Origin of the sequence: Comamonas halotolerans (assembly GCF_030162935.1) — a bacterium.
Taxonomy (GTDB): Bacteria; Pseudomonadota; Gammaproteobacteria; order Burkholderiales; family Burkholderiaceae_C; genus Comamonas; species Comamonas halotolerans.
Window position 1 is genome coordinate 1 of the sequence record NZ_JASAUZ010000005.1, and the last position, 93,150, is coordinate 93,150.

The following is a 93,150-nucleotide window of genomic DNA, read 5'->3' on the forward strand; positions in this document are numbered from 1 at the left end:
GCAGAGGTGGATAGAGGAATCTGGAGCAGAAGTTGCTGCCCCAGTTCTTTGCTCACAGATCGTCTTGCCATGAGGGCACGAAGCACAAACGCTTGTGCATGTCTCAACGCAAGGTGGTGTTAGCAACTCTCAATTCGATGTATTCAACAACTACGATATGAGAGGGCCATGAGACGTAGCGCAAAAATATGAGTAGCAAGAATGACTGCGGGATGAAACGCAAGGGTAGGAGCGCGGCGCGCCACGCAGTCGTGAAGCGCCTAGGCGCGGGCCCTCAAATCACAGCTCTGTTCTTCCTTGAAAATGGCGCAGGGCTTTATCTAAAACTTCGCGTTTTTCTCGACTCAGTCTCATCAGGTCATTGACTGCGGCTTTAGAATTCAGTATCCCTAGTGGCGCAGCGACTAGCATCCAGTTAATCACATGGAAAATGCCATGCCAGCCATGCAAAACGTAACTATTTACGTCGACCAGGCGTGGAGAACGTAGCTGGACCACCTCGCGAAAAGCTCGGTAGCTTTCTGGATATGGTGCTTTCGAAGCATCTTGCCAAAAGCTCGTGTCAGCGCGAGTCGTATCGTAGTGCATGCGCAAAAAGTCACGGATACCATACCAAGACTGAAGATTAGCGTCATTAAAATCACGCACTGCATTATCTGAAATAATGCCTTGGCTCAGCATAAGTACTCGACAAAAATTCCGCACAACTTCTACCATCTGAGCAATCGATGTTGCCTCTAAAGGCTCAACAAACCCAGCTGCCAAGCCAATTGTTAAAGTGTTTTTTACCAATATTTCTTCATGGCATCCTGGGTCAAACTTAATAATTTTCTGTATATCAACATCAAAGCCTAGATATGCTTTAACTTCTTTTTGTGCATTTTCATCACTTATGTGTTTGCTGCTGTAAACATATCCAGCTCCAACGCGGTCAACTAAAGGGATTTGCCACATCCATCCGTTATTCAGCGCAATAGCTCGGCTGACCAAGTATGGATTTTTCTTTGGGTGCGGCATGTAAAAAGGGATGGCTCGATCAAGAATCAAATATTGCTTGAATGATTGCCATTGCGATGGGACAGCTTTACCGATTATTTTTCGTGCAAGACCACTGGCATCAATGATGAAGTCAAGATCTATTTCATCATTATTTTCTGTGATCAGCTTTGTTACATTTCCTTGACTGTCTGTAATTACTTGATCGACCAATACATCGCGGTGAGTTATATTACGCGATAGAGCAACTTTTTTTAAAAAGCTAGCGGCTTTGTAGCTGTCGAAGTGTAAGGAGTCAATAATGTCGGCTTGGCCTTTCGCTAGCGCTGAATCGGCATCTGCTTGCGTTGCATTTTTTTCGACTAAGTCTATTCCTCTAACATATTTATCTAATCCAATTCCTTGCTGCATTAAGGCTGAAAAAAATGGGAAATATCCATTTTCATTCCATTTTAAAGCTTCACTATCAGAAGACATGAAAGGGTGATAGAACTTGTCATTTTCAAACCCTGTTCGCCATCCCTCATAACAAAAACCCCATTTATGGGTTGCATTGGTGAACTCTTTAAATTCTGATAGATTGATATTAACGTATTTCAAGGCGGATATAAAATTAAGCAATCCCCCTTCGCCAACGCCTATAATTCCAATTTTTGAAGATTCAATAACAAGAATTTCAACATTTTTACTGAAAATCTGACGTAAAGCCAGTGCTGCGTACCAGCCTGCTGTACCTCCGCCTAGTATAACAATACGCTTGGCATTTTGTAAATTTATTGCCATGATGATCCCTGTGAAATGCTTTGAAAGTTTGAATATAAAATCTAAGAGCTAAGATTTTTAATGTCGATAAAACACTTTTGCTGACTGGTTGAATTTAGTTATTAGCAAATGACTTGTTGAGGTCTTTTGCTCAATTATTTTTTCATGCGTCTGTTTTATGGCTTCTTTTTTAGATTCGCAGCTATATGAATTCTGATGGACTATCTATCCTTATCAATAAAGCTCACTTGGCTGCATGTTTTAATGCTTGTCTTTATTTATGGTTTTTTTGTTTTATTAACTTGTGAGCAAGATAGCAAGACTCTATCGCCCTTAAGGGAAAAGATGGAGTTCTTCCGAAAAATCTTGAAGTTTTTGGTTGAAAAATCGCTTCTCTTTCTTTAACAGTTACTTGAGACCTGACAACCACGTTTGTACGCTCATCTCAGCAGCCTAAGCATTGATAGCGTTGGCGAATGTGGATTTAACTGGTCAATACAGCACAATGAGCGCCTTTGATGCAAGGAGTTTTGGTTTAAATCAAGGGTTGGTGATTTGCTGCAACAAAATTCAGAAGGCCTTATGAGTTGCTGACAAAAACTTGCTTTGAGATCGGCACAAGCCTTTGTGCTTCGTGCCCTCATGGCAAGACGATCTGTGAGCAAAGAACTGGGGCAGCAACTTCTGCTCCAGATTCCTCTATCCACCTCTTCTGCCAAAGGTGGCGTGCGCAAGTGATGCTTGAGCGAGAGACTGCTCTCCATGGAGTCTTGTATGTGCTGCAAACAGGCATTGCGTGGGAGCGCTAACTTCAGCCTTGGTCTACGGCAGTGGCATGACATGCTTGCGACGTCTACGCGACTAGCTGGGTTGTCGAGTGCACGCACGGCTGGTTTGCTGCCTTGGGAAAGGTGTGCGACCAGTTGGAACGCTGCTTAGGTCTATGCTTAACTTTACCCAAATTGGCACCAGCAATCATCTGCGCACGCTTCATGGATAGGTCGTTCCAGCGGTTCTTGGATGCAATGGGCCATGCCTTCATCATGTTGTGACGTGCGGCTGCTTGTGCATTAAGCTAACGAGTCAGCAGCCCGGTCATCGCGGTGTCCGGGCTTTTCATTGGCATTGACGGTACAGGTGTGGGTATGAGTGATTCATCCGCTTTCGGCTTTGGCAAGTTCATTCCGGGATTTGACTTTTTGCAAAATCTTGGCAAGGCGGGGACACAGTCAGCAGGGCTGCCGTCCTTCTCGCACTGGATTGCACCCACAGTGAGTGTGGAAGAGATCGACAAGCGTATTGAAGAGCTTAAGGCGGTGCAGTTCTGGCTGGAGCAAAACAGCAAAGCACTGGCTGCCACGGTGCAGGCTCTGGAAGTGCAGAAGATGACGCTATCCACCCTCAAGGGCATGAACGTCAATCTCAGTGAATTGGCCAAGGCCTTCCCATTTGCATCAGCCACGGTCGCTACGCCTGCAGGAGCCGCTGGTAATTTGTCTGATTGGCCCATGTCTGCGGCAGCTCAGGCTGCACCTTTCTCCGAGCATGAAAGACCTGCTGCACCTGCTCAACCCGAGTCTTCTGCTTCAGCTGGAGCAGAAGCTCAGCCTGACGCTACGCAGGCTGCGAGCATGGCGACTGCGATGCAGTGGTGGGGCGCGTTGACGCAGCAGTTTCAGCAGATCGCTCAACAAGCGCTGCAAGACCCTGCACAGCAGCAAGCCATGTTTAAAGCGACACAGATGTCGACGGAATTTGCGCAAGCTGCGGTGAAAACCGCAAGCGAAATGGTGCGCCAGGCGGTGGAGAAATCACCGGTTGCCAGAACTTCTGAGGTTGAGGCCAAGACGCCTCGCGGCGCTGCGGCAACACGCAAGCCGGCTGCGAAGAAAGCGTCAGCGCGCAAGACAGACGCAAAACAAAAAACAGCGCCAGCCAGCAAGGCCAGCGCCAAGCCAACACCTGCGCGCCCTGCAAGCAAGCGCACGCGTTGAATGCTGTGTTGCGGTGTTTGCGTAGCGGCTAATCGGCGTCGGAATCGCCTTTGAATGCGGGCCTGCTCCCTGGGCGTCGCAGGGCCGTGAAGACAGAAAACTCCAAGCTGCGCATGGCCGGCACCAGGGTGTAGCCCTCGCGCTGGGCAGGGTCGGTTTTTTGATCCTGCTGGTGTTGCTGTGAAAAGTCATGGGCCAGCCGCTGGATGCGCTCGACAAAGCTGGGTGCCAAATGGCGGGCGATGTGGCCATGGACCATCAGCATGCCTTTGCCGGGTTGGTCGAAGGCACCACCAAAGTAATCGAGCACCGCATTCTCTCGAAAGTAAGCCATGACAGGACCATGCGGGTGCCAGCGAAAGGTTTTGGCCAAGCGCAGGCGATAACGATTTCCCGGGCGTAGTTCAATGATGCCGATGCGGTCAAGCTGCGTCAGATAAGCCACGCCTTCAGGCATCTAAGATGCGGTAGGTGCTGGTGATTTAGGGCAGTGTCCATTGGCCGAGGACGCGGATGGCCATCAGCAGCAGCTTGCGATCCGTCGCCACGGCGGTTTCCTGCTCCAGGGTCATTTGCTGAAGCTGTGGCGGGCGATCAGCCACTCGACGTGCCAGATCGACGAAGTCCAGGCGCAGGATGCGAGACAGGGGCATATCGCATTTGTCGAACATGCGCTTGAGGCTGGATTCCGTGAGATTCAACATGGGCGCCAGATCTGCGAAGGTGTTATGGGCGGTTTTGAGCTCTTTTTTCAAGGCGAGGACAAGGTCGGTAGTCGTCCTCGTGGTCTGATTATGTGATGGAAATGACGTGCAGCATTGGTGTAACAGAGTGCTTCGCCTGTCGTGCAATGACCGTATATCGAAGATCATTCAGCGCGTTGCCAGACGCTGTGAGATTGTGATGTAGACGAGGCTGCTTGCGAGCGACGTGGATTGCTTGCGCCACAGGTGTTTGAGGTAATAAGAACTAACAAAGAGGAGCGGGTATGAGGCAAGGTACAGGGCAAGAGGGCTTACATCCCGTGCGCAAGCATCCGAATCAGTTTGCATTGCTCAGGCAGCGGCGTTTTGCGCCGTTCTTTTGGACACAGTTTGCAGGCGCAGCCAATGACAATCTGTTCAAGTTTGCCTTTACGGTCATGGTCACCTACCAGCTCAACGTGTCTTGGCTGCCGCCGTCGATGGCGGGACTGGTGATCGGTGCATTGTTCATCCTGCCTTTTCTCTTGTTCTCCGCCACATCGGGGCAGTTGACGGACAAGTGGGAGAAGACGCGCATGTTCCGCCTGGTGAAGAACCTGGAGATCGCCATCATGCTGCTGGCTGCATGGGGCTTCATGGTGGCTCATGTACCGCTGTTGCTGGCCTGCGTGTTCATGATGGGACTTCACTCGACCTTGTTCGGTCCCGCGAAGTTTGCCTATCTGCCCCAGGTGTTGAATGAGCGCGAGATTACAGGCGGTAACGGCATGGTTGAGATGGGGACGTTCGTGGCCATCCTGCTGGGCAATGTGGCCGGAGGTTTGCTGGTGGCTGTGCCCGAGGTGGGGCACCGTGATGTGGCGATTGTCTGCGTGGGCCTGGCCATAGTGGGGCGTCTTTGTGCCCAAGCCATTCCACCAGCACCTGCTACCGATCCAGAGCTGGTGATCAACTGGAATCCCTTTACTGAAACCTGGCGCAATCTGCAATTGGCCAGACAGCAGCAGGTGGTGTTTCGCTCTTTGCTGGGTATCAGCTGGATGTGGTTCTTCGGCGCGGTCTTCCTCAGCCAGTTCCCCAGCTTCGCCAAGGAAGTGCTGTATGGCGATGAGCGCGTGGCCTCCTTGCTGCTGGTGGTGTTTTCTGTGGGCGTGGGGGTTGGGGCTTTGCTGTGCGAAAGCTTCAGCCGCCGCCATGTGGAAATTGGTCTGGTGCCGCTGGGCGCGATCGGCATGACGGTGTTTGCCGTGGATCTGTACTTTGCCTCCAGACATTTGCCCGCTACAGAAGTGATGGGCCTGTCAGCCTTTCTGGCGCAGCCTGCGCATTGGCGGGTCATGTCCGATCTGGGCTTGCTGGCCTTGTCTGCAGGGGTGTACAGCGTGCCCATGTATGCGCTGATTCAAATGCGCAGCCAGCCCACGCACCGGGCTCGCATCATTGCCGCCAACAACATCCTGAACGCCTTGTTCATGATTGCCTCTGCGGTGCTCGCGGGTGGGTTGCTGGCCGCAGGTTGCAGCTTGCCGCAGGTGTTTCTGATTACCGGCATCGCCAATGCAGTTGTGGCGATGTATGTGTTTTTGCTGGTGCCCGAGTATTTGCTGCGCTTTGTGGCTTGGGTGCTGACGCATCTCATCTATCGCTTCAAGGTTCGTGGGGAACACCACATTCCCACGCAAGGAGCTGCATTGCTGGTGTGCAATCATGTGAGTTTCGTGGATGCCATCTTGTTGATGGCGGCCAGCCCCCGACCTGTTTACTTTGTCATGGACCACCGTATCTTTGAACAACCAGTGCTGGGGTGGCTGTTCCGGCTGGCTAAGGCGATCCCGATTGCTTCACCCAAAGAAGATATGGCGGTCTATGAGGCCGCGTTTGCTCGCGCTGCGCAAGTGCTACGAGAAGGCGATGTGCTGGCGATTTTTCCGGAAGGTGCCATCACGGGTGACGGTGCAATCAAGCCGTTTAAAGGTGGGGTTATGAAAATCTTGCAGCAAGCCCAGTCTGAGGGCCTGCAAGTACCGGTCATCCCGATGGCATTGCAGGGCTTGTGGGGCTCTTTCTTCAGTCGTGTGGAAAAGCGCAATGGTCACCCCACTGCCATGGTGAAGCCGCTACGCCGGGGATGGTTGAACCGTGTGAATCTGGTGGTGGGACACAGCTTGCCAAGTACAGGTTTCACCCTGGGGGTGTTGCAGGAGCGTGTAGGGGAACTTTTTAGTGAATCAAATAAAACATCCGAAGAAAAGTAGCGAAATTTGATGCTTTTCATGGCATGTGAAAACACGTCACAGAAAAACAGGGGCGTTCTCAGCGATGCTGGCGATGATGCGCACCAGCCGTGCAGACACGGCCTCAACAACACAACTTGGGGAGAGTCTTTTTCATGTCGATGCATTCTGTATTCCGCCCCGTTCAACGCACGCTCATGACCGTGGGCCTGGCTTGCACACTGTGGGGCGCCAGCACCATGGCACAGGCGCAGAGCCAGACATCTGCGGCCCTGTCGGTCATGCCGGTGGTGTCGGCGGCCATGGTCGGTGCATCCGTGGATGGCTCGGAAGGTGCAGTGGCAATGCCACTCCTGCTTTCAGCAGCTGTGACGGAGCCGGTGGTTGAGGCGCTTTCAGCCTCCGCCGATGGAGTGAGTGATGTCACCAGACGCGCCGCTGATGGCGTATCAGTGTCACAGGAGGTTTCCGGCACTGCCGTAGGATCGGCTTCGCTGGCGGTAGGGACGGTGATTGAAGCAAGTGCCAAGGGGACGGGGGTACTGCTGGCGGCTTCGGGCGAAGTCCTTGCCTTTATCCCCAATGCCGTGGGGTCAGCCCTGCTGCACAACGAACTTCTGTGAGCCTGTCAATGAAAAATCTTGTACGCATACGACGCGTCGCCTATTGCCTGGCAGCAGGCTGCGTCATTGCTGCGGGTATGCAGCCGGCTTATGCAGGCCGTAGCTGTGAGGCCAAAGTCTTGCATGTGGATACCTTTCAACAAGGCATGGATCTAGCACATCGCACGACTCAGGCGCTGGATGCACAGCACGCGCAACATGGCACCAAAGTAGTGTTGCTGGCACGAGCCGGTCAGGGCTTGAGCCGCTATGGGTTGAAGTACTCGCATTTGGGCTGGGCTTATGAGAAGCCCCTGGGGCCCTGGTGTGTGGCGCACCAGCTCAACGAATGCGGCACAGTGCAAGGGCACATTGATAGGCAGTGGTTGGGAGAGTTTTTTCTGGATGACCTGTGGCGTCCTGTGGCCGCAGTGCAGGTGCCGAATCCGCAGCTGCAGCAAGCCCTGTGGACCTTTCTGACGCAATCCGATACGGTGTTCCGTATGCAGCACAAGCCCTACAGCATGGTGAGCTATGCAGGGAGTCAGCATTATCAACAGTCCAATCAGTGGGCCATCGAAAGCTTGGCGGCTGCCATGGAAACAGTGGAAATACAACGCCGGGAGCAGGCTCCAGCCTGGCTCCAATTCAAGGGCTACGAGCCTAGCGCATTGACAGTGCGTTCCTGGACCCGCTTGGGCGGCAGGATCACGGCAGCCAATATTGCATTTGATGACCACCCAAACGAAAAGCGCTTTGCAAGCCGTATCGAGACAGTGACGGTCGATTCGGTGAGTCAGTGGCTGCAGCGCAAGGGCATGGCGGATGCATTGTTTACGATTGAATGAGTCCATGGCTCGTCTTGATGAACAGCAGATATTCTTTGGTAAGGAGTGAATGCGATGAGTAAATCGTTGCGATTGTCGGAAACGTGGTTTCGACGTGGCCTGTGGGTGGTGGCGTTGGTTTTTGCGAGCTTTTTGATCGGACTTGGCTCTACGGTGGTCGATGACTTACCGCAGGTAGAGCAGCGTGTGTCGCTGGATGACTTTATCGACCAGCAGCAGGCAAGTCCCTTGCGTACGCAGCTGGATGCATTACAGCAAGCGCAGCGCCAGGCGCTGGATGAACGCGACCAGGCCGAATTGCAGTGGCAGCAGGCGCGCAGTGATACACAGACGGCACGCGATGGCTTCAATAGCTGGATTGCTACGCGTTCTGCCACGCAGCGCAGCGAACAGGATCCAGAGGTGATTCGCCGCAATCAGGAGTTGGAGCAGCTTCGTCAGACTGAGCGCAAGGCACAGCAGGCCTTGCAAAATCAGCAGCAGGTGTTGCTCAATGCGCGCCAGGAAACGGCGCGCGTGAACCATGAACTGGAAGCGCTGGAAAGCGCTGCGCGCGACCAGTTCTACGCTGCCCAGAGGGCGCAGGAGCTGCGTGTATTCCTGTATCGCCTGGCCTTGACGCTGCCGTTGCTCGCTCTGGCAGGCTGGTTGTTCGTGAAAAAGCGCAAAAGCACCTGGTGGCCTTTTGTCTGGGGCTTTATCTTCTTTGCCCTGTTTGCCTTCTTTGTCGAACTGGTGCCTTATTTGCCGAGCTATGGCGGCTATGTGCGTTATGCCGTGGGAATCACGATCACGGTTCTGGTGGGGCGCTGGGCGATTGTGGCCTTGCAGCGCTATCTGGAACGACAGCGTGAAGCGGAGGCGTTGCCTGCCACTGAGCGCCGTACCCAGTTGACGTATGACAAGGCATGGACGCACCTGAGCAAAGGGGTGTGCCCGGGTTGCGAGCGTCATGTGGACTTGAAGGACGGTGTGACCGACTATTGCCCGCATTGTGGCATTGGGCTGTTTGAGGCTTGCCACGCTTGTCAGGCGCGTACCAGCAGTTTTGCCAAGTTCTGTTTCAGCTGCGGCAGTGCAGCTCAGCACAAGGCGACGGAGGGCTGATGCCTTGGCTGCAAACATCGCTACGGTGCTTGCAGCCGACTTTCAAAACGCAGATGGCGCAAGGGTTTGGGTGTACTGGCGAACCTGATTGCGCCCACTGTTTTTGGCGATATACAAGGCCACATCTGCCCTGGAAAGCAATTGCTCCATGTTATCTGCGGCACTGATGAGACGCACTGCATGCAGGCCAATGCTCAGTGTTACCTGGGGTGGGCCTTGGTGAAGCCCCGGAAAGCTGTGATCGCGCAGGCGTTCACATAGACGCTGTGCCACCAGCAGCGCCTGTTCACGGTCTGTGCGAGGCAGCACAATGGCGAATTCTTCTCCACCCATGCGGCCTATCAGATCATCAGGGCGCAATGTCTTGCGCGTCAGCATGGCGAACTCTTGCAGCACAAGGTCTCCTTGGGCGTGGTCAAAACGGTCATTGACGCTTTTGAAGTGATCGATGTCGATCATCAGCACAGCCACGGGCTGATCTTCCTGTGCCAGCCGCAAAAGTAATTTTTGCCCACGTTCCATGAGCGCACGGCGTGCCAGAACGCCTGTGAGAAAGTCGTGGCTGACGGCATGGTGCAGTTTTTGCAGGGCCTGCAATCGCAGGCTGTAGGCGCAAGCCACCGCCAGTGGGGCCATAGATAGCAAAGCCAGGCCGGTGCGGAAGGAGGCCACTTCCATCACATGGTCGGGAGTGAAGCTAAAGGCTCCGAAGGAGATGGCTGAAGTTTTCCAGAAGGCGATAATCAAGTTCAACAGCGCCGTAGGGAACACACCATAGGACATTGCGCACCACACCATGGCGGGGATGATGAAAGCAATCGAGCCAGGCCCAGGCAGCATCAAGCTGAGCGCTTCACTGAATAGCAGGGCGATCAAAGGCATGATTTGGGTGAGCGTCCATTTCTGGTCACTGAGTGCCCATTGCCAGCTCCAGCTTCTGGGTGCTGCGAGCAGCACAGGCAAAATGAGGACGAAGTTGTAGAACTCAGTGGATAACCACATCATGGCCGCCCGCCAAAGCGGAACGTCAAAGGCAATGCTGCTGGGCCAGGCACCAGCAGCCGTACCGCAGAAGGCGGCAATCGAGCACCCAGTAAACACGGTGAGCACGGAGCGCTGGCGTTGCAATCGCAAAGCGCTCTCATCTTGTGTGTGCAAGTAGATCCAACCTGTCAAAACACTCAAAACGTTGGCTACATTGAGGTTCAGGGCAATGAAGAGGCTGGAGCCGGTAGTCAGATCCGCTGCCACATAGGTCAGCAGCATGCATATCCAGGTAATAGGCGTATGACTGAGCCGAGGGTCGCGCAAGAGCAAGCCCAGCATGATGGCGTTGGCAGGCCAGAAAGCAGCCAGGAATCCAATCGGGCGGCTGAAAATTCCGATCATGCATGCCAGCCATAGCACAAGCATTAGCACCGTAACCCTGCGCCACAGGGGAGGCTCTGTCGAAGAAGGCTCTGTCAAAGGAGGCACGTGGTATTCAGCGGAAATCCTAAATTGCACGCATTCTTGGCTAAACGCAACAATTTGTATGACAGATAATGCCGCGTGTTTACGAAGAATTGAAGGCTGAAAGCCGCCTGCAGTGCGTGGGGCTGAAATTGAAAAAGCCTCTGTAAAGAGGCTTTTTCGTGAGTGCTGTGGAATTAAACGCCACGCGTCCGGTCGGCCTTGAATTGCGTACGGAATTTGTCGAAGGTGCCTGCATCCAGTGCATCTCGTACTTCCTGCATCAAGTTCAGGTAGTAGTGCAGATTGTGGATGGTGGTCAGCATGGGCCCAAGCATTTCGCCACAGCGATCCAGGTGGTGCAAATAAGCTCTGCTAAAGCCGTCCCGTCCACCCTGATCCCAGCTCACGCCGCTCTTGCCTGCGCAAGCGTGGCAGGTGCAGGTGGTGTCCAGTGGCTGGTGATCGGTCTTGTGGCGTGCGTTGCGCAACTTCAAATCGCCGTAACGGGTGAATACCGTGCCGTTGCGCGCATTGCGGGTGGGCATCACGCAGTCGAACATGTCCACGCCGTCGGCGACGCCTTGCACCAGGTCTTCGGGCGTACCCACACCCATCAGATAGCGGGGTTTGTTGGCTGGCAGCAAATGGGGCGTATGCGCCATGATCTCCAGCATTTCGTCCTTGGGCTCGCCCACGGACACACCGCCTACGGCATAGCCGGGGAAGTCCATCTCCACCAGTGCTTCCAGCGACTCCTGGCGCAGGTTGGTGTACATGCCACCCTGGACGATGCCGAACAGCGCATTGGGGTTTCCCAGACGCTCGAATTCGTCTTTGGAGCGCTTGGCCCAGCGGCGGCTCATCTCCATGGATTTGCGTGCTTCGGCTTCGGTGGTTTTCTTGCCGTTGGTCTCATACGGGGTGCACTCGTCGAGCTGCATCACGATGTCAGAGTTCAGCGTGGTCTGAATCTGCATGCTCACTTCGGGCGACATGAACAGCTTGTCGCCGTTCACAGGGCTTTGGAAATGAACGCCTTCTTCGGTGATCTTGCGCATGGCACCCAATGACCAGACCTGGAAGCCGCCCGAGTCGGTCAGTATGGGTTTGTCCCACTTCTCAAATCCGTGCAGACCACCAAAGGACTTCATGATGTCCAGACCTGGGCGCATCCACAGGTGGAAGGTATTGCCCAAAATGATTTGTGCGCCCATCTCTTCCAGGCTGCGTGGCATGACACCCTTGACGGTGCCGTATGTGCCCACAGGCATGAAGATGGGTGTTTGCACCTTGCCATGGTTGAGGGTCAGTGTGCCACGGCGTGCGTGGCTGGAGGGGTCGGTTTTGAGAAGTTCAAACTGCAGCATGATGGCGCGCATTGTCCCAGAAGGCCGCTTGCATTGCCGCAGATGCCTGCGTGCCGGGGTGGTCTATAGTGGAATCCACAGCATCAAAGTCACAAGGAGAACAGCATGTATACCAACATCATGATTGCCGTCGATGGTTCCAGCGAGTCGCTGCAAGCAGTACACCAGGCCTTGTCTTTGATTGAGCGAGGGCTGAGGGCTGAAATTGCGCTGGTCAATGTGCAAGAGCCTGCATCTTTGCTGCAACTTGCTACGCAAGACTCGGATGCGATAGCAGCAGCAGCGGTGGAAGCGGGTGAGCACCTGATGGCCGAGGGCGCTGCCTTGCTGGACGCTGCAGGTGTGGGCTATTCCATGGAGGTGGTGCTGGGTTCACCGAGCACCGTGCTGGTGGATATGGCCGAGCAGCTCAATGCCGACCTTGTCATACTGGGCGCGCGCGGCATGGGGGCCATACAGAGTGCGATGGTGGGGTCGGTTTCTAAGGCCGTGATTCACCGCTGCACACGTCCTGTGTTGATTGTGCGTGAGCCTGAGCAGCAGGAGCTGGCTGAAGACCAGGATGAGGCTGCCTGAACCCTACTTGCTGACGCCTACTGGTCTTTTCAAAGCTCAGGCAGCCCGGCGCTGCCAGCTTTGATACCGACGGCCTTGGCTGTAGTCGCTGGACGGTTGCGGGCGTGTTGGCAGTTTGCCGTGTGGCAAGCCGGACAGTCGCTTTAACAAGCGCCGGCAATAGCCTTTGATCCACAGGCATTTGTTGATTTCTTCCACCGGAAAGGGGCCGCTGATGACGATGATGTCCTCGGCCTCTTGCCACAGACCCGCGGCACGCAGACGACGGCGTGTATGGCTGGCCCATGACTGAATCCGAGTGGGGCTGCCGTGCTGGTGAACCTCACCTGTGTAATGGTCGAAAGCGATGGCCAGCAGATCCGTTTTGAGCTTGAAGCGGCGCTCGCCCGTCACTGCGCTGGGCGGTTCGCGCATGTCGTACAGGTAATAGCTGCCGGCTTTGAGCTGGTATTGCAGATGCATGATCATCCTCGGTGACGCATTGTCTGCGCGCTTGCGGGCTCCCAAAACTTGGAAATGCCGGGATGAATCCAGCCATTTTGTGGGAGTGCTTGGCCTGCCAAGAGGTCGGAACGATTCTGAGTGATGTCGTCCACCACCACAAGCCCCTTTGCGTGCGCAGTGCAAGCAGTTGCTTGTACGCCAAAGAAAAGCTGCGAAAGTCCATAGTTGGACCTTGCAGCTATCTTTTGTGAAACATCGAGGCCTTAAAAGTCAAGCAGACTCAGACCTATGGAAAGCGATGTGCGCTTGCGGTTGTAGTCGATCAGACTTTCTCCATAACCGCTAAACAGTTGCACGTGCAGGCGCAGGTTGCTCTTGTTGCCGTTCCAGCCTTCCCCAACGGTGCGCATCCATTCCAGGCGGCCAGAACCATAGCCCTTGCCGATACTGCCGCGCGCCGTCAGTCCCAGGGTATTCTTCTCATTGGGTTGCCAGTGCAGCTTCAGTTCACCACGGCCCCAGTAGTTCTGAATGCCGGGGTTGTCGTCATCGTCCGTGCTCTCGGCCATGCGGCGCCAGACTTTGGCGTGCACCTGCCATTTGTCACCCATCTCTGCACCCGTCATCAGATACCAGCGGTTCCAGCTGCGCGACAAGGGTTCGCTTTGCCCGTTGGAGTGATGCACCATGCCAATACCGCTGTAACGCCATTGCCAGCCAAATGGCAATTGGGCGGTGGTGGGATAGACGTAGAAGATTTCAGGTTCGTGATCAGTCGTGCGAAATGGCCGTGACAGGTCCGGGCTGAATACCTGCCAGTAGGACTGTTGCGAGTAGCCCAGCCAGATGGAGTCCTGCAGCCCCGAGCTGGGTGACGTCAACAAGCCTGAAGCCAGCTTGGTACGTGCCGAAAGTTGAATGCGCAGCTCTTCTTCCCTGAATGGGCGGTAGTCGCCAGTTCCGTGCGTGGGGCTGCTGGGCTGACGGTTGATGCTGTCCGATGTCACGACAGAGACCGACAGGGGCTTGTAGCCACGGAAGGTGAAGGTGCCGCAGTCGGAGCCGGTTTCCAGCTCGTAGAACCGCGACATCTCGCTGTAACGCGGGTCACGGCAGCCTCCGTTGGTAGGAACCAAGCCTTGGCCTGCGACAAGATCGGCCTGTACCATGGGTGCATTGGCAGCTTGCTCTACGGAGTCTTGCGCAGAGGCTGCGGGCGCTTGCCAGGCAGAGGCAGGAGGAGCTGTCAATGGCTGTTGTTGCTGTGCCCAGCTGTCAAAACAGGCCAGTCGGTCCACGTTGTCCGTCGTGGCGGCACACTGGCGCCAGGCGTCTGAAGCCATGCTGTCAGATGCGGTCTGGGCGACAGCCGTGGGAGCCAATACTAGTGTGAGCAGTGCGCTGGCCGTACATAAGCGGTAGGTCATCCGTTATCTCGTTTCTTTATAGATTGCCCTGAACCCGGGTTGCTTGTCGTGTAGCGTACGCAAAGCCAGGGCATTGCCCCGTCAGTCAATACCAACAGCCGACACAGGACATGGTTTTTCCCACTGATACGGACAGCCTATATGGCCCACAGGAAGTGGTGTGTGGCTTGGCTAGACTTTGGGTGCAGCTTCTGCCTTGCGTGCCAGTTGTTCACGCAGTTGGCGCAATTTTTCACGTGGATCTTCGCGTGCCGTGCTGGCATCCAGATTCATCTCTTTGATAAAACGGCTGGGCTGGCATTGCACCATCTCTCGGCCTTTTTTGCGGCGTTTGGTCCAGCTGACCGCCAGTGTGCGCTGCGCCCGGGTGATACCCACGTACATCAGCCGACGCTCTTCCTGCAGGCGCTGGGCGATGTCCTCGCTGACTTTTTGCTGTTTGCCGTCGTCATCGTCGAGCTTGAAAGGCAGCATGCCTTCGGTGACACCCACCAGCATCACATGAGGCCACTCCAGACCCTTGGAGGCGTGCAGCGTGGACAGGATCACCATGTCCTGCTCTTTTTCACGCTCGCTGATGGTGGATAGCAGCGCAATGTTTTGCGCCACTTCCAGCAGGCTTTTGGTTTCCGTCTGCGTGGTTGTGCCCGCTGCGTCTTCGATGTGACCGCCTGCGCGCTGGCTCATCCAGTCGCAGAACTCCAGCACATTGGTCCAGCGCGCAGCGGCCACGGTTTCACTGTCTTCGCTGTCGTACAGATACTGTTCGTAGCCAATTTCCTTGAGCCAGTCGAGCATGAAAGTGCGTGAGGCCTCGGCACCCAGCGTGTGGCGGGCGCGGTATTCCAGGTCATTGATGTAGCGGCCAAACTCCAGCAGCCCTTCGTGGGCCTTTTTGGGCAGCACGGCCGCCAGCATGTGGCTGAACAGAGCGCCAAACATGGAGAGCTTGTGCTGGCCGGAAAACTCCCCCAGTTTGCCCAGCGTGGTGTGGCCGATGCCGCGCTTGGGTGTGCCAATCGCGCGCAGGAAGGCAGGGTCGTCGTCGTTGTTGATCCACAAACGGAACCAGGCGCACAGGTCTTTGATTTCAGCGCGGTCAAAAAACGAGGTGCCGCCGGAAACTTTGTACGGAATGTTCAGCTTGCGCAGCGCTTTTTCAAAGGGTTTGGCCTGGTGGTTTGCGCGGTAGAGGATGGCAAAGTCCTTCCACGCGGGCTGTGGGTTGGTGTTGGCGCGCAGGCTCAGGATGCGCATGGCGGCGCGTTCGGCTTCATGTTCTTCCGTATCGCAATCCACAATGCGCACCGGCTCGCCTTCGCCCAGCTCCGAAAACAGGGTCTTGGGAAACAGCTTGGGGTTGGGGCCGATCACATTGTTGGCCGCACGCAGGATGGCGCTGGTGGAGCGGTAGTTCTGCTCCAGCTTGATGATCTTGAGCTGGGGGTAGTCCACTGGCAACTTTTTCAGGTTGTCCAGCGTGGCGCCGCGCCAGCCGTAAATCGACTGGTCATCATCGCCCACTGCGGTGAAGTGCGCGCGCTCGCCCACCAGCAGTTTCAGCAATTCATACTGGGTGGCATTGGTGTCCTGGTATTCATCCACCAGAACGTGGCCCAGCAGGCGCTGCCATTTTTCTCGCACCTCGACATGGCCTTTGAGCAGGCGCATGGGCATGCCGATGAGGTCGTCAAAGTCCACGCTCTGGTAGGCCGTCAAGCGCTCTTCGTAGCGCTGCATGATCAGCGCAATGCTGCGCTCGTGGTCATCTTGCGCCATGGCCAGTGCCTTGCGGCTGTCCCATCCGGCGTTTTTCCAGTTGCTGATGGTCCACTGCCACTGACGCGCCGTGGCCACATCGGTGGTGCCACCAGCACAGTCTTTGAGAATGCCGGTGACATCGTCTGAATCCAGAATGCTGAAACTGGGCTTGAGGCCGAGCACATGGCCGTCTTCACGCACCATGCGTACTCCCAGCGAGTGGAAGGTGCAAATCATCACGTCTTTGGCCTGACGGCCAATCAGCCCTGATGCACGTTCACGCATTTCGGCGGCTGCCTTGTTCGTGAAGGTGATGGCTGCAATGCGTTTGGGAGCCAAACCGTTTTCAATCAGTTTGCCGATCTTGTGCGTGATGACGCGGGTCTTGCCCGAACCTGCGCCAGCCAGCACCAGGCAAGGGCCTTCGGTGTAGTGGACAGCTTGGAGTTGAGCGAGGTTGAGACCAGCGGACATGGCAATCAGAGGCAAAGAGGAAAAAGCAAAGTCCTGTCGAGCAGGAGCCGGACAATCATACGCAAGCGCTTGGCCCAACGTGCGGGTGCTGGGCCATGCCCGCGTGCGCACACAGTTTGGCTGCGGCAACAACTGTCGCCGGGGTGAAAGTGCTGTAAGCCACGTTGCGCACGAGTGCTGCCAGAATTGCGCACCGTGCTCTCCATTCTTGCTGTCACTTTTCCTTTTTTCGCCTTGGTGCTCTGCGGCTTTGTCGCGGCGCGCCGGGGTGTGCTCCCCTTGGCAGCGATCTCGGGCCTCAACACCTTTGTGCTGTATTTTGCGCTGCCCTGCATGTTGTACCGCTTTGGTGCGCAAACGCCGATAGCGCAGCTGCTCGATCCAGTGGTGGCCGGTGTGTATCTGGCCTGTGGGTTGTTGATGGTGTTGGGAACCATAGTACTGACGCGTGGCCGTTGGGGTTGGAACGATGCAGCTTTTGGGGCGTTGGTGGCTGCATTTCCGAATTCAGGCTTTATGGGTGTGCCGCTGCTGGTGGCGCTGTTGGGGGCGGCCAGTGCAGGGCCTGTGATCCTGACCATGGCAATTGACATGGTGATCACCAGTTCCCTGTGTATTGCGCTGTCACGTCTGGGGCTGGGCGAGCGCGGTGTGGCCCAGGCGCTGCGCAATGCCCTGAAAGGCATGCTGACCAATCCCATGCCGTGGTCGATTGCCTTGGGGGCTGTGGCTTCGGCTGTGGCGTTCGAATTGCCAGGGCCCATCGATCAAACCGTGGCCATGCTGGCGGGAGCAGCCTCCCCGGTGGCCTTGTTCACCATCGGGGCAGTGCTGGCGCGCTCACAGATGAATCAGAGCGAGCATGTGGCACCACGCCACTATGTGCCGATTGCACTGGCCAAGCTGCTGCTGCATCCGGCACTGGTCTGGCTGGCATGCCACATGGCTGTGCGGCTGGGTTTTGCCATAGAGCCGCTCACCATGGCTGCCTTGGTACTGGTCGCAGCCCTGCCCAGTGCCAGCAATGTCTCGCTGCTGACCGAGCGTTTCGGCGCCCATGGAGGGCGTGTTGCACGCATTATTTTGGTAAGCACAGCGCTGGCTTTTGTGACGTTCTCGGTGGCGGTGCGTCTGGTCGCGCCTGAGGGCTGAGCGCTGGAAACGCTCAGGCGACCTGAAAAGCGCTTTTCACAACGAGAGCGGATCCACATCCACCAGCCAGCGCACGATGCCTTTATGCTGGGGTTGACCGCGGACCCAATGCAACCATGGCTGCCAGGCGTGCAAAAATCTTTGCAGTGCACGGCGGTCTTGCGCCTCAATCAGCATTTGCGCGCGCTCGACATTGGCTACGCGCTGCACGGCCATGGGAATGGGAGGGTAGATGAAAACGTCTGCCAGGTTCGGCAACTGGCACTGGTGGGCTGCGTCGGTAGCTGCGCGTAAAAAAGCCTGCGCGGCATCCTGTGTTTTGGCGTCAGCCCGCACCAGCGCCTGGAACGCAAAGGGTGGCATGCCAGCATCCTGACGTTCGCGCAACTGCTGAGCCGCAAAAGCAGGGTAGTCATGCTGGCGCAGCGCTGCAAACACGCTGTGCTGCGGATCAAAAGTCTGTATCCACATCTCCGCCGGGCTGCCCTGCTGGTTGATATAGGTGGCATCGCGGCCCGCGCGGCCCGCAGCTTGCATCAACAGGCAGAACAGGCGCTCAGGGGCCCGGAAGTCGCTGGAGAAAAGGGCGCCATCTGGCTGCACGGCCGCCACCAGGGTGATGCGGCGAAAGTCATGGCCTTTGGCCACCATCTGTGTGCCCACCAGTACATCAACCTCGCCGCTGTGTACCTTTGCCAGCTGTGCTTGCAGCGCACCTTTGAGCTTGGTAGTGTCCGCATCAATGCGTGCAACGCGGGCCGGATTGCCGTCCGGGCGCTGCACATTGCGCAACAGGCGATCCAGCTCTTCCTCAAGCTGCTCCGTGCCTTTGCCCAGAGGCAGGATGTCGGGATTGCCGCATTCGGGGCATGCATGGGGAACGCGCTGGCTGTAGCCGCAATGGTGGCAGCGCAGGCTGCGGTCGCTTTTGTGAAAAACCTGGTGCGCACTGCAGTGTGGGCAATCACTCTTCCAATTGCAGTCCGCGCAAAACAGCACAGGGGCAAACCCTCGACGGTTGAGCAAGATCAGACTCTGCTCACCGCGCTGAATGCGCTCGGTGATGGCCTTGAGCAGCGGCTGTGAAAACACGGTTTTCTTGGGTTGCTGCGTCATGTCTACCAGTCGCACGTGCGGAAGCTCTCCTGCGCCAATGCGGCTGGGCATGTGCAGCCGCAGATAGCGGCCTACGGAAGGATCACTGGCGTGCCAGCTTTCCAGCGATGGAGTGGCGCTGCCCAAAATCACTTTGGCCGAGCCACTGTGACCGCGCCACAGTGCCAGATCGCGTGCCGAATAGCGAGCACCTTCTTGCTGCTTGTAGCTGGGGTCGTGTTCTTCATCGACGACGATGACTTTCAGCCCCGGCAGGCTGGCAAATACCGCCATGCGCGTGCCCAGCACAATGCGCGCCTGCCCGGTGTGCGCGGCCAGCCAGCTTTTGAGGCGCTGCACATCGGTCATGCCACTGTGCATGCTGACCACGGCCTGTGTGCCGTACATGGGGGCAAAGCGCGCCTCGAAGCGCTCTTGCAACTGGGGGGTGAGATTGATTTCCGGCACCATCACCAAGGCCTGTGCGTGCGGGGACGCATCCAGCACCTGCTGCACCACGCGCATATAGACCTCGGTTTTACCGCTGCCGGTGCTGCCATAGAGCAGGAAAGGGCCAGGCTCCTGTTCGATTAGCCGGCAGACGTCTTGCTGTTCGTGGCTCAAGGTCACCAGTGTCTGAGGAGGCAGCACAGCGGGGGCGGCCTGCTCTGCTGCGGTCAAAGCAGCAGCAGCTTTCTTGCTCAACTTCCTGGGTTTGGGCGGCTGTAGACGCTTGGCCAGCTGTTCGGCGCTCATGTCACGCAGGGCAGGTGGCAGGCCTGCCATGGCGATTTCGCCCACGCTACGCTGATAGTAGCGTGCAGCAAAGGAAACCAGGCGCTGCCATTGCGGATCCAAAGGCGGCAGCCCCTCCATGACGGCCTCTACTGCACGCAGCTTGGCCCGCTCGGGCAGTGGCGCTTCTTCCTTAGGCGCATCCCATACGACCCCCAGCAAATGGCGGGTGCCCAGGGGGACACGCACCAAGGTTCCACTTGTGAGTGGCGTGGGTGAGACATAGCTCAGTGGGGTCCCAACACCGCTGTGAACCGGGGTGTGGACTGCCACATGAACGATGTGAGATGTTGTAGCCGACTCGGGCATGGGCGTCAGATATAGCGATAGCGCTATTTATTCAATTTTCTGTGGATAACTTTGTGGGGATTGTCTACCACAGCCAACGTGGCTCAAACAGCACATTCAAGCTTTTATTTTGATGTGACAGACTTGTCATGAAATTAATTGAATAAAAACAATGACTTGCTACATTCCCTCGTGTTTTTTTGCTATAGCCTTGTTTATTCTTGAATCAGCTCCCCGCAAGCTCCAAGTTGTGCATAAGTCCAAAAATCAAAGCGTGTCAAGTGGAGAAAATTAAAGAAATGATGGGTTTGGGTTACGCGATTTTGTAGTTTTTTGCGCGATTTTTATTGCTTTTTTGGGGCGAAAAAGAAACAGCCCGCAGTCCAGTGACTGCGGGTGGATGTGAGCGAGCACTCATTAATGTGTTGCGCCTTATACCCCCTGGCGTAGCTGGCGCGAGTAGCTATGCACTGCTTCAACCAGGGCCGCCACATGCTCAGGCGGTGTGAACTGGCTGATGCCATGACCGAGGTTGAAAATATGAGTAGGGCCGTTCGTGGTGGGGTCGGTATGGGGCCTGCCAAAGCTGTCCAGCACGGCGCGTGCCTGCATGGCGATCTGCTCTGGCGGAGCAAACAAAACATTCGGATCAATATTGCCTTGCAGGGCCTTGCCGGCGCCACCAACCTCGCCACCAACGATGGCACGGGCGTGCCCCAGGTTGGCGGTCCAGTCCAGGCCCAGCACTTCGCAGTCGATGTCCTTCATGTCTGGCAGCCAGATGCCACCGCCCTTGGTGAAGACGATCCGCGGAACATCAGTGCCATCCACGCCGGTGCGTTTGAGCTGAGCCAGTACGCGCTTGGTGTAGGCCAGGCTGAACTCCTGGAATGCGCCATCAGCGAGCACGCCGCCCCAGCTGTCAAAAATCATCACAGCCTGTGCGCCAGCATCAATCTGCGCATTGAGATAGGTGGCCACGCTGTCAGCGTTGACCGCCAGAATCTTGTGCATCAGATCAGGGCGGCTGTACATCAGGCTTTTAACCAGGCGGTAGTCGTCACTGCCCTTGCCCTCCACCATGTAGCAAGCCAGCGTCCAGGGGCTGCCGGAAAAGCCGATCAGCGGAACACGTCCGTTCAATGCCTTGCGAATACTGGTGACTGCGTCGAATACATAGCGCAGCTTGTCCATATCGGGGACGGCCAATTCCGCCACGGCAGCCTCGTCGCGCACGACCTTGGCAAAACGCGGACCTTCACCTTCTGCGAACGAAAGCCCCAGGCCCATGGCATCAGGCACGGTCAGGATGTCGCTGAACAAAATGGCTGCATCCAGGGGGAAGCGTTCCAGCGGCTGCAGCGTGACTTCCGTGGCGTAGTCCACATTGGTTGCCAGCCCCATAAAACTACCGGCCTTGGAGCGCGTGGCTTTGTATTCAGGCAGGTAGCGGCCAGCCTGTCGCATTAGCCACAGCGGTGTGTAGTCGGTGGCCTGACGGCGGCAGGCACGCAGGAAAGTGTCGTTCAAAAGGGGGGCAAAAGACATGGCGCTCACACTTAGAAAGGGCTTGCCCGGCAGCGAAAGGCTTGGGGACTGCAGCTCGGCTCTTGGGAACTGACCAGTTTAACGGATGGGGTTCAACTTGCCTTGGATCAAGGGCAAGGCGGAGGCTATAGCTGCCATTGTCCTGATACAGCGCAAGAGCATGTGTTTTGGCCGTGCAAGTCGCTTCATGCACAATCGCCGACTGTTCCCCTTAGCAGCAATCCACAATCTTGCCGTGAACTTGCCCGAAACCCTGCATATTCCAGCCTTCCAGAGTTTCACTTTGGCTATCTTGCTGTTTTTTGCAGGACAGAAGGTGGCTGAGCATTGGGCCGTAGTGCGCCGTTACAGCATTCCAGAGCCTGTGGTGGGCGGTTTCCTGTGTGCATGCGTTGTGGGGCTGGCCTATCTGGCGCTGGGTACCAAGATCTCGTTTGACCTTGAGGTGCGCGATACCTTGTTGCTGTACTTTTTTGCCGCCATCGGCTTGCGTGCCGATCTGATGACACTCAAAGAAGGCGGTAAGCCGCTGCTGGTGCTAGTGCTGCTGGCGACAGTATTCATCGTGCTGCAAAACATGTTGGGCATGGGGGTGGCGCAGATGTTTGGCCTGGATGCCCGTGCCGGGCTGATGACAGGCTCCATTTCTCTGACCGGAGGTGTGGGCACCACGCTGGCTTGGGGGCCGATTTTTGTCGAAAAGCTCGGTATCGCCAACGCGGTGGAACTGGGCATGGCCAGCAATATGGTGGGCATGATTGCCGCCTGCACCATTGGTGGGCCGATGGCAAGCTATTTGCTGCGCCGTCACGCCATTCACGGTAGCGGCGCACGTCCGCTGGATGTGGGCGTGCCCAACAAGCAACTGGTGGTTACGCTGGACTATTTTGGCGTGCTGCGTGCGTGGTTGTGGCTGAACATGGCGCTGATGATTGGTGGCGTGATCACACCTCTGTTCCATCAGGCAGGGCTGCAATTGCCCATGTTTGTGGGGTGTCTTATGGGAGGCATTATTTTGCGCAATACCCTGGGACAGTGGATGCTTTCTCGCAAGCGGCGCAAATTGGGCCATTTCCACTGGTCCAGCATGCGTCAGGGCTTGTCGATGATTTCGGATATCTGTCTGGGCATGTTCCTGACGATGGCCCTGATGGGGCTGCAGCTGTGGGCCTTGCAGGGCGTGATGGGTTATGTGCTGACAGTGCTGGTGCTGCAAATTGCCATGACAGCGTTGTTTGCGCTGTTTGTGGTTTTCCGCTGCATGGGCAGAGACTATGAGGCCGTCGTCATGACTGCGGGGTTTGGTGGCATTGCGCTGGGGTCAACTGCCACAGCCGTGGCCAATATGACTGCCGTGGCGCAAAGCCATGGCGCCGCACACCGTGCTTTCATCGTGTTGCCGCTGGTGTGCGGATTTTTTGTTGACATCGTGAATGCGCTCATCATTCAGGTGCTGATTTAAGGGTGTACTTCAAAGAGCGCGGCCAGCGTCACACGCCTGTCATTTGGGACTTGCACAATACCATTCGTGGGCTGATGAAGAAACGCGGGCAGAGGCTGGTTGAACCCCTCTGCAAGCTCCGCACCTTGGTCCACGCCAATACCAAGCCGCTGTGAACCAAGCATTCACAGCGGCTTTTTCTTGCCATGTGACAGTGCACTGCAATACAAAAAAGGGACTTCAATGCCTATCTGCATGGAAGCCCTTGGATCGAACGTGCAGCGTGTGTTGCTACAGCTGTTGTAGCGCATCCAGCACCTCGCGCTGGCTGAGCAGTTCGCTCAACACCACGGGTGCTTTGCCTGGTGCCAACAGGACATACACAGGGACACCGCTGCGACCGAGCTGGGCAAGCGCGGCGGTGATGGCTGGGTCGCGGCGTGTCCAGTCGGCACGCAGCAAGGCCACATTGCGCTGGGCAAAGGCGTCCAGCACTTCTTTATCTGCCAGGGTGGTGCGCTTGTTGTATTGGCAGGTTACGCACCACGCGGCGGTGTAGTCCACAAACACAGGGCGGCCCTGGGCCAGCAGCTCCGTTTGGGTGTTGGCAGACCATTGGTCCCAGCCTGGGACTGAGGCATTGGAAGCCTGGAGCGTCGGCTCTGTCACATTGCGCCCGGCGCTGAAAGTCAGCCAAGCCCCCAAGGCCAGTACCAGCAGGCTGAGCGCCACCCGGGTTTTGCCTTGGAGTGTCAGCGTCCAGGTCAGCGCTGCCAAACACAGCAGCAGTGCCAGCAAGGTGGCGGCGCCGTCAATGCCGGTTTGCTGTCCAATGACCCAGACCAGCCAGACCACTGTGGCGAACATGGGGAAAGCCATGGCGCGACGGAAGGTGTTCATCCAGGCGCCGGGGCGCGGCAGCCAGCGCAGCAGCGCGGGCACCCAGCTCACCAGCACATAGGGCAAGGCCATGCCAACGCCCAGTGCAGCAAACACGGCCAATGCTTCCGCAGCGGGCATACCGACGGCGAAGCCCAGCGAAGCGCCCATGAAGGGGGCCGTGCATGGCGAGGCGATGGCAACTGCCACCACCCCTGAGATAAAAGCATCGCCCAGGGGGTGGCGTGCATGCAGATTGGCGATGCGATCCGGCACCACATGGGCCAGCTCGAAAACGCCGGCCAAATTCAAGCCGATCAAGGTGAACAACGCGGCCAGGCTCGCCACAACCAGGGGTGACTGCAACTGGAAGCCCCAACCCAGTTGCTCGCCTGCGGCACGCAAGGTCAGCAGCAGCGCGCCCAAAGCCATAAAGCTCAAAATGACACCTGCTGCATAGGCCATGCCGTTGCGGCGCTGCGCAGCGGCGTCGGCACCGTGGCGTGCAAATCCCATGAGCTTGATGGCCAGCACCGGGAAGACACAGGGCATGAGGTTCAGCAACAAGCCTCCAATCAGGCCACCCAGCAACGCCATCAGCAGGCCTGCGCTGGTGGTATGGGGCTGCGCGGGTGGCAGGGTCGCTTGCTGGTTGGCTGCCAGTGCAGCGGCCAGTGCCGGAGAGATTTGCGCCACATCGGCAGCTTGCCAGGCACCCTGCACAGGGCCAATCATGCGCCATGCCTGTGCGGGAGGTGCATGGGCTACGTCGCCACCTGATGCGGGCAGGCCAACGACAAAGCTCAATTCAGAGGGTGTTTCGCCACGCATGCTGGATAGGGGCAGCTCAGCGGTCCAGATATCGGCTTCCCAAGCCTGGGTCCAATCCTTTCCAAGCACCGCTGCGTGATGGAAGGTGTCTGCCGCTTCGGGATAGAAGGCCAAGGTTTGACCTTGTGCCGTGGCAGGCAGGCCCTGTACGCGCAAGGCCACACGTTCACCGCCAGGCAGGGTAGTAAATTGCGCTTGGGCGCTGTTGAGCTGTTGCGGGGCTTGTGCGTGCGCACTGGCAAAGGCGCCAGCCCACAGCGTGTGTGCCATGTCGACAGGCAACTGCAGCTGGAACTGTCCCTCTTCGGGAATGCATTCCACGCGGCACACCAGCCAGGATGCATGCAAGCGGATGGTGGTCGTGCCGGCGCTGTTTGCTTGGAAAGCATCTGTCACCTGGACGGGAACTGGCAGCAGCACCGTACCTTCATAGCCGTAGTTGAGCATGTCGCCCACGCGGATTTGCTGCGGTGTGGGCCAGTCGATGTCAGTCGCCTGCATGCCCTGTGGCAACTTCCAGTCCAGCTGGGTGGGCAGGCCCGAATCGCCTGCGTTTTTCCAATAGGTGTGCCATTCTGGCTGGTGCTGGATGCGCAGCCCCAACTCCAACGGTTTGCCTGCCGCAATGCCATCAGGAGCCAAGGCCACCAGCTGGGCCTGCACGCGGGGAGTGACCACGGTGTCGGAGACCGCCGTGCTGGTGCTGCCCAGCTTGAGCTGAATTTGCGCATGGGCAGCCAATGGCAACCAAGCGCAAAACAATAGCATCAGACCCAGCCATTGGGGCAAGTGTTGCAGGAAAAAGCGGCGGAAGAAGAGATGGGCTGAAATCGGCATGACAGAGCTTGGAGGCAGAAACCGTATTGTGGTTCCTGCCGACGTTGATATGCAGGGATTTCAGGTGGAGTCTGCTGCCGTGGCCGGTGTTTGTGGCGATAAACGTTGACGCAACGCACAGACCGGCGCCGGAGGCTGGCCCATCACTTCTGCGGGAGTCGCCACGGTTTCTTCATTTTCGCCACTCTTGCCCAGCATTCTGGCCTCGCGCCAGCGGCCCCAACGGTAATAGCCAAGGCTCATCAACATGGCGCAAATCGAACTGGCCGGGAAACTCCACCAGATGGCATCCACACCAAGCCAGGGTTGCAGCCACTTGGCTACGGGTACGCGAACGCCCCACAGCGCAATCCCCAAAATGATCAGCGGGGGAATGACTGCGCCGGTAGAGCGCACCACGCCTGACAGGACAAAGGTCACGCCAAAGAACAGGAAAGAGGCCACGGCAATGTGGTTGAGATGGCGTGCCGCCTCCAGTGCGTCGCTGCCTGAGGGCAGGAACAGACCCAATACATAACGGTCCAGCAGCAAGATGATCGCAGTTAGCGCGCCAGTCATCAGCACATTGCACAGCACCCCGGCTCTGGCTGTGCCATCCACACGGCGCCACTGAGCAGCGCCTACGTTCTGTGCTGCCATCGTGGAACATGCGGCACCAATGGCCATGGCGGGCATTTGGACATAGGTCCACAGTTGCAGGGCCGCACTGTAGGCCGACGATGTCTCTACGCCATAGCTGTTCACCATGGTCATCACCATCAGCATGGCCAGAGAGATCATCACCATCTGTGCGCCCATCGGCAGGCCTTTGACTACCAAGGCACGAATGATGCGCGCCTGCGGAACAAAGAAGTGCAGTTCATGGCTCCCAATCCATAACGGATGCTTGCGCCCGTACAGCCACAGCAACATGGCGACAAAGCTGATGGCGTTGGACACCAGGGTAGCCATGGCCGCACCTGTGATGCCCATCTGCGGAAAAGGTCCCAGGCCAAAAATCAGCACCGGGTTGAGGATGACGTCCAGCACCACCACCAGCAACAAGAAAACGAAGGGAGTTCGCGTATCGCCTGCGCCACGCAAGATGGCAGAAACGAACGCAAACAGATACAGCAGCGGCATGGCCAGAAAAATGACGCGCAAATAGCTCTCGGCCAAGGGTAAAGCTGCATCGGGCGTTCCCATCCACTGCAGGATGTGGCGTGACAGCGGATAGCCTACCAAGGCGATAAGCGCGGACACTGCCCCAAAAAAAGTAGCGCTGGATCCAATCACTGTACGTGCTTGGAGCATGTTTTTGGCGCCCATGCTTTGGGCTACCAAAATGGTGGCTGCCATGCCCACGCCAAACACCAGACCGATCAGCAAAAACATGATGATATTGGCATTGGCGGTGGCAGTCAGGGCCGCTTCGCCCAGGTATTTGCCTACCCACACGGCGTTGACCGAGCCATTGAGTGACTGCAGCACATTGCCTGCCAGAATGGGCAAGGAAAACACCAGCAAAGTACGGGCGATCGGCCCTTGGGTCAGATCTCGGGTAGGGGATGACATGCAGGGATTGTGGTGAGGGTGGGATGAAAGTCTGCCGGACAGCGCCTAAGATTGCAGCATGTGCCAAAACCATTCTGCTACTTCCTCGAACGATCTTACCGGTCACCCCGCATTGCGCGTATGGCCAGCCCGGCGCTGGGCGCAGGTGAGCGCGCGTGATTTTGCGCTGGCGCAGCGCAGCGGTCTGGCGGCGCAGACGGTGGCGGTGCTGCCCGTGGGCGCCATTGAGCAGCATGGCCCCCATCTGCCACTGAGTGTGGACACGGCACTCACTGATGGCATTCTGGATGCTGCGCTGGCACAGATTGCGGTCGATGTGCCAGTGCTGGCTCTGCCCACACAGGCCATTGGCCTCAGCCTGGAGCACCAGGACTATGCGGGCACATTGGGCTTGTCGCCCAGCACCTTGCTGGCGCTATGGACAGAGCTGGGTGCCTGTGTGGCCAGAGCAGGGGTGAAAAAACTGCTGATCTTCAATGCGCATGGCGGCAATGTCAGCAGCATGGACATCGTGGCGCGTCAGTTACGTGTGCAGTGTGGTTTGCTGGTCTACCACTGCAGCTGGTTCAACCTGCCGCAGCCCGCAGGTGTGAACGAGGCGTTCAGCGCGCATGAACATCGGTTTGGCGTGCATGGAGGGGAAACCGAAACCTCCATGATGCTTCACTTGGCCCCTGAATGGGTGCGCATGGAGCATGCGCAAAACTTTGCCAGCACCTCTCAGGAGCGTGCGCAGCGTTATCCTATTTTGGGCAATGGAAAGAGCGCCAAACTGGGCTGGGCCATGCAGGACTACAACCCTGTTGGCGCGGCGGGCAATGCCGCAGCGGCGGATGCACAGCGTGGCAAGGCGCTGGTGGATGGTGCCGCCGCCAGTCTGGCGCGCTTGTGTGAAGAAATCCACGCCTTGCGAGTCGATACTGTGGGTGCTGCGCCTCAACCTCTGGGCGGGGCGTAATCTGGAAAGCTGGGGAGCAAACGAATGGCCCCCAACTGCCAGTGGTGCAGAATTTCACGCAAGATCAGCAACGCAGCGGCCCAGGGCGCCGATTGCGGGAGGTCTCCCAATGGGATTTGTGGATATACGGCCTGACGTGCAAGTTGGTCGAACAATGACTCAACGGCTTCCCGGCTAAGCACGGGCAGGCGGCCTGTTTCGTTCAAGATGGACTGCAAATCCGGAACGCCCAAGGCTTGCTGACCCACTGCCAGCAAGTACGGATCACGTGTGACGAATATATTGCTGGCTGGAATGAGGCGCGCAACAGGCATGACTGCATCTTCCACGAGCATGATGCCTTGCTCCAGTTGCGCTTCATTAGGCATATGGCGTTTAAAGGTACGCGTGGCGAGCAAATCCACACCCAGTTGCATGTGATGAAACACGGGCTGCGGATGCCCGCTTTCACCTTCGCTGATCAGCAGGCGGCTGCGCTGCTTGCCCAAATCCAGCATGGCAATCGCTTGGTGGGCCTGGACGGCTTCGCCCAGCCAGGTGCGCAGAGACAACATGTCTGCCACAGACAGTTGGGGCTCCAGGCCATCATCAGTACATGGAGAAAACATAAACGCTCCCAAAGGCTGAAATGTTTTTAGCCTGAGCGTGTTGTACACCCTGGAAAGAGAGTGCGCTGCCACGTGTCAGAAAGCAGCGCGTTTGCCTGCGTTATGCAAACGTCACCCAGTTCTGGCTGGGATGCTCATCCAGATGGCTGAGTGTGTTGAACGTTTGCAGCATGAGGCGCTTGGGACTCATGCTCAGCTCGGTGACGGCCGTGTTGCGGATGCGCATGTTCAAGGCAATCGATACCTCGGGCGCAGTGCCAAGAACCAATCCCGCAGCCGTAGAGATCGGACCGCCGCTGCTGACGACCAACACTTGTCCCGCTGAGTGCTGGTGACGGATTTGTTCCAGGGCATGACGCACGCCGTCAGAAAACGCTTCCCAGGTGGGCATGCCCTCCGGGCTGATCACACCCGACATCCATTGCGCAATGGCATCGCACAAAAGACGGAAATGCGCGCGGTAGGTCTCCGGGGTATCCACAGGTCCCAGGGGCTCTGAGCGCACACAGCGTATCAGGGCATGGCTGTCATATTCATTCAGCGATGGGAGTGCCTGGGCCGGTGGCAAACCAGGCAGCGTTGCGCAAATTTCGTCGAGCGTTTGCAGGTGACGCTTGAGCGTGCCGGTATAGACCGCATCGAAACTTTGACCACGTGCATGCCAGTAGCGGCCAAGCTGCTGCGCTTGCTGGGCGCCAATGGCGCTGAGCTGGTCATAGTTGTCGGCCCCGAACGATGCCTGACCGTGGCGTACAAGGTAGATGGTTCCCATGCGCGTATTTTTGGGCGTCTGCATGCAGTCACTTGTCTTCTGCGCGACCCGATTCGTATGGCGCTTAAGAAAATACTGTTAATAGAAATCGTTATCATTATCGGTTTTGTTGCGTTACTGCATGTTCTCTCAAAACTTAATCTGGTATGTCGTCTAAAAGTGCAAGGTCTCGCTGCGCTGCTGTGGCTGTAATGATGTTGGTGTGCGCTCAGGGCCAAGCGCAAGAGCAGGAGCGTGAAACGCAGCTGCCTGAAACCAGCGTGCGTGCTGAAAAAATTCAGAACAATCTGGGGCAAACCACTTACGACAGAAGCACCATTTCTGCCACTCCAGGTGGCAATGGAGATATTGGCAGCTTGCTGATTCGCAATGGAAGTGTGCAGTTTGACGATGCGCAACTGAGTGCGGATACCGTCGGCAATATTGCGCCAGCCAACATCAGCATCCATGGGGCCAAGTTCTACGACAACCTGTTTTTGCTGGATGGAGCGTCCATGACCTCCAGCATCTCGGGCGGCGTAAAGGGCCCGGGCACAGTGACGGACACGCCTGAGGTCGATCAGTCCCAGGGTTTGGCGGTGGATACCAGCATGCTGTGCAAGCTGACAGTGCTGGACTCCAACGTGAGCGCTGAATACGGGCGCTTTGTGGGTGGCGTGGTCGAGGCGGAAGTTTGTGCGCCGCGCAAGAAGTTTGGCGGGGGAATTTCGCTGGAGCACAGTTCTTCCAAGTGGCTGGAGAAGAATGGCGACAACGTTGAGTCTGCCGATGTGAGCAAGCAGAATGCGTTCGAGAAGTGGACGCTGCGCTCCAACTTTGAAGCACAGGTCAGCGACCGCGTGGGCTTGGTGGGTTCTTTTTCCCGCAAACAGTCCACCATTCCCTTGCGCGCTTATGCCAAGGGTTTTAGCAGTCCAGCCGACTCTTTCGAAAAAGATGTGCACCATCAAATCGACAACTACTACCTCAAGGGCTTTTTTGATCTCGGTGGTGGCGCAAAGGCGGATGCGTCGATTGCCTACATGCCCAATACGTCCGACATGTTTGTGGCAGACCAGAAAGACAGTGGCTACCAAAATCGAAGCGGCGGTTTGAGCACGTCTTTGGGTCTGTCGCACGAGGTGGGAGAGTCTGTGCTCAAGCACAGGCTGAGCTACCGTAGCCTGGAGTCCTCCAAGACCTCAGACTTTGCCGACAAAAAATTCTGGTTCAAAAGCGCAGACAAGAATTGGGGGCGAAACAGTGCGACGGAGGGCGGTACCGGCGACGTGGAGCAAAAGGAAAACGTGCTGGGCTACAAGCTGGATGTGGACCTGATGGAACGCCAGATTGCGGGCGCCACCCACAGGCTGAAAGTGGGTGCGGAATACGAGCACAACCAATTCAGCTATGAGCGGCTGACCCAGCATTACAACTACCAGACCTCCAACAACAAAAACACCATTCCGGGAGTGCCACTCAACGCCAGTACCAACACGTGCAATCTGGTGGGTGGTGGTGTGGATACAGCGCAGTGTTCGCTGGACGGAGCAAGCGGGCAGTTTTTGAATTTGCGCAACAAATATCGCGCCGGCAGTTTTGATTACCAGGTGGACTACTTCGCTCTTTATGTGCAGGACGAAATCAACTGGAAGCGTTGGAACGTCAATCTGGGCTTGCGCGCAGAGCGCTTCTCGGATGCGGAGGAGGTGACTTTGGCGCCGCGTTTCAATATGGGCTACCGCTTGGAGCAAGGCGGTCTGCTCAGCCTGGGACTGAACCGTTACTACGGCCAGACGCTCAAGATGTACCGCATCTATGACAAGAAAACAGCGCTCAACTCCGGCTACGAATACCGCACGCTGAGCAATGGTGAAATCACGCCGTGGTCCACGGTGGAGGACAGGGCCATCCCAACTCAATTTGGAAAATTGCGCACCCCGTATGCGGATGAGTTGTCACTGGGCTATGCGCAAGCGTTTGGCAATACCTTGTGGAAGTTCAAGTACGTGCACCGAGCGGGTGAAGATGAGGTGGGGCGCTCGGGTGGTGGTCTGAACTGGGGCAACGTTGGCAGCAGCCGTGCCAACACGTATGCCATCGAATTCGAAACAGTGGAGCCCGTCAAGTTCAAGTCTTCTGCGACCCACTTTGCGGCAGTGTTTGATTACTCCACACGCAAATCCAATATTGCAGACTGGAATGAAAGCAACTTCATGGGTGCGAGCGATACAGCGCTGATGGTCTGGTACCAGGACAAGCTGGTCATGAAGTCTGACCTGCCTGCCGACAACTACCGCCGTCCATGGACATTGCGCTTGATGTCCAGTACCACGTTCCAGGGCAGCGGTGTGCGCCTGGACGGTATCGTGCGTATTCGCAAGTCCTACGAGAAACAAATGGAGACGGGCACAGGTGATGGGGGCTACAAGAAGTGGGCCAATGTCTACATGCCCAAGACCATCAACTTTGATGTGCGAGTTTCCAAGGTATGGCCGCTGTCGCATGGCAGCAGTCTCAGCGCCGAGTTGACTCTGGAGAATGTTTTCAACCGCAGCAACGCGAACAGCTATGACGATGGCTACCTGTTTGAAAAAGGGCGCCAGGCCACCTTGCGCGTAGGTTACGAGTTTTAAGTTGAATCAGTGCGCCGGCTTTGATCTGGTGCACCTTGCAGCATGCTGCGCAGTTATGACAATGGCTGCGCTTCTTACGTTCAAAGCATCACCATGAGATTGAGTTCCGCCAAGCATTCCCCGCGCCTATGGCACTTTTTGGGCTGCGCCGCATTGTTATCGGTGGCTGCAGTTGCCAGTGCGCAGACTGTGCGTGTGCAAGCCAATGCCACAACCAAGCTGGCCAAAGAATCCAGGCCCAATACGGCAATTGCGCGGTTGCTGGACTCTGTCGACAACCAGGCGTTTGAGTGCGGTCAGCCCCAGGGCTGGAGCGCAAGCTGTTTGCGTGAAAAATACCAGGGAGATCCCGCGCAATGGCCGCATCCTGCAGTGGATGCAGACAAGGCCTGGCGGGAGATGGCTCCTGTCCCAGCAATGCTGCCTCCAGAAAATAGTCAGCAGGAAGCGCAGCGTGCACTGGGCGCAGCATTGTTTTTTGACCCCGGACTTTCGCGCAAAGGCGAAGTTGCCTGTGCCTCCTGCCACCAGGCTGACAAATCGTTTGGTGACGGACTGGCTTTGAGTGTGGGCGAGGACAAACTCATGGGTCGCCGCCGTGCGCAAACACTGTTTGCCGCACCGTTTGCCGATAGGTTGTTCTGGGATGGGCGTGCAGCTTCGCTGGAAGAACAGTCCAAGGGCTCGATTCAGAACCCATTCGAGATGAACAACACGCTGGAAGCGGCGCTGGCGCACGTCAATGCGCAGCCGCAGTACCAGACGCTCATGCAGACAGCCTATGGGGTGAGCGCGATCACGGTGGATGACATGGTGGGAGCCTTGTCCAGCTTTGTGCGCACGGTGCGTCCTCCCAAGTCAGTGGCCGATCAGGTGATTGCCGGTGATCCCCAGGTGCTCACCGACCAGCAATTGCTGGGGCTGCACCTGTTTCGCACCAAGGCGCGTTGCATGAACTGCCACAGCGGGCCTTTGCTGACAGACAACGAGTTCCACGATATTGGCCTGTCGTTCTACAGCCGCCGCAACCAGGACTTGGGGCGTTTTGAAGCCACGCGCAACAAGGAAGACCTGGGCAAGTTCCGCACCCCAAGCCTGCGCGGTGTGATCCATGCGGGGCCCTGGATGCATAACGGCCTGTTCCCCGACATGCATGGCCTCATGCGGCTGTACAACGTGGGTATGGGAGTCGTGGCGGGCGACCCGAAGAAAGACCCCTTTATTCCGCCCAAATCGCCGCATATGAAGGCTATCAATCTGAATGCCGAAGAGATTGATGCCTTGGTGGAGTGGCTGCGTCTGCTGTAGCCGCAGCCTTTCGGGGGAGTGCAACGGACGCCAGTTTTGTTGCAAGACCGGCTTTTTTCTTTGTGCAAGGGAAAGAGCAAGTACAAGTGCAAGCCGTTAAAGGCGCACCCAGTGGTTGTCCAGCGCCAATATGGCGCTGCTGGCCACGGCGGAGCCTTGGGGCCAGTGCCGGACTTGCTGGACTCCGCCGGTCCATAGTTGTGAGTGATCGGGTTGCAAGGGGTGAAGCACGCTGTCGTTGCTGATGCAATACACGCCTTGCTGGCCGTCCTGGCGCAGGCATTGCGCCATGGCTCCAGGCTCCTGTGGTGGCTGCCACCAGGTGAGCAGATCGGCGCGGGGACAGCTGACAGCAAAGTGCTGCGTGTGGCAGCTGATATCGCCCCCATAGCCTTGCCATTCCGCGCCCGAAGGCAGGGGGGCTGCATGCAGGCGCTCACCATCAAACAAGGCCAAGACCGGGGCCTGCTGCTTTTGCTCTGCAGTGTCGTGTTCTGCCTGTAAGGCAATCCCCAGCCAGCGTTGCTCACGGCTCCATGCCACAGCAGGACCCCAGGCCAGATGGCGCAGGCTCAGGCGTGGATCCGCCAGGCGCCACTGCCCGGTGATGGCTCCCTGATCGGGCGGGTTGAGCCGCACGATGGAGGAGTCCATATGCGTGAGCTTGAGCTTGCGGCGCCCGGTTTCGGGCTGTGTGGAAATGCCGCCATTGGCCACCATCAGGCTGCCGTCCCGGTCAAGCAGCAACTGGTGAGGGTCCATGCCTGCGGTGCGCCATTCGGAGATTTTTTCCAGGCTGTTAGCGTCGCGCACGCCGATCAGGCCCTGGCTGTCTGCCAGATCGGTTTCGGTGGTGTAGAGGAGCTTGCCGTCGTGGCTGGCAATCACATGGCCGTTGAAAGCACGGTCAGGTTCAATCCAGTGCCACTGCTCGCTGCCGTCGGGGCGAACGCGCAGCAGCCAGTCGCCAGGGCGGCGGCTGGCAAACAGCAAGCTGCCATCGGCCAGTTGCGTCATGCCGTGCGCACGGGTGGGCACAGCATGTGCATGCACGATGTGCAGCGGTGCATCTGCGGATGCAGGCAGTTGCACCACCCCGACATGCAGCTCGGGGCCGACCGACCAAGCGGCGGCAAATTGTGGAGCAGCAGGGTGTGCGGCCCAGCTGCGCAACGGGGTGCATGCCAGCAAGGCCATGCCTTGCAGCCATTGTCGGCGGTTGTGCTGCATGGGCTTAGTCGCCGTCGGCGTCAGAAAAACCGATGCTGATATCCAGGGCCATTGCCACATCGTTTTCCACGAGGTGCTTGAGTTGGTTCAGGGCTTTGCTGGCGGCGGTGATGTTGTCGAGGTCAGGTGCCTGGATGGCTTGCATGGCGCTATCGACTTTCTGAGTGGCCTCGCGCACTTCCTGGGCCAGACGCTCCCAGCCTTGCACTTCCACCAGGCGCGCAATGCTGACTTGTTCGGGCTGCTGGCCCTCTCCCACTGTCAGGCTGCGCAGTGCGCTCCACTGGGCCTGCCAACTGGCCAAGGTGCCTTGGCTGGCAGCGCGTGTGAGCTGTGCTGGCTTGCTGCTGGCACTGCGCAGCGGCTTTTCCATGGACTGCCAGCGCAGTCTTTCTAGTCCGCCTACCCACTGGTTGATGAACTCAGCTGTGCTGTCAAAGTCAAGCTGTGTGAACTGGCTGGCTGCGAGATTGGCCTGGTGCAAGGCGCGCAGTTCCTGTGCCAGGTCTGCAGCGACCAAGGAGGCGTAGTGGCAAGCAGGGGTGCCAGCCTGTGCAACATCCGCCCACAGCAGGTGCTCGGCCACGGGGAAGCCTTTGGCTGGAGCGCCAATGGTTTCCATGGCGGCCAGGTTCTTGGGGGCTTTGCGCAGAGCAGCCTGGAGCAATTGCGGGCGCATGGGCTGAAAGTCCACCATGCGAGCGGTGCGGCGTTCGATCTGAGGGCCCATGGCAAGCGCGGACAGGCGCTCCCAATCCTGGCTGGCCTGGGCGAACTGTGCGCGAGCCTGCTCCAGGCTGCTGCGTCCTGCGCAGTATTGCTGCAGCTGCTGGTGCAATTGTTCTGCCGAGGTCCTGGCCTTGGCCGATTGCGGCACAAACCACTGCGCGTACAGTCTTTGCGCCGCTGCGCCAGAGGTCAGTGGCGGTGTGGGCGTGGCAGCATGCACGCTGGCTGCCGCCAGCAGCAGTGTCAATCCAAGAGAAGCAGTGAGAGAACGCATTACAGAGATTCCACAAATTGAACCAGGGCTGCGCGGTCTTGCACAGGCATGTGGCGGAATTGTTCCCGGGCTTGCTCGGCTTCGCCTCCGTGCCACAGGATGGCCTCAGCGACACCGCGGGCACGGCCATCGTGCAGCAGACGCTGGTGGTCGTTCACGGCTGGCAGCAGTCCAATACCCCACAGCGGTGGCGTGCGCCACTGACGGCCATTGGCAGCAAAGTCCGGGCGGCCATCGGCCAGGGCTTCGCCCATGTCATGCAGCAGCAAGTCGGTGTAAGGCGTGATGTCCTGCCCGCTCAGTGCCTGGCTGCTCAGGCTGGGGAACAGCACGGCACCTGTCCTGTAGCTGGGGCGGTGGCACTGCGCGCATTGCGCAGCATGGAACAGCGATTCACCACGCAGCACCTGGGCATCCTGGCTGTTGCGGCGTGCCGGGGGGGCCAGTGTGGACTGATAAAAAATCACTTCGTCGAGCACATGGTCTTCAATCTCGACACCAGCATGGCCCTTGGCATTGCCATTGGGCGCTTGCAGGCAATCTTTCTGGCTGGGTGTGCAGGTCTGCTTGGGAAAGCGCTTGGAGGTGATGCCGATATCCCCCTGGAAGGCAGCGGCCGATTGGTGCGCCACGCTGGCAACGTTGGCCTTCCAGCCAAAGCGCCCCAGCATCATGCGCTGGGCATAGGCATCCCATACATGGTTGGGCTGGCCTTTGATGGGGCCCGCAGTAGCAGCCTGAGCCTGGGCGTTGGCCAGGATGTCGGCTTCTGCAATGGCTTCCAGCAAACCCAGGCCGATCACCTGCGGCGCAATACGGGGGCTGAACATCACGTCGGCAGCCATGGGGCCGTAGCCCAGATCCGAGAAGTGATAGATGGGTTTTTCCAGAGTGTAGGGGCTGCCATCGGCATATTGGCCAGCAATGCTTTCATAGCTGAGCGTCAGCGTGCCTTCACCTTTGACGCCGTTGACGCCCATGGTGTTGAACTGGTCACCATAGACCGGCTCGTGCTTGGGGCCGCCATGGGCATCGGTGCCGGGGACGGACAAACGAATCAGCAAGCCCGCAAAGGGCTGTGGAGCCAGCGGGTTGTGAAAGTCTGGTGGCTGGGCACGGCCATCCTGTGCATGGCAGCCGCCGCACGAGCGGGCCAGAAAGTGTGGGCCCAGACCATCGCGTGCACTGGTGGATGCAGGCGCTTGCACCCAGTTGCGCTTGAAGAAGGAGTTGCCAATCACAAAGCGTGTGCGCTCAGCATCGCTCAGGTTGGCTGCAGGCAAAGAGAACGCATTGCGACCGTTGGAGAACACGGTTGTGCTGCCGCCGGGCTGGGCATCGGGGGCAGGGCGATCGAACAAGGTGCTGGGGGCGCTGGAAGTCGCTTGGCTGGAGGTCGATTGTGCGGTACAAGCGGCCAAAACCAGTGCAGAGGCGAAGAGGGTGCCAAGTGTTTGCAAGGGTTTCATAACGCGTTCACAAATTCTAAAAAATTACACCGCTGCCTGATGTGCCCAAAAGAGCAGCAGCGGTGTCAGGGGCAGGCAGCCGAAGTTGCGTGCGATCAGGGCTCCACCAGATTCAGTTGCTCAAAGCCTACGGCTTTGGCTGCCTCTACCAAGTCCTTGCTTTGCTGAGTCAGCGCATCAATGGTGGTTTGAATACTGGCGCGTGCAGCACTGTCACGCGCCCCTTGGATGGCCTGGTCAAACGGTGCAGGAATGGCATTGGCAGATGCCACAGACTTGGCGATTTGCATGGAGGTTTTTTCGGCAATTGCTGGGTCATGGGCTGCCACCCAGTCACGCAGGCCAGGGCCTTTGAGCTGCGAGCCATCCAGGCGCTTGTAGCTGCCCAGCCAGACGTTTTGAATGCCTTGTGCATTGGTTGCGGCATCACGGTGGGTGTTGTCGGAGAAGCAGGAATGCTCATCTTCCTGGTCGCGGCTGGCCATGGCCACTTCCAGGCGCTCGCCCGCCAGCTCGCCGCGCGACAAGGAGCCCAGGCCCACAAAAATCTTGCGCAAGGACTCTTCGCCACCGACTTCAAACTCAGCGCGGAAATTGTTCTTCACACCGGGCTTCCATGCCTTGGCAACCGATTCCAGGTCATCAATCAACAGCTCGGTCACCACCTTCAGGTACTGACGGCGGCGGTCAGCGTTGGGTTTCTTGCCATCGATGAAATCGGTGAATGGGCGTGCGCCGGGGCCGGTGTCACTCAAGTCCTGGCCCCAGAGCATGAACTCGATGGCATGCCAGCCTGTCGAGATGTTTTCCTCACCGTCGTGCTCGTTCAAATCAGCCAGACGCTGTTTGGTGATGGCTTCTTTACGGTTGTTGATGATGCCGGCATTGTCATCACCCACCACGTAGTCCACATAGGACTCATCCATGGGCCAGGCGTTGAGCTGGCCTTCGGGGCCGTCCTCGCTGTCAATCGGACCGTCGTAGAAACGGAAGGCCTCGGTTTGGCCGTAGAACTCGCGTGCATCCAGCCAGGCCTTGCGCGCTGCATCTTGTGTAGCTTGACTGGGCTTGGCCAAGAAGGCATGCACCGCTTTTTGCAACTGCTTGGCCGCTGTAATGGTGTCACTGTAATTGGCATACACCAAGGTGCTGTAGTGTTGCACGACGTCCTGGGCCTTGAGTTGGCCTACGCTTGCGCTGGCAGCGTTAGCTGCGGGCTGGGCGGCAAAGGCGGACGTGGTGGTGAGCGCCCCCAGGGCGAGCGTGCTGGCAATCAGGTAGCGGTACATAGGTCGTGGATGGAGCATCAATCAAAGCAAAGATTTTATGTGATTGATAATTGTTTTTATTTGCTTTTAAGCAACATCATCGTCAGGCTCGCTACAAAAGCACTGTCCCTTGAATACAAAGTACGCACTGGCCGCCTATCCATAGCTGTTGCTGCGCATCCCGAGCAATGTGTATCCGGCCATTTCTGCCAACACTGCGGCCTTGCAGCGCCAGATAAGGCGCCTGAATTTCATTGCGTGTGCAGAGCCAATCGGCCAGACAGGCGTTGAGGCTGCCGGTGACAGGGTCTTCATAACCCGACAAAGTGAATGCACGCACTTCCAGTTGGGCTTGTTCGTGGTGACGCAGTGCGCAAAGACCAATGCCCACATCTTCCTCGAACAGATCGCTCAGCGCTTGTAGCGCACTGATGGTGGGTTGCAGCGCAAGCAAGGTGTCTGCGGTATCCACCTGTATGCATAGCCAAGGGGTGCCAACGTCCAGCATGGCAATTGCCTGTACATGGGCCGCATCCAGTTGCAGGCTTTCATAAATACGTGTCAATCCGTTGGGAACAGCGAGCATCTGCACCGTGGGCGCTGCAAACGCCAGCCCTTGGCTGGATCGCTGAATGGCCACCAGGCCTGCCGCGCATTCTTGGACAATGCGCTGCGCGTTTTGAGCTTGCCCGCCATGTGCCAGCCATGCGTGGCAGCTGCCTAAAGTCGGGTGCCCGGCAAAATCCATTTCCCCTGCCGGTGAAAAAATACGCAGTCGATAGTCTGCGCCCTGTGCACGCGCCGTCTCGTTGGGGGGCAGCACAAAGGTGGTTTCCGACAGATTGGTCCAGCGTGCAAAGGCCTGCATGCTGGCTTCATCGAGCCCCTCCGCATCCAGCACCACAGCGACTGGATTGCCTTTGTAGGCGACGTCAGTGAATACATCAACGGTCATCATCGGCCGTTGGCGCGCAGCAACGGTGTTCATAGCGTCACCTCGCCTTGTACGCAGGTAACGGTGTGCCCGCCTACCCAGACCTGGCCGCTGGCATCCTGGGTGATGGAGACCCAGCCGTCACGCCCCACACAAGCACCCTGGTTGGCCATATAGGGCGCTTGTACATGGCCTTGCGCAATCAGCCATTGCGCTGTCGAGCCATTGAGGCTGCCAGTGACCGGGTCTTCCACGCCGGTGGTACTGAAGGCGCGTATCTCCAGTTTGGCAGCAGCGCTAGCGGGTGTGGCACGAAGTCCGGTGGCGAAGGCTTCGGCTTCGCGACAGGCTCTGCCAATCAGCGGGGTGGCATCGTCGTCCTGATAGAGCGCGGCCACGCCCACTTTGTGACCCAGAGCCTTGATTTGCGCCAGGTTGGGTTCCAGCGACAGCACGGTATCAGGGCTGTCCAGCAGCAAGCACATCCAGTGGGGGCCGTTGTCCAGATAGGCAGCATCGATGACCTGTTCAGTATGCAGACCCAGGGCGGCATAAATGGCATGCAGATTGGCTGGCAAGGGCAGCGCGCTGGTGCTTGGGTTGGCAAATGACAGGCCGTGCGCTGTGCGCTCAATGGTGACCAAGCCCTTGGCGCATTCTTGCACGATGTATTCCGGGCGTTGAGGCTGACCTCCATGCGCGAGCCATGCGTGGCAGGTGCCCAGGGTAGGGTGACCTGCGAATGGCATTTCCGCCGCGGGTGTGAAGATGCGCACGCGATAGTCGGCACCCTGCGCACGTGCAGTCTCGCTGGGGGGAAGCACAAAAGTGGTTTCCGACAGATTGGTCCAGCGCGCGAATGCCTGCATGGTGGCTTCGTCCAGCCCCTCGGCATCCAGCACCACCGCGACAGGGTTTCCTTTGTACGGTACGGCAGTGAATACATCGACGGTCATCAAGGGACGGGATGCAGGGGTGGCGTAAGTAGGCATGGTGCAGGATAAAAAAAGGGCAAAGAAAAAGCGCATAGCTCATGCAAGCTATGCGCTCTACACGATACGCCACTTGCAGCGGCGTAGCCTGCGTGCGGTTGGATTACTTGGTCTGCAGAGCGCGAATGGCGGCTGCCAATGCGGCAATACCCTGGTTGATCTGCTCGGGCGAGACAGTCACATACGACAGGCGCAACGTATTGATTTCCGCATCATCGGCGTAGAACGGCGCGCCGGGCACGAAAGCCATACCGCGCTCGACAGCCTCTGCCAGCAGGACTTGTGCATCCATGCCCTTGGGCAGACGCACCCACAGGAACATGCCACCCACGGGGCGTGTCCAGGTGACATCCAGACCTTCCATTTCCCGCTGCAAGGCGACCAGCATCACATCGCGCTGGACCTTGTACATGGCGCGAATGGTAGGGATGTGGCTGCGCAGGAAATCATCCTTCATCACTTCAGCCACCACGCGCTGATTGAAGCTGGGGCTGTGCAGGTCGGCGGCTTGCTTGGCTTGTGTGAGCTTGCCGTAGACCGACTTGGGCGCGACGATGAAGCCCACACGCAGGCCGGGTGCCAGCACCTTGGAAAACGAGCCCATGTAGATCACGCCCTCGGGGTTGCGTGCAGCCAAAGGCAGCGGTGGCTCTCCTTCGTACCACAGGTCACCGTAAGGGTTGTCCTCAATCAGCGGAATGTCCAGCTCCTTGGCCTTTTCCACCAGTGCCTGGCGGCGTGCCTCGCTCATGGTGCGGCCCGTAGGGTTCTGGAAGTTGGGCAGCACATAGGCGACGCGAGCCTTGTCGGCACCTGTGCCTACCTTGGCGGCGAAGTCATCAATCAGCATGCCTTCGTCGTCACTGTCCACGCCCACGGCTACAGGCTCAACGGGCGTGAAGGCTTGCAAGGCGCCCAGGTAGGTGGGCTTTTCCACCAGAATGCGGCTGTCTTTGTCCAGGAAAATCTTGCCGATCAGGTCCAGTGCCTGCTGGCTACCGGTGGTGATCAGAATTTGCTCGGGATTGACATCCCAAGGCAGAAAGTCCGCAATGGCTTGGCGCAGAGCCGGGAAACCCTCTGTGGTGGAGTATTGCAGTGCGGCTGCGCCGTCACGTTCCATCACGGTGTTGCAAGCCTGGGTGAAGGCAGACAGCGGGAAGCTGGCAGGCGAAGGCAGGCCACCAGCCATGCTGATGATGCCGGGGCGGTCGGTCAGTTTCAGGATTTCGCGAATCGCGGAGGAGTTCATCTTGGCTGCACGTGCAGCAAGGGTCCAATTCGTCATAACTACTCAATCTCAATAAGCAGCGCGCACTGTGCGCGTGCTGGCAAAAGCTTGTTGCAAAGAGCATACCGTGGTACAGCATGGCAATGCGTCCCGGCTAATACGGATGCAGGGGGCAGCTTGGCAATTGGTGTCATCCCACCGGATAGATGGAGACACTGGTGCGGCTATTGTGAGCCGAAGTTCACGGGCTTGCGGGAGGTGTGCAGAAAAAAATACGGATGTCAGGCACGCAACATCCAAATGGCAGTGGCCACGAGCAGCAAGGCCATGCTTCGGTTGAACCACAGCAGGCGTCGGCCTTGTGCCAGCCATTGGCGCAAAGCGGCTCCGATACAGGCGTACAGCAGGTTGCTGCTGAAAGCATAAAAGGCCATCACCGGAAGAACTACCAGTATGCGACGACCGGCGTCCGACTGGCCTGCCACCCAACCCGCGACGATGGTCAACGCCAAAAGCCATGCCTTGATGTTGACGAATTGCAGCAAAACCCCTTGCCCGAAGCCCACTTGCAGCTGCGATGGATGTGCCTGTGCCAGTTTCCCGCTACCCGAGAGCTTGTAGGCCAGCCACAGCAAATAGCCGATACCCACGACCTTGATCCCCCAGCGCAGGGCAGGAACCCCGGTGATCAGTGCGCCGACGCCGAATGCGCAAAAAATGAGCAGCAAAGTCCAGCCTACAGGAACGGCCACGATAAAGCGCAAGCTGTGCCGCAGTCCGTGGTTGGCTGCCATTGCAGTGGACAAGGTGGTGTTGGGGCCGGGTGAAAAGCTCATGGCTGTTGCCAAAATGAGCAGGGCAGTGAATTCTTGGAGTGGCATGGTGGACAAAGAAGCAGCACCCGACACTGTAGAGGCCTTGTGCCGTCAAGGCCAGCAGGTTTGTATCAAGAGTGTGAGCAAAAAATGAAAAACCGAAGCTTACGGCGCTGGCGGCTTCGGTTCAATGTGCACAGGCGCACAAGCAGGCGGGGAGTGTGATCACCAGGATGGGCGCTGATTGCTCCAGCCGCAAGCCAGGCGAAGCAAAGTGCGGTTGACGTGCTCCAGTGAAATATCGTGTTCGATGCACACCTCGCGGACGGTGGCTGCACCGTTTTCCTTTTCCAGTGCAAATGCCAGTTGCAGGCTGGGTGCATACGGGCCCTCGCCGCGCACGGCGGCGTCGGGGATGCGTTCGGACAGTGGCAGACGGGAGAGCGTTGTCTGCAGCGGTTCATCAAGCACATCGTCGAGGCGGGCAAACAGCCCGCACAGATAAACCTCGCTACGCAGCTCCTGGCTGACACCCGCATCCAGCAAGTGTGCCGTGAGTTGGGCACGCATGACCGTACCCAGACGGATCGGGTGCAGATCTTTTTCGTGGCTGGCATGCGCCAGCTGGGTGATGAGCCATTCCTTGAGCGTGCCGTAACCGAGCATGAGCAGCGCGCGACGCAGCGAGTCGATGGGATTGCGGGCACCAAGCGCGGCCGAATTGGCGTACAGCATGAAGCGGTAGGCCAGTAAAGGGTCTTCGCTGAGGATTTCTTCAAAAGTTTCCAGCGATTGATCGGCATCGACAGCCTGCATCAAGCGCAGCACATGCGCGTGTGAAGGGTGCAAAACCCGTGCTCCGCGGACACGGTGCAGTATGTCTTCATTCGGCCAGCCTGCAATGGCGCTTGCGTGGTATTGCTCCAGACAGCGGTGGGCCAATATCTGGCTGTGGATTTCCTCATACATCTGACCTTCCAGCAGGGCCAGCCGCTGCGGCACAGGCTGATCGGCAGCGACGCGCATGAGGGTCATGGCATCCTGCGGCTCCAGGTGCAGCAGGCTGCATGCGTAGTGCCGGGCGTCCTGCTTGCTGGGGAGCTGGTTCATGCTGCCGCGCCATACCAGACGCACGCCGCGTTGCGCTGCTGCAGCCACCTGGGTTTGCAGCTCAGGGTTGTCGGCCAGCCACTGCGCACGCACCTCCAGCGCCCAGATCGGGCTGGCTTTGATATGTGTGAGCAGCGATTGCAGCAGCGGGAGCGATTGCGGCGACAACAGCAGCAAGGGCGAAGAAGGGGCCCACATCTCGCTCAGGATGCGCAGCAGGTGGGCGGTGTCTACCGGGGTGTTGGGGTGGTCGTGCAAAAACAGCTGCACGCCGCCCAGATTGCGTTCGGCATTCCACAGCGGGCGATAGCCCATGACCAAAGCGTTGAGAACAAATTCCACGGTGCCAACCTAAGGTGTCAGAGGGATAGGCAGCTTAGCCGATGTAGTTGAACAGCGATAGTTTCTGGATGGAGGCATAGGTCTGCAGGGCTGCCGACACCGCAGTCTGCTGGGACTCCAGGTCAGACAAGGCCTTCACCATGTCAATGTCCTCTGCCTGGGAGCGTTGGTTCTCCATCATCTCCGAGCGGTGCAGCAAGGTGCTTTCCTTGCGCTGGGCGTCCACCAGCAACGTGCCAGCGGCGCTGCGCACGGTAGAGACGCGGCTGATGCCAATGTCGATCTCGGAGATGGCGCGCAACACATCCTGGGAGACACTGCTGCCGTTGCTGCCAGGGACGTTCAAGGCCGCAATGACCTTGTCCATGGCCGCAAAGATGGACTGCTCTTCGCTGGGCATGATGGTCAGGCTGTCGCCGGCTTCGGGTGTGCCGGTGAAGTTGATCTCCATACCCGCCACTGTCAGCGGTGTACTGAAGGTGGCCCAGCTGGTGCCACCGTCAATGCTGTATTCCTTGGTGCCGCCGTTGTCCCGGAAATTCACGGTCAATGGGTCGGTCAGCGCCACTGCGGTGGCGGGGTCGACGATGGTGCCTGCATCGGTGGAAAAGCTGTTGTTGGGCGAATGTGCCTCCATGGCCAGCACGCCGTTGCCGGTCTTCCCCAAGAAGAAAGCATAGTTGCCATCCAGCGAGTTGCTGATGGTGTACTCACCGCTGTTGGCCTGCCCGGGTTGCACGGAGGAGGCAGCGTCTGTGTAAGGGCGGCTGCTTTGGCTGTCCAGGCCGCGGAACAGTGGCAGTCCATTGCTGTCCTGGCGGTTGGCATACCCGAGAATCTGATCGCGCAAGCCTTGTAGCTCTTGAGCCAGTGCACCAAGCTGCACTTCGTCGTAACTGCCATTGCCTGCCTGCACCAACAGCTCGCGGAAGTCTTGCAAACGGTCGTTGATGTCGCCCAGCGTGGCTTCTGCATATTCCATGGTGCTGACCTGCGCATTCAAGGTGCGCTGGTCGGTCTCCACGCGCGCTATACGTGTGCGAGCCCGTTCTGCCTGTGCGGCAGCCACAGGATCGTCACTGGCACGCAGCACGCGCTTGCCAGCAGATGCATGTTCCATCTGGCTGCTCAGCTCGGCTTGTTGCTTGCTGATGTTGCTGATGGTGCGGTCATAGGTATTGGCAGTGCCGAGGCGGGAAATACTCATGAAAGTCTCCTAGGCGTTAGCGACCGACGGCGTTGAGCACGCTGTCAAACAAGGATTGCGCTGTCTGTATCACCTTGGCCGATGCCTGGTAGGCCTGCTGATATTGCAGCAGGCGTGCGGCCTCTTCATCCAGGTTGACGCCAGATACCGAGGTGCGGTCCAGGTTCAAGTTGTTGGCGACAGTTTCCGACAGTTGGGCGGCCAGCTTGGCACTCTGGGTGCGTGTTCCCACCACGGCCATGGCTGCGGAAAAACCATCGCTGAGCAGGGTGCCAGAGTCAAAAACGGCAGCATCGCGCAAACCCAGAAAAGCGGCAGCATTGCCCGCATTCAAGGCGATACCTTCGGCACCCAGATCCTTGGCGTTGCCCACGGTGACGGTGTCTCCAGCCTTGGGAGTGCCGGTCAGGGTGATATTCCAGCCCAGAGCCTGTGCAGCGGCAGAGCCCGCTTCAGGGATGCTGCTGCCGGAAGTGAACGTACCGTTGTAGACGGTGTTGCCCACGGTGAGCTGATAGCTGCCCTGGTCATCGGTAAACACGATTTGCAGTGGCTGCTGCAGGGCGGGCAGCTTGCTGGTGTCCGTGGTCGTCAAACTATTGAGCTGCAGTGTGCTGTAAGCCTGGGTGTTGATGCTGGCGGTGACTGCATTGGCGACGGCCAAATCGTCGGGGTTGTGCACCAGGGGCTGCATTTGCTCTGCGGCCTTGGAAAAGGGCTGGAACAAGATGCTTTGCCCAGGTTGTGCATTGGTGGCCGGGACATTGAAGGTGAGACCATCGAACTCCAGATCAAACCCTGCTGATGCATTGCTGATGTCGACTTTGGTGCCATCGCTCAGGCGTGTCAGTGTGGCCGTGTCGTTGGGACCATACACAATCTGGTAGTCGGAGGCACGCAGCGAAGCGGAGTCCTTCAAGGCCACGGAGGCGCTGTCCGTCAGAGTGCTATAGCCCTGCCCATTGAGTACGGTGTTGAACAATGGCTTTCCATACTCGCCTGAAAGCGTCAGGCCCAGCTGGTTCTGCTTGTTCATGAGGTCGCTGATGACCACGGCCATACGGCCCAGCAGGTTGCGTCCTTCCACCAGGTCTTCGTTGTTGAACTTGAGCAAGCCAGCCACTTCACCGCCACCCAGCATGTTGGCGGTTAGCTCGACCTTATCACCATTGCTGTAGCTGAAATACAGCGACAGTTTCTGGCTGCCCGGGTATTCCGAGGTCTCCGCCACGCTCAGCGAGGCGACGCTCTGGCCCAGCACCAGAGGCTGGCTACCAGCGATGAAAAGGTTGATGCCGCCATCATCGGCGTCCACCTGGCTGGTTTGCACATATTGGTTGATTTCGCGAACCAGTTCATCGCGCGCGTCCAGCAAATCATTGGGCGCATGGCCTGCTGAGAGGGCACGTGTGATTTGCGCATTCAGGCTTGCAACCTGTCCTGCCAGGCTGTTGACCACGGTAATGTCGTTGCTGATCCGTTGTTTGGTGCTGTAGTCCAGCTCTTCCAGCGTGGCATTGGCCGCACGAAAGCGCGAGGCCAGCTCGTTCATGCGAGTCAAGGAGACATTGCGCGCACTGGCATCACTGGGTGCGCTTTCAATGTCAGCAAATGCGTTGAGCATGTCGTTGATGGCTGCGCCCAGGCTGGCATCGCCGCCGGAGTAGATGTCCTGCATCTGCATCAAGGACTGGTAACGGATGGCATCGGCTGCGCTGGCAGCATTGGCAGCGTTGGACTGTTTGCCCAGCAAGGCGTTGTAGTTGCGCAGGACGGTAGCCACCTGTACCCCGTGGCCGATATAGCCAGAGCCCAGGTTCTGTCCCACCAGCGCATTCGTGATGACGGTCTGGCGTGAGTAACCCTTGGAGTTGACGTTGGCAATATTGTGCCCCGTCGTGGTCAGTGCCTGCTGGTTGGAAGTCAGTGCAGAGATGCCGACATTCAGTAAGCTCATTGGCGTGTCTTTCTAAAGCTTTAACCTTGGTTGCCCTGCTGTGCGTTTTGCGCGCTCTGGATGGCGCGGGACAGCTTGCTGGCATAAAGAGGATCGGTGGCATAGCCTGCGTTCTGCAGGGCTGTGGCATAGGCCGTGGCGCTGCCGGTGCTTTGCATGGCTTTGGCGTAGCGCGGGTTTCCCGTGATCAGACGGGCGTAGTCACGGAAGGAATCTTCGTAAGAGTCATAGGCGCGGAATTTGGCCTTGACCTTGCGTGGAATGCCATCGATGTATTCGGTGGTGGTAATTTCTGCGACCTTGCCACTCCAGTTGCCCGTGGCCTTGATGCCAAACAGGTTGAAGGAGTTGCTGCCGTTGTCGCCCCGAATCTCGCTTCTGCCCCAGCCGGTTTCATGACCGGCCTGACCCAGCATATAGCTGGCGGGAATGCCACTTTCACGTGCCACACGTTGTGCAGCACTCTGGTGGGCCTGGACGAAATTGTCGCGTCCTTTGGGTGATGGTGCGTAAGCGTCCAGGAATGCGGTGCTTCCGCCCAGAGGTGCGGTTCCAGACAAGCCCGGATAGCGGGCACTGCGCCCTGCGAAGCTGACGGTGGAAGGGATGCTGAAATTGCGCTCCATGCCACCCAATGCTGCGGCAGGGTTCACTCCGGCTTCGGCAGGGTCGATGCCCATGGAGCGTGCAATCTGCGCGGTGATCGCATCCGTCAGCCCGCCGGGCATGCCCGCCATGGATACCGACAGCTGCTGGTCCATCATGGAGTCTGCCAACTTAGAGCTTTCGTTGTCCAGCAAGCCACTTTTCATTGTGGCCTGGCGCATGCTCTTGATCATCTCGTGCATGAATAGCGATTCCAGCTGTTTGGCTGCCTCGCGTGCCGCTTGCGGATTTTTGGCGTTGGCCTGATTTTTCAGACTGTTGAGCGCATGGATATCGGTGGCCAGCGCATTGCCTGTGTGGATCGTGCTCATATCACCTCCAGTTCGGCATTCAACGCGCCAGCTGCTTTGATGGCTTGCAAAATCGCCAGCAGGTCTTGCGGTGTGGCTCCCAAGGCATTGAGCGAGCGCACCACATCGGCCAGCTGTGGCGACGCTGGCACGCGCACAATCTTTCCGGCATCCTGCGTGACGTTGATATTGGTTTTCTCTGCCACCACGGTCTGGCCTTGGGAGAACGCACCAGGCTGGCTGATGACAGGGGTGGAGTCGATAGTGATAGCCAGATTGCCATGGGCGATGGCACAAGGCCCCAAGGTGACGGACTGGTTCATCACGATGGAGCCGGTGCGGGCATTGATCACGACCTTGGCAGAAGGCTTGTTGGTGGGCAGGTTCAGCTCTTGAATGTCGGCAATAAAGCTCACGCGTGCACCGGGGTGCTGCGGGGCTTGTACCTCAACCGTGCGTCCATCCAGCGCCATGGCCGTGCCCATGCCGTGGCGGTTGTTGATGGCGTTGACCACCTGGTTGGCGGTGAGGAAGTCGGTGGTGTTCAGGCCCAGCTTGATGGTGTCACCGTCATGGATCGGCGTGGGAACCGCACGCTCCACCTGCGCGCCCAGGGGAATGCGACCTGCGCTGAGGTGGTTGATTTGCACCTTGGAGCCGCCCTGTGAGGCACCCGCACCGCCAATGACCAGATTGCCTTGTGCCAGAGCGTAAATTTCGCCGTCGGCGCCGCGCAAAGGGGTGGTGATCAGTGTGCCGCCCTTGAGCGATTTGGCATTGCCCATGGATGAGACATTGATGTCAATGTGCTGGCCGGGCTGGGCAAACGCAGGCAGATCGGCCGTGACGATGACGGCTGCCACGTTCTTGAGCTGCAGATTGTTGGTGTTGGCGGTGGCAGGCAGCGTGATGCCCATTTGCTGCAGATAGTTCGCCAGCGTTTGGGTGGTGTAGGGCATCTGGGTGGTCTGGTCGCCGGTGCCATCAAGGCCGACCACCAAGCCGTAGCCGGTTAACTGGTTGGACCGAACGCCCTGAACCGAGGCCACTTCCTTGATGCGCAAGGCGTGGGCCGGCGATGCCAGCATGCCGCTGCCAAGAGCCAGCAGTGCCAGAGCCAGGCGTGCGGCGCGGAATGTGGAGAGCGTGGACAGTACTTTCATACTGCCCAATTCTGGAGAGCTTTAGAAAGGGATAAAGCTCAAAAAGAAGCGTGACAACCAGCCAATTGCCTGCGCTGAATTTTGCTGGCCACGACCGCGCGATTCCACGCGCACATTGGCCACCTGGGTGGAGCTGATCACGCTGTTGGGCTGCAGTTGGTACGGATCTACTGTGCCGGTGAAGCGCAGCACATCAACATTTTGGTTGACGCCAATTTGCTTTTCTCCGGTGACCACCAAATGCCCGTTGGGCAGCACCTCTACCACGGTGGCCGTGATGGCTCCGGTGAAAGTGTTGGCGCTGGAGGTGCCACCACCGCCTTCAAAGTCGGAGTTGCTGCCAACGCCCAGCTTGCCCAGCTTTTGTGCTGTGCCGAGTGCGCCACCGGTCAGGATAGGCAGATCGGTGATGCCAGCCGACATTTTGCTGTCACGGTTGACCGTGGAGGATGACTTCTGGCTGGCTGTGACTTTTTCTGCAATCTGAATGGTCACCATATCACCCACCAGGCGCGCGCGACGGCTTTCAAATGGGGGGCGATAACGGTTCGCCTGGAACAGGCCGCCTGTGGCCTGGGCCTGCTGCTGGGGAGCAGCAATGGCAGTGGACGGCAAAGGCTGGGTCTGGTTGTGCAGATCAACCGGAGGCGGATCATTGAACGCGCAGCCGCTGACAACCAGACAGGCTGCAACTGATAGCGCAGTGCGTGGAGCATGCTGCATCCATGCCAAAGTCTGGAACAAGGGGCGAGAGGCGGACATAAACGCTCCGAAGAAATGCAAGGCAAACGCTTGTGACGCTGAGCGATCTGGGCAGACCGGGATCAGCGCAGCAAGGAAGGAAAAATCACAGCTGCGACAGCTTGGCCAGCATCTGGTCGCTGGTGGAAATGGCCTTGGAATTCATCTCGTAGGCGCGCTGGGTCTGGATCATGTTCACCAGCTCTTCCACCACGTTCACGTTGGATGATTCCAGGAAACCTTGCATCACAGTACCCAGGTTGTTGGTGCCCGGTGTGCCGGTCTGAGGCGCGCCCGATGCGGCACTTTCGCGGTACAGATTCTCGCCAATGGGCTCCAGGCCGGGGGCATTGATGAAGGAGGCCGTGTTGAGCTGACCAATCTGTTGGGGCTGAGCCTGACCGGGCAAAGTGACCGATACCGCGCCCGAGCGGCTGATGCTCAGCTTGGTAGCATCCTGAGGCACGGTGATACCGTCCAGCAAGGGGTAGCCGCCAGCGGTCACCAATTGCCCGTTGGCATCTTTGCTGAAAGTGCCATCGCGGGTGTATGCCGTGGTGCCATCCGGCATTTGTACCTGGAAAAAACCGTCACCGCTGATGGCGACATCCAGATCCTTGCCCGATTCCAGGGGAGTACCCTGCGTGAAGTTGCGGGTGGTGGCCACGGTGCGCACACCCAGCCCCAGGTGCATGCCGGTGGGCAGAATGTTCTGCTCATCGGCTTGCGAACCCACCTGGCGCAGGTTCTGATAGATCAAGTCTTCAAAAACGGCGCTCTGGCGCTTGTAGCCCGTGGTGGAGACGTTGGACAAATTGTGCGAGACCACATCCATATTGGTCTGCTGGGCTGACATGCCGGTTTTGGCAATCCACAGGGAATTCATCATGGTGAAGTGTCCTTCCGTAATTCGTTACGTTGCGGCTTAGCCGTTCATGCTCAGCAGCTGGCTGGCAGTCTTGTCGTTGTTTTCTGCCGTGGTCAGCAGCTTCATCTGTTGCTCGAACTGGCGTGAGGCGGCAATCATGCCGACCATGGCTTCCACAGCATTCACGTTCGAGCCTTCGAGCGCACCAGCGATCACGGTGGCATTGGCATCTGCGGGCAGGTCGCCCTGCGCATTGCGGAACAGGCCGTCATCGCCGCGCTGCAGCGGTTGGTCCTGATTGGGGGTGACCATCTTCAGACGGCCAATGTTGATGGGGTCCTGACCATCCAGCGTGGCCACCACCGTGCCGTCACCGCCAAAGCTCACGCGGGCGTTTTGCGGAATGTCCACAGGAGCGCCGCCGTCAGTCAGCACAGGCAGGCCGTTGGCAGTGACCAACTGACCATCCGCGGTAACTTCCAAAGCGCCGTTGCGGGTATAAGCCTCCAGCCCGTCCAGTCCTTGAACGGCAAACCAGGCGTTGCCTCGAGCCATCAGGTCGGTACTTTTTCCGGTGGTTATGGCAGGTCCTGGCTGGTCCAGGTGACCCGAGGTAGCGTCCAGGCCAAACACGCGCGTACTGGAACCCTGGCCCTGCAGCGGCACCGAGCGGAAGGTGCTCAGTTCGGCACGGAAGCCCGTGGTCGAGACGTTGGCCAGATTGTTGGAAAGCACCGCCTGCCGCTGCGCAGCGGCGTTGGCGCCGGTCATGGTGGTGTAGATGATGCGGTCCATGGCGAATTCCTAGTGGCGCGTGTGCAGCGCGTTTAGCGCAGGTTGACCAGCGTCGAGAAGATCTGGTCCTGGGTTTTGATGGTTTGTGCGTTGGCCTGATAGGCGCGTTGCGCGGTCATCATGTTGACCAACTGTGCAGTCAGGTCAACGTTGGACTCCTCCAGGGCACTGCCCTGGATGGTGCCAAAACTGCCCGTGCCCGCCGCGCCGTAGATGGCCGGGCCGGAGTCATTGGAGACCACCCAGTTGTTGTTGCCATCCGGCTGCAGACCTTGGGTGTTGGTGAACTTGGCAAGTGCCACTTGGGCTTCTGCACGGGTGATGCCATTGGAATAGGTGGCCATCAAGGTGCCGTCGGACGCTACGTTGACGGAGGTCAGCTCGCCCGAAGCGTAGCCGTCCTGCGTGAGCTTGGCCACGGAAAAAGCGCTACCCAATTGCGAGACACCGCTGAGATTGATGTTCACGTCCCAGGCACCGGGGTTGGGGTCATTGGGGTTGTTGCTCTTTATCGATGTACTCAGTGTGGTGCCACCGGTGGAGGTGAAGGACTTGCTGGCTGCGCCGTAAGACTCGACATCAATCAGCTTGCCTGCAGAGTTGAACACCATGCGGCCCAAGGGCTCGGCGTTGGGATCCAGGCTGTCATAGACTTCCCAGGTGTTGGCATCGGTCTTCTGGAAGTACATGGACAGTGGTGTGGCCATGCCTTGCTCGTCAAAGACTTCCAGCGAAGTGCCATAGGTGGCGCGTGGAGGCGCGGGGTTGGCGTCCTGATCCACGCGTGCATCCAGGTTGATGGTGGCCGAAACATTGTTCGTTTGCTTGGCGGCAATCGGTGCACCCGCAGGGAACACCAGATTGCTCAGGCTGACGCTTTCGCGTACTCCGGTTTCGGGGTTGATCTTGTAGCCTTGAACATTGTCGCCATTGACCGTCACCAGCTCGCCATTCTTGTTGAGCTGGAATGCGCCGTTGCGGGTGTAGGCAATGCCGGTACCTGTTTGCACCACAAAGAAACCGTCGCCGTTGATAGCCATATCCAGGCCGTTGGCGCTGGGCGTGATCACACCTTGCGTGAATTGCTGCGAGACCGCTGCCACGCTGACGCCAATGCCTGTGTTGTTGGCGCTGGAAGCGCCCATGGCGCTGGCTACCATTTCATTGAACTCGGTGCGCGAGTTCTTGAAACCGACGGTGTTGCTGTTGGCAATGTTGTGACCAATCACGTCCAGGTTTTTGCTGGATGCGTTCAGGCCGGAAAGTCCGTGATGGAAGCCCATGGTTAACTCCTGCGAATTTAGAACACAGCCTTGACGCTGTTGTAGTTGATGCTGCTACCGTTGGCCAGCTCCAGCATGAGTGAGCCGTTGCTGATGCTCGTTGCCACCACTGCGTTGGGGGCCAGTGAAGTGCTCTTGACGGTCGCTTCACCATTGGTGGCGCTGACCTTGAAGCGCAAGTCCAGATCACTGCCGGTGTAGTCGCTGCCGTCCCAGGTGAAGTAGTTGCGGCCAGCTGCGGCAGAGCCCAGCTCCAGGGTGTCCACGACTTCGCCCGATGCGGTGGTGATGGTGACCGTGACATTGGCGGCCGAAGCGTCCAGATCAAATGCGGCCGTGCCGCTGAGCTTGGTGTTGCCTTCTTCGTCTTCGAAGGCTGAAAGCCCCAGGTTGTTGCCTTCGGACAGCACGGTATGCCCAATCATGGTTGCACCTTGCAGCATTTGCATGGACGCAAATTGGCTGGTCACGCTTTCCACGGTGCTGTTGAGTTTTTCGATGCCGCTCACAGTGCTGATTTGCGCCATTTGCGAAGTCAGCTGTGCGTTGTCCATGGGACTTGTTGGGTCCTGGTTCTGTAACTGTGCGACCAGCAGCGTCAGAAACTGGTTCTGCATGTCTGCTGCCGAGGTGGGCGTGTTGCTCGGAGTGCCGGAATAGGTGGTGGGAGAGAGGCCGGAAATCATGCGTGCCTACTTTCTTCTGTATGTGCTTATTGGCCCAGCTGCAGCGTCTTGAGCAGCAGCGATTTGGCGGTGTTCATGACTTCCACGTTGTTCTGGTAGGAGCGGGAAGCGGAAATCATGTTCACCATCTCGTCCACGGCATTCACGTTGGAATGGGTGACATAGCCCTGGGCATCGGCGAGCGGGTGCTCGGGGTTGTGCACGCGACGGCCAGGGGTGTTGTCTTCGGTGATGTCTTTGACCTTCACACCTGCAGAACCTTCGGGCCCCATGGGCGCTGTCTGAAATACCACCTGGCGGGCTTTGTAAGACTCACCGTCTGGACCGGCCACGGCGTCCACGTTGGCCAGGTTGGAGGCCACAACGTTCAAACGCTGGGATTGCGCGCTGATGGCACTGCCAGAGACGCTGAAGATGGAGAACATGGACATGGCGGAGGTTTCCTTGTGTCAGTGCGGCTTACTGGCCAGTGATGGCGCTGAGCATGGTTTTGGACTGGCCGTTGAGAAAACGCAGCGTGGCTTCATAGCGCACCGCGTTGTCCACGAAGTTGGCGCGTTCACGGTCCAGATCCACGGTGTTGTTGTCCAGACTGGGCTGTGAAGCCAGTGCATAACCCAGCGGGCTCTGACCATCGCTACCGAACTTCTGGGTAGGCAGTGGCATGTGCTGGGCATGGGTGGTGCTGGCTGCTTGCAAGGCTTGGTGCACCGAGCCGTTTTCGTCTTGCGCGGCCTTGAGTGTCTTGGCGAAATCAAAGTCCCGTGCAACATAGCCAGGGGTGTCGGCATTCGCAATATTGCTGGAGATCACACGCTGGCGTTCTGCGCGCAACAGCAGCGCGTCGCTGTGAAAGTCCAAACGGCCAGTCATTTTGTCGAGCATGTGAGTCCTTTGCAGATAAAGAAAGCGAAATGGATGCACCCAGCCCTCAGACTTTGGTGCGTGCAGCGATTATGGAAATGCTGCGGTTTTGCTAAAGCGCGAAGAAAGCGGGGTTGCTGCCGTACTTCAGGGTTTAGAAAAGTGGCGCAGGCTCTAAAGTGCAGGCCATGCTCCATCCTGCTGATTTGCTCTCGCTCCTGTCCTCACGCGCCGCACGTGCTGCCGTGCGCATGTCTGCGGCGTTGCTGATTACGGGCAGCGTGTCCGCGGTGTGGGCGCAAGACTTGTCCCAACTGAGCAATCAATGGTTGCAAGATGCGCTGTCGCAAAGCGAAGCCCAGCAGAGCATGCCGTTGCGTATGGAGGTGGAAGTTGGCAAACTTGATCCGCGCTTGAATCTGGCTCCTTGCATGCGTGTGGAGCCTTATTTGCCCAGTGGCAGCAAGTTGTGGGGGCGCACACGCATAGGGTTGCGTTGTGTGGAAGGCACCAAGCCCTGGAATGTCTTCATGCCGGTCACCGTCAAGGCATTTGGGCCTGCATGGGTGCTGGTGAACAACGTCAGCATGGGCGAGACGCTGAGTTTTGAGCACGCTATGCAGTCGGAGGTGGACTGGGCCGAATCCCCACATTCCGTGATTGCCCTGGCCGAAGACTGGATTGGACAGACGGCAGCGCGCAACTTGACCGCAGGCATGGCCTTGCGCCAGACCATGGTCAAAGCCGCTGAAATCTTCAAGCCCGGAGCTGGTGTGAAAGTGCTGGTTGAGGGCCAGGGGTTTGTGGTGACATCTTCAGGTAAAGCCCTGGAAGGTGGTTCAGCGGGACAGAGCGTCAGGATACGCATGGACAATGGACGCACCGTCATAGGTACGGTCAATCCACGAGGCGAAGTCGTTGTTGCACAGTGATACAAGCTTTTTGAAGAAAATGCTCAAGTTCTTTGCAAAAGCGTCGATAGCTAGGCTACAGAGCCCTTGAGCGGGGCGGATGGAGTAGGAAATGAAGGTCGGACAAAATACCAACGTCGAAATGCTGGCAGCCAAGCTGCAGCAAAACGCCGTACAACATACACAGCAAAGCAAGAGTGGCACAGCCAGTGAGGTGGCGCAGCAAAGCCGTGCCAATGCGGCCGGTGTGCCGGTGACGGTGTCCAGCTCCGTGCGCTCGCTGGATCAGAATGCCAAGTCGTCCTCGGATATTGATATGGCTAAGGTCAATGCCATCCGCGAAGCGATTGCCAACGGCACATTCAAAGTGAATGCCAGTGTCGTGGCCGACAAGATGCTGGTGGACGCAGCAGCTCTGCTGGGCGCTGAGCGCGCTTAATTTCTTTTTCGGGCGCTTGGCGCCGGTGCGGGCCTTCCGACCTTCGGCCCAAACCGGTACTCAGCGCCCAAACTTTGTTTGAACCGCTCAAAAATCTGAAAGAACCATGCAACTCAGCGAAGCTTTGGAACAAATCGAGGGCATGATCGATGTGGTCAACGCTCTGATTGTCGACAACCAGCCTGAATCGGTCGAACAGGCCATCGGCCAGTTGCGCGATGGCATGCAGGCGTTTGCTGGGCTGGCACAGCGCTTTGGCGCGATTGAATTCACGCTGGAAAACGTGCAGCGTATGAAGATCATCTCGGAGCGCCTGATTCAGCTGCGTGGTCACATTGCCAAGATGTCTGCAATCAATGCCCAGCAACTGAAAACACTGATGCCCGAGCAATCCATCTCCCACACCTATGGCGACAGCAAGCACCGGGGGGCTGCTGCTTCGGTCGCGCGGATCTATCACATCAGCGGTTAGCCGCGCATTCCTGGATGCCCTGGTGTTCATGCCAGCAAGCCCATGGGCATGGAAGAAAGCAGCTGCGACGCAAACAAGAGCAGTGACGAGACTGGGAAAATTTACCAGTCACAAAAAAAGCGCTTCATAAGGCGCTTTTTTTGTGGGCGGGCGTGCTCAATGTGCTCGCATCTTGGTGCGAAGCCGAGCGACTGCCTGGCTATGCAGCTGGCTCACGCGCGACTCTGTCACTTCAAGTACGGCTGCTATCTCTTTGAGATTCATTTCGTGCTCGTAGTACATGCCCATCACGTACTTTTCACGCTCAGGCAGGCTCTCAATGGCCTCCACCAGGGCGGCGCGCATGCGCTCGTCGCGCAGCAGTGCAAAAGGGTCGGCATCAGCGTTGGCAACGTAGCGGTCAAGAAAACTTTCGTTGTCGTCATCGCCAGGGGTTATGTCTTCCAGATAAATCAGCTGTGTGCCGCGTACCTTGGACAGCAGAGCCTGGTAATCGCTCAGCGGCAGATCCATGGAATGCGCAATCTCCGACTCTTTAGGCGCGCGCCCAAGCTCTTGCTCCAGCTTGTGAATGGCTCGCTCAATGTCTTTTTGTCCCTTGCGCGAGCTACGGCTCATCCAGTCGTTGTCGCGCAACTCGTCCAGCATGGCACCTCGGATGCGCTGGCTGGCAAAGGTTTCAAACTGCACGCCCTGGCTGGATTCATAACGCGAAAGGGCTTCGGCCAGGCCAATCATGCCGACCTGAATGAGGTCGTCCAACTCCACGTTCGGCGGGAGTTTGGCAATCATGTGTTGTGCAATGCGACGTACCAGCGGGGCGTGCTGGCGAATCAGTGCATCGCGATCCAACTGACCATGGGCGGTATACATTGACTCAATGGCTCCATGCAGCCGAAGCTGGCGAATCTGTGGAGGGGGCGGTGAATGCAAGCTCCTGAGGAGCGTGCAACGTCTCCGAATGCTCCAGACATTGTAGGGCCCAGCGTTGCAGCTGGCGGGGTTGCTCAGGGTCGAACTGTTCACACAGTGGCTCGGTGTGCAAATGGCGCATGGCGCATTGGGCCACCGACTTGAGCACGGGATCCAGGCCATAGCTGGCAGGGCGAAGCGCCACCAAGCGAGGCATCTGGGCACAGTGCATGAACATGTGTTTGAGGGCGCGGTAGCTGCTCACGACATGGCGTGATTGTGAGGGAACCAGCTGGATTGAGGACTGGCTGCAAGCTTGCAGCATGCCAGCGAGCAAGGGAGCGGGTGCCCACAGAACGACCAGGGCGTGGTTGCGGACGAAGCGATAGAGCAAGTTCAACGGACGCTCGCCAGTCACCGAGGCTTTGTGCTGCAGCTGCACCATGCCGCGCGCAGCAGGCAAGGTCGCAATGCTGTGCGGGTCATGGATATCTGCGTTCAGCGCTGTAAAAGCATAGCCCTGGCGTGGTTGCAGCATGTCTTGCAAGCCTGGTGCGGCGGATGTCTCTTGCTCTGTGCCATCCAGCACAACGACGGGGTAGCCTTGCTGCTGCAAATGGGCGCAGGCCATCCAAAGTGCTGCTGCGTCTGCGTTATCGCCGGATGGCACCACGGGCAGCACGCGCAACGACGTTTGCGCGCCTTGCCAGTGCAAACCGGTTCCTTGGTGCCAAGCGCTCTCAAGCATGCAGCGCTCCTTGGGGGGAAGCCATGGAAGAGTCGGTGAAATAGTAATCCATGTCCAGCGTGCTGGGGTCAAACGCTGATCTGGAGTGCGCGCGCATCGAGGTGGCAACCAGTTCGCTGGCATTGGCGCGCGCAAAATCTTCGGGCACGCGCTGGCCGTTGGTGATGCCACGCAGCACCAGCTGGTGACGAATCAGTGCATCCAGCGCTGGTGCCAGCTTGACGGCTTCATCCACCTTGGAGAGGATGGCCTGTTGGCAGCCCACGCGCTTGAAGGCCGAGAGTGCTTCGTCCAGCGTGTCGCCATGGGCGCCAGCATTGGCCACCAGCAAGCGCTCGATACCGGGTATATCCAGCACCTCCAGAATGTCGTCCTTGCGCGGGTCACGTGGGGCCACGCCAGTGGTATCGATGATGACCATCTTCTTGCCAGCCAGCAGACCTAGCAGATCTTGCAGCGCCGCCTTGTCGTGTGCCAGGTGGGCAACTACTCCGAGCATGCGGCCATAAGCGCGCAGTTGATCGTGGCCACCCACACGGTAGGTATCCAGGGTGATCAGGCCCACGCTGTTGGGGCCGTGCTTGGCAGCGCACAAGGCCGCGAGCTTGGCTGCAGTGGTGGTTTTACCGACGCCGGTAGAGCCCACCAGAGCAAACACACCACCCTTGTCCCAGATAGGCGCATCCGTGCTGTCTGTACGCAGATTGCGCTCGAGCACCTGCACCAGCCATTTCATGGCATCAGCAGGGCTGGCGTTTTGTGGCAAGCGCTCCATAAGAGTGCGCGACAGCGCAGGTGAATAGCCGCAGCGAATCAGCTTCAGCATCATGTTGCTGTGCAGAGGGTTGCTGCGCGTCTGGTTCATCCAGGTCAGGGTATTGAAGCGCTCTTCAATCAAGTCCTTGACGGATTGCAATTCGTTGAGCAAGGCAGGAGCAGCTGCGGGTGCAGACACCACTGATTTGCGGGGTGGGTCGGCGGGAAGCTCCACGGCCAGACCACGTAGCGGATTGTGCTTGACCACGGAAGGTGTGGTGGGCAATGGAGCACTGTCACGGACGGCATCCAGGCGGCTTTTGCGTGCAAACGTGGGCATGGCGTCGGGGGCCACTTCTCCGCTCATTTCTTCGTTACGGCGGCGCAGCATGCGCTCGCGCACATAGTCCTGGAACGACAGCGTGCTCATGGCCAACTGCTCGGTGTCTTCGGCCACGCTCTGGCGGGGGCTGGCTTTGAGCCCTGATGCGGGCATTGCCTGCAGCAGTGCATCCATGCGCATAGGTGCCTTGGGTGCTTGCTTGGGCGCACGGGTCTCTTCGGCCTCGCGGGCCTGGATGGCGGCCATCAGGCCAGGGCTGGTCTGGTTGCCTTGATCCAGCTTGCCTAGCGCGTCTTCGGCGGTCGCCATGACTTCCACGCCGTTGGCTGTGGGGCGGTTGGACAAAATCAGGGTGTTATCACCGAATGCGGCACGCGCTTTGTCCAGGGCCTCACGTGAAGTGGGGGCTATGAAGCGTTGGATGTTCATGCGTTTGCACCTTTAAGAATGGGGCCGATGCGGATGGTGTGGGTCTCGGGGATCTCGCTGTGCGCCAGCACTTGGAGGCGGGGGGCCACACGTCGCACCAGGCGAGCGATAGCGTTACGAATGGCGTCGGGCACCAGCAGGCAGGCGGGCAGGCCCAACTCTTCTTGTTTGTTGGCAACTTCGGCGGCGCGCTGTGTCAGCAAATCGGCCACGCCGGGATCCAGCGAAGGGCTTTGGGGGTTGCTCAGGGCTTGCACCAGCAAGCGCTCCAGGCCGGGCTCGATGGCAATCACGTTCAGTTCACGAGTGGGGCCGTAGATCTGCTGCACGATGGCGGGAGCCAGCGCAATGCGCACGCGGCGAGCCAGCTCCACAGGGTCTTGGGTCTGTGTGGCGTACTCGGCCAGGGTTTCGATGATGGTGCGGATATCGCGAATGTGCACCGCGTCCTCCAGCAGCAGCTGGAGCACCTTTTGGAACACTGTGATGGACACCATTTTCGGAATGACTTCTTCAATCAGCTTGGGCGCGGACTTGGCCACGTGATCCACCAGTTGCTGAACCTCATTGCGGCTCAACAGCTTGGCGGCATGCATTTGCATCAAGTGTGACAAATGTGTCGCCATCACAGTTTCCGAATCAACGACGGTAAAACCTGCCATTTGTGCCGCTTCCTTTTGGCGCTCGTCGATCCAGTGCGCGGGCAGACCAAATGCCGGGTCGGTGGTGGGAGTGCCAATCAGCGGGGTGGTGATGCCACCGGGATTGATAGCCAGGTACATGCCGGGGAAGGCTTCACCTTCGCCGACCATCACGCCACGCAGCGTCAGGCGGTAGGCGCTGGGCTTGAGTTCCAGGTTGTCTCGCACGTGCACGGCAGGAGGCAGAAAGCCCACCTCCTGGGCAAATTTGCGCCGTACACCCTTGATGCGGGTGAGCAGGTCACCCTGGCGCTTTTTGTCCACCAGGGCAATCAGACGATAGCCCAGCTCGAGACCCAGCAGATCTACGGGCTGCAGGTCATCCCACGTGGCTTCAGTATCTTGTTGCGCAGCAGCCAACGCACCGGGCATGGTGGCATCAGCACCACTTCCAGCCTTGGTTTGTTCCGCTTTCTTGGTGTTGCGACGGTAGACCAGCCAGGCACCATAGCCAAACAAGGCGCCCATGGTCAAAAACACCGTGTGCGGCATATTGGGAATCAGTCCCAGCATGACCAAGATGGCTGCAGTGATCGCCAAGGCACGTGGCGAAGCCAGCATCTGGTTGGCGATCTGTTTGCCGGTATCGTTGTCCTTGCCCACACGCGAAATCACCATGGCAGAAGCCACCGAGATGAGCAGCGCGGGGATTTGTGCCACCAGGGCATCACCTACCGACAGCAGAATGTAGCTGTTGGCTGCTTCGCCAGCGCTCAGGCCGTGTTGGGCCATACCGATGATGAAACCGCCCACAATGGTAATCACCAGTATCAGGATGCCTGCCATGGCGTCACCACGCACAAACTTGGATGCTCCGTCCATGGAGCCGAAGAAATTGGCTTCTTCCTGCACTTCAGCGCGGCGGCGTTTGGCTTCCGTTTCGTCAATCAGACCTGCGTTCAAGTCAGCGTCCACGGCCATTTGCTTGCCTGGCATGGCATCCAGGGTGAAACGTGCTGATACTTCGGCAATGCGCTCTGCCCCCTTGGTGATCACGACAAAGTTGATCACCACCAGAATTGCGAACACGATCAAGCCCACGGCAAAGTTGCCGCCAATCAGGAAGTGACCAAACGACTCGATCACTGCCCCTGCAGCGCCAGGGCCGGTGTGGCCTTCCAGCAGCACCACGCGGGTTGAAGCTACGTTCAGCGACAGCCGCATCAAGGTGGTCAGCAGCAGCACGGAGGGGAAAGCTGCAAAGTCCAGTGGTTTGACCATGTAGGCCGCGATCATCATCACCATCAACGCGGTGGCAATGTTCAGTGTGAAAAAGGTGTCCAGCAGCCAGGGGGGGATAGGCAGTACCATCAGCGCCAGGATGGCGATCACCAGAATGGGTGCCGCCAAGCTCTGGAGTGCCAAGCCATTCTTGCTGTTCCAGTGGTGCAGGTTTTTCAGGAGGGCAGTGCTCATGGGTGCAGTGCTTTCTAGCGCTTAAGGCTTCGCTGTCGCAGCACGCTGGGTGTGCGGATCAAGTTCTGGAGGCACGTGGGGCTGAACCAGCTCACCAGGTGCTGTGCCTTCGCCGCGCATGGCGGCCTTGAGGCGGTAAACATAGGCCAGCACCTGCGCCACTGCGGTATACAGCGTGGAAGGGATGGACTGGTCAATTTCTGCATGCGCATACAAGGCGCGGGCCAGCATGGGGGACTCCAGCACGGGAATCTGGTGCGACTTGGCCACTTCTCGAATCTTCAGCGCAACCAGATCCGCGCCCATAGCCACCACCTGCGGGGCAGCCATGGTTTTTTCGTCATAGCGCAACGCCACCGAGTAGTGGGTGGGGTTGGTGACCACAAAGTCAGCCTTGGGGACAGCCTGGATGCTGGCGCGCTGGGCAATTTCGCGCTGCTTTTGGCGAATCTTGCCTTTGAGCTCAGGGCTGCCTTCCGACTCCTTGTGCTCTTGCTTGACTTCCTGGTGGCTCATCTTCAGCCGCTGCAGAAACAGCACCCGCTGCAAGGGCACATCAATCATCGCAACCACAAACACCACCACCAACAGCATGACCATGCCATTGACAATCCAGTCACCCACCTGGGCCAGGGCGGCAGAGCCCCCCAGGGCTGGAATGCTCGACAACTCAACGATGCCGGACTTGATGTGGAACCAGCCCACGGTTGCCAGAATCAGCGTCAGCAGCACGTTCTTGAGCGCTGTGACCATCTGCTGCTTGGAAAACACATTGCCCAGGCCTGAGATGGGATTGATGCGCTTGAACTGCGGCATGATGGGCTTGGTGCTGTAAATCCAGCCTCCGGACATCAGGGTCAGGATGATGGAGACGATGTTGATTGCCAGCGCAAAAATGACGCAACCCAGAATGCCTACCAGCGCCATGTCGGTCAGGCGCTCCACCATCAATTGCGGGGCTAGCACGCTGTCAGCGTTGAATGACATTTGCTTGCTGATGGCAATACGCAGGTGGTGCATCAGTGTGGGCCCCCCGGCGACCACCATCAAGGAACCCACACCCAGCACCGCCAGGTGGCCGAGATCACGCGAGCGCGATGTCTGCCCGTCCTTGCGGGTTTTCTGCAGCTTCCTTTCGGTTGCTGGTAGGGATTTATCTTGGCTGGATTCCATGGCGGCATAAGACGAAGGTCTCATGCCATTGTCTGCAAGCCATCAAATCGCTAAAGCTGGAAAAGCGTGCTCGGGAGGGCGCTATTCGAACGCCAATGGTGCTGCCAAGCGTCGCGCAATCTGCTAAGACTCGCGAACGCCACCTTGCTGTGACGTGGCAGAGCCTTGTCGTACCTGCGCATGGCCAGCTTCAGGAGCGCAGGCTCAAGAACGTGTTTACGATCTCCTCACATCACGACTGTGGTTAAGCGGGATGGGATGCTAGACGCAGCGCTTTGAACGCATACCGATTGCGCATCAACGTGACTGCGTACAGCTCGAAAACACGTGCTAAAAGCCCAGGCTGGCCAGCAGATCGTCCACCTGGGATTGCGAGGTCACCACGTCAGGGGTGCTGGGGTCTACCACAGGGCCTTGCAGCTTGGGGTGCGAGGGGGCCGCTTGTGCAGATGCGTTCTCGGAGGCTGGTGTTGCGCTGACTTCTGCCAGGGCTGCAGCCCACAAATCATCCGTTTGCTCTGCCGAGACAGCAGCGCCAGTGACCATGGCAGCAGCCGCACTGACCTCTCCCTGGTCAAGTAGCGTGGTGCCATTGTTCACCTGTGGTGCGGTTTGCAGCAGCAGCTCCACCAGCTGGCTTTCCAGATCGCTGGCCAGACGGACAACCTTGGCAATCACTTGTCCGGTCAGGTCATGGAAGTCCTGAGCCATCATGATGTCGGTCAACTGTTGATCCACGATCTCTGTGGATTTTTCCATGTCTTCCAGGTAATTCATGATGTGCCCTTTGGCCACCGCGGCCACGGGGTCGGCGATCATGGCCTGGCGCATGGCCTTGGTCTGCGCCACGATGGCAGTTTGCCGCTCTTTGGCGTCATCGACCAGCGTCAGCACTTTTTCCGCAGCTTCACCTGTTAGCCGTGCAATGTACGAAAGACGGTTTTGTGCATCCGGCAATTCTGCGGTCGCACCACGCAAGCGGTCGGCATAGCCCAGCTCGCGCAGCGAATCATGCAACTGCCGGGTGAGTATGCCGATTTTGTTGTGGACATCGCCATGGTCGAAACCATGCGACGGTGCGTCGCTGTTGGGCGTTGCGTGGTCCATGGATCAGTTCAAGCCAAGCTTTTTCAAGATCAGGTTGACTTTTTCTTCCAAGGTCGCCTTGGTGAAGGGCTTGACGATGTAACCTGCCGCGCCCCCTTGGGCGGCAGCCACAATGTCTTCCTTGCGAGCTTCTGCGGTCACCATCAGCACCGGCAGGTGCTTGAGTTTCTCATCAGCCTTGATTTCGGTGAGTAGCTGAAAGCCATTCATGTTCGGCATGTTGATGTCGGTGACCACGAAGTCAAACTTGCTGTTGCGCAGCTTGTGCAGCGCTGCGACACCGTCTTCGGCTTCATCCGCTTCGGTAAAGCCGCTTTCCTTGAGCAGATTGCGCACGATGCGGCGCATGGTGGAGAAATCGTCAACGATCAAAAAACGAAGGGTATTGGTGGCCACGGGGACCCTTTCGGTCAAATATGCTTCTGAATGACGCTTGCGCCAAGCGCAGGCTTCGTCCGATTCACAAATTGTCACGGAGTTTGCGATGCTGGAGACGGATTCTCCTGCTTTTCCGATTGCAATTTGTTGTCTTGTTGCGCAGAAGGTGCTGGCTTACCCAGCAAGCGCTCTTCTGCTTCATGCGTCAGCACGGTAATCGTGATACGCCGGTTTTGGGGCGCGCGTGGGTCGTCCGGGAGCAGCAAGTCGCTGGCTGCGAGGCCTACCACGCGGGCAAGTTTGTCGTTGGGCATGCCTGCTGCTACCAGTTCACGGCGAGAAGCATTGGCGCGGTCGGTCGAAAGCTCCCAGTTGCTATAGCCTTTTTCGCCGCTGCCATAGGGCGCCGCATCGGTGTGACCAGCAAGGCTGATGCGATTTTCCACACCACCCAATGCTGCACCCACCTCTCGCAGGATGTCTCGCATATAAGGTTTGACAAGGGCGCTACCAATGTCAAACATGGGGCGGTTTTGCTCGTCCACGATCTGGACTTGCAAACCATCCAGCGTGATATCCATGCGAATTTGTGACTTGTACTCGTTCAAAGCAGCATTGCTGGCGATCATGGCCTCAAGCTTGGCACGCAAGGCCAGAATCCGTTGTGCATCCTGTTGGGCACGCTGGTGCCGGATGTCTCTGCGCTGCTGTGTGTCATCGTTGGCATCGGAGCGCTTGACCTGACCATGTACGCGGGCCAAATCGGTGCCACCGCCAGGAATGATGCTGGAGCTGTTGCCCGAGCCATCTCCGCCGTTCATGGCAACTTTCAGCGGGGAGTTGAAGTATGCAGCGATGCCTTGCAAGTCACCCTGCGAAGTGGAACCCAGCAGCCACATCAGCAAAAAGAACGCCATCATTGCCGTCATGAAGTCGGCATAGGCGATCTTCCACGCGCCGCCATGGTGGCCGTGCTCGCCTTTTTTGACGCGTTTGATGATGATGGGTTGCAGCTTCTTGTCGAGTGCAACCCCGGCTTGTGCGCTGCCGGGAGCGTTTGGGGGCGGCATCGCTTCTTACTTCCTCTTGACGTGCTCTTCCAGTTCCAGGAAGCCTGGGCGTTCTGTGGAATAAAGCACCTTGCGGCCAAATTCGATGGCGGTTGGCGGGTTGTAGCCTTGCATGCTGGCAATCAAGGTGCACTTGATGCACTCAAATTCTTTGCTGCCGTCTTGCTGCCGTTGTTCAACCAAACCAGCCAGAGGCTCCACCAGCGCATAGGCCAGCAAAATCCCCAGGAACGTACCTACCAGCGCTGAGGCAATCATGCCCCCAAGCACAGAAGGCGGCTGGCCAACAGAGCCCATGGTGTTCACCACACCCAGAACCGCAGCCACGATACCGAAGGCCGGTAATGCACCTGCCAGACGTTGCAATGCCACCACCACGCGGTGGCCTTCCTGATGGTGGGCCTCGATCTCGTTATCCATCAGGGATTCGATTTCGTGGGAGTTGAGATTGCCCGAGACCATCATGCGCAAATAATCTGTCATGAACTCCACCAGATGAGCGTCGGCCAGCAACTCCGGGTATTTTTGAAAGATGTCCGAGTTTTGTGGCTCCTCCACGTCCATCTCGATGGCCATCAAGCCTTCCTTGCGGGCTTTTTGTAGCAGGTCATACAGCAAGGCCAGCAGGCTCATAAAGCGTGCTTTGGAGTGTTTGGAGCCTTTGATGGCTGCCGGAATCGCGGCCATCGTGGCCTTGAGCACCTTGGGCTGGTTGCTCACGATGAACGCGCCAACGGCCGCGCCACCAATGGTGGCCAGTTCAAAGGGCAGGGCTTTACCAAGCACGCTCATGTTTCCGCCATGGAGGGCGTAAACACCGAAAACGCAGCCGAAAGCAATGATGTAACCAATCAGGACAAGCATGGTGCAAGCTTAGTGAGTTGCTTGGAGCGCAAAGCAGTGAGGAGCATGGGTTTTTTGTGCGATTTCGGACGTTAAGTGGTGGGGGACAAAAAATGGCCTTGGCTATTCCAAGGCCATTAGCAGGCGGTGAGAGGTTTAATGCAAACAGGTGCCGGGTTGGGGTGTATGCGTAGAAAAATCCACCTTGCTGAGCCACGGCTCCGCCAAAATGCGTATTTGTGCATCATTGCGCAAAATGTTTAGCATGATTTTAGACTTCTGCTGGCGCTGCTCTTTTGACAGTTCTGTCATTTTTGCCTGTTCGCGCAGCTCATTAATCAGAACTTTGCAGTTCTTCTCATGCGCATATAGCTCATCCCACGCGCTATTTTTAGCAGCGGCAAGCATTAGCATGCTTGCTTGCTCGATTTTTTCGTAGTAATCAATAATAGAGCGTGACATATATATTTATATTAGGTATTTAATGCACCTGCGGGCCAATTTCTTTCCAAGCACTCGCAATGGGTTCAATGATTTTCAGAACATCCTCAAGCTTATGTTCATCGTTTTTTAAATTGGCTGTTGTTAATTCTACGATGCAAAAATCATAGATATTGCGCAAATTGTCGGCCAATTCACCGCCTTGTTCGAGGTTTAAACCAGCCTTGAGGCCTTCTTCCAAAATGCGCGCAGCCTTGCCCAAGGCTTTGCCTTTTTCTTCAACTTCACCGCGTGCCATGGCGCCGCGGCCTTTGTTGATGCTATCGATCAAACCTTCGAACAGCATGTCAATCAATTTGTGTGGGCTGGAGGCGGCAATGCCCGATTGCACAGCTACTTCGCCATAGGTTTTGGCTGCGCTGAAAGAGCTAGTAAAACTCATAAAAAATCCTTGCAATTAACTGCTGCTCTTATTCCATTGCTTGATTTGCTGAGACACATAGGCATCCAGCGCATTGAGAGAGGCCATTTTCGTGTCCAGCGCAGAATATTGCGCACGTAAACGTGCCTCAACGGAGGCTGCGCGGTCATTGACCTTGTCTTGCTCCGAGGTATTGCGTTTGGATGCTTTGTTCAAAGAATCGGTTTTGGTGTCCAGAATTCCGTTGGAATCTTGAATGGACTTGGTATATGCCAGCATTTTGTCAGCAAAACCATCCGAGCCTTCTGCAAAAAATTTGGCCATTTCAGAGGGGTTTTTCTGTAGCCCTTCTTTGAGTTTGGACTCATTGATGGACATGGTGCCCCCAGTCTTTATATCAACACCAATATCTGATAGGCGGCTGAAAACAGCAGATGTGCTCGATGAATCAGAAAATGCACGGCGCAAGCTGTTCTGCAAATTCACGATTGTGCTGTCACCCTGAAAAATACCCGCAGTTTTGGTGGATTCTTCGTATTTGGTGCTGATGCTCAGCAGGCTGTTGAGCTCGTTGTAAGCCGTCACAAACTCTGTAATGTGCTTTTGCAGGGTTTCAGTGTCGGTGCTCACGGTCAGCGTGCTGGTGCCGGTTGTTGCAGCAGTGAAGCTCAGGCCCTGAATGATATTGTCAAAGGTGTTGCTGCTGGAGGAGACGTTCACGCCATTGATGGTGGCTTGCGCATTGGCTGCCGCAGTGAAGGCGCCGGATGCGCTGGCATCATCGGTCTTGCTGCTCAGCAAACTATTGTCTGTGCCGTTGTAGTTCAGCGCGCTCAGATCGCCGGTGCCGGTAATGGTGAATTGGTGGTCCGTGCCTGTCTGTGTGGAGGACAGCACCAATCGTTGCCCTGTTCCATCATTCAGGATGGATGCGCTTACGCCACCATTGGCCTTGTTGATGGCTGCCGCCACTTGCTCCAGGCTGCTACCTGCCGCAATGTTGATTTCTACAGCCTCGGCGCTTCCGTCACCTACCTGCAAGCTCAGTGTGCCGCCTTGAGCGAATGCATGGTCTGCAGCAAAGCGACCCGATGTCATGCTTTGAGACTTGGCGGTGGCTGTGATGTCAATCGTGTAATTGCCGGGCACGGCGTTGCTGCCAGTGCTGGCGCTGAGTACGGAGGCGTTGGATGAGCTGACAGCCATGGCGGATGACCAACTGCTGGCATCCGAGAGAATTTTGAGTTTGTCTTCCAAAGTGGCGGCCAAAGACTTGAGCTGTGACACTATGGACAGACGTGTTTGAATCAGACTGGCTTCTGATTTCAGCGGGGTCAGGCGGCTTTTTTCTAAAGTCACCAATTGCGTGATGATGCTCTCGGCCTCCAAGCCGCTACCAATACCAATTGAGCTAATAGAAGCCATGGTGCTAAACCCTTGTGCTGGTTGAAAAGCTGTGTAGACATGTGCCACGCAACGCTGCCGCCTGAGGGCGGTAGCGTGTGTGTGTGTGGCAGTCCTAAGTGGTTTTCGGCAAAGCTGCCGAAAACTTTAGTTTTGCAGCAGCGCGAGCACGGATTGAGGTTGCTGGTTGGCCTGGGCCACCATGGCCATGCCAGCCTGTTGCAGTACCTGTGCGCGGCTCAGGTTGGCGGTTTCCTGTGCAAAGTCTGCGTCCATGATACGGCTGCGCGCAGCGGTCTGATTCTCAGCAGCCACTTGCAGGTTGGAGATGATGGCTTCAAAGCGGTTTTGGAAAGCACCGAAGGTGGAGCGCAGCAGGTTCACTTCATCCAGCGCGGCGTCGATGGCTTCCATTGCAGTATGGGCTGTCGCGGATGTGGCACCCAGTGTGGCTGTGGCACCCTGAGTGTCCCCCATGCCAGTGACCATATTCGTTGTCGTGATGTCCACGGTATCTACGCTGGCGGTAGTGTTTGCGCCAACTTGAAATGTGAACACGCCAGCATTGCCGCCCGCGCCTGTCAGCAGCTCTTGTCCGTTGAAGGTTGTGCCTTTGATGATGCGCTCGTTTTCCAGGGCCAGTTGCTTGTATTCATTGTCCAAGGCTTGGCGGTCCGAAGCGCCATTGGTGTCGTTGGCCGATTGCACAGCCAGTTCACGCATGCGCTGCAGATTGTCGCCAATCTTGCCCAGGGCACCTTCGGCGGTTTGCGCCAGAGAAATACCGTCATTGGCATTGCGAATGGCCACATTCATGCCACGCACCTGGGTATTCATGCGCTCGGCAATGGCCAGACCTGCTGCATCGTCCTTGGCGCTGTTGACGCGCACGCCGGAAGACAGACGCTGCATGGCGGTGGCCTGAGCGCCTTGCGAGGAGGCCAGATTGCGCTGCGCGTTCAGCGAGGCGAGGTTGGTATTAATAATGGAAGGCATTGCACGACTCCTATAGGGCGGCTGTAAACCGATGAACAAATGTCAGCGGTGGCCGCCGACTGCGCTACACACGCCTGCAAGCAGTCGCAATCAGTATGCGTGCCACTACCCGCAGGTTTTCTTATCGGTTTGCATTGTCGAGCGCCAGGGAGTTGGGCAATTGGGTGATAAGCAGGGGCTTTTCCGCGGATTAAGAGGGTTTGGCCGCGATGGCCATGCGGTTCAGTGCCGAATGTTGCAGAGGGGGCTGTGCACTGTCTGCATCACCACGAAAGGCGGAAGTGTTGGTTGAGCAATTGCATGCGTCACGGCATAAAAAAAGCCCTGCGGCGTATGCCGCAGGGCTTGGGATATGGTGCGTGTGCAGCGGGTGATTAACGCAGCAGCGACAGCACGTTTTGTGGCAGCTGGTTGGCCTGGGCCACCATGGCCATGCCAGCCTGTTGCAGAACTTGTGCGCGGCTCAGGTTGGCGGTTTCCTGTGCAAAGTCGGCATCCATGATGCGGCCGCGAGAAGCAGATGCATTCTCGGAAGCGATCTGCAGGTTGCTTACAACAGCTTCAAATCGGTTTTGCACAGCACCCAATTCAGCACGAGCGCTATTGATGGTGGTCAGGTCTTTATCGATGTTTTCGATGACCTTCAGAACATCGGCGTTGGCGGTCAGGGCTGCGCCGGCGTCGTCACCAATTTTGTCTGTCAGTGATGTCAGGCCAGTCACGTCAACACCGTTGACATCAATGGTGTCTACCCCTGCGGTGGTGCCTGCGCCAACCTGGAAGGTGATGGCGTCGGCATTGTTCAGCAGTGACTTGCCGTTGAAGTTGGTGCTTGCAGCAACGCGTGTGATTTCAGCGGACAGTTGTGCAAACTCTTTTTGCAGGGCTTGCTGGTCGGTGATGCTGTTGGTGCCGTTGGCGGATTGCACGGCCAGTTCACGCATGCGTTGCAGGTTGTCACCCACCTTGCCCAGGGCGCCTTCTGCTGTCTGGGCCAGCGAGATACCGTCGTTGGCATTGCGCACAGCCACATTCATGCCACGTACCTGAGCGTTCATGCGCTCGGCAATGGCCAGGCCTGCTGCATCGTCCTTGGCGCTGTTGACACGCAGACCCGAAGACAGTCGTTGCATGGCAGTAGCCTGCGCGCCTTGCGAGCCCGCCAGGTTGCGCTGGGCGTTCAAAGACTGGAGGTTGGTGTTGATGGTCAAGGCCATGGTGTGTACTCCTAAGAAAGAGGGTGCGTTATCAAGATCAATTCCGTCCGGCTGGTACAAACTTTGTATGGTGCCGGCGCGCAACAGGTTTCAGGCTATAGGCTTGGTCTGGTTGACGGCGGCCGGTTGGCGTTGATCCCTTGTTGAGTTGTTTTTCGGAGCTTGGCGCACGAACTTAAGGGCTGGAATGTGGTTTTGCCTTTGTTTGGTGTTTTGTTGCTTAAAAGTTTTTATTTGCGCAGTTTTTGTGCGCATTCGAAGGGTCGCTTTAAGTTGATGTATGAATGTGTGGTCAAGCAGTGGCAATACAAAAACAAAAAGTTGGGCTGCCCATGGGCAGCCCAACTTTTTGACTCTTTCTTGGCCAGGTGCAGCAGGCCTTAAACCTGCATATTCATTACATCGGTGTAGGCCTGAACAAGACGGTTGCGGACATGCAAGGTGGCCTGAAAGCCAATTTGTGCCTTTTGCATGGCCACCATGGTTTCTTCAAGGCTGACTGAAGGGTTTTCCAGTTGCACTTGGGTTTGCAGGTGAGAGGAGTGGTTTTGTGCCGCGCTGACAGAGCGCAGGGCACTTTCCAGTGCAGAGCTGAAGCCATGGCCTTCGGCTTCCGCTTGCTGCACGGGCTTGGTCAAGCGCTGTGCCATGTCGCTGGACATGGTGGTCAACGGAGAGGTGGCGCTATGAAGACGAAGATCCATGTTTTTTTCCCGGAACGCGTGATTGGTTCGATGGCCGCAATCGTAGGCAAATGTAAACAGTCCATCTGCGCGAATAAGTGGGGAAACGGGGGCCTTATCCAGGGAACACTTGTGCGGGAAATTTGAATAATCGGCAGCACGTTGGGCTCCGTGTCGGGCCCAAGCACCCATTTGGAAAAGAACATGTCCGCAGTTGCTGAAATTCCTGTTGCTCAAAACCCTGCTGTCGCAAGTGCTGCTACCTGGCAGCAGCGACTGGCTGGGCTAGACCGCAATCAACGCATCTTGTGGGGTGCTGTGGGCGCGCTCGTCGTGGCGGGCCTGGTCGCTGCATTGGTCTTTAGCCGTCAGCCTGATTACCGCGTGTTGTTCAGCAACCTGAGCGACAAGGATGGGGGCGCCATTGTGTCGCAGCTGGCGTCGATGAATGTGCCGTACAAATATACGGAAGGTGGCGGTGCAATCATGATCCCTGCAGACCGCATTCATGATGTGCGTCTGAAGCTTGCTACACAGGGCTTGCCCAAGGGGGCGGTGTCTGGCTTTGAAATCATGGAGTCCAGCAAGTTCGGGATCACGCAGTTTCAAGAACGTGTGAATTACCAGCGCGGACTGGAAGGTGAGCTGACCCGCTCCATTCTGGGCTTGTCAGCGGTGCAAAACGCGCGTGTGCACTTGGCGTTGCCCAATCAGAATGGTTTTTTCCGTGAGCAGCAAAAGCCCTCAGCTTCCGTGCTGCTGACGCTGTATCCCGGACGCATGCTGGACCGTACGCAGATCGCCGGCATTGTGCATCTGATCTCTTCAAGCGTGCCGGAGATGTTGCCTGGCGCGGTGAGCGTGGTGGATGACTCAGGCAAGCTGCTGTCACAAACAAGCAATCCGGAAGACAGCCCCGTCAATCTGCAGCAACTGATGTACCAGCAGCAACTGGAAAAGCAATACACGCAGCGCATTCTGGATATCCTGGAGCCTGTGGTGGGCAAGGGCAATGTGAAGGCGCAGGTGACGGCGGAGTTGGACTTCTCTCGCTCTGAGTCAACTTCCGAGTTGCATGCCCCCAACCAGGGGCAGGCCCCCAGCGCCATTCGCAGCCAGCAAGTGCTGGAGTCAACGGGTGAGAAAGAGCCTGTGCCTCCAACAGGCGTCCCTGGTGCGGTGAGCAATCAGCCGCCGCAAACGGCCGCAGCGCCCATCAACGGTGCAGCGCCAACGTTGCAGGCTGCCAATGGTCAGAACACCAATATTCTGACCATTCCCGGTAGCAAGCGGGAATCGGTCACCAACTATGAAGTCGACAAAACAGTGCGGGTCACGCGCAACAGCACGGGGTCGATCAAACGCATGACGGCAGCAGTGGTGGTGAACTATTTGCCTGCTGTGGCTGCAGAGCCTGGTGCGGCCTTGGCGCCTCAAGCGCTGACGCAAGCGCAACAGGATCAGATGCTGGCACTGGTGCGCGAAACTATTGGATTCAATGCCGAACGCGGTGACTCTGTGAATTTGATGAATACGCCTTTCCTGCAGGAGGCACGACAGGCATCGGATTTGCCAGTCTGGCAGCAGCCTGAAACCATCGAACTGGTCAAAACAATCATGTGGCCAGTAGGTCTGGTGCTGGCGGCACTGATCCTGATGTTCGGCGTGGTGCGACCGCTGCTCAAGGCGCGCAAGAAGAAAGAACTGGTTGAGCAGGCGCAACTGGATTTGCTGGAAGCGGAAGAACTGGAGCGCCCAGCGTTGGTTGCACCCGCCAAGCCGGGCGAGCCTACGCAGGAGCAAATCCGGCTGGAGCAAGCACGTGCGTTGGCCAAGCAGAACCCAATTGCAGTGGCCAATATTGTCAAGACCTGGGTCAATGGCGAGGGCGGCCACTAAGCAAGGGCTGCATGCATTGAACTATTCACAGAACATAAAGAGTTTGTCATGGATGATCGAGGTCTGAACGACGCCGCCATTTTGCTGATGTCCCTGGGCGAGGAAGAGGCGGCTGAGGTGTTCAAACACCTGTCGCCCAAGGAAGTGCAGAAACTGGGTGAAACCATTGCGCGCATGCGTGGCGTGTCCAAGGAAAAAGTCGACTTTGTGATTGCCCGGTTTACGGATGACTGTGCTGCGCAAAGCCTGCTGGTGGAAGACGCCAGCGATTATGTGAAGTCGGTGCTGCGCCGTGCGTTGGGTGATGACAAGGCGGCGCTGCTGCTCGACCGCATCTTGCAAGGCGGTGATGTCTCTGGCATTGAAAGCCTGAAGTGGATGGATCCGGTGTCTGTCGCGGAATTGCTGCGCAATGAGCATCCCCAGATCGTGGCTGCGATTTTGGTGCACCTGGAGTTTGATCAGGCTGCCGCCGTGCTGATGCAACTGCCTGAGCGCCTGCGCAGTGAGGTGGTCTTGCGTGTGGCAACGCTGGAAGGCATTCAGCCCTCGGCGCTGAAAGATCTGAACGAGGTGCTCTACAAGGTACTCGCCGGTGGAGACAAGATTCGCAAAACTTCGCTGGGCGGGGTGAAGACGGCTGCAGAGATGATCAACCTGCTTGGCGGCAATGCCGATGTGGCTGTGCTGGACACCATCCGCAACTACGACGCGGATCTGGCCCAGAAGATCATGGACAAGATGTTCGTCTTTGACGATCTGGTCAAGCTTGATGACCGTTCACTCCAGCTGGTGCTGCGTGAAGTGGCCTCGGAGACGCTGATCGTGGCGCTCAAAGGTGGCTCCATGGAGGTGCGCGACAAGATTCTGGCAAATATGTCGATGCGTGCCGCCGCTGCACTGCGCGAAGACCTGGAGGCCCGTGGTCCTATGCGTCTGTCCGAGGTGGAGGCCCAGCAAAAGGAAATTCTCAAAGTGGTGCGTCGTCTGGCCGACGAAAACCAGATCACGCTGGGCGGTGGCCCGGAAGATAGCTTTGTCTAAGGCCTTCCAGGTAATAGCGAGTAGACGATGACACGTTTTATTCCCAGCGAAGAAATCGACGACCAGCAGGTGCGGCAATGGCATTTTGGCGGTGTGCACGCAAGTGCACGCCGTGGCTTTGCCGCCATGCCGGAGATGACGCTTGATCCTGCATTGATTGAGTCGGCCGAAGCTGCTCAGCCAGAGTTTGCTGAGCAGGAGGAAGAGGCCGAGTTGCAAGCGCAAGCGCAGGCTCAGGAAGACGCGCAGCCAGTAGAGCCAGCAACGCCTACCTATACGGAAGAAGAACTGCAAACATTGCTGGAGCAGGCGCGCAACGAGGCTTACCAGCAAGGGCACGAGCAAGGCGAGCAGGACGCTGCGCAAACTTGGCAGGCGCGCATGTCGGACTATCAAAACAATATGGGTCGAGAAACGGCGCAGCGTTTGAGTGAAGTGCTGCATGCCGCCCAAACCGGTGTGCAGGGCTTGCAGCAGCAAATGGCGCCTGACTTGCTGCAACTCGCTTGTGACATTGCGCGGCAGGTGGTGCGCCAGGAGTTGCGCTGCAACCCCCAAGCGCTGCAGCCCGTGGTGGCTGAAGCGCTGGACATGCTGGGTGCAGAGACCAAGCCTGCGCTGGTGCGTTTGAACCCCGAGGACTTCAAGCAACTGGAAGCGCATTTGCGCGAAGCATTACCTAACCCCAAGGTGGAGTGGCTGGCCGATCCGAGCGTACCTGCGGGTGGCTGCATGGTGGAAAGCCAGGGCGCCCACATTGACGGTAGCCTGGAGCGTCGCTGGCAGCGTGCAGTTGCCGCCCTGGGGTTGGTGTCCACTTGGTATGAAGGCGCCTCCCATGGCAACTGAACGTATGCCTGCAGACAGCACGCCGATTGCACAGTTCAAAGACATGCTGCGCGTAGGGCGCGAACGGGTGAATCAGCCATTGCCTTTGCATAGTCACGGCACGTTGACGCGTCTGACCGGCCTGGTGCTGGAAGCCAGTGGCCTGCGTGTCCCGGTGGGCTCACAGTGTCATTTGCAAATGCCAGGTGCACAGCCTGTGCTGGCCGAGGTGGTGGGTTTTGCCGGAGATCGGGCTTTTTTGATGCCCGCCGGCGATATTCAGGGCCTGTCCTGCGGTGCCACAGTGACACCGGCAGAGCCTTTTGTTCCGCCACTGCGATTGGGCGACACCGAAGCGCCCTCTTTGGCAACAGGCGTTTTGCGCCTGCCGATGGGTGATGGCTTGCTGGGTCGCGTGGTGGATTCCCAAGGCATTCCTTTGGACCACGGAGGCGATCTGCTGAATGTTGTGGTTGAGCCGCTGGAGCGTGAGCCTATCAACGCGATGGAGCGTGCGCCTGTGCGCGAGAGCCTGGACACCGGCGTGCGAGCAATCAACAGTTTGTTGACGGTGGGCAGGGGGCAGCGTCTGGGTTTGTTTGCTGGTTCCGGCGTGGGTAAATCGGTGCTGCTGGGAATGATGGCGCGCTTTACCCAGGCTGACGTGATTGTGGTGGGCCTGATTGGTGAGCGCGGTAGAGAGGTCAAGGAGTTTGTGGAAGACATCCTGGGCGTTCAAGACCGTGCTCGAGCCGTCGTCGTGGCAGCTCCGGCAGATGCTCCGCCGTTGCTGCGCATGCAAGGCGCCAGCTACGCCACAGCCATTGCCGAGCATTTTCGTGACAATGGCAAGCATGTATTGCTGCTGATGGATTCGCTCACACGCTATGCGCAGGCGCAGCGCGAAATTGCGTTGGCCATTGGTGAGCCTCCTGCCACCAAGGGGTATCCGCCATCATGCTTTGCAAAGCTGCCGGCCTTGGTGGAGCGCAGCGGCAATGGCCTCAATGGTGTGGGGTCGATCACTGCTTTCTACACGGTTCTGGCGGAGGGAGACGATCAGCAAGACCCGATTGCCGATGCATCGCGCGCCATCCTGGACGGTCACTTTGTCTTGTCTCGAGAGCTGGCCGAGCAGGGCCATTACCCGGCTATCGACATCGAGCAATCCGCTTCTCGCGTGATGCATAACGTAGTGCCACGAGAGCATTTTGATTTAGCTAGACGGTTTAGAGCCGTCTATTCGCGCTATCAAAAAAGCAAAGATTTGATACAAGTAGGAGCTTATGCCAACGGCTCTGATCCGCAGGTGGATGAAGCCATTCGTCTGCAGCCAGCCATGGCGAATTTTCTGCAGCAGAGCATGTTCGAGTCTGCAACCATGGCGCAGAGCGTGGCGGACATGGCAGCAGTCTTGAACGCACCCAATCAATAACCAGAGGGATATGGAATGTCGTCACTCAATGCACTGATGATTGCTATTGAAATGGCGTTGCGCAAACGCGATGAAGCACGCAATGTGCTGCAGGAGCGACAGCGAGCCCACGATGCAGCCCAGTCCCAAATGGAGCAGTTGCAAAGTTATGCAGCTGAAATGCAGCAACGCTGGGGTGCGAGTGAAGGTGCAGAAATGAAGCCGGAAGTCATGTTCCACCACAGCCAGTTCATGGCACGCCTGCAGCACGCTATTGATTTGCAGACCAAGGTCATGGCGGATCAGTCGATTCGTCTGGAAGCTGCTCAAAAAGGCTTGATGGCAGCAGAACTGCGGTTGAGCAGCCTGAATAAAGTGGTTGAAACAAGGCGCCGTGACATGGCGTTGGCGCAGATGCGTCGCGAACAAAAGCAAACCGACGAGCGTGCAGCATTGCAATTCATTGGCCGCACTTTCGGCATGCAGTTCCAGGAGGCATAAACCATGGATATTCAGCCAAGCAATGCGGCCAAACCTACAACACAGCCAGCCACTGACAAGGGGGAGAAATTTGACGATGCAGCCGCATCAATGAAGGCTGAAGGTGCGTTTTCGCACCTGCTGCAGGGACTGAAAGACCGCTCCTGCATGGTGGGTGATGAAGCACAGGATCTCGAGTCTACGTCCAACTTGTCGGCTGGCATGGCTAACATACCCGTGCTTGAAGTTTCGATGTCCGATGCTCGGCAGCAATTGCTTCCGGGGCTGAATCTGGAAACCCTGGTGGGCCAGACACAGCGGCTGGATGCTGTCGATGCAGATGCTGCGGTGCAAGACGGCAGCTTTTTGCTGGCTCGCCAGGAAGCAGGTCTGGGTGGATTGTTGCGACAAGGGCCTGCAGGAGCGCAGCCGCGTGTGGCTGTGGGGCATAGTGTGGCGACGGTCGCTGCGGGTACACAGCCAATGACGGTGGCACAGCCGGCGTTGGATGCCGACGTGCAAACTGCTGTGGCTACGGCTGTGCTTGCGGAGACCGCGGATGCGGTGGATGGTGTAGTGCAGCCTGAGCAAGGCAGCGAAGGTCGTATAGCGCTGCAAGGGGCATGGAAGCTGGAAGAGCCCGGTTTCACCCCGCCTGCATTGCTGCGTACCATGGGGCAGATCGAGCAGTGGGCTGCGGCCAGTGCAGGTGTGCAACCCAAACCCACAGAACGTGTCGAAAGCAGAAAAACAGGCACAGGAGAGGAAACTGTCGAGGGGCTAACAGCCAGTACATCCAGCGGCACGCGTTTGACCGAGGCTGCTGTGAAAGAGGCGCAGGCAACGCAAGATGCGGCCTTCCAGAACAAGGCAGGCGCGCCCTTGGAAGATATGCGGTTTTGGTTGCAGGGCAAGCAGCAGCGCGCAGAAGTGTTGCTGGACAAAGATGGGCAGCCGGTGCGTGTGCAAGTCATGCTTCGTGGCAATGAAGCGCATGTCACTTTCCGTGCAGATCAGGCGCATACGCGTGAGTTGCTGGATAGCAGCCTGGCGCAGTTGCGCGATATGCTGGCGCAGCAGGGGGTGCAACTGGCGGGAGTCTCCGTGCAAGCCGACGCGCAGGGGCAGCAGTCTTTTGACAATAGGGCTCGCAACCCCTGGGGCGATGAAGGCGCAGGGCAGGTGGCGGTAGCGGTAGAAACTGCGAAGCATACAAGCACGCAACGCACATACGGCCTGGACTTGTACGCTTAGGCGGTCGGGCGATAGCGGCACCTTGTTTGATGGATGAAGCATGCCAGGGATTCAGCGGCTCTATTAGAGGGCTGTTTGAGCCTTTTATTCTGGTTATGAACTTTGGGCTTAAAGAAATAATGGGCCTGCCTGCACATTTTGTGTGGGCGCGCTGAGCGCAGGTTTATTTCGAGGTTGGTTTGCCAACTTCTTTATCCATCAAGGAAAACAACGTGGCCGCATCCAATTCTGCCGCCGTTCCGGCACCAGCCAAAAGCAGGAAATTGATCATCATCGGTGCTGTGGCCGTCTTGCTCGTTGTCGCTATCGCAGCAGCATGGCTGCTCATGGCGAACCGATTGCACGGTGATGTCTACGGTGATGATGCCCCCTCCAAAACTGCCGTCCTGGTGCCCACCTTTCTGCCCCTGGAAAACATGGTGGTGAATCTGGCGGACCCTGGTGGTGACCGCTTTGTACAGATTGGCATCACGCTGGAGCTGCAAAACGAGGCGACAGCTACTTTGGTCAAACAATATATGCCCAGCATTCGCAACGGCATTTTGATGCTGGTGTCTCAGCGCACGGCCGATGAGCTGCTGCTGCGAGAAGGCAAGGAAAAGCTGGCTGCAGACATTTTGCGTGAAGTGATGCGCCCTTTGGGTGGTGGTGCTGTGCAGGCCAATGAGAGTGATGAGAATTCACGCACTCGCAGTGCAGTGCGGCGCGTGTTGTTTTCCAGCTTCATTATTCAGTAAGCGCGAGGAGTTGCTGTCATGAGTGATTCTTTCCTGTCGCAAGAAGAAGTCGATGCACTTTTAGAAGGTGTGACGGGCGAGCGCCAGAAGTCGGACGTCGAGGAAATCGACGAAAGCGCGGTACGCAATTACGATATCTCCAGCCAGGAGCGTATTGTGCGCGGGCGTATGCCCACCATGGAAATCGTGAACGAGCGTTTTGCACGTAATTTCCGTATTGGCTTGTTCAACTTCATTCGTCGCAGCCCCGAAGTTTCAGTAGGTACGGTGACAGTGCAGCGTTACAGCGCTTTCCTGCGTCGTTTGGCAGTGCCGACCAACTTCAACATCGTGGCCATTCGCCCGCTTCGCGGCAATGGACTGGTGGTGTGTGAGCCGTCGCTGGTGTTTGGAATTATCGATACCTTGTACGGTGGCGCAGGCCGTTTGCAAACACGTATTGAGGGCCGCGATTTTTCTGCCACTGAGCAGCGCGTCATCAACCGTCTGGTGGATGTGATCAGCGAGGAATACAAAAAGGCCTGGCACGGCATTTACCCTCTGGAGCTGGCCTATCAGCGCTCGGAAATGCAACCGCAGTTTGCCAACATCGCAACACCCAGCGAGATTGTGGTTTCGACGGCGTTTCAGCTGGAGATTGGTGATGTTTCAGGCTCCATCCACGTGTGTATGCCATATGCCACGCTGGAGCCTATTCGCGACATTTTGTACTCATCGACACAGGGTGACTCCATGGAGGTGGATCGCCGTTGGGTCAAGGTGCTCACGCGCGAAATTCAGTCGGCAGAGGTGACGCTGGTGGCAGAGCTGGCACGCGCAGAGGCAACTGTGGAGCAAATGCTTGCCATGAAGCCTGGTGACTTTATTGAACTGGACCGTCAGCCGCGGATTCGCGCATCAATTGGCGGTGTACCTATTTTTGAGTGCCAGTACGGCACGCACAACAACAAATATGCCGTACGCATTGAGCAATGTCTGCGTGGGGTAGATGGAAATTGGACCGGAGAGAAGAATGGCAACTGATCCCAGCAATAACGGCAACATCCCGGGCGATGACCCTTTTTCGGATTGGGCAGAGGCTCTGGATGAGCAAAAAAGAACTGATGACGCCCAAGCAGCTCTGGATGCGGAGCAAGGTGGCCCGTTGAGTGGCAAGCCTGCATACAACACAGGCTCTACGGGTACGGAAGTACCCGTTAACGACATCAACATGGTGCTGGATATTCCGGTGCAACTGTCGGTGGAGCTGGGACGCACCAAAGTGCCGATCAAGTACATCCTGCAACTGGCGCAGGGCTCTGTTGTGGAGCTGGATGCCTTGGCAGGGGAGCCGATGGACGTGCTGGTCAATGGTTATCTGATTGCACAAGGTGAAGTGGTGGTGGTGAACGACAAGTTCGGCATCCGCTTGACCGACGTGGTGACCCCTTCGGAGCGACTGCGTCGCGTCAGCCGTGGATAACGCTGGGCTCACCTCTTCCCTGCTGCTGGTGCTGGCCATGATAGGTGCTTTGGCATGCCTGCCATGGCTGCTCAAGCGTTGGCAACAGCGCCAGCAAGCGGCACGCAATGTCTCTGGCATCAGTGCGCAGGTGCTGGCATCGGTGTCGGTGGGGCCTAGTCAGCGCGTTGTTACGGTCGAGGTGGGGCAAGGCACGCAGAAAGCTTGTCTGGTTCTGGGGGTGACAGCCCAAAACATTCAATGTCTGCACGTCTTGGGGCAAGCAGCGCCAACACCGCCTGCATCCCAGAGCTTTGCAGGTGCCATGGCACATGTGCAGGCGCAGGGTCAACCCCCGCAATCATGAGATCACGCATGCGATACGGCTTATCTGCCTTCAGGCGACCATGGGCGCTAGCTGCTGCCGTTTTGGCGGTTTTATGCTGGACACCGCTATCGGCGCTTGCACAGACCACTGCGCCCAGTTTGCCCATTCTGGTCGGGACAGGTAGCGGAGGTAACAGCTTTTCTGTTCCCATTCAAACGCTGCTCTTCTTTACCGCACTGTCATTTCTGCCAGCCATTTTGCTGATGATGACGGGTTTTACCCGCATCGTCATTGTGCTGAGTCTGATGCGCCAGGCTTTGGGTACGCAGTCTGCGCCTCCCAATCAGGTGATCATCGGCCTGTCCTTGTTCCTGACGTTGTTTGTCATGGGGCCCACGCTGGATCGCGTGTACGAAGAAGCATATGTGCCCTACACCAGGAACGGCATGCAGTTTGAAGAGGCGGTGAAGAAGGCAGAAGCGCCCATGCGCGAGTTCATGATCCGGCAGACCCGTCAGACAGACTATGCCTTGTTCGCGCGTTTGGCCAAGCTGGAGCCGGATGTGCAAATTGAAGATGCTCCATTCAGAGTGGTCGTGCCGGCGTTTGTGATCAGCGAGCTGAAAACGGCCTTTCAGATCGGTTTCATGATCTTCATTCCGTTTTTGATCATTGATATGGTGGTTTCGTCCATCCTGATGTCACTGGGCATGATGATGCTGTCGCCCGTGCTGGTGGCACTGCCCTTCAAGATCATGTTGTTTGTGCTGGCCGATGGCTGGAATTTGCTGATTGGCTCGCTGGCTTCAAGCTTTGCCATCTAGCGTGGAAAGGATTGGCTCATGACTCCCCAGATGGTGCTGACGTTTGGCCGCGAGGCACTGACCTTGCTGTTGATGATCGCCTTGCCTGTATTGCTTACCGTGCTGGCAGTAGGTTTGGTGGTCAGTATTTTTCAGGCGGTCACGCAAATCAATGAGAACACCTTGTCGTTTGTGCCCAAATTGGTGGCCGCAGTCCTGGTGTTTGCCATTGCGGGGCCATGGATGTTAAGTACGGCGGTGGACTTTATCCGCCGCACGATTGAAAACATTCCCAACGCACTGGGCTAGTCGCTCAAAGCTGTGTAAAGGCAATGTAGTGATCGGTATTTCCGAAGAGCAGTTGATGGCGTGGCTGTCGCCCATCATTTGGCCGTTTCTGCGGACTTTGGCCATGTTCACTGCTGCGCCAGTTTTTTCACAGAAAGCCATCCCCATGCGGGTCAAGGTAGGCTTGGCTTTTTTGGTGGCCGTGTGTGCGCAGGCTGTGCTGGACCAGCCTATGGTGGCGGTGAACTCGCCAGATGCGCTGGTCTGCGTGATCCAGCAAGTGGGCATTGGCTTGGCGATAGGTTTTTCTGCACGCCTGATCATTGCGGTCATGGAGGTGGCAGGTGAGGCCATTGGCCTGCAAATGGGCTTGAGCTTTGCCTCGTTTTTCGATCCCACCAGTGGTGCGCAGCTCAGCGCTGTGTCCCGGTTTTTGGTGCAGATATTCACGCTGTTCTTTGTCGTCGTGAATGGGCATCTGATGGTGCTCATCGCTGTGGTGAAAAGCTTTGATGCGTTTCCAGTCAACGGATCCTTCTTGCAGGCAGTCGCACAGATGCGTATTCATGAACTGGGCAGCGCAGTGTTCTCCAGCGCCTTGTGGATTGCCTTGCCCATGATGGCGCTGTTGCTGTTTGTGAACTTGACCATGGGAGTCATTGCGCGCATTGCGCCACAAATGAATGTGTTTGCAGTGGGCTTTCCAGTCACGCTGACCGTGGGCATGCTGGGCATTACGGCCACCCTGCCCATGATGGAACAGCCCTTTCTGAGCATGATTGAGCGCGCTTTGTCGATCTTTGGCGTTTAGCCATGAGAGCCAAAAGAGACTTCACGATGCGGGACGCCAGAAGTCTTGGTACCGTGCGCTGCTTGCTGTGCTACACCAAGTTGTTGCGAATGGCGTATACCGTCAACTCGGCATTATTGGTCAGCTGCAGCTTTTCAAGCACACGGGCGCGATAGACGCTCACAGTCTTGGGGCTGAGCATGAGCTCTTCGGCAATGTCCGTCAGCCGCTTGCCACTGGCGATTTTTTGCAGGGTTTGCATTTCGCGCTCTGACAGGGACGCATGGGGCACTTCGGGCGTTGGTTGGGACAGACTGTCGGCCAGCATTTGCGCCACTTCTGGCGTGAGAAATTTACGCCCCATGCTGACAATGCGCACCGCCTCGACCAGCTGTAACGGATCGCCTGCCTTGTTGGCATAGCCGTGCGCCCCCGCTTTGAGACAACGCAGTGCATATTGGTCTTCGGGGTACATGGAGACCATCAGCACTTTGATATCGGGGTAGCTTTCACGAACGCTGGCAAGCACCTCCAGGCCATTGCGCCCTGGCATGTTGATGTCCAGCAGCAAGACATGGCAAGGCGTGGAGCGCAGGGTGTCGCGCAGTTCTGTGTAACCTGCCGCTTCACCACGCACCTGGATATCCGTCGCTTCCGAAAGTGTGTCTCTGATTCCGCGGCGCAACACAGCATGGTCGTCGCAAATCACAACGTCAATCAATCTCTCTCCTTTAGTGCTGCCTTTGGCAGCCGCATCTTACGTGAGTGGCACAGAAACGATGATGCTCGTTCCTTTTCCGACTTGGCTACTCACGTCTATCCAGCCTCCGACCGTACGTGCGCGCTCTGCCAGACCCCGCAGTCCAAAGGACTTGGGCTTGCGCCGATCATCCGGCGACATGCCACAACCGTTGTCACGCACTTCAAGGGTCAGATAACCCTCTGCGTTTGACAGCTCGATGTGCACGGCACTGGCTTGTGCGTACTTGCTGACATTGGTGAGTGCTTCTTGCGCTGTGCGATAGGCAACGACTTGCACCTCTGCGGGGACTGGAATGTGAGGTGGTGTATCCAAACGCGTGGTGATGCCGGTGCGACGCTCAAAGTTTTCTGCCAACCATTGCACCGCTGCGACCAGGCCTTGGTCAAGCACAGGGGGGCGCAGGTTCATCATGATGCGCTGGCTGGCACCCAGGGCGTGCTGCAACATCTCCAGCGCAGCACGCGCGTGACTCTGCACTTGGGGGGCTGTCGCATTTCGGTCAATCCAGGATAAATCAAACTTGACGGAAGTCAAAGATCCGCCAATGTCATCGTGGATCTCACGCGCGATGGCCGCACGCTCTTGTTCTATGGATTGCTGTAAATGTTCCGCAAGTTCAGCCAATTGCTGCTCGGAGCGCTCCAGTTCACGCATGGCCTGCTCCTTGGCCTGTCGTGCTTCATGGACTTCCAGGGCCCGCAACATGACGTGTGGCAGGCGGGCCATATCGTCTTTGAGCAAATAGTCAGCAATGCCTTGCTGGATGGCTCCCACGGCCGCCGCTTCACCAATGGCGCCCGACAGCAAGATGAAAGGAGGGCATTTCTCCAGAGTGCGCACTTGCTCCCAGGCGTCAAGAGCGGTAAAGCCCAGAAGATGGTAGTCAGCCAGTACCAAATCGAAGCTTTGAGATTGCAGGAGATGGATAAAGTCTAGCAAGTTGTCTGTGCAAACGATGTTGCAAGCAAGGCCTGCTTTGCGCAACGTGATTTGCGTCAAACGCTGATCCGCCGCTGAATCCTCAAGGTGCAGCAAAAGCAAAGGCCTCTGTGCTGGATTGTCCGAGCTGTTGGGCGCTATCATTGGATACATCTTGGAACAATTTTTTCGGGTGTGAATTCCTTCATGTCGTGCTCGTAGGTGACGAAAGCGCATGCGACGGGGCTGGTAAATGGCCTGTTGGGCGAAGGAATTCATGCTTGCCACCATCTTGGAGAAACAATGCAATCTACGCAAACGCCATTTGCAGAGCCTGTCGTACAGGTTCCTGTCATGGTTGCGGCGGAGTTACAAGACTCTCTGCTGGTGGTGATGCGGGATTTGCACCGGTTGGAAGGTCTGCTCGATCATGCCACGGCCAATTTGCTGGAGCGATTTGGCGAGGCAAATGTTTTGCTCTCTGGCAATAGTGTGGCGGACGAACCAGGCCTTGATGCTGCGCGCAGTGCTCTGCGCAGTGCAGTCACAGAGTTGCAGTTTCATGACATGGCAACCCAACTTATTGCACACACCACACGCGTTTTGCAGGGCTGTGCCTTTCGCTTGGCGTCGGAAACCATGGGGCGTGAAGACGATGAGCTGGAGGATGCACCTTTGATGGAGATTCAGCCAGAACGCCCTAATCCCGTAACTCAAAGTGAGATGGATGCAGGTTCAATTGAACTGTTTTGATCTCCAGAGCCTGAACCACATAAAACTTAAAAGTCCGTTGGAGCTTTACATGCATACGATCCTCGCAGTTGATGACTCTCCATCCATGCGAAAAATGGTTTCCTTCACCCTGGCTGGTGCCGGCTACCAAGTGGTCGAAGCAGTTGATGGTGTGGATGCTTTGGAAAAAGCGGAGGCGCAGCGTATTGATCTGGTGCTGGCAGACCAAAACATGCCACGCCTGGATGGAATCGGCCTGACGCGCCGTCTGCGTGAGCATCCACGCTTTAAAAATACCCCGATTTTGATTCTGACCACGGAGTCCAGCGACCAGATGAAGCAGGCCGGTCGAGCGGCTGGCGCGACAGGGTGGCTGGTGAAACCGTTCGATCCGAACCGGTTGATTGAAGTTTTGCAAAAGGTGATTCGCTAAGTCAGTACCAGCGGATGCAAAGAACAAGATAGGACCCGACATGGCGGATACACACCAAGGCGCAGCAGAAGCAGACTTTGACCTGACCCAGTTTTACCAAATCTTCTTTGAAGAAGCGGGTGAAAATCTCGACCAGATGGAGCAGATGCTGCTGAATCTGGATTTGAGCGCGGCCAATGACGAAGAACTCAATGGCATTTTCCGTTGTGCGCACTCCATCAAAGGCGGGTCAGCCACCTTTGGTTTTACCGATGTGGCGGAGTTGACGCACAAGATGGAGTCGCTGCTCGACCGCCTGCGTCGTCACGAAATCACTCCCATCCCGGAGATGGTGGATGTGCTGCTGGAATCGGCCGATGCATCGCGCAGTCTGCTGGCGCGCCACCAGGCAGGTGGTGAAGGTGAGGTGCTACCCACTGCAGACCTTGTAGCGCGAATCACTCACTTGGCGGCAGGAAATGGCGCAGCAGCCCCCGCTCCCGCAGAGATCAATGCGCCGGTTGCATCTGAGCCAGCTCCCATGATGCCAGAGCCTGTGGCTGCGCCTGCTTCAGCCCCGTCCGTCCCTGGTGGTCTGCGCGATTTGCTAATCAAGATTGGCCCACTGGATGTGTTGGAGTCCGTGGATGGAATCAAGGAGTTGTTCCGAGATATTCCTGGACTGGGCAGCATTGAAGATTTGCCGTGCGAAGAACCCAAGACGCGCTTGTTTGCGGTGCAAACACATTCCACTGATGACGATCTGCTGGATTTGATGGCGTTTCACGTGGCTAAGGAGCAGGTGCAAATCAGTGCGCGAGAGGCCGCAGCTGCTGACGCCTCGGCACCGACCGATGTTGTGGCGCCTGCAGCCGCCCAGCCCGCTGCAGACACGCCTGCTCCTGCTCCTGCATCTGTGGCAGAGGCGGAGGCCTTTGGTATCTTTGAAGGCGCTCCGGGTGCTCCAGTGGTGAAGCCAGTTGCAAGTGCCAGCAAGACAGCAACCCGACCCAATATGGCCCAGATGGAGTCCACCAGCATCCGTGTGGATGTGAAGAAAGTGGATCAGCTGATCAATCTGGCTGGCGAACTGGTGATCATTCAGGCGATGCTGGCGCAAAACAGTCGCGCCCTCGATCCCTCTGCGAACCAGCAATTGCTGGCAGGGTTGGCAGATCTGGACCGCAACACGCGTGACTTGCAGGAAGCGGTGATGTCGATTCGCATGATTCCCATGTCCACCGTATTCAGTCGCTTTCCGCGCATGCTGCGCGATCTGGCGAACAAACTGGATAAAAAAATCAATCTGGTCACGCAAGGTGAAGCCACGGAGCTGGACAAGGGATTGGTCGAGAAAATTACCGACCCACTGACTCACTTGGTGCGCAACAGTCTGGACCATGGCATTGAGTCGCCGGAGGAGCGCATCAAGGCCGGCAAGCCTGAAACCGGTACCTTGACGTTGGCAGCCTCGCACCAGGGGGGCTCCATCGTTATTGAGGTGCGCGACGATGGCAAGGGCATGAGCCGCGAGAAGATCTTGAAGAAAGCGCGTGAGCGAGGCATGGATGTTTCGGACAGCATGCCGGACAGCGAAGTCTGGATGCTGATTTTTGCTCCGGGATTTTCGACCGCTGATGTGGTGACCGATGTGTCAGGCCGTGGCGTAGGCATGGACGTCGTTCGGAAAAATATTGCAGCACTCAACGGCTCGGTAGAGATTGATTCGGTTCAAGGAATGGGTATGCGTGTCTCGATCCGCCTGCCCTTGACACTGGCCATCATGGACGGCATGTCGGTGGGTGTGGGCGATGAGGTTTACATCTTGCCTCTGTCCTCCGTAGTTGAGTCTTTCCAGGTTAAAGCCGCGGATGTCAGCACCGTGACCCAAGGCACCCAGCTGGTCAAGGTGCGGGATGAATACATGCCCGTGATTGAGCTGGAGCATGTGTTTAGCGTGCCACGTACTGAAGCTAGCTCGCGCAGCGACATCATGGTGGTGATTGAGTCTGATGGCAGCCGCGTGGCCTTGCTGGTTGACGAGTTGCTGGGGCAACACCAGGTCGTCGTCAAAAATCTGGAGAGCAATTACCGCAAGGTACCCAATGTGTCTGGCGCCACCATCTTGGGCGACGGCTCGGTGGCGCTGATTTTGGATACCAGCAGCTTGGTTCGTCGTACGCGCTAACTGTAGGTACAGGATTTCACCATTCCAGAGACCGCACCAAGCGGCACTGGGCAGGGCAACAGGGATTTTTTTGGTGGTCCAAGAAGCTGTTCCAGTTTCACCACCGTAGGAGAAAACGATGAGCATCATGGGAAAGAATGCGGAAAACAAGGCTTCAGACGCCCGCGAATATTTGACCTTCCGTCTCGGCGACGAGGAGTACGGCATCGACATTCTGAAGGTGCAGGAGATCCGCGGCTATGAACAACCCACACGCATTGCCAATGCGCCAGAGTTCATCAAAGGTGTAGTCAACCTGCGTGGCACCATCGTACCCATCGTGGACATGCGCTTGAAGTTCAATTGTTCTGCGGTCGAGTACAACAGCTTTACCGTAGTCATCATCCTGAATCTGCGCAACCGTGTGGTTGGCATCGTGGTGGACTCCGTGAGTGATGTGATGGAGCTTGCACCCGAAGCAATTCGTCCAGCTCCCGACATTGAAAGCGCTATCGACAGTGGCTGCATTCTTGGCCTGGGCTCGGTGGGTGAGCGGATGCTGATCTTGTTGGATATCGAAAAGCAAATGTCGAATGTCGACATGGGGCTGGTCGCGCCTGCGGAGTAAGGCCCGCAAGACTTCGGTTGGTCAGCAGATGGTCTTGTTGCGGTTTGCTGGTTTATGGCAGCTTTGCCATGGGTGTTCATTGGGTGGTCACGATTCATGTTACACACGACACGTCACGCTGAGAGCGCACAGGCCTTGAACCCCGTGGCGCAGGGGCGTGAGTTCACCTGGACGTCAGCTGATTTCAGCCGGGTTCAGGCGTTGATCTATCAGCATGCGGGCATCAGCTTGCATGATGGCAAACATGCCATGGTGTATAGCCGCCTTTCACGTCGTTTGCGCGAGACCGGGCATGCAAGTTTTGATGACTATCTGAGCTGGCTGGAAAAGCAGGGCGATGCGCGTGAGTGGCAGGAGTTTGTCAACGCGCTGACAACCAATCTGACTTCATTTTTCCGAGAACAGCATCACTTTGAGATATTGGCGCAGCACTTGAAGAGCAAGCCTGCCAGCACCGCATGGCGCGTGTGGTGCAATGCAGCTTCCACGGGTGAGGAGCCGTACTCGATCGTGCTGACGGCTCAGGAAGCACTGGGGCCGAACGCCAACTTCAAGCTCATTGCCAGCGATATTGACTCCAAGGTGCTCAACACGGCAGCGAATGGGGTCTACCGCATGGAGAACATCAAGAACTTGAGCCAGGAGCGCTTGCACAGATTCTTCATGCGGGGCAAGGCGTCGAACGCAGGCATGGTTCGCGTCAAGCCAGAGCTGCGACGCATGATTGATTTCATTCAGGTCAACCTGATTCGTGACGACTGGCCCTTCAAAGAGCCGTTCGATATGGTTCTTTGCCGCAACGTCATGATTTATTTTGATGCGGCCACGCAGCGCAAGGTGCTCGAGCGCATCCATCGCGTGATGAAGCCAGGAGGATTGCTTTTTGTGGGGCATGCCGAAAACTTCAGTGAATCGCGTGACCTGTTTGTTCTGCGCGGCAAAACCGTGTACGAGCGGGTTTGATTGAATAGCGTTCGAGCTCAGCCCCAAAGATGCAACATAAAGGCCTAGTCATGGGTACACAGCCACTGGGAACGATGGGGACCGCCAGCACTGCCTGGAACAACCGTCAGTCCTTGCAGCCAGTCCGTGCATCTTCTTCCAGTCTGGATGTACTGCGCAATCGCCCGCGCAAGCCTGGTGAGGCTTCATTTTTTTACTTTGATCACCATTTCCAGTTCAACGCCGTCAAAGTATTGCCAGGTGAGTATTTTGTGACGGGCGAGAACATGGTGATTTGCACCGTGCTGGGCTCGTGCATTGCTGCATGCCTGTGGGACCGTACTGTGGGTGTTGGTGGCATGAACCATTTCATGCTGCCAGAGGGCGATAGTGCGGACACCAGTGGACGCTATGGCTCATATGCGATGGAAGTTCTGATCAATGAAATGATCAAGCTGGGGGCGCGTCGCGAAACCATGCAGGCCAAGATTTTTGGTGGTGGTCAGGTCATGGCCAATTTCACCACGATGAACGTCGGGGAGCGCAATACGGAGTTTGTGACCCAGTATTTGCAGACGGAGCGCATCCCTATCGTGTCCGAAGATGTTTTGGATATTTATCCACGCAAGGTTGTGTATTTCCCCGCAACGGGAAAAGCCATGGTCAAGCGCTTGGCACATGCGCACCCAGAAGCCTTGGTCGAGCAGGAACGCTCGCGTGGCAGTGCGGCACAGTTGGCCAAAACCAATGCTGGCGGTAGTGTGGATCTGTTTTGAGAGAGGTGGCTGAAAGAATGAACCGCAAGATTCGAGTGATCGTGGTGGACGACTCTGCGCTGGTGCGCAGCTTGCTCGCTGAAATCATCAATCGCCAGCCCGACATGGAGTGCATCGGTACTGCCAATGATCCGCTGGTGGCGCGCGAGATGATCCGTGAAAAGAATCCAGACGTGATCACGCTGGATGTGGAAATGCCCAAGATGGACGGTATCGATTTCTTGGGGCGCATCATGCGCTTGCGCCCCATGCCGGTGCTGATGATTTCCACGTTGACCGAGCGTGGCGCTGAAGTCACCATGCGCGCTTTGGAGCTTGGCGCTGTGGACTTTGTGGCCAAGCCACGGGTGGGTGTAGCTAATGGCTTGGGGCAGCTTGCGGGCGAAATTGTCGACAAGATTCGCATTGCCGCGTCGGCCCATGTGCACCGCATAGTCAAGCCGCAAGCGGCGGCGATGCCTTCTACGGCAGCGCAGGTTGGCAAACCAGCTTTCACCAGTGCCAACCTGTTAGGTAAATTGTCCACAGAGAAGTTGATAGCGATTGGTGCCTCAACGGGAGGAACGGAAGCGATCAAAGAGGTGCTGACACAGATGCCCGCTGATGCGCCTGCCATTGTTATCACCCAGCATATGCCTCCAGGTTTTACCACCAGCTTTGCCACGCGTTTGAATGCCCTGTGCCAAATCACCGTGAAAGAAGCCACGCATGGAGAGCGCTTGTTGCCCGGCCATGCTTATATTGCACCAGGAGGCAAGCAGTTCTCCATTTCCCGCAGTGGAGCCAATTATGTGGCGGTGGTGGATGAGCAGGCAGCCCCAGTCAATCGACACAAGCCATCTGTGGAGGTGCTGTTTCAATCGGTGGCGCAGTTTGCGGGGCGCAATGCCATGGGGGTGATGCTGACAGGAATGGGCGCTGATGGCGCTGCCGCCATGCGTGAGATGAAGGATGCGGGCAGCTACAACTATGTGCAAGACGAAGCCAGCTGTATTGTCTTCGGCATGCCGCGTGAGGCAATCGCCCGCGGTGCAGCCGATGAGATATTGCCGCTGACACAGATTGCCCCTGCATTGCTGGCCAAATTGCGCGCTTCGCCAGATGTGCGGCACCGTATCTGAAGTAATCCCGCAATAAAAAGGAGTCATGCGCTCCTTTTTATTGCCGGTCACGCAGAGAGTAACTCCCAGCGCTCTAGCGCATTCATCAAGGCTTCTTCAATTTCTCCATCGCGGGCGTGTAGCTGCATGGCGCGGGCATTGTCGCTGGCATAGATGCTCGGGTCTTCCAGTTCCTTGCGAATTTCTGCTTGCTCAGTTTCCAGTGCAGCAATCAGGTCTGGTAGCTGTTCCAGCTCCCGCTGTTCTTTGTAGCTCAGTTTGCGCTTGGCACCAGGCACGATTGCTTTGTCTTTCGGTGCTTCTTCTTTAGACACTGATGTGATTTTGGCTGCCTGGGCTTTGGCTGCTTGCTCGGCCAGTTCACGACTGCGCTTGGACTGGATCAGCCAGTCTTGCACGCTGCCCTCATACTCACGCCACACACCATTGCCTTCGGCGGCTATTGTGCTGGTGACCACGTTGTCCAGGAACGTCCGGTCGTGGCTGACCAAGAACACAGTGCCGTCGTATTGCTGCAAAAGATCTTCCAGCAATTCCAGTGTATCGATGTCCAGATCGTTGGTCGGTTCGTCCAAAACCAGGACATTGGCAGGCCGTGCAAACAGGCGTGCCAAGAGCAATCGGTTGCGTTCACCGCCGGACAAAGAGCGGACAGGAGAGTGTGCACGGGCAGGCGAGAACAAAAAATCCTGCAAATAACTTTTCACATGTTTTTTGTTGCTGCCAATTTCAATCCATTCACTGCCTGGACTGATGAAGTCTTCCAGTGTGGCATCGAGATCAATCTGGTGGCGCATTTGGTCAAAGTAAGCGACTTGCAAATTGGCTCCGCGACGAATCGTGCCGCTATCGGCTTCGAGTTCACCCAGGATCATTTTCAGCAAGGTGGTCTTGCCGGCCCCATTGGGTCCGATTAAGCCTACCTTGTCACCGCGCAGCACCGTGCCTGTGAAATTCTTCACAATCGTCTTGTCGCCAAATGACTTGGAGACATTGCTCAATTCAGCCACGATCTTGCCTTGGTAGCTGCTGTCCTTGCCTGAATCAATATCCAGCTTCACACTGCCTAATGCTTCTCGGCGTTCTGCCCGGTTCGCACGCAAATCCTTCAACCGCTCGATACGGCTTTGACTGCGTGTACGGCGTGCTTCCACGCCTTTGCGGATCCAGACTTCTTCTTGCGCCAACAGTTTGTCGGCCTTGGCGTTGATGACCGCCTCTTGGTGCAGCTGTTCTTCTTTTTGCACCAAGTACTGGGCAAAATTTCCGGGATACGACTGCAGGTGCCCACGGTCCAGTTCCACAATACGTGTCGCAATACGATCCAGGAAGGCTCGGTCGTGCGTAATTGTTACTACACTACCCTTGAATTCAATGAGCAGGCTTTCCAGCCAATCGATGGAGTCCAGGTCCAAGTGGTTGGTGGGCTCGTCCAGCAGTAGAACATCGGGTTTCATCACCAACGCTTGGGCCAACGCGACGCGTTTGCGCGTTCCTCCAGATAGCTGGCCGATTTTGGCATCGCCCTCCAGGTGAAGACGCTGCAGCGTTTCTTCAACACGTTGCTCCCAGTTCCAGGCATCCTGCGCTTCAATTTTGGATTGCAAACTATCCAGATCGACACCTTCAGCACCAGATAGGTATTGGTCACGCAGTTTGGCTATGTCCGCAAGACCTTCCGCAGCGGCCTGAAACACCGTGTGCTCGGGGTCGAGGTTGGGCTCTTGCGGAACATAGGCAATGCGCACACCGCTTTGTACTTGCAGTGTCCCATCATCAGCTTGCGCCAACCCACCCAAAATTTTCAGCAAGGATGATTTGCCCGCTCCGTTGCGGCCAATCAGTCCAATGCGTTCGTTGGTTTCCAGTGAAAAGCTGGCGTGGTCCAACAAGGCCACGTGCCCAAACGCAAGTTGGGCGTCCAATAAGGTAATCAATGCCATGGTGCATACATTATCTAAGGCAGCGCAAGGCGCTGCCTGACTCCAACCCATCTCTGATGGGTTGGAGTGAAAAGAACTTTTCTTTGAAACAGTACAAACAGTGCCATGTCCGCTCCCTTGCTAGTGCAGTGCACCTTTTTGCGCCGTTGACTGAAAGTTTTTTTGCAGGTTTTCTGCGAAGCCTCAAAAACGATGTACAATGCAAGTCTTCGCTGAACACACAACGTTGCTCAGTG

The 93,150-nt window shown here is 57.3% G+C and carries 85 protein-coding genes and 2 pseudogenes; 35 read left to right on the forward strand and 52 right to left on the reverse strand.

Going from position 1 to position 93,150, the window contains the following annotated elements; translation table 11 throughout:
• Window positions 1–279: 279 nt before the first annotated feature.
• Window positions 280–1,779: a tryptophan 7-halogenase gene (locus QEP11_RS05055; protein ID WP_284335553.1), complete on the reverse strand. Its 1,500-nt coding sequence runs from the start codon at window positions 1,777–1,779 to the stop codon at window positions 280–282.
• A gap of 606 nt (window positions 1,780–2,385) precedes the next feature.
• Between QEP11_RS05055 and QEP11_RS05060 the strand changes: the two are divergent.
• A pseudogene (locus QEP11_RS05060) lies at window positions 2,386–2,620 on the forward strand (IS5/IS1182 family transposase); the annotation flags it as partial.
• A 283-nt stretch (window positions 2,621–2,903) separates the two neighbouring features.
• On the forward strand, window positions 2,904–3,752 hold the full coding sequence (locus QEP11_RS05065; RefSeq protein WP_284335554.1) for a PhaM family polyhydroxyalkanoate granule multifunctional regulatory protein: 849 nt from the start codon (window positions 2,904–2,906) through the stop codon (window positions 3,750–3,752).
• 28 nt (window positions 3,753–3,780) lie between these two features.
• Here the strand turns inward: QEP11_RS05065 and QEP11_RS05070 are convergent.
• Window positions 3,781–4,582 (reverse strand): annotated as a pseudogene (locus QEP11_RS05070) (helix-turn-helix domain-containing protein).
• A gap of 158 nt (window positions 4,583–4,740) precedes the next feature.
• Here QEP11_RS05070 and QEP11_RS05075 point away from each other — a divergent pair.
• From QEP11_RS05075 to QEP11_RS05090, 4 genes are all read left to right on the forward strand, one after another.
• The gene (locus tag QEP11_RS05075) at window positions 4,741–6,711 is read left to right on the forward strand and encodes an MFS transporter (protein WP_284335555.1); all 1,971 of its coding nucleotides are present in this window, start codon (window positions 4,741–4,743) and stop codon (window positions 6,709–6,711) included.
• Between the two features lie 134 nt (window positions 6,712–6,845).
• Entirely contained in the window at window positions 6,846–7,313 is a 468-nt protein-coding gene (locus tag QEP11_RS05080; protein WP_284335556.1) for a hypothetical protein, read from the forward strand.
• An 8-nt stretch (window positions 7,314–7,321) separates the two neighbouring features.
• Window positions 7,322–8,140 carry a DUF2145 domain-containing protein gene (locus QEP11_RS05085; RefSeq protein ID WP_413788678.1) on the forward strand — a complete coding sequence of 273 codons (819 nt, stop codon included), beginning with the start codon at window positions 7,322–7,324 and terminating at the stop codon, window positions 8,138–8,140.
• A gap of 54 nt (window positions 8,141–8,194) precedes the next feature.
• Window positions 8,195–9,247 carry a zinc ribbon domain-containing protein gene (locus QEP11_RS05090; protein WP_284335557.1) on the forward strand — a complete coding sequence of 351 codons (1,053 nt, stop codon included), beginning with the start codon at window positions 8,195–8,197 and terminating at the stop codon, window positions 9,245–9,247.
• Window positions 9,248–9,289: 42 nt separating this feature from the next.
• Here the strand turns inward: QEP11_RS05090 and QEP11_RS05095 are convergent, their stop codons facing one another.
• Window positions 9,290–10,636, reverse strand: coding sequence for a GGDEF domain-containing protein (locus QEP11_RS05095; RefSeq protein WP_284335558.1), 1,347 nt, complete (start codon window positions 10,634–10,636; stop codon window positions 9,290–9,292).
• 260 nt (window positions 10,637–10,896) lie between these two features.
• Window positions 10,897–12,069 (reverse strand): tRNA guanosine(34) transglycosylase Tgt, encoded by a 1,173-nt coding sequence (tgt, locus tag QEP11_RS05100; protein WP_284335559.1) that lies wholly within the window; start codon window positions 12,067–12,069, stop codon window positions 10,897–10,899.
• Between the two features lie 105 nt (window positions 12,070–12,174).
• Between tgt and QEP11_RS05105 the strand changes: the two genes are divergently transcribed.
• Window positions 12,175–12,645 (forward strand): universal stress protein, encoded by a 471-nt coding sequence (locus tag QEP11_RS05105; protein ID WP_284335560.1) that lies wholly within the window; start codon window positions 12,175–12,177, stop codon window positions 12,643–12,645.
• A 36-nt stretch (window positions 12,646–12,681) separates the two neighbouring features.
• Here QEP11_RS05105 and QEP11_RS05110 read toward each other — a convergent pair whose 3' ends face one another.
• The 3 genes from QEP11_RS05110 to QEP11_RS05120 form a co-directional block, all read right to left on the reverse strand.
• Window positions 12,682–13,107: a hypothetical protein gene (locus QEP11_RS05110; protein WP_284335561.1), complete on the reverse strand. Its 426-nt coding sequence runs from the start codon at window positions 13,105–13,107 to the stop codon at window positions 12,682–12,684.
• Between the two features lie 245 nt (window positions 13,108–13,352).
• Window positions 13,353–14,516: a phospholipase A gene (locus tag QEP11_RS05115; protein WP_284335562.1), complete on the reverse strand. Its 1,164-nt coding sequence runs from the start codon at window positions 14,514–14,516 to the stop codon at window positions 13,353–13,355.
• A 171-nt stretch (window positions 14,517–14,687) separates the two neighbouring features.
• A complete protein-coding gene (locus QEP11_RS05120; protein ID WP_284335563.1) occupies window positions 14,688–16,751 on the reverse strand; it encodes an ATP-dependent helicase in 2,064 nt (687 codons plus the stop codon).
• A 195-nt stretch (window positions 16,752–16,946) separates the two neighbouring features.
• Here QEP11_RS05120 and QEP11_RS05125 point away from each other — a divergent pair, with 195 nt between their 5' ends.
• A complete protein-coding gene (locus tag QEP11_RS05125; protein ID WP_284335564.1) occupies window positions 16,947–17,903 on the forward strand; it encodes an AEC family transporter in 957 nt (318 codons plus the stop codon).
• Between the two features lie 36 nt (window positions 17,904–17,939).
• Here QEP11_RS05125 and priA read toward each other — a convergent pair whose 3' ends face one another.
• Together priA and hemE are read right to left on the reverse strand one after the other, a co-directional pair.
• Window positions 17,940–20,102, reverse strand: a complete 2,163-nt coding sequence (gene priA, locus QEP11_RS05130; RefSeq protein WP_284335565.1) for a replication restart helicase PriA — start codon at window positions 20,100–20,102, stop codon at window positions 17,940–17,942.
• A gap of 411 nt (window positions 20,103–20,513) precedes the next feature.
• Window positions 20,514–21,629: a uroporphyrinogen decarboxylase gene (gene hemE / locus QEP11_RS05135; RefSeq protein WP_284335566.1), complete on the reverse strand. Its 1,116-nt coding sequence runs from the start codon at window positions 21,627–21,629 to the stop codon at window positions 20,514–20,516.
• 235 nt (window positions 21,630–21,864) lie between these two features.
• Here hemE and gltS point away from each other — a divergent pair, with 235 nt between their 5' ends.
• Complete coding sequence (gene gltS, locus QEP11_RS05140) at window positions 21,865–23,091, forward strand: sodium/glutamate symporter (RefSeq protein WP_284335567.1); 1,227 nt, start codon at window positions 21,865–21,867, stop codon at window positions 23,089–23,091.
• Between the two features lie 270 nt (window positions 23,092–23,361).
• Here gltS and QEP11_RS05145 read toward each other — a convergent pair whose 3' ends face one another.
• Window positions 23,362–25,617, reverse strand: coding sequence for a protein-disulfide reductase DsbD family protein (locus tag QEP11_RS05145; RefSeq protein ID WP_413788679.1), 2,256 nt, complete (start codon window positions 25,615–25,617; stop codon window positions 23,362–23,364).
• A 60-nt stretch (window positions 25,618–25,677) separates the two neighbouring features.
• Entirely contained in the window at window positions 25,678–27,171 is a 1,494-nt protein-coding gene (locus QEP11_RS05150; RefSeq protein ID WP_284335568.1) for an MATE family efflux transporter, read from the reverse strand.
• Between the two features lie 58 nt (window positions 27,172–27,229).
• Here QEP11_RS05150 and QEP11_RS05155 point away from each other — a divergent pair, with 58 nt between their 5' ends.
• Complete coding sequence (locus QEP11_RS05155; RefSeq protein WP_284335569.1) at window positions 27,230–28,129, forward strand: creatininase family protein; 900 nt, start codon at window positions 27,230–27,232, stop codon at window positions 28,127–28,129.
• On the opposite strand, the gene QEP11_RS05160 is transcribed toward QEP11_RS05155, so the two are convergent.
• Window positions 28,108–28,737, reverse strand: a complete 630-nt coding sequence (locus QEP11_RS05160) for a hypothetical protein (RefSeq protein WP_284335570.1) — start codon at window positions 28,735–28,737, stop codon at window positions 28,108–28,110. The two genes, QEP11_RS05155 and QEP11_RS05160, sit on opposite strands and share 22 nt — an antisense overlap.
• Before the next feature lie 100 nt (window positions 28,738–28,837).
• A complete protein-coding gene (locus tag QEP11_RS05165; RefSeq protein ID WP_284335629.1) occupies window positions 28,838–29,509 on the reverse strand; it encodes a histidine phosphatase family protein in 672 nt (223 codons plus the stop codon).
• Between the two features lie 146 nt (window positions 29,510–29,655).
• Here QEP11_RS05165 and QEP11_RS05170 point away from each other — a divergent pair, with 146 nt between their 5' ends.
• The gene (locus tag QEP11_RS05170) at window positions 29,656–32,124 is read left to right on the forward strand and encodes a TonB-dependent receptor plug domain-containing protein (RefSeq protein WP_284335571.1); all 2,469 of its coding nucleotides are present in this window, start codon (window positions 29,656–29,658) and stop codon (window positions 32,122–32,124) included.
• 93 nt (window positions 32,125–32,217) lie between these two features.
• Window positions 32,218–33,432: a cytochrome-c peroxidase gene (locus QEP11_RS05175; protein WP_284335572.1), complete on the forward strand. Its 1,215-nt coding sequence runs from the start codon at window positions 32,218–32,220 to the stop codon at window positions 33,430–33,432.
• Between the two features lie 96 nt (window positions 33,433–33,528).
• Here QEP11_RS05175 and QEP11_RS05180 read toward each other — a convergent pair whose 3' ends face one another.
• The 20 genes from QEP11_RS05180 to flgB form a co-directional block, all read right to left on the reverse strand.
• Complete coding sequence (locus QEP11_RS05180) at window positions 33,529–34,662, reverse strand: DUF1513 domain-containing protein (RefSeq protein ID WP_284335573.1); 1,134 nt, start codon at window positions 34,660–34,662, stop codon at window positions 33,529–33,531.
• A 4-nt stretch (window positions 34,663–34,666) separates the two neighbouring features.
• A complete protein-coding gene (locus tag QEP11_RS05185; protein WP_284335574.1) occupies window positions 34,667–35,665 on the reverse strand; it encodes an imelysin family protein in 999 nt (332 codons plus the stop codon).
• Window positions 35,665–37,134 carry a di-heme oxidoreductase family protein gene (locus tag QEP11_RS05190; protein WP_284335575.1) on the reverse strand — a complete coding sequence of 490 codons (1,470 nt, stop codon included), beginning with the start codon at window positions 37,132–37,134 and terminating at the stop codon, window positions 35,665–35,667. The genes QEP11_RS05185 and QEP11_RS05190 overlap by 1 nt, the downstream gene beginning before the upstream one ends.
• A 95-nt stretch (window positions 37,135–37,229) precedes the next feature.
• Entirely contained in the window at window positions 37,230–38,441 is a 1,212-nt protein-coding gene (locus QEP11_RS05195; RefSeq protein WP_413788680.1) for an imelysin family protein, read from the reverse strand.
• Between the two features lie 73 nt (window positions 38,442–38,514).
• Window positions 38,515–39,390, reverse strand: coding sequence for a PhzF family phenazine biosynthesis protein (locus QEP11_RS05200; protein ID WP_284335576.1), 876 nt, complete (start codon window positions 39,388–39,390; stop codon window positions 38,515–38,517).
• Entirely contained in the window at window positions 39,387–40,328 is a 942-nt protein-coding gene (locus tag QEP11_RS05205) for a PhzF family phenazine biosynthesis protein (protein ID WP_284335577.1), read from the reverse strand. Before QEP11_RS05205 ends, QEP11_RS05200 begins: the two co-directional genes overlap by 4 nt.
• Before the next feature lie 103 nt (window positions 40,329–40,431).
• Window positions 40,432–41,616, reverse strand: a complete 1,185-nt coding sequence (locus tag QEP11_RS05210) for an aminotransferase-like domain-containing protein (protein WP_284335578.1) — start codon at window positions 41,614–41,616, stop codon at window positions 40,432–40,434.
• A 224-nt stretch (window positions 41,617–41,840) separates the two neighbouring features.
• The gene (locus QEP11_RS05215) at window positions 41,841–42,440 is read right to left on the reverse strand and encodes a LysE family translocator (RefSeq protein WP_284335579.1); all 600 of its coding nucleotides are present in this window, start codon (window positions 42,438–42,440) and stop codon (window positions 41,841–41,843) included.
• A gap of 159 nt (window positions 42,441–42,599) precedes the next feature.
• A complete protein-coding gene (locus QEP11_RS05220) occupies window positions 42,600–43,826 on the reverse strand; it encodes an HDOD domain-containing protein (protein WP_284335580.1) in 1,227 nt (408 codons plus the stop codon).
• 34 nt (window positions 43,827–43,860) lie between these two features.
• Window positions 43,861–45,033, reverse strand: coding sequence for a flagellar hook-associated protein FlgL (flgL, locus tag QEP11_RS05225; protein ID WP_284335581.1), 1,173 nt, complete (start codon window positions 45,031–45,033; stop codon window positions 43,861–43,863).
• 16 nt (window positions 45,034–45,049) lie between these two features.
• Entirely contained in the window at window positions 45,050–46,990 is a 1,941-nt protein-coding gene (flgK, locus tag QEP11_RS05230; RefSeq protein ID WP_284335582.1) for a flagellar hook-associated protein FlgK, read from the reverse strand.
• A gap of 20 nt (window positions 46,991–47,010) precedes the next feature.
• Complete coding sequence (flgJ, locus tag QEP11_RS05235; RefSeq protein ID WP_284335583.1) at window positions 47,011–47,967, reverse strand: flagellar assembly peptidoglycan hydrolase FlgJ; 957 nt, start codon at window positions 47,965–47,967, stop codon at window positions 47,011–47,013.
• Window positions 47,964–49,109 (reverse strand): flagellar basal body P-ring protein FlgI, encoded by a 1,146-nt coding sequence (locus QEP11_RS05240; protein WP_284335584.1) that lies wholly within the window; start codon window positions 49,107–49,109, stop codon window positions 47,964–47,966. The genes flgJ and QEP11_RS05240 overlap by 4 nt, the downstream gene beginning before the upstream one ends.
• 21 nt (window positions 49,110–49,130) lie before the next feature.
• Window positions 49,131–49,832 (reverse strand): flagellar basal body L-ring protein FlgH, encoded by a 702-nt coding sequence (locus tag QEP11_RS05245; RefSeq protein ID WP_284335631.1) that lies wholly within the window; start codon window positions 49,830–49,832, stop codon window positions 49,131–49,133.
• A 124-nt stretch (window positions 49,833–49,956) separates the two neighbouring features.
• Window positions 49,957–50,739, reverse strand: coding sequence for a flagellar basal-body rod protein FlgG (flgG, locus tag QEP11_RS05250; protein WP_284335585.1), 783 nt, complete (start codon window positions 50,737–50,739; stop codon window positions 49,957–49,959).
• A 36-nt stretch (window positions 50,740–50,775) separates the two neighbouring features.
• A complete protein-coding gene (gene flgF / locus QEP11_RS05255) occupies window positions 50,776–51,513 on the reverse strand; it encodes a flagellar basal-body rod protein FlgF (RefSeq protein WP_284335586.1) in 738 nt (245 codons plus the stop codon).
• Window positions 51,514–51,545: 32 nt separating this feature from the next.
• Window positions 51,546–52,796, reverse strand: coding sequence for a flagellar hook protein FlgE (gene flgE, locus QEP11_RS05260; RefSeq protein ID WP_284335587.1), 1,251 nt, complete (start codon window positions 52,794–52,796; stop codon window positions 51,546–51,548).
• 17 nt (window positions 52,797–52,813) lie between these two features.
• Entirely contained in the window at window positions 52,814–53,482 is a 669-nt protein-coding gene (locus QEP11_RS05265) for a flagellar hook assembly protein FlgD (protein ID WP_284335588.1), read from the reverse strand.
• A gap of 26 nt (window positions 53,483–53,508) precedes the next feature.
• Window positions 53,509–53,913 carry a flagellar basal body rod protein FlgC gene (flgC, locus tag QEP11_RS05270; RefSeq protein ID WP_219163593.1) on the reverse strand — a complete coding sequence of 135 codons (405 nt, stop codon included), beginning with the start codon at window positions 53,911–53,913 and terminating at the stop codon, window positions 53,509–53,511.
• 28 nt (window positions 53,914–53,941) lie between these two features.
• The gene (flgB, locus tag QEP11_RS05275; RefSeq protein WP_284335589.1) at window positions 53,942–54,367 is read right to left on the reverse strand and encodes a flagellar basal body rod protein FlgB; all 426 of its coding nucleotides are present in this window, start codon (window positions 54,365–54,367) and stop codon (window positions 53,942–53,944) included.
• A 167-nt stretch (window positions 54,368–54,534) separates the two neighbouring features.
• Between flgB and flgA the strand changes: the two genes are divergently transcribed.
• The 3 genes from flgA (at window position 54,535) to QEP11_RS05290 (ending at window position 56,168) form a co-directional block, all read left to right on the forward strand.
• Window positions 54,535–55,278, forward strand: coding sequence for a flagellar basal body P-ring formation chaperone FlgA (gene flgA, locus QEP11_RS05280; RefSeq protein ID WP_284335590.1), 744 nt, complete (start codon window positions 54,535–54,537; stop codon window positions 55,276–55,278).
• 91 nt (window positions 55,279–55,369) lie between these two features.
• Window positions 55,370–55,696, forward strand: a complete 327-nt coding sequence (gene flgM / locus QEP11_RS05285; protein ID WP_284335591.1) for a flagellar biosynthesis anti-sigma factor FlgM — start codon at window positions 55,370–55,372, stop codon at window positions 55,694–55,696.
• Window positions 55,697–55,802: 106 nt separating this feature from the next.
• Complete coding sequence (locus QEP11_RS05290) at window positions 55,803–56,168, forward strand: hypothetical protein (RefSeq protein WP_284335592.1); 366 nt, start codon at window positions 55,803–55,805, stop codon at window positions 56,166–56,168.
• A 156-nt stretch (window positions 56,169–56,324) separates the two neighbouring features.
• Here QEP11_RS05290 and QEP11_RS05295 read toward each other — a convergent pair whose 3' ends face one another.
• From QEP11_RS05295 to fliE, 15 genes are all read right to left on the reverse strand, one after another.
• Window positions 56,325–57,041, reverse strand: a complete 717-nt coding sequence (locus tag QEP11_RS05295) for an RNA polymerase sigma factor FliA (RefSeq protein ID WP_284335593.1) — start codon at window positions 57,039–57,041, stop codon at window positions 56,325–56,327.
• A gap of 4 nt (window positions 57,042–57,045) precedes the next feature.
• Window positions 57,046–57,828, reverse strand: a complete 783-nt coding sequence (locus QEP11_RS05300; protein ID WP_284335594.1) for a hypothetical protein — start codon at window positions 57,826–57,828, stop codon at window positions 57,046–57,048.
• On the reverse strand, window positions 57,821–59,356 hold the full coding sequence (gene flhF / locus QEP11_RS05305) for a flagellar biosynthesis protein FlhF (RefSeq protein WP_284335595.1): 1,536 nt from the start codon (window positions 59,354–59,356) through the stop codon (window positions 57,821–57,823). Before flhF ends, QEP11_RS05300 begins: the two co-directional genes overlap by 8 nt.
• Window positions 59,353–61,473 (reverse strand): flagellar biosynthesis protein FlhA, encoded by a 2,121-nt coding sequence (gene flhA / locus QEP11_RS05310; RefSeq protein WP_284335596.1) that lies wholly within the window; start codon window positions 61,471–61,473, stop codon window positions 59,353–59,355. The genes flhF and flhA overlap by 4 nt, the downstream gene beginning before the upstream one ends.
• 21 nt (window positions 61,474–61,494) lie before the next feature.
• A complete protein-coding gene (gene flhB, locus QEP11_RS05315; RefSeq protein WP_284335632.1) occupies window positions 61,495–62,646 on the reverse strand; it encodes a flagellar biosynthesis protein FlhB in 1,152 nt (383 codons plus the stop codon).
• A gap of 330 nt (window positions 62,647–62,976) precedes the next feature.
• On the reverse strand, window positions 62,977–63,753 hold the full coding sequence (locus QEP11_RS05320) for a protein phosphatase CheZ (protein WP_284335597.1): 777 nt from the start codon (window positions 63,751–63,753) through the stop codon (window positions 62,977–62,979).
• A 3-nt stretch (window positions 63,754–63,756) separates the two neighbouring features.
• Entirely contained in the window at window positions 63,757–64,149 is a 393-nt protein-coding gene (cheY, locus tag QEP11_RS05325) for a chemotaxis response regulator CheY (RefSeq protein ID WP_284335598.1), read from the reverse strand.
• A 74-nt stretch (window positions 64,150–64,223) separates the two neighbouring features.
• The gene (motB, locus tag QEP11_RS05330) at window positions 64,224–65,201 is read right to left on the reverse strand and encodes a flagellar motor protein MotB (RefSeq protein ID WP_284335599.1); all 978 of its coding nucleotides are present in this window, start codon (window positions 65,199–65,201) and stop codon (window positions 64,224–64,226) included.
• Window positions 65,202–65,207: 6 nt separating this feature from the next.
• Window positions 65,208–66,065, reverse strand: coding sequence for a flagellar motor stator protein MotA (motA, locus tag QEP11_RS05335; RefSeq protein WP_284335600.1), 858 nt, complete (start codon window positions 66,063–66,065; stop codon window positions 65,208–65,210).
• A 135-nt stretch (window positions 66,066–66,200) separates the two neighbouring features.
• Window positions 66,201–66,506 carry a flagellar protein FliT gene (locus tag QEP11_RS05340; protein WP_284335601.1) on the reverse strand — a complete coding sequence of 102 codons (306 nt, stop codon included), beginning with the start codon at window positions 66,504–66,506 and terminating at the stop codon, window positions 66,201–66,203.
• A gap of 19 nt (window positions 66,507–66,525) precedes the next feature.
• Entirely contained in the window at window positions 66,526–66,927 is a 402-nt protein-coding gene (fliS, locus tag QEP11_RS05345) for a flagellar export chaperone FliS (protein WP_284335602.1), read from the reverse strand.
• Between the two features lie 15 nt (window positions 66,928–66,942).
• Window positions 66,943–68,331 (reverse strand): flagellar filament capping protein FliD, encoded by a 1,389-nt coding sequence (gene fliD / locus QEP11_RS05350; protein WP_284335603.1) that lies wholly within the window; start codon window positions 68,329–68,331, stop codon window positions 66,943–66,945.
• 126 nt (window positions 68,332–68,457) lie between these two features.
• A complete protein-coding gene (locus QEP11_RS05355) occupies window positions 68,458–69,306 on the reverse strand; it encodes a flagellin N-terminal helical domain-containing protein (RefSeq protein ID WP_284335604.1) in 849 nt (282 codons plus the stop codon).
• 374 nt (window positions 69,307–69,680) lie between these two features.
• Window positions 69,681–70,523, reverse strand: coding sequence for a flagellin domain-containing protein (locus QEP11_RS05360; protein WP_284335605.1), 843 nt, complete (start codon window positions 70,521–70,523; stop codon window positions 69,681–69,683).
• Between the two features lie 380 nt (window positions 70,524–70,903).
• Window positions 70,904–71,227, reverse strand: a complete 324-nt coding sequence (fliE, locus tag QEP11_RS05365) for a flagellar hook-basal body complex protein FliE (protein ID WP_284335606.1) — start codon at window positions 71,225–71,227, stop codon at window positions 70,904–70,906.
• Window positions 71,228–71,410: 183 nt separating this feature from the next.
• On the opposite strand from fliE, the gene fliF reads away from it, so the two are divergent.
• Genes fliF through QEP11_RS05395 form a run of 6 tightly spaced genes read left to right on the forward strand, consistent with a single transcriptional unit; the run spans window position 71,411 to window position 78,125 of the window.
• Window positions 71,411–73,105, forward strand: a complete 1,695-nt coding sequence (gene fliF / locus QEP11_RS05370) for a flagellar basal-body MS-ring/collar protein FliF (RefSeq protein ID WP_284335607.1) — start codon at window positions 71,411–71,413, stop codon at window positions 73,103–73,105.
• A 48-nt stretch (window positions 73,106–73,153) separates the two neighbouring features.
• Window positions 73,154–74,149: a flagellar motor switch protein FliG gene (fliG, locus tag QEP11_RS05375; protein WP_284335608.1), complete on the forward strand. Its 996-nt coding sequence runs from the start codon at window positions 73,154–73,156 to the stop codon at window positions 74,147–74,149.
• 27 nt (window positions 74,150–74,176) lie between these two features.
• Window positions 74,177–74,998 carry a FliH/SctL family protein gene (locus tag QEP11_RS05380; protein WP_284335609.1) on the forward strand — a complete coding sequence of 274 codons (822 nt, stop codon included), beginning with the start codon at window positions 74,177–74,179 and terminating at the stop codon, window positions 74,996–74,998.
• A gap of 43 nt (window positions 74,999–75,041) precedes the next feature.
• Window positions 75,042–76,412: a flagellar protein export ATPase FliI gene (gene fliI / locus QEP11_RS05385; protein WP_284335633.1), complete on the forward strand. Its 1,371-nt coding sequence runs from the start codon at window positions 75,042–75,044 to the stop codon at window positions 76,410–76,412.
• Window positions 76,413–76,427: 15 nt separating this feature from the next.
• Complete coding sequence (fliJ, locus tag QEP11_RS05390; RefSeq protein ID WP_284335610.1) at window positions 76,428–76,892, forward strand: flagellar export protein FliJ; 465 nt, start codon at window positions 76,428–76,430, stop codon at window positions 76,890–76,892.
• 3 nt (window positions 76,893–76,895) lie between these two features.
• On the forward strand, window positions 76,896–78,125 hold the full coding sequence (locus QEP11_RS05395) for a flagellar hook-length control protein FliK (protein ID WP_284335611.1): 1,230 nt from the start codon (window positions 76,896–76,898) through the stop codon (window positions 78,123–78,125).
• 163 nt (window positions 78,126–78,288) lie between these two features.
• On the opposite strand, the gene QEP11_RS05400 is transcribed toward QEP11_RS05395, so the two are convergent.
• A complete protein-coding gene (locus tag QEP11_RS05400) occupies window positions 78,289–78,453 on the reverse strand; it encodes a hypothetical protein (RefSeq protein WP_284335636.1) in 165 nt (54 codons plus the stop codon).
• Here QEP11_RS05400 and QEP11_RS05405 point away from each other — a divergent pair.
• From QEP11_RS05405 to fliR, 7 genes are read left to right on the forward strand one after another with little or no spacing between them, the layout of a single operon-like run.
• Window positions 78,389–78,862, forward strand: coding sequence for a flagellar basal body-associated FliL family protein (locus tag QEP11_RS05405; protein WP_284335634.1), 474 nt, complete (start codon window positions 78,389–78,391; stop codon window positions 78,860–78,862). The genes QEP11_RS05400 and QEP11_RS05405 overlap by 65 nt on opposite strands.
• 18 nt (window positions 78,863–78,880) lie before the next feature.
• On the forward strand, window positions 78,881–79,885 hold the full coding sequence (gene fliM, locus QEP11_RS05410) for a flagellar motor switch protein FliM (protein WP_284335612.1): 1,005 nt from the start codon (window positions 78,881–78,883) through the stop codon (window positions 79,883–79,885).
• A complete protein-coding gene (gene fliN, locus QEP11_RS05415; protein ID WP_284335613.1) occupies window positions 79,875–80,324 on the forward strand; it encodes a flagellar motor switch protein FliN in 450 nt (149 codons plus the stop codon). Before fliM ends, fliN begins: the two co-directional genes overlap by 11 nt.
• Window positions 80,317–80,670 (forward strand): FliO/MopB family protein, encoded by a 354-nt coding sequence (locus tag QEP11_RS05420; RefSeq protein WP_413788681.1) that lies wholly within the window; start codon window positions 80,317–80,319, stop codon window positions 80,668–80,670. The genes fliN and QEP11_RS05420 overlap by 8 nt, the downstream gene beginning before the upstream one ends.
• A gap of 8 nt (window positions 80,671–80,678) precedes the next feature.
• Window positions 80,679–81,455, forward strand: a complete 777-nt coding sequence (gene fliP, locus QEP11_RS05425) for a flagellar type III secretion system pore protein FliP (RefSeq protein ID WP_284335614.1) — start codon at window positions 80,679–80,681, stop codon at window positions 81,453–81,455.
• An 18-nt stretch (window positions 81,456–81,473) separates the two neighbouring features.
• Entirely contained in the window at window positions 81,474–81,743 is a 270-nt protein-coding gene (gene fliQ / locus QEP11_RS05430) for a flagellar biosynthesis protein FliQ (protein WP_284335615.1), read from the forward strand.
• Between the two features lie 28 nt (window positions 81,744–81,771).
• A complete protein-coding gene (gene fliR, locus QEP11_RS05435; protein WP_284335616.1) occupies window positions 81,772–82,533 on the forward strand; it encodes a flagellar biosynthetic protein FliR in 762 nt (253 codons plus the stop codon).
• A gap of 70 nt (window positions 82,534–82,603) precedes the next feature.
• Here the strand turns inward: fliR and QEP11_RS05440 are convergent, their stop codons facing one another.
• Window positions 82,604–83,233: a response regulator gene (locus QEP11_RS05440; RefSeq protein ID WP_284335617.1), complete on the reverse strand. Its 630-nt coding sequence runs from the start codon at window positions 83,231–83,233 to the stop codon at window positions 82,604–82,606.
• A gap of 36 nt (window positions 83,234–83,269) precedes the next feature.
• Window positions 83,270–84,358: a hybrid sensor histidine kinase/response regulator gene (locus QEP11_RS05445; protein WP_413788683.1), complete on the reverse strand. Its 1,089-nt coding sequence runs from the start codon at window positions 84,356–84,358 to the stop codon at window positions 83,270–83,272.
• Between the two features lie 138 nt (window positions 84,359–84,496).
• Here QEP11_RS05445 and QEP11_RS05450 point away from each other — a divergent pair, with 138 nt between their 5' ends.
• From QEP11_RS05450 to QEP11_RS05480, 7 genes are all read left to right on the forward strand, one after another.
• Window positions 84,497–84,946 carry a hypothetical protein gene (locus QEP11_RS05450; protein ID WP_284335619.1) on the forward strand — a complete coding sequence of 150 codons (450 nt, stop codon included), beginning with the start codon at window positions 84,497–84,499 and terminating at the stop codon, window positions 84,944–84,946.
• A gap of 49 nt (window positions 84,947–84,995) precedes the next feature.
• The gene (locus QEP11_RS05455; protein ID WP_284335620.1) at window positions 84,996–85,358 is read left to right on the forward strand and encodes a response regulator; all 363 of its coding nucleotides are present in this window, start codon (window positions 84,996–84,998) and stop codon (window positions 85,356–85,358) included.
• A gap of 40 nt (window positions 85,359–85,398) precedes the next feature.
• The gene (locus QEP11_RS05460; protein ID WP_284335621.1) at window positions 85,399–87,525 is read left to right on the forward strand and encodes a chemotaxis protein CheW; all 2,127 of its coding nucleotides are present in this window, start codon (window positions 85,399–85,401) and stop codon (window positions 87,523–87,525) included.
• A gap of 118 nt (window positions 87,526–87,643) precedes the next feature.
• Complete coding sequence (locus tag QEP11_RS05465; protein WP_284335622.1) at window positions 87,644–88,132, forward strand: chemotaxis protein CheW; 489 nt, start codon at window positions 87,644–87,646, stop codon at window positions 88,130–88,132.
• 96 nt (window positions 88,133–88,228) lie between these two features.
• Window positions 88,229–89,095 carry a CheR family methyltransferase gene (locus QEP11_RS05470; protein WP_284335623.1) on the forward strand — a complete coding sequence of 289 codons (867 nt, stop codon included), beginning with the start codon at window positions 88,229–88,231 and terminating at the stop codon, window positions 89,093–89,095.
• 74 nt (window positions 89,096–89,169) lie between these two features.
• Window positions 89,170–89,850, forward strand: coding sequence for a chemoreceptor glutamine deamidase CheD (gene cheD, locus QEP11_RS05475; RefSeq protein ID WP_413788684.1), 681 nt, complete (start codon window positions 89,170–89,172; stop codon window positions 89,848–89,850).
• Window positions 89,851–89,867: 17 nt separating this feature from the next.
• Window positions 89,868–90,971: a protein-glutamate methylesterase/protein-glutamine glutaminase gene (locus tag QEP11_RS05480; RefSeq protein WP_284335625.1), complete on the forward strand. Its 1,104-nt coding sequence runs from the start codon at window positions 89,868–89,870 to the stop codon at window positions 90,969–90,971.
• Window positions 90,972–91,018: 47 nt separating this feature from the next.
• Here QEP11_RS05480 and abc-f read toward each other — a convergent pair whose 3' ends face one another.
• Window positions 91,019–92,914 (reverse strand): ribosomal protection-like ABC-F family protein, encoded by a 1,896-nt coding sequence (gene abc-f / locus QEP11_RS05485; protein WP_284335626.1) that lies wholly within the window; start codon window positions 92,912–92,914, stop codon window positions 91,019–91,021.
• Between the last annotated feature and the right edge of the window lie 236 nt (window positions 92,915–93,150).

Excerpts from the sequence above, each read along its gene's own strand:
- flgM (WP_284335591.1), top strand. The coding sequence starts at position 55,370 with ATGAAGGTCGGACAAAATACCAACGTCGAAATGCTGGCAGCCAAGCTG.
- flgL (WP_284335581.1), bottom strand. The coding sequence starts at position 45,033 with ATGAGTATTTCCCGCCTCGGCACTGCCAATACCTATGACCGCACCATC.
- fliQ (WP_284335615.1), top strand. The coding sequence starts at position 81,474 with ATGACTCCCCAGATGGTGCTGACGTTTGGCCGCGAGGCACTGACCTTG.
- QEP11_RS05360 (WP_284335605.1), bottom strand. The coding sequence starts at position 70,523 with ATGGCCTTGACCATCAACACCAACCTCCAGTCTTTGAACGCCCAGCGC.
- QEP11_RS05120 (WP_284335563.1), bottom strand. The coding sequence starts at position 16,751 with ATGTCCGCTGGTCTCAACCTCGCTCAACTCCAAGCTGTCCACTACACC.
- QEP11_RS05215 (WP_284335579.1), bottom strand. The coding sequence starts at position 42,440 with ATGCCACTCCAAGAATTCACTGCCCTGCTCATTTTGGCAACAGCCATG.
- flhA (WP_284335596.1), bottom strand. The coding sequence starts at position 61,473 with ATGAGCACTGCCCTCCTGAAAAACCTGCACCACTGGAACAGCAAGAAT.
- QEP11_RS05165 (WP_284335629.1), bottom strand. The coding sequence starts at position 29,509 with ATGGGAACCATCTACCTTGTACGCCACGGTCAGGCATCGTTCGGGGCC.
- priA (WP_284335565.1), bottom strand. The coding sequence starts at position 20,102 with ATGCCCGAGTCGGCTACAACATCTCACATCGTTCATGTGGCAGTCCAC.
- flgB (WP_284335589.1), bottom strand. The coding sequence starts at position 54,367 with ATGCTCGACAAAATGACTGGCCGTTTGGACTTTCACAGCGACGCGCTG.
- QEP11_RS05210 (WP_284335578.1), bottom strand. The coding sequence starts at position 41,616 with ATGACGAATTGGACCCTTGCTGCACGTGCAGCCAAGATGAACTCCTCC.
- QEP11_RS05300 (WP_284335594.1), bottom strand. The coding sequence starts at position 57,828 with ATGCTTGAGAGCGCTTGGCACCAAGGAACCGGTTTGCACTGGCAAGGC.
- flgC (WP_219163593.1), bottom strand. The coding sequence starts at position 53,913 with ATGTCCATGTTCTCCATCTTCAGCGTCTCTGGCAGTGCCATCAGCGCG.
- QEP11_RS05065 (WP_284335554.1), top strand. The coding sequence starts at position 2,904 with ATGAGTGATTCATCCGCTTTCGGCTTTGGCAAGTTCATTCCGGGATTT.
- motB (WP_284335599.1), bottom strand. The coding sequence starts at position 65,201 with ATGCCGCCCCCAAACGCTCCCGGCAGCGCACAAGCCGGGGTTGCACTC.
- QEP11_RS05110 (WP_284335561.1), bottom strand. The coding sequence starts at position 13,107 with ATGCATCTGCAATACCAGCTCAAAGCCGGCAGCTATTACCTGTACGAC.
- QEP11_RS05240 (WP_284335584.1), bottom strand. The coding sequence starts at position 49,109 with ATGAAAGTACTGTCCACGCTCTCCACATTCCGCGCCGCACGCCTGGCT.
- fliI (WP_284335633.1), top strand. The coding sequence starts at position 75,042 with ATGCTGCGCGTAGGGCGCGAACGGGTGAATCAGCCATTGCCTTTGCAT.
- QEP11_RS05080 (WP_284335556.1), top strand. The coding sequence starts at position 6,846 with ATGTCGATGCATTCTGTATTCCGCCCCGTTCAACGCACGCTCATGACC.
- QEP11_RS05190 (WP_284335575.1), bottom strand. The coding sequence starts at position 37,134 with ATGAAACCCTTGCAAACACTTGGCACCCTCTTCGCCTCTGCACTGGTT.
- QEP11_RS05340 (WP_284335601.1), bottom strand. The coding sequence starts at position 66,506 with ATGTCACGCTCTATTATTGATTACTACGAAAAAATCGAGCAAGCAAGC.
- fliG (WP_284335608.1), top strand. The coding sequence starts at position 73,154 with ATGGATGATCGAGGTCTGAACGACGCCGCCATTTTGCTGATGTCCCTG.
- QEP11_RS05180 (WP_284335573.1), bottom strand. The coding sequence starts at position 34,662 with ATGCAGCACAACCGCCGACAATGGCTGCAAGGCATGGCCTTGCTGGCA.
- fliS (WP_284335602.1), bottom strand. The coding sequence starts at position 66,927 with ATGAGTTTTACTAGCTCTTTCAGCGCAGCCAAAACCTATGGCGAAGTA.
- QEP11_RS05445 (WP_413788683.1), bottom strand. The coding sequence starts at position 84,358 with ATGATAGCGCCCAACAGCTCGGACAATCCAGCACAGAGGCCTTTGCTT.
- QEP11_RS05355 (WP_284335604.1), bottom strand. The coding sequence starts at position 69,306 with ATGCCTTCCATTATTAATACCAACCTCGCCTCGCTGAACGCGCAGCGC.
- QEP11_RS05470 (WP_284335623.1), top strand. The coding sequence starts at position 88,229 with ATGTTACACACGACACGTCACGCTGAGAGCGCACAGGCCTTGAACCCC.
- motA (WP_284335600.1), bottom strand. The coding sequence starts at position 66,065 with ATGCTTGTCCTGATTGGTTACATCATTGCTTTCGGCTGCGTTTTCGGT.
- QEP11_RS05265 (WP_284335588.1), bottom strand. The coding sequence starts at position 53,482 with ATGATTTCCGGCCTCTCTCCCACCACCTATTCCGGCACTCCGAGCAAC.
- flgA (WP_284335590.1), top strand. The coding sequence starts at position 54,535 with ATGCTCCATCCTGCTGATTTGCTCTCGCTCCTGTCCTCACGCGCCGCA.
- QEP11_RS05145 (WP_413788679.1), bottom strand. The coding sequence starts at position 25,617 with ATGCCGATTTCAGCCCATCTCTTCTTCCGCCGCTTTTTCCTGCAACAC.
- fliP (WP_284335614.1), top strand. The coding sequence starts at position 80,679 with ATGCGATACGGCTTATCTGCCTTCAGGCGACCATGGGCGCTAGCTGCT.
- QEP11_RS05160 (WP_284335570.1), bottom strand. The coding sequence starts at position 28,737 with ATGTTTTCTCCATGTACTGATGATGGCCTGGAGCCCCAACTGTCTGTG.
- abc-f (WP_284335626.1), bottom strand. The coding sequence starts at position 92,914 with ATGGCATTGATTACCTTATTGGACGCCCAACTTGCGTTTGGGCACGTG.
- QEP11_RS05115 (WP_284335562.1), bottom strand. The coding sequence starts at position 14,516 with ATGACCTACCGCTTATGTACGGCCAGCGCACTGCTCACACTAGTATTG.
- fliJ (WP_284335610.1), top strand. The coding sequence starts at position 76,428 with ATGTCGTCACTCAATGCACTGATGATTGCTATTGAAATGGCGTTGCGC.
- flgF (WP_284335586.1), bottom strand. The coding sequence starts at position 51,513 with ATGGACCGCATCATCTACACCACCATGACCGGCGCCAACGCCGCTGCG.
- QEP11_RS05155 (WP_284335569.1), top strand. The coding sequence starts at position 27,230 with ATGTGCCAAAACCATTCTGCTACTTCCTCGAACGATCTTACCGGTCAC.
- flgE (WP_284335587.1), bottom strand. The coding sequence starts at position 52,796 with ATGGGCTTCCATCACGGACTTTCCGGCCTGAACGCATCCAGCAAAAAC.
- flhB (WP_284335632.1), bottom strand. The coding sequence starts at position 62,646 with ATGGAATCCAGCCAAGATAAATCCCTACCAGCAACCGAAAGGAAGCTG.
- QEP11_RS05290 (WP_284335592.1), top strand. The coding sequence starts at position 55,803 with ATGCAACTCAGCGAAGCTTTGGAACAAATCGAGGGCATGATCGATGTG.
- QEP11_RS05295 (WP_284335593.1), bottom strand. The coding sequence starts at position 57,041 with ATGTATACCGCCCATGGTCAGTTGGATCGCGATGCACTGATTCGCCAG.
- QEP11_RS05395 (WP_284335611.1), top strand. The coding sequence starts at position 76,896 with ATGGATATTCAGCCAAGCAATGCGGCCAAACCTACAACACAGCCAGCC.
- flgJ (WP_284335583.1), bottom strand. The coding sequence starts at position 47,967 with ATGAGCACGATCCACACAGGCAATGCGCTGGCCACCGATATCCATGCG.
- QEP11_RS05320 (WP_284335597.1), bottom strand. The coding sequence starts at position 63,753 with ATGGACCACGCAACGCCCAACAGCGACGCACCGTCGCATGGTTTCGAC.
- QEP11_RS05105 (WP_284335560.1), top strand. The coding sequence starts at position 12,175 with ATGTATACCAACATCATGATTGCCGTCGATGGTTCCAGCGAGTCGCTG.
- QEP11_RS05075 (WP_284335555.1), top strand. The coding sequence starts at position 4,741 with ATGAGGCAAGGTACAGGGCAAGAGGGCTTACATCCCGTGCGCAAGCAT.
- QEP11_RS05455 (WP_284335620.1), top strand. The coding sequence starts at position 84,996 with ATGCATACGATCCTCGCAGTTGATGACTCTCCATCCATGCGAAAAATG.
- cheD (WP_413788684.1), top strand. The coding sequence starts at position 89,170 with ATGGGGACCGCCAGCACTGCCTGGAACAACCGTCAGTCCTTGCAGCCA.
- tgt (WP_284335559.1), bottom strand. The coding sequence starts at position 12,069 with ATGCTGCAGTTTGAACTTCTCAAAACCGACCCCTCCAGCCACGCACGC.
- QEP11_RS05465 (WP_284335622.1), top strand. The coding sequence starts at position 87,644 with ATGAGCATCATGGGAAAGAATGCGGAAAACAAGGCTTCAGACGCCCGC.
- QEP11_RS05150 (WP_284335568.1), bottom strand. The coding sequence starts at position 27,171 with ATGTCATCCCCTACCCGAGATCTGACCCAAGGGCCGATCGCCCGTACT.
- QEP11_RS05170 (WP_284335571.1), top strand. The coding sequence starts at position 29,656 with ATGTCGTCTAAAAGTGCAAGGTCTCGCTGCGCTGCTGTGGCTGTAATG.
- QEP11_RS05480 (WP_284335625.1), top strand. The coding sequence starts at position 89,868 with ATGAACCGCAAGATTCGAGTGATCGTGGTGGACGACTCTGCGCTGGTG.
- QEP11_RS05400 (WP_284335636.1), bottom strand. The coding sequence starts at position 78,453 with ATGAGCAGCCATGCTGCTGCGATAGCGACAACGAGCAAGACGGCCACA.
- QEP11_RS05185 (WP_284335574.1), bottom strand. The coding sequence starts at position 35,665 with ATGCGTTCTCTCACTGCTTCTCTTGGATTGACACTGCTGCTGGCGGCA.
- fliD (WP_284335603.1), bottom strand. The coding sequence starts at position 68,331 with ATGGCTTCTATTAGCTCAATTGGTATTGGTAGCGGCTTGGAGGCCGAG.
- QEP11_RS05200 (WP_284335576.1), bottom strand. The coding sequence starts at position 39,390 with ATGAACACCGTTGCTGCGCGCCAACGGCCGATGATGACCGTTGATGTA.
- QEP11_RS05380 (WP_284335609.1), top strand. The coding sequence starts at position 74,177 with ATGACACGTTTTATTCCCAGCGAAGAAATCGACGACCAGCAGGTGCGG.
- flhF (WP_284335595.1), bottom strand. The coding sequence starts at position 59,356 with ATGAACATCCAACGCTTCATAGCCCCCACTTCACGTGAGGCCCTGGAC.
- QEP11_RS05450 (WP_284335619.1), top strand. The coding sequence starts at position 84,497 with ATGCAATCTACGCAAACGCCATTTGCAGAGCCTGTCGTACAGGTTCCT.
- QEP11_RS05175 (WP_284335572.1), top strand. The coding sequence starts at position 32,218 with ATGAGATTGAGTTCCGCCAAGCATTCCCCGCGCCTATGGCACTTTTTG.
- hemE (WP_284335566.1), bottom strand. The coding sequence starts at position 21,629 with ATGTCTTTTGCCCCCCTTTTGAACGACACTTTCCTGCGTGCCTGCCGC.
- fliE (WP_284335606.1), bottom strand. The coding sequence starts at position 71,227 with ATGGATCTTCGTCTTCATAGCGCCACCTCTCCGTTGACCACCATGTCC.
- QEP11_RS05085 (WP_413788678.1), top strand. The coding sequence starts at position 7,322 with ATGAAAAATCTTGTACGCATACGACGCGTCGCCTATTGCCTGGCAGCA.
- fliN (WP_284335613.1), top strand. The coding sequence starts at position 79,875 with ATGGCAACTGATCCCAGCAATAACGGCAACATCCCGGGCGATGACCCT.
- QEP11_RS05195 (WP_413788680.1), bottom strand. The coding sequence starts at position 38,441 with ATGCTCCATCCACGACCTATGTACCGCTACCTGATTGCCAGCACGCTC.
- fliF (WP_284335607.1), top strand. The coding sequence starts at position 71,411 with ATGTCCGCAGTTGCTGAAATTCCTGTTGCTCAAAACCCTGCTGTCGCA.
- flgG (WP_284335585.1), bottom strand. The coding sequence starts at position 50,739 with ATGATGAATTCCCTGTGGATTGCCAAAACCGGCATGTCAGCCCAGCAG.
- QEP11_RS05055 (WP_284335553.1), bottom strand. The coding sequence starts at position 1,779 with ATGGCAATAAATTTACAAAATGCCAAGCGTATTGTTATACTAGGCGGA.
- QEP11_RS05095 (WP_284335558.1), bottom strand. The coding sequence starts at position 10,636 with ATGATCGGAATTTTCAGCCGCCCGATTGGATTCCTGGCTGCTTTCTGG.
- flgK (WP_284335582.1), bottom strand. The coding sequence starts at position 46,990 with ATGAGCTTACTGAATGTCGGCATCTCTGCACTGACTTCCAACCAGCAG.
- fliM (WP_284335612.1), top strand. The coding sequence starts at position 78,881 with ATGAGTGATTCTTTCCTGTCGCAAGAAGAAGTCGATGCACTTTTAGAA.
- QEP11_RS05460 (WP_284335621.1), top strand. The coding sequence starts at position 85,399 with ATGGCGGATACACACCAAGGCGCAGCAGAAGCAGACTTTGACCTGACC.
- QEP11_RS05245 (WP_284335631.1), bottom strand. The coding sequence starts at position 49,832 with ATGCAGCATGCTCCACGCACTGCGCTATCAGTTGCAGCCTGTCTGGTT.
- QEP11_RS05090 (WP_284335557.1), top strand. The coding sequence starts at position 8,195 with ATGAGTAAATCGTTGCGATTGTCGGAAACGTGGTTTCGACGTGGCCTG.
- QEP11_RS05205 (WP_284335577.1), bottom strand. The coding sequence starts at position 40,328 with ATGCCTACTTACGCCACCCCTGCATCCCGTCCCTTGATGACCGTCGAT.